Raw genomic sequence first — 110,353 nt, forward strand, 5'->3', positions numbered from 1 at the left:
AATGCCGGCCGCAAGGTCGCCGAGGAGAGCCGCATCCGCCATCAGACGGTGGAGGCCTTCCTGCGTTCGCTCGGCGTCAGCGCCGAGACCGCGCGCATCGATGCCGAGGGTATCGAGCACCATGTCAGCGCCGAGACGCTGGAAGCGTTTCGCAAGGCGATGACGACGACGCGCTAAGGCGCTCAGCCATTTCCAAAAGAGAGGCTGCCGGAACCGCCCGATGTTACGCACGTTGCTCCTGATATCGCGCGATTGTCGCGCGGCAATGGAGGAAGCAATGGGCGTTGAACAGGCACCGACCGCGAAGGGCAAGCAAGCTGCCAAGGGACTGAAACAGGCGGCGGCGAAGGACGAACGCAAGACCGAGGCCGAAACCGGTCATCCGCTGAAGAAGGGCGCCGCGCGTTTCGAGGAACGCTCGAAAAGCTCCGACGGCAAGAGCGCCGGCGCCAAGCAAAAGGGCTGAGCGATCTTTTTCAACGAGCTGGAGGCTGCACAAAAAGCCGTCGTCATTGTGCCTTTGATCGAGGATGACACCAGCAGATCATGGCTGTCGGGCGCTGGCCCTTCGCTATGGCTACGGGCGTTCGAGCCCTTTGAAAGGTCCATCGGACCTTTCAATTTGTCTGCGGCAAACGTTCTCTCACTCCCTCACATCCTGCACCCAACTTCTGGGGTGGCCGTCGACGCGGAACTGGAAGATGAAATAGGGCGGGATGCAGGTGCCTTCGCCCGGTTTCGCTTGCGGCAGGTCGTCGTAGCCTGCAGTGCAGATAGTCCTCGCGGCAGGGATGCGCCTTGTCGCAGGCGCGCAGGCCGGCGGTCTTGGTGAATTCCCTGGTGCAATATTTGTGGTCCTTGCCCGACGCGACGCAGTCGTTGAAGCCGGTCTTGGCGAGCCGGCCGCACGTCGCTTCGTCGGGAAGCTTGTCGCAGCTTGCCTTGCGCAGCATGCCGCCGGGAAAGCCGCCGGTCTTCTGTTGCGGATTATCGTAGCGCTGCCGCGCGGCACCGTAACCGGCAAGCTTCACCACCGGCTTCTTGTCGCGCGCCGGATCGATGGCGCAGTCCTTGGCGGTGGCCGGCGACAGGCGGCAATATTTGTCGTTGCCCCAGCTAGACATCCTGATCTCGCCGAACTCGACCGGATCGCCGACCGCCGTGCCGGCTTCGCTGACGCAGGTGCCGAAGCCCGGATGGATGGCGCTCTCGTGCACGCCGGCGCAGCGCAGTCCGGTGCCGCAGGTCCAGTCCTTGAAGCTCAAATCCTCGCCGCGATAGCAGATCGAGCCCCAGCCATTGTAGAGGTCGGTGCCTTTCAGCGCCTCGGCATATTTCTGGTCAGGGCGCGCGGCGAAGCCTTTGCTGAAATCCGGATGCCCGCCGGCGGCGAACTGCTCGACGATGGCGCGGCGGCGCGGCAGGTCGGCGAAGAAGACGGCCGAGCCCGGCACGAAGACGGCATTGCGGCGCGGCTCGCTGGCGGGATCGGCGCCGGTATAGTGGAAGCCGGCAATGCCATGCGTCTGGTGGCAGCCGGTGCAACTCATCTCGTTGAGCCGCAAATCGAAGCCGGCCACCGATTTGATGGTGGCGAGCGTGTTGCCCCCGGCGACGTAGTCTTTCAACGCCTTGTCTACCGCGTCGTCATCGACCAGCCCGTAGGCGATGTTGTTCTGCGACCGGCTCAGCCCGCCGGGCGCGACCGAGACGGCGCTTTTTGCCAGGAACTTTTCGTCAATGACCAGCCGGCCATGGTCGAGGTCGTAGATGTTGCGGTCGGTGAGCAGCCATTTGGCAAAGGCCGGCTTGTCGGCCAGCACAGTCGCCCGGTCGATCTGGTTCTCCATCCTCGATTCATGAAAGCTCGAAGTGGCCGGATCCCATTTGAAGATCTTCAGCAGGTACTCGGCGTGGCCGCCGAAATCGCGCCGCGTCGAGGCCGACAGGCGCAGCACCTGCATGTTGAGTTCGAGCCGCATGATCTGCGCCGCGTTCAGCATGGCGCCGGACAGCGGCCCTTCGCCGGAGCGCAGCCAGGCGGCAAGCTGTTCGGGAGGCAGGTCCTTTTGACCGGCGGCCAGCCAGCGCCTGGCGATTTCGGCGCAGGACACGTCCGTTGCGCTTGGCAGGTCCTTCGAGGCGCGGGCCTGCGCCTGTCTCGGCTTGGCGTTGAAAACAAGGCTCATGGTCAGCGGCAGGCGCGAGGAAATGCGCTGCGTCCCCTTTCCCTTGGCCGCCTTTTCCGCGACCGAATAATGGAAGCGGTAGATCAGCCGGATCTCGCCGCATTCGGTATGGCCGAGATAGCCGCGATCCATGCGGTTGACGACGCCGGTCAGGTCCAGCGTCGAGCCGTCGTCATCGATGTATTTCGGATTGAACTTCTGGCTGGTGTCGTTCGACTTCGCCATATCAGCGACATAGGGGTCGGGGCTGGTCTTGGGCTCGTCGCCGATCTGTTGCTTGACGGTGTCGCGCACCGTGGCCAGCGCCGGCACCGAAAACAGGCCGCGGTTGTCGACCTCGCGGGTGAGGCCGAGGGCGGGCCCGAGCAGGCGGCTGATCGACAGGCCGCCGCGCTCCAGCGCCTGCAAGGTGGCGGGATCGGTGACGGCGACGCTGGAATCGAGCGTCACGGCGCCGGCGGCCCGCAAGCCCAGGCAGCTCAGTGCCAGCAAGAACATCATCCAGCCGATCGTTCGCAAGCGCCCTGTCCCTCCGTTCGCGGGCGATGCTACAGGCCTTCCCCGGGCTCGGCCAGAGCGGTGAAGCGCGCATGCCAGCAACGTCCCAAGTCACGAAAAATGCTGTGACTTGGCGCAACCATTGCGATAATTGTTTGTTGGGTTGGACCGGCCGTGCCGGCACAACGGGGAAGTTTGCAGAACGAGGAGTTGCCATGCTCTGGAGAGGCCGTCGTCAGAGTGACAACATCGAGGACGACCGCAGCGACAGCGGCGGCGGTATCGGCGGCGGCAGCCCCGGCCAGTTCCGCATTCCGATCGGCGGTCGTGCCGGCGGCGGTGGCAGCATCTTCCTCGTCATCCTGGTGGTGCTTGCCGGATGGTATTTCGGCTTCGATCCGTCGACGATCCTGGGTGGTGGCGATGGCGGACTGGCGCCGGGCGGCGACGGTCAAATCACCGACAACAGTGGTGGTGGCCAGGACAGCGGCGCTGGAACGCCCGCCAACGACGAGATGAAGCAGTTCGTGGCCACCGTGCTGGCCGAGACCGAGGAGTCTGTTCAGCGGCCAGGTCCGCTCGGCCTGTGGCTTTGCCTCCGCGGCGGCCGGTCCGTTCTATTGTCCCGGCGACCACAAGGTCTATCTCGACATGACCTTCTTCCAGCAACTCGACCAGCAGTTCGGCGCTTCCGGCGAATTCGCCCGGGCCTATGTCGTCGCGCATGAGGTCGGCCACCACGTGCAGAACCTGACCGGCATCATGTCCAAGTTCAACCAGATGCGGCAGGGCATGAGCGAAGCCGATGCCAACCAGCTGTCGGTGCGCATCGAGCTGCAGGCCGACTGCTTCGCCGGCGTGTGGGCGCACTACACCGCGCAGAAGGGCATATTGGAGCAGGGCGACATCGAAAGCGCGCTCAACGCCGCCAAGCAGATCGGCGACGACACGCTGCAGAAGAAGACGCAGGGCTATGTCGTGCCGGAAAGCTTCAACCACGGCACCTCGCAGCAGCGGCAGACCTGGCTGGCGCGCGGCTACAAGAGCGGCAAGCTTTCGGACTGCAACACGCTGAGCGGGCCGATCTGAGGAGACTGTCTGGAGATTCTACTCTGGCGGCCCTCTAGCGGCGTTTTCCGCGGTTCCGGTGCTCACGGACCAAATGTCGCTGCGCTCCGGTTCTCGAAACCACCACCATATGGCTCGCCACAGCGAATTTCGAAACAGTCTCGGGCGCGCGTTTCCCAACGCTGATCCGATGGCAAAGATGCCGTCAGGGAGAGTCAGGATCAACTTTTCCTGCCTGTTCCCTTATTGTTCCTTGCGGCGGGCTCGCCTATAAGGTGCGTCCGCCTGCGCCCCAGGGCGAGCAGAGGAGCTTGACCCATCATGATCGACCCCAAAACCGCCAGGCGGGGCCTCGCGCTTGTTTTCACCACGCTGCTGCTCGACATCATCGGCTTCGGCATCATCATGCCGGTGCTGCCCGCCTATCTCAGGGAGTTGACCGGCGTCGGCATTAGCGAGGCGGCGATCGAAGGCGGCTGGCTGTTCTTCGTCTATGCGGCCATGCAGTTCTTTTTCGCGCCCGTCATGGGCGGGTTGAGCGACCGGTTCGGACGGCGGCCGATCCTGCTCGCCTCCGTGCTGACGTTCGCGATCGACAATCTGATCTGCGCCGTCGCCTGGTCCTACTCGATGCTGTTCATAGGGCGTGTGCTGGCCGGCATTTCGGGCGCCAGCTATTCGACGACATCGGCCTTCATCGCCGACATCTCGACCGATGAGAACCGGGCGAAGAATTTCGGCCTGCTCGGTATCGCTTTTGGCGTCGGCTTCGTCATCGGGCCGGTTCTGGGCGGGCTGCTCGGCACGTTCGGGCCGCGCGTGCCGTTCTATTTTGCCGCCGGCCTTGCGTTCGCGAACTTCCTGATCGCGCTGTTCTTCCTGCCGGAAACGCTTGACGACAAGCACCGCCGCCGCTTCGAGTGGAAACGCGCCAATCCGGTCGGCACGCTTCTCCAGATGCGCAGGTATGAAGGCATCGGCTGGATCGGGCTTGTCTTCTTCCTGATGACGCTCGGGCACATGATGTACCCGGCGGTGTGGTCGTTTGTCTCCAGCTACCGTTATGGCTGGAACCAGCAGCAGATCGGCTTTTCGCTCGGCGCCTTCGGCCTGTGCGGGGCGATCGTCATGGCGACGGTCCTGCCGCGCGTGATCCCCAGGCTTGGCGAGTGGAAGACGGCAGCAATCGGTCTCGCGTTCACGGCGCTCAGCGCCTTTGGCTATGCCTTCGCGACGCAAGGCTGGATGATTTATGCGGTGATCGTCGTCGGCTGTCTCGAAGCGCTGGCCGACCCGCCGCTCAGGAGCCTTGCCGCCGCCAAGGTGCCGCCTTCGGCGCAGGGCGAACTGCAGGGCGCGATGACCTCGATCTTCTCGATCACCTCGATCATCACGCCGCTGCTTTATACGGCGATCTTTTCCTGGTTCACGGGGCCGAACGCGCCGGTCGTGTTCGGTGGCGCGCCCTATCTCGTCGGTGCATGTTTCCTGATGCTGGCGCTCATCGTCTTCGTCACGAAAGTGGCCAGGCCGGCGGCGCTCGGAAATGTCACGACCGGCGTGGCGAAGGATGGAGCACAGATATGAGCCGTGAGGGGGGCAGCGCTAAGGGATCGAGTTAAGCCCGCTCGGCCAGCAATTCCTCGCCGCGCTTTTCGCGGATCAGATTGACGAAGCGGCGGAACAGATAGTGCGAATCCTGCGGGCCGGGCGAAGCCTCGGGGTGATGCTGGACCGAGAACACCGGACGGCCGGTGAGTGCGATGCCGCAGTTCGAGCCGTCGAACAGCGAGACATGGGTTTCCTCCACGCCCTCGGGCAGCGAGTCGGCGTCGACGGCAAAGCCGTGGTTCATAGAGACGATCTCGACCTTGCCTGTCGTGTGGTCCTTGACCGGATGGTTGGCGCCGTGATGGCCCTGATGCATCTTGGCGGTCTTGCCGCCCAGCGCCAGCGCCAGCATCTGGTGACCGAGGCAGATGCCGAACACCGGGATGTCGGTCTTGAGCAGGTCCTGGATGACCGGCACGGCATAATCACCGGTGGCTTCCGGGTCGCCGGGGCCGTTGGACAGGAAGATGCCGTCCGGCTGCATGGCGAGGATTTCCTCGGCGCCGGTGCTGGCCGGAACCACGGTGACCTTGGCGCCGAGACCGGCGAGCAGGCGCAATATGTTGCGCTTGACGCCATAATCGATGGCCACGACATGCATGGACGGCTCGGCCTGTTCGCCAAAGCCTTCGTTCCAAACCCATGGCGTCTCGCGCCACACGGAAGACTGGCCCGAGGTGACCTCCTTGGCGAGATCGAGCCCGATCAGGCCGGACCACGCGGCGGCGCGCCGCTTCAGATCGTCGAGGTCGAACACGCCGTCCGGCGCATGCGCGATGACGGCATTGGGCATGCCCTTTTCGCGGATCAGCGCGGTCAGCGCGCGGGTGTCGATGCCCGACAGGGCAACGATGCCGCGCTTCTTCAGCCACTGGTCGAGACCGGTGCCGGCGCGATAGTTGGAGGGGTTGGTGACATCGGCCTTAAACACGGCACCGACGGCGCCGGCGCGGGCGGCCGGATTGAGATCCTCGATGTCCTCGTCATTGGTGCCGATGTTGCCGATATGCGGGAAGGTGAAGGTGACGATCTGGCCGGCATAGGACGGGTCGGTGAGGATTTCCTGGTAGCCGGTGAGCGCGGTGTTGAAGCAGACTTCGGCGACAGCGGAACCGGTGGCGCCCAGGCCGCGACCCTCGATGACAGTGCCGTCGGCCAGCACCAGAAGGGCGGTCGGCTTGTCTGTGGTCCAGGCGGGCGTCATCTCGGCCATAGCGGCACTCCTATCGGGCTGTGCGTTTCAATCGGCCCGGCGGGCCATCCGCGCAGCAAACCGCGCAAAGCAGCGAATTCGCGGCTTCCACGCACCTTATCTTCAGTTCATGCAAGGCCCAGTACATAGGGGAACGGGGCAGAGCGGTCAATGATGATGCGAAATGCCGTTTGGATTTATTTCATCAAGCAATATCAGAGGCTTGCCCTGACATATCAGGGTTTGCGTTGGCTTGTCCCCGGCGCTATTGTCCGCGCCGATCGAAGGAGAAAGCACCATGCGCGGAAAAATCGCCGAATCCCTGAAGAGCGCGATGAAGGCGCAGGACAAGCACCGGCTGCCGACGCTGCGTCTGATCCAGGCCGCCATCCACGACCGCGACATCGCCAATCGCGGCGCCGGCAAGCAGCCGGCCAGCGACGAGGAGATCCTGCAGATCCTGGCCAAGATGGTGAAGCAGCGCGAGGAATCGGCCAAGGCATTCGACGACGGCAAGCGGCCTGAGCTGGCGGCGCAGGAGCGCGGCGAGATGGAGATCATCCGCGACTTCCTGCCGACGCAGCTCGACGACGCCGCAATAGCGGCGGCGGCGCGCGAGGCGATCGCGGCGACGGGAGCCGCCAGCCAGAAGGACATGGGCAAGGTGATCGCCGCGCTGAAGCAGAAATATGCCGGCCAGATGGATTTCGGCAAGGCGAGCGGGATCGTCAAGGGTCTGTTGCAGTAGGCGATTTCCCGCTCTCTGCCGGCGGTTCACCTGTCGAATATTGAATACCCCGCAGACTTCATGCAGGTCGTGCTCGATTTTGTGCGCTGAACGGGAGCGCGTAGCCAACACAGTGCGTGAGGTTCGCGGTCTATCGGAGCGCGAACCTCACGGTTCCTTGCAAATCGGCACCGGCTGGGGCGGCGGTGCCGGATGATCCTTCTTGTATTGCGCGATGATTGGCTCGAGGGTCTTTCGCGGCCAGAATTTCGGAGAGCCGATTTCCTTCAGGCAGGATGCATTCCAATAGGGTCCGGCACCCGACAGCGAACGACCGGCCGCCACCGCTTGGGCGATGGCGGCGATGTCGCGTGATTCAGGATAGATATAGAGCGTGGTCGGATTGTCCTTCACCATCGGGACGATCCGCTCCGCATCCGCCGGTGACCAACTGGTGCAGCCATTGCTGCGGCCGCCGGCGTAATCCACCAGCTTGCCAAACGGCACGTAGCCATCATGGTCGGCATATGAGCGGTTCGGACTTTTCCGAAAACACATGCCGCGCAGCACCTGGGCCGCGTGGCCACCGATCACCCGCTGTCTGGCGTTGGCGGCTTCGCCTTCGCCGTCAAACTGCACGAAGGTGCGCTGGAAAACCGCGTCCTGTTTCGCCCCGACGCGGTAGTAGCCCTTGAACGATGTTTTCTCCTCGCCGGTCATGTAGGCCCCGCCGGCCGTCAATTCCGAATCCATCGCATTGCCGAAGTTCTTCGCGCACCGTCTTCCATTCGCGAAATCGACGACGCCTTTCAAATTCCGGCCGCCGCCGTGACCCGCCGAAACCGCGCGAAACGACTGGTTGGCTTCGCAGATGATGTAGTAGCGGCGCCCTAGTTCGCCATTGCCCAGGTCGCCGGGGCGTGTCGCGTCCATGGCGAAGTAGCAGGGATTCTTGACGGCGCCTTCGCCTACCTTCTTCAGGTAAAGCGCGCGGGCCCGCTCCAGCACCACTTGTGCGATTTGACCTTCGCCTTCGCCGACATGAGCCTGCAGCCAGGCCGGAACGCCCGATGGCTGCAATGCGGCAAAAGACCGGACCGATGCCGTCAAGGCGATGATGACGAGGACGAGGCTGGTGACGACACCCAGCGGGACAGATTTCAACCGCACCGGATCAATTCTCCTGTCGAGGTCATTCCAGAGTCCTTGCGGGTGTTGCCGCCGTGAATCCATCATAAATGGCCTTGCGCCAATCGGCGAAACACATCTTGTTCAGCGCCCCGCATGTCGATGCCGAAATTGCCCGCTGTGAACATCCCCGATTTTCGATCCTCAAGGATTGGGCTATGATTTGATTCTGGCGCGGCCCGCGCCTCCTCCCTCCGCTGGGAAAGCATCATTCATGCGGGGCTATCCGACCACCGAACCGACTGTTCGAGCACCAGGCATAAGGAGGGGTTGCGAAGACGGCTCGCACCAGGAGGTTGTGATGAAGCTATCCGCGCCTGTCCACAGGCTGAAGCGTCAAGCCAGGTTGTTGTCCCGCGAGGGCAAGGTTCCGCTCCACGAAGCGCTCGACCGTATTGCGGCACAAGAAGGCTTTGCCAGCTGGAGCCTGCTCGCAAGCAAGGCAGCCGAAACGGCGCCTGCCGGCGGACTGTTCGCGCAACTGGCGCCCGGCGACCTGGTTCTGGTCGGCGCGCGACCAGGGCACGGCAAGACCCTGATGAGCCTCGAACTCGCGGTGGAGGCCATGAAGTCCGGCAATCGGGGTGTCTTTTTCACGCTGGAGTACACGCAAAAGGATGTGCTGGACCGGTTTCGCGCCATCGGGGCGGAGCCGGCGCATTTCAACCACTTGTTCGAATTCGACAATTCCGACGCGATCAGTGCCGACTACATCGTCAGGGCGTTGGCGGCGGCGGCGTGCGGCACGCTGGTGGTCATAGACTATCTGCAACTGCTCGATCAGAAGCGGGAGAACCCGGACCTGATGGCGCAGGTCCGCACGCTGAAGGCCTTTGCGCGCGACAGGGGGTTGATCCTCGTCTTCATCTCGCAGATCGACCGCTCATACGATCCGGCGAAGAAGCCGTGTCCCGATATCGGCGATGTCCGGTTGCCGAACCCGCTGGATCTGTCGCTGTTCAACAAGACCTGTTTCCTCAACAGGGGTGAAATCAGGTTCCAGGCAATGGGCTGAGGATCAGGTCAGGCGGCCCTCATTGCGCTGCCGCCGGCAGGTCGAAGGGCTGCGCGACCGATGCCGGACCGTGCTGCTCGCGCATCGCGTCGGCCGACTGGCGAACCACTTCGGAAATCCGCAGGAGCTGCCTGGCGATCGGGCTTGTCTTGCGCCAGATCATGCCGATCGTTCGCGAGGGCTGCGGGCTGGCGAAGCGGGCGATGGAGACACAGGCCGAGCGTGTCTCCACCGGCACGGCCATTTCCGGGATCAAGGTGACGCCGACGCCGGCGCCGACCATCTGGACGAGGGTCGACAGCGAGCTGCCGTCCAGCAGTTCCCTAGGTCGAGCCGAATGCATGTTGCAGAACGACAGCGCCTGGTCACGGAAACAATGGCCTTCTTCCAGCAGGAGCAGCCGCATCTCGCGCAGCATTTCGCGGTTGGGTACCGGCTTACCCTCGTCTTCGCCCGGCCGGACCAGCACGAAGTTCTCCGCGAACAGCACGATTTCGGTCAGTGAAGGTTCCGACACCGGCAGCGCGACAATGGCCGCGTCGAGCCGACCGTCGGCCAGCTCCTGGATCAGCTTCTGCGTCTGCGTCTCGCGCACGTGGATATCGAGGCCATCATGCATGCGGGCGAGGTTGCCGATGATGGCGGGCAGAAGATATGGCGCGATCGTCGGGATCACGCCGATGCGCAGCCGTCCCACCAGATGGTCGCGCGAGGCCCGCGCCAAGTCCGCCAGTTCATCCACCGAACGCAGGATGTCGCGGACGCGGAGCGCGAATTCCTCGCCGAAATTGGTCAGCCGGACCTGGCGCGCGCCTCTTTCGAAAAGCTCCGTGCCCAGCGTCTCTTCCAATTCCTTGATCTGCACCGAGATCGCAGGCTGCGAGATCGCACAGGCATCCGCCGCGCGTCCGAAGTGGTTATGTCGCGCCAGCGCTTCGAAATAGCGCAGCTGCTTCAGCGTCAGGTTCGCCATAATGTCATCTTATCGCTGTAATCAGGAAATCCAACTTAAACTAATCAAGCTGCTTTGCTATAGGAGCGGTAAGGGAGATAGGAGCAGCCGGTGTCACACAGGCCCGACCTCATGGGCATGAGTGGTGCGATCGGGCCTGTTTTGTTTTCAAGACAGTCTTGTCCAAGGCAAGCTCCCGGCAGTAGGACATTTCGCATATTCGGGCTCCTGGCCATCGCGCAGGCGACGGAGCGGACCGTCTTCCAAGGGTATTCATAACCCTTGTTCACGCAGCAGTTGAGGCAACGCCCAACACAGCCACGATCGGAGAAAGACATGGACGCCAACACCGACGACAACAGCAAGGGCAAATGCCCGGTCGTGCACACTGCCGTTGGCAGGGTCAACCGCGACTGGTGGCCGAATCAGCTCAATGTCCAGGTTCTCCATCAGCAGTCGCCGCTGTCCGATCCGATGGGTGAGGCGTTCGACTATGCCGAGGAGTTCAAGAGCCTCGACCTCGACGCCGTGATCAAGGACCTGCATGCGCTGATGACGGATTCGCAGGAGTGGTGGCCGGCCGACTTCGGCCATTACGGGCCGCTGTTCGTCCGCATGGCGTGGCACAGCGCCGGCACCTACCGCATCGCCGACGGTCGTGGCGGCGCCGGAGCCGGCCAGCAGCGCTTCGCGCCGCTGAACAGCTGGCCGGACAACGTCAATCTCGACAAGGCGCGCCGGCTGTTGTGGCCGATCAAGCAGAAATACGGCCGCAAGATCTCCTGGGCCGACCTTATGATCCTTACCGGCAATGTCGCGCTGGAATCGATGGGCTTCAAGACCTTCGGTTTCGCCGGCGGCCGCGCCGACGTGTGGGAGCCCGAGCAGGACATCTACTGGGGTCCTGAAGGCAAGTGGCTGGCCGACGAGCGCTACAGTGGCGACCGCGACCTGCAGAACCCGCTCGCCGCCGTGCAGATGGGTCTGATCTACGTCAACCCGGAAGGCCCCAACGGCAATCCGGATCCGCTGGCCTCGGCGCGTGACATCCGCGATACTTTTGCCCGCATGGCCATGAACGACGAGGAGACCGTCGCGCTCATCGCCGGCGGCCACACCTTCGGCAAGACCCATGGCGCGGGCGATGCAGCACTTGTCGGCGCCGAGCCGGAAGCCGCCGATATCGAGCAGCAGGGCCTCGGCTGGGCCAGCAAGTTCGGCACCGGCAAGGGTGGCGACGCCATCGGCAGCGGCTTGGAAGTGACCTGGACAACGACGCCGACCAAGTGGAGCAACAATTTCTTCGACAATCTGTTCGGCTTCGAATGGGAACTGACCAAGAGCCCGGCCGGCGCGCATCAGTGGACGCCGAAGGGCGGCGCCGGCGCCGGCACGGTGCCGGATGCGCACAATGCTGGAAAGCGTCATGCACCCTCGATGCTGACCACCGACCTCGCGCTGCGGTTCGATCCTTCCTACGCGACGATCTCGAAGCGCTTCCACGAAAACCCGGATCAGTTCGCCGACGCGTTCGCGCGTGCCTGGTACAAGCTGACCCACCGCGACATGGGCCCGCTCGCCCGCTATCTCGGCCCGCTCGTGCCGAAGGAAGAGCTGCCCCGGCAGGACGTCATTCCGGCGGTCGATCATGTGCTGATCGACGAACAGGACGCCGAAGCGCTCAAGGCCAAGATCCTGGGGTCCGGCCTGTCGGTGTCGCAATTGGTCTCGGCGGCGTGGGCGTCGGCCTCGACCTTCCGTGGCTCCGACAAGCGCGGCGGCGCCAACGGCGCGCGCATTCGCCTCAGCCCGCAGAAGGACTGGGCGGTCAACCAGCCGGCCGAACTCGCCAAGGTGCTCGACAAGCTCGAAGTCATTGCCAAGGACTTCAATGCCTCGCAGACCGGCAACAAGAAGGTCTCGCTTGCCGACCTGATCGTTCTCGGCGGCAATGCCGCCATCGAGAAAGCCGCGAAGGATGCCGGTCACAGCGTGGATGTCCCCTTCTGGCCTGGCCGCATGGACGCCTCGCAGGAGCAGACCGACATCCATTCCTTCGCGCCGCTGGAGCCGACAATCGACGGCTTCCGCAACTATGTCAGCGGCAAGCAGCGGCTGACCGTCGAGGAGGCGCTGGTCGACCGGGCGCAACTGCTGACGCTGACCGCGCCGGAAATGACGGTTCTGGTCGGCGGCCTGCGCGTTCTCGGTGCCAATGCCGGGCAGTCGAAGCATGGCGTCTTCACCAAGCGGCCGGAAACGCTGAGCAACGACTTCTTCGTCAACCTGCTCGACATGGGCACGGAGTGGAAGGCGACCTCGGACGCCAAGGACGTGTTCGAAGGCCGCGACCGCAAGACCGGCGAAGTCAAATGGACCGGTACCCGCGCCGACCTGATCTTCGGTTCGCACTCGCAGCTGCGCGCGCTGGCCGAAGTCTACGCGACGAAGGACGCCAAGGCGAAGTTCGCCCGCGATTTCGTCGTGGCATGGACCAAGGTGATGAACGCCGACCGCTTCGACATCGCCTGAGCCGGCAAAGGCAATCCGGCGCGGCTCAACAGCCGCGTCAGGGGGTCCACCGCTCCCGACGACATAGACCAGGGCCGCGTTTCCAGCGATGGGAACGCGGCCCTGTCGCAAGAGGCTGCGCCCCGGTGGCACGTTCCTTCCCGAGCGACGCTGCTATCTTGTCGGAACAGCGTCTCCGCCGGTGCAGCATGGTTGAAATCGTCAAACCCGCGCTTGAGCATCTGCCATCCTACAAGGCAGCACTCGAGCGCGGCTGGTCGCCGGACAATGTGCGGCTGCTCCAAGCGACACGCGAGCAGCTTGCCGCGATCGAAAAGGATCCCGTGGCCTTTCTCGCCGACCTCGACGATCCCGAGGCCGGGGGCGGTCCGATCACCTTGCCCGACGGCAGGCAAGTGCCGCGCCTGCCGGGCTTCCGCCGCTGGATCTGGGATGGCGAGGCCGCTGGCTCGATCGGCTTTCGCTGGCAACCGGGCACGGCAGAGCTGCCGCCGCATGTGCTTGGCCATATCGGCTACGCGGTGGTGCCTTGGAAGCGGCGGCGCGGCTACGCGACCGAAGCGCTGCGGCTGATGCTGGACGAGGCGAGGGCGGTCGGGCTGGCCCATGTCGAGATCACCGCCAAGCCAGGCAATCCGGCGTCGCACAAGGTGATCCTGGCCAATGGCGGCAAGCTCGTCGGGCGCTTTTTCGAGGACGCCGCCTATGGCGGGGTGGAGAGCCTGCGGTTCCGGATCGAGCTGTAGCTCGCTTTACAGCCTTTCGGCCTGGTCGCGCAGCCAGTCGCCGAGCGACGCGCGATGCGAACCGGCCCGGCCCGTGAAGGCGTCGGCTGAAAGCATGGAGTTCAACACGGCTTCCTGCGTGGCCTCGGTCGCCGCCCGGAAAAGCAGGTCGATGCGCGCTTCGTTCAGGGTCATCAGCGGCGGCAGGTCGCGGGTTTCATCGTGATCGACCAAATTGCCGGTGCTGAAGGCGATGGCGATATCGCCGCTGCCATGGCCCCAGAAGGAGCCAAGCCTGGCGATGCCTGCTCCGGCGCGGCGCGCCACTCTCTCGAGCTGGCGGTGTTCGAGCGGGACATCGGTCGCCAGCACGACCATGATCGAGCCGCGTTCGGGCTGGTCCGGTTGCCTGGGATCGGGCCTGCGCCCATCGGGCAGAATGAGGTCGCCGGCCCTGCCGAAATTCGACAGGACGAGAACGCCAAGATGGCGTTCGCCAGCCAGATTGATCTTTCGCGACGCCGAGCCGATGCCGCCCTTGAAGCCGAAGCAGCTCATCCCCGTCCCGGCGCCGACATTGCCCTGCTCGACCGAACCTTCGTGGGCGTCCGCCAGCGCGGCGCGGGCGTGCTCCTCGGTAATCGCCAGTGCCTGGATATCGTTGAGCGGACCGTCATTGCATTCGCCGACCAGCGGATTGACGGTTCCGGTCGTGCGGCCGATATCCGGGTTCAGGCGGATCGCCTCGCGGATCAGCGCCGTGGCGCAGGTGCCGACCGAGAGCGTGTTGGTCAACAGGATCGGCGTTTCGATGGTGCCGAGTTCCTGCACCTGCGTCAGGCCGACAGTCTTGCCGAAACCGTTGATGACATGGCTTGCCGCCATCACCTTCTCGCGAAACAGATTCCCGCCATGCGGCAGGATCGCGGTCACACCGGTGTTGATGTCGCCGGTGCGCAGTGTGCAGTGACCGACGCGTACGCCGTGCACGTCGGTGATCGCGTTATGAGCGCCCGCCGGCAGGATGCCGCAGGTCAAGCCGTAGTCAACGACAGTCCTGGTCATGTGTCAGATGTGCTCGTCGGCACACAGCGCGTGGTCGGACAGCGCGCGGATGACGTAGCAGTCGCCGACCGTCTTGCCGTCGCAGCAGGAGGCGATGCGCTCCAGCTCGGCTTCCAGTCGCTTCAGCTGTGCGATCTTTTCCCGTACGGAAATCAGCTGTTCCCCGGCGATCCGGTCGGCGTGGCCGCAGGGCTGCTCCGGGTGGCCGCTCAACTCGATCAGCGAGCGGATGTCCTCGACGGCAAAGCCGAGGTCGCGGGCGTGGCGGATGAAGGCCAGCCGCTCCAGCTCCTGCCTGGAATAGCGGCGCTGGTTGCCTTCCGAGCGCTCAGGCGCCGCGACCAGCCCCATCTGCTCGTAGTAGCGGATGGTCGGCACCTTGACCCCGGTGCGGCGGGAGAGATCCCCGATCGAAAACATGAATTTTGCCTCTTGAAGCTCTAGTGACTAGAGCAATTATAGTGCCTGACATCAAGGTTCAAGACATGCGAGCAGATGGTTCGCGAGTGAGACGGACAGGTGACGGGATGACGGCTCCCCACGAGCAAACACCATTCAGGCAGACGCGGTTCAGGATCGGCGGCATGGACTGCGCCTCCTGCGCGGCCAAGATCGATACGGCGATACGCCGCCTCGACGGCGTCGCCGATGTCTCGGTTTCGGTGACCGGCGCCAGCATGACCGTCAGCCACGGCGGTTCGCTCAACGACGACAAGGTGCTGCAGCAGGTTGCGCGCCTGGGCTACGGCATCGTCAAGGCCGAAGCCGGGACCGATGGACGCACATCCCCGGCGATCGTGCATGACCATGCCGACCACGACCATGAAGGCCACGATCACGGGAACCATGATCATGACCATGGCGGCGAACAGCTCGCCAAGGCGGCCACGGGCCCATCTCATCTCCACGGCGATGCCGAGCCGGGGCAGGCGTGGTGGCGCTCCCGCCGGGCGGTGCTGACACTGGCTTGCGCGGCAGCGCTTGTTGCCGCCTACGGCATCGGCCATTTGTTCCCTGTGGCCGAGCGCTGGGTTTTCCTGGTCGCTCTGCTGGTCGGCCTGGTGCCGATCGCGCGGCGCGCGCTGATGGCGGCATTGGCCGGCACGCCGTTCTCGATCGAGACATTGATGACCATAGCCGCCGCCGGCGCCGTGATGATCGGCGCCACGGAAGAAGCGGCCGCGGTGGTGGTGCTGTTCCTGATCGGCGAACTTCTGGAAGGTGTCGCCGCAGGCCGCGCGCGGGCCAGCATCCAGGGGCTTGCCGACCTGGTGCCGAAGACGGCACTGGTCGAGCGGCCGGGCGGCACGATCGAAGTTCCCGCCGACCTGCTTGTGGTCGGCGATGTGATCGTGGTGCGGCCGGGCGACCGCATTCCAGCCGATGGCGAGATTGTCGAAGGGTCGAGCGATATCGACGAAGCGCCGGTGACAGGGGAGAGCACGCCGAAGCGCAAGGGAATCGCGGAAACCGTCTTTGCCGGTACGATCAGCAGCGACGGCGTGCTCAAGGTTCGGGTCAGCGCCGCCGCCGCCGACAACACCATCGCCCGGGTGGTTCGTCTGGTGGAGGAGGCGCAGGAATCCAAGGCGCCGACCGAGCGCTTCATCGACCGTTTCTCGCGATATTATACGCCGGGGGTGCTGGGGGTTGGTGCGCTGGTGGCGCTGCTGCCGCCGCTCGTCGCCGGCGGTGACTGGAACGAATGGATCTACAAGGGCCTGGCGATCCTGCTGATTGGCTGCCCCTGCGCGCTGGTCATCTCGACGCCGGCGGCGATCGCCGCCGGTCTGGCGACCGGCGCGCGGCGTGGCCTGTTGATGAAGGGCGGCGCGGTGCTGGAAGGCTTTCGCCGGATCACCGCCGTCGCCTTCGACAAGACCGGCACGCTGACCGCGGGCAAGCCGGTGGTGACCGACATCGTGGCGTATGGGGGCGATGAACGCACCGTGCTGGCGCTGGCGGCGGCACTGGAGCAGGGCTCCAGCCATCCGCTGGCGACGGCCATCCTGGACAGGGCCAAGGCCGACAAGGCGCCGGTGCCGCCGGCGCTGGTTGCCAAGGCGATCCCGGGCAAAGGTGTCGAAGGCAGCGTCGGCGGCGTCGCCGTCTTCCTTGGCTCCGGCCAGGCGGCGAGCGAGCGCGTGGTGATGACCGAAGCGCAACGCCTTGCCATCGACAGCCTCAACGGCCAGGGCAAGACCGTCTCGGTGCTGATGGCCGATGGCGTGGTGGCAGGGCTGATCGCCATGCGCGACGAGCCGCGACCGGATGCGGCGGCCGGCATCATGGCGCTGAAGGCCGAGGGCATCCGCACGGTGATGCTGACCGGCGACAACCGCCGCACGGCGCAAGCCATCGCCGCTTCGCTCGGCATCGAGGCGCGGGCAGAGCTGTTGCCTCAGGACAAGCAGCGCATCGTCGGTGACTTGCAGCGCGAGGGGCTGAAAGTGGCCAAGGTCGGCGACGGCATCAACGACGCGCCGGCGCTGGCCGCCGCCGATATCGGCATCGCCATGGGAGGCGGCACCGATGTGGCATTGGAAACGGCGGACGCGGCGATCCTGCATGGCCGCGTCACGGATGTCGCGCGCATGGTGCGGCTGTCGCGGGCGGTGATGGCCAATATCAGCCAGAACATCACCGTGGCGCTCGGGCTGAAGGCGGTGTTCCGTCACCACCATTGCCGGCATCACCGGCCTGTGGCCGGCGATCCTGGCCGACACGGGCGCCACCGTGCTGGTGACCGCCAACGCCATGCGCTTGCTGCGCTGGCGGGGGTGATCCGGCGTTCGGCGGACGCCGCTCAACCGCTAGCCGTCAGGGGTCGATATCCATCGCGAGCGCTGCGTCCTTCTGGTTCTCCAGTTCCGTGAGCCTGCCTTGGAGCGCGCTGCGGATCGAGGCGTAGGCGGTAGCGCCGAAGGTCAATCGGCGCGGAGCGGGATTCTGCTCGACCGAAGCAATCATCGCTTCGACCATCTTGTGCGGGTCGCCCTTGACGTCGAACGAGCCCTCGGCAAAGGCCTTGCGCAGGTCGCCGACCGGCGTGTTCGCATAGATTTCCTCAGACTGGGAACTGATCAGGCTGGCGCCGAAGTTCGTCTGCGTCGGTCCGGGCTCGACGAGTGTCAAGCCGATGCCAAAGGACGCTACCTCCTGCCGAACGGATTCAACGAAGCCTTCGATGCCCCATTTGGTGGCGTGGTAGAGGCTGAAACCGGGATAGACCATCTGGCCACCCTCCGAAGAGACTTGCAGGATGCGACCGCCGCGCTGTTTCCTCAGATGCGGCAGTGCTGCCCGGATTACCTGGATGGAGCCGACAAGATTTGTGTCGATCAGGTCGCGGATCTGGTTGTCGTCAAGCTCTTCGGCGGCGCCGAACAGGCCGTAACCGGCGTTGCTGACGATGACATCGATGTGCCCTAGATCGTCAAAGGCTTTGCCGATCGTTGCCTTGATCGCATCGCTGTCGGTCATTTGAAGAGAAGCGATCCAGAGGTGATCGCCATGATGCGCTTTCAAATCGGCCAGCGCCTGCGGCCTCCGCACCGTTGCGGCAACTCGATCGCCACGGACCAGAAGCCTTTCCATCAGAAGCCGTCCGAAACCGGACGAGGTGCCGGTGATGAACCATGTCTTGGCCATGGGAGAAGTCCTTTCGTTGTTGACTTCGGCCAAGACTACTCCACCCAACTCATGATACTATCCGTTCAATTTTGGATAGGTTGATGAAGATTCACCATGAATTCGAAGCCCGGACTTCCCGAATTGACGGCGCTGGCCGCAATCGTCTTGCATCGCAGCTTCCGCAAGGCGGCCGACGATCTTGGCCTGTCCCCCTCGACGCTCAGCCACATGATGCGGACGCTGGAGCGGGGGATGGGCGTGCGCCTGCTCAATCGCACCACACGCAGCGTTGCGCCGACCGAGGCTGGCGAACGGCTGGTCGCACGCCTGCGGCCGCTCTTGTCGGATATCGATGCGGCACTAGCCGAGGTTGATGACTTCCGCGGTCTTGCCTCAGGGACACTGCGGATCAACACCAGCGAGATCGGTGCCCGGCTGTTGCTCAGATCCGTGTTGCCGTCGTTTCTTCAGCGCTACCCCCAGGTCTCGCTCGATCTCGTCACCGAGGGAAAGCTGGTCGATATCGTCGCCGAAGGCTTTGATGCCGGCATCCGCCTGGGCGAGGCCGTACCGCAGGATATGGTCGCGGTGCGCTTCGGTGGGCCGACACGCTTCATCGCCGTTGCATCGCCGGCCTATCTCGCCGGCCGCCCGGCTCCGCACACGCCAGATGATCTCGGGGATCAAACCTGCATCCGGTTCCGCCTGCCGAGCGGTAAGCCCTATCGGTGGGAGTTCGAGAAACATGGCCAGGAGATTGCCATCGACGTTCAGGGCGTACTGACACTCGACAATATGGAGTTGATGGCCGAAGCAGCGGCTTGCGACATGGGCGTCGCCTACATATCGGACAAGACTGCCAAGCCTTACCTCGATCAGGGATCGCTCGTCAGCGTGCTGGACGATTGGTGTCCGCCCATTCCCGGCTTGTTCCTCTATTATCCAGGCCACCGGCTGGTGCCGCCGGCGCTGCGCGCCTTCATCGACGTGTTGAAAGAGACGAAGGGCTGAGGTCGCTACTCGGCTGGGGCCGTCAGCGGCGGCGTGGCGTTGCTGCGCCACTCCCAGACATACGAGCCGAGCGCGACCGCGACGGCGACCAGCATGGCGAAAGCGCCAAGCAGCGGCAGGCTGCGGTAGCCGAAGCCGGCATTGAGCATGGCGGCGCCCAGCGACGCGGCCAGCGCGATGCCGACATTGAAGCCTGACGGAATGAGCGACGAGGCGAGGTTCGAGGCGTCGGCGGTCCAGGCCAGGATGCGGGTCTGGATCGGTGTGCCGATGGCGAAGTTGAGCCCGCCCCAGACGACGATGGCGATAACCATCGGCACCGGATAGGGGCTGACGGCATAGATGACGGCGAGCGTCACCGTCTGCAGGGCCAGCATGGTGATCAGCGACGGCATCAGCTTCCAGTCGGAGAGCTTGCCGCCGAGGAAGACGCCGAGCGTGGCGCCGACGCCGTTGAGTAGCAGCACCCAGGGCACCAGGCCCTCGTCTAGGCCGGTGACCTCCAGCAGCGTCGGCGTGATGTAGGTGAATAGTCCGAACTGGCCGATCATCAGCATCAGCATGAGGATCAGCGAGGTCCAGACCTGCTGTCGCGCCAGCACGCGAACCTCGCGGGCAAGGCCGGCGGGCCTGGCCGACGAGCCTGTGGTGCGCGGCAGCAGCGCCGCCATGGCAAGCGTTGCCGCCACGCCGAGCGCGCACATCACCCAGAAGGTCGCGCGCCAGCCCCAGATGTTGCCGATCGCGGTACCCGCCGGCACGCCGATGACGTTGGAGACGGTGAGGCCGGACAGGATGACGGCGACCGCCATGCCGCGCTGGTCCTCGCGCACAAGGCCCACCGCGACAACCATGGCGACGCCGAAATAGGCGCCATGCGCTACCGCGACGGCAATGCGCAAAAGCAGCATCGAGGTGAAGTCGGGCGCCAGCGCGCAGGCCGCCTGGCCGATGGTAAAGGCGAGGGCGAGGCCGAGCAGCAAGGTTTTGCGCGACAGCGACTTGGTAGCGAGCGCCAGCAGCGGACCGCCGATGGCGATGCCGCAGGCATAGCCGGAAACGAGATAGCCGGCGGAGGGAACCGAAACGCCAAGCCCGTCCGCCACTTGCGGCAACACGCCGGCGATGACGAATTCGGTGGTGCCGAACGCGAAGGCGGCGATGAACAGGGCGATAAGCGGCAGCGACATGGCGGGGAGCGATCCTCGAGTGCGGGCCTCAAACCATGGATGCGCCTCGTGGGCAATCCAGAAATTATGGACGCCGCTTTAGCTTTTCTTGATCGATTCTCGTGTCACCGGCCGCGCGGCGGCTGGGTAAGGCGGCGGCCGTCGCGCCCGGGGGCGCTACGCCGGGGTCTTGCGTCCGTATGGAATCTTGAGCCACGCCCGTTCGTGGAAATAGTAGAGCAGCGACTTGGTGACGACCTCGGTCAGGCCGATGGTCGCGGCGAGCTTGAGGCTTCCGGTCACGACCAGCGAAATGATCATCGTGTCGATGGTGCCGGTCACGCGCCAGGAAAGCGCCTTGGCGAAACTGCGTGAATGGGTATCCATCGATTTCCTCCGAAAGGCTGGGCCAACCGACCCTTATCCTGACTGATGGAAACAGAGCAAAGGTATTTTGCCGCCGAAACGAGGACGGGTGTGCGCGATGGCCGTGAATCAGCTCGCCTTCAGCCGCGATCCGGTGAGCAGACCGCGCTCTTCCAGCACGGGATAGGCCATCGAGGCGAGCAGTGAGTTGATCTGCTTCAAGTCGCGGATGGTGTCGAGGTGGATCGAGCTGGTCTCGACGCTCTTGGCAGTGCCGTCGCGCAGGCGCACGAAATGGCTGGCGCTGGTTTCCTTCTCGCGATCGCGCAACTGGTCCTTTTCCAGCACCAGCTGGCGGGCGGTTTCGGGATCGCGCGACACCAGCACGTTGAAGGCAAGCCGCGCATTGGCGAGCACCGAGGCGTGGAAGGCGCACAGTTCGCGCCAGCCTTCGTCGGTGAATTCCAGCCCGCGTTCGAGCTTCTTCTTCACATGCACCAGCATGTTGCGCACGATGATGTCGCCGACCTGCTCCAGCTTGACGCAGGCGCCGATGAGCTCCTGGCAGCGCAGCGCCTCGTCCTCGGTCAGCGGGTTCTTGGTGACCTTGGCCAGATAGAGCTTGATCGCCGCGTGCTTGCGGTCGACACGGTCGTCAAGGGCTGCCAGCGCCTTGATCTTGTCGGCGTCGGCGCTCTCGTAGAGCTCGATGATACGCTTGAGCATGATCTCGACCGTCTCGCAGACCCGCACCACCTCCCGCGTAGCGTTGGCCAGCGCCTGGCTCGGCACGTCGAGCGCGCTTTCGTTGAGCGCCGACAGTTCGACAACGTCCAGCGTGCCGGCCGGCGCCGACCGGGTGCCCAGTGCGACGATCTTCTCCGAGGCGCGGTAGACGAACGCGGCCAGCGGCAGGCCGGCCAGGAGGATCAGCACATTGAACAGGATGTGGGCGTTGACGATCTGATCCGCCGCCGTCGAACCGAGGAAGGCGAAGTGCGGCCTGAAGATCATGACCACGATCAGCATGACCAGCGAGCCAAGCCCGCGCATCAAGAGGTTGCCGATCGGGACGACACGCACTTCGGGGCTCGAGGAGCGGGTCAGCATCGGCGCGATGATCGAAGAACCGAGATTGACGCCGAGGATGAGAACGACGCCGAGTTCCGGCGTGATCAGGCCACGGCCGGCCAGCGTTGCCATCAGGAGAACCGCCGCGATGCTCGACTGGAACAGCCAGGTGATCAGTGCCGCCAGCAGATAGGCGGTGATGGAATCGCTGGAAAAGTAATTGATGATGACCGGCAGGAGCTGGCTGTTGCGCAGCGGCTCCGATGCCTGGCCGATCATTTCAAGCGACAGGATCAAAAGGCCGATGCCGACCAGGATGCGGCCGGACTGGCGCCAGTCGCGCCGCTCGGTGGCCATGAACATCACCGTGCCGGTGATCAGGCAGAGCGGCACCAGCAGCGTGAGATCGAAGGTGAGCAGCTTGACCACCAGCGCCGAGCCGATCTCGGCGCCGCGCACGGCAAGCTGGCCGGCGGCGCCCGAGACGATGCCGGAGCCGGCGAAGGAGCCGACCAGCAGCGTGACGGCGGTGGAGCTCTGCAGGGCGATGGCGAGGCCGGTGCCGGCCAGCACCGCCATGATCGGATTGCGCATGGTGGCGCGCAATTTGTGGCGCAGCACGTCGCCATAGGCGCGTTCGACGCCGGTCTTCACCATGCGGGTGGCAAACAGCATCAGCGCCACCGCGCCGGCCAGATGCAGAAGAACCACCGAACCGCTCATCGCGGTGCCCGCACGCAGGCAGGGGGCGCGACGCGGACAGCGTGGCGAGCAGGGTGAAAAACAGGATTACGAATCATGATCATGACAGTCGTCGATAATAGCTCGGATATTTTAGCCGGATAATAAAATCTTGTCGATTTCAAGGGTCCGTTGCGGCGCGACAGGCCGTGTCGGAAAATGGACGGACGCGCGGATGGTTGCATCGCCAAGCCGCGCTCGTGCCGCGGATGGCAACGTCGCCGCGCTTCTGGCGCCTCGCTTTGCGGCGATGTTCAATTCTCTGCGGTAAATGAAGGAATTCATTACATAATTGTAATGCGAGTATTCAGTTTCGGTTCATCCCGTGGCGGCTATCCCTTTGGCATCGACAACCAAGGAGACTTGTTATGAAACGCATTGTCCTTTCCGCCCTCGCTTTCACGATGCTGGCCGCCACGTCGCTCACCGGCCAGGCCGCGCCGATGAATGCACCGAACGCCCCGCAGTCGAATTACGGCCAGGTCGACTGGCAGAAGCCCGGCCACCACGCCGATGTGAAGAAGCGGGTCTTCAAGAAGAAGGTCGTCGTGAAGCGCAACCACTGGCGCAATGGCCACAAATATTCGAGCTGGAAGCGTCATCAGCCGATCCGCGACTACGGCCGCTACGGCCTGCATCGTCCCGGCCGCGGCCAGGAATGGATCCGCGTCGGCAACGACTATGTTCTGGTCGGCATTGTCTCCGGCGTCATCTTCGGCGCGCTCGCCGCGCATTAAATCCCGGCCTGGAACTGAAAAAGAGAAGGTGGCCCGCAACGGCCGCCTTCTTTTTTGCCCTGTGGAAACCGGGTATGGTCCGCATTAGGGGTCGTCGGCCCCGACAGGCATGATTATATGAGCGGGAAACGAGTTGCCCGATGCGCTTTCCGCCCGCCTTCCTCGACGAGATACGCGACCGTGTGCCGATTTCATCGGTTATCGGCCAGCGTGTCGCGTGGGACAGGAAGAAGACCAACGCGCCGCGTGGCGATTATTGGGCCTGCTGCCCGTTCCATGGCGAGAAGAGCCCGTCCTTCCACTGCGAGGACAAGAAGGGCCGCTATCACTGTTTCGGCTGCTCGGTCTCTGGCGATCATTTCAAATTCCTCACCGAACTCGACGGGATGAGCTTTCCCGAAGCGGTCGAGAAGATCGCCGACATGGCCGGCGTGCCGATGCCGGTTCGTGATGCGCAAGAGGAGCGGCGCGAGAAGGAACGCGCCAGCCTGACCGACGTCATGGAGATGGCGACCACGTTCTTCCGGGAGCGGCTGCAAGGGCCGGAGGGGGCGAAAGCCCGCGCCTACCTGCGTGACCGCGGGCTGACACCGGCGACGCAGCAATCGTTCCGGCTCGGCTTCGCGCCCGACAGCCGCAATGCGTTGAAGGAGCATCTCGCGGCAAAAGGCGTTCCGAAGGCCGACATCGAGGCCTGCGGGCTGGTGCGCCACGGCGACGACATTCCGGTTTCCTATGACTGGTTCCGCGACCGCATCATGTTCCCGATCCCGGATTCGCGCGGCAAGATCATCGCCTTCGGCGGGCGGGCGCTGGCGCCCGATGCCCTGGCCAAATACATGAACTCGCCCGACACCGAGCTCTTCCACAAGGGCAATGTGCTCTACAATTTCGCCCGCGCCCGCAAGGCGCTGGCCAAGGGCGGCACGGTCATCGCCGTCGAAGGCTACATGGACGTGATCGCGCTGGCGCAGGCCGGCTTCGAGAACGTCGTGGCGCCGCTCGGTACCGCGCTGACAGAAAACCAGCTCGAGCTGCTTTGGCGCATGGCGCCGGAGCCGATGCTGTGCTTCGACGGCGACAAGGCCGGGCTGAAGGCGGCGTGGCGGGCCGCCGACATGGCGCTGCCGTCGGTGCAGGCCGGCCGCTCGGCGCGCTTCGCGCTGCTGCCGGAAGGCAAGGATCCCGACGATCTGGTCAAGGCCGAGGGGCCGGACGCGTTCCGTGCCGTATTGGCGGACGCCAGGCCGCTGGTCGACCTTCTGTGGATGCGCGAGACGGCGGGCGGCGTCTTCGACACGCCGGAGCGGCGTGCGGAACTGGAGAAGACGCTGCGCGAGCTGACCAGCCGCATCCGCGACGAAAGCCTGCGCTACCACTATCAACAGGAGATGCGCGAGCGCGTTCTGAGCTTCTTCGGCTCGCAGCGCGGTGCGCGCCATGGGCGTCAAGATGGCGGCCGGCCAGGCGAGCGCGGCCAGGGCAAGGCGGCCGCGCCCGGCGGACAGTTCGCCAAGAGCGGCGGCGGCCGCATCGCGATCACTCAAAGCCTCGGCCAGTCGGCGCTGGTCAAACGCGGCAGCGAGGGGATGTCGATGCGTGAGGCGACGATCATCGTCGCGCTGGTCAACCATCCGGCGCTGATCGACGAGAATTTCGCTCATATCGAGTTTCTCGATCTCGCCAACTCCGACCTGCAGCGGCTGCACGCCGCCATTCTCGACGCGATGGCGCATGACATGGCCAATGACCGTAACGCGGTGATCGCGACAATCGAGCGCGCCGGCTGCGCGGAGATCTGGGAGCGCGCCGTCGGCCTGATCCGGCGGGCGCGGCAGTGGCCGGCGCTGGAAACCGCCGCGCTTGACGATGCCCGCGACGCTTTCAGCCAGGCGCTGCACTTGCAGCGCAGCGCGCGTACCTTACATAAGGAGCTGAAACAGGCGGAAGCGGCGCTCGCCACCGATCCCACGGACGAAAACTATCGGCACCTGATCGAAATTCAGGCGCAATTCCAGGATGTACAGGCGACGGAAGCGCTGATCGAAGGATTCGGCGTGTCCTCGGGCAGGGCCGGGCGGGCTTAGAGCATGATCCCGAAAAGTGGGAAAACATCATGCTTCCACCAAAAGAAAGATAGAGCCGATTCCGGCCCACCGGGGCGGAATGGGCTCGGGCATGAGAGTGAAATGTGTAGGCGTTGTTGCGCGTGCAATCGGCGCGTGGCGGGCTAAGTCGGGTAATTGATTCGCTTTTTTCATGCGAATCATGCGAGAGGCGCTTGACCTTCCGACAGAATGGCGGAATCAGGACGATTCGAAACGTTAACCCGCACCCGCGTCGACGGGAAATGCAGCGATGTGAGGTACTGGTCACTGGACAGGCAGGCTGCCTGCCACAGATATCAGGGTTAATCTGGACTTAACGTAGATGCAGTTACTGGCCCGGTGAAGCGCGTTTCACAAGCGAGCGCATCCGATTTCACTGGTCCGGCAGCTTACGCGGCTTCGATGTTCGGCCGCTAGGAGAAGAAAAAGACTATGGCGACAAAGGAAAAGGAAGAGGTCGAAACCGAACGCGAAGGCGCCACCGATGGCCCTCTGCTCGACCTTTCCGATGATGCTGTCAAGAAGATGATCAAGGCCGCCAAGAAGCGCGGCTATGTCACCATGGACGAGCTGAATTCGGTGCTGCCGTCGGAGGAAGTCACCTCCGAGCAGATCGAGGACACGATGGCGATGCTGTCCGACATGGGCATCAACGTGGTCGAGGACGACGAGCAGGGCGAGGAGCCGGAAGGCGGCGATACCGCCGCCGACGCCGAGGAAGACGCCAACGAACTGGCCGAGCAGACCGGCACCGCCGTTGCCGCCACAACCACCAAGAAAGAGCCGACCGACCGCACCGACGATCCGGTGCGCATGTATCTGCGCGAGATGGGCTCGGTCGAGCTCCTGTCGCGCGAAGGCGAAATCGCCATCGCCAAGCGCATCGAGGCCGGCCGCGAGACGATGATCGCGGGCCTGTGCGAAAGCCCGCTGACCTTCCAGGCGATCATCATCTGGCGCGACGAGCTCAACGAATCGAAGATCCTGCTGCGCGAGATCATCGATCTCGAAGCCACCTATGCCGGCCCCGAAGCCAAGCAGGCACCGGTGGTCGAACGCATCGAGGAGGCCAAGGTCGAGGAAAAGCCGCGCCGTTCGCGCGACGAGGAAGAAGACATCACCAATGTCGGCGCCGACACGCGCGGCTTGGTCGATGACGACGAGGAAGACGAGGACGAGGCGAGCCTGTCGCTGGCGGCGATGGAAGCCGAACTGCGCCCGCAGGTGATGGAGACGCTCGACGTCATCGCCGACACCTACAAGAAGCTGCGCAAGCTGCAGGATCAGCAGGTCGAGAACCGGCTGGCCGCCGCCGGCACGCTGTCGCCCAGCCAGGACCGCCGGCTGAAGGAGCTGAAGGACCAGCTGATCAAGGCGGTGAAGTCGCTGTCGCTCAACACGGCGCGCATCGAGGCGCTGGTCGAGCAGCTCTACGACATCAACAAGCGCCTGGTGCAGAATGAAGGCAAGCTGCTCAGGCTGGCCGAAAGCTATGGCGTGCGCCGCGAGGAGTTCCTGAAGGAATATCAGGGCTCGGAGCTCGACCCGAACTGGACGCGCTCGATCGGCAACCTGACCTCGCGCGGCTGGAAGGAATTCACCAAGAACGAAAAGGACGCCATCCGCGACCTGCGCGCCGAGATCCAGCATCTGGCCACCGAAACGGCGATCTCGATCCTGGAATTCCGCAAGATCGTCAACCAGGTGCAGAAGGGCGAGCGCGAAGCGGCGATCGCCAAGAAGGAAATGGTCGAGGCCAATCTGCGCCTCGTCATCTCGATCGCCAAGAAATACACCAATCGCGGCCTGCAGTTCCTCGACCTGATCCAGGAAGGCAATATCGGCCTGATGAAGGCGGTCGACAAATTCGAATACCGCCGCGGCTACAAGTTCTCGACCTACGCGACATGGTGGATTCGGCAGGCGATCACGCGTTCGATCGCCGACCAGGCGCGCACCATCCGCATTCCAGTGCACATGATCGAAACGATCAACAAGATCGTGCGCACCTCACGCCAGATGCTGCACGAGATCGGCCGCGAGCCGACGCCTGAGGAACTGGCCGAAAAGCTCGCCATGCCGCTCGAAAAAGTGCGCAAGGTGTTGAAGATCGCCAAGGAGCCGATCTCGCTCGAAACGCCGGTCGGCGACGAGGAGGATTCGCATCTGGGCGATTTCATCGAGGACAAGATGGCGATCCTGCCGATCGACGCGGCGATCCAGGCCAACCTGCGCGAAACCACGACGCGTGTGCTGGCCTCGCTGACGCCGCGCGAGGAGCGCGTGCTCAGAATGCGCTTCGGCATCGGCATGAACACCGACCACACGCTGGAAGAGGTCGGCCAGCAGTTCTCGGTCACCCGCGAACGCATCCGCCAGATCGAAGCCAAGGCGCTGCGCAAGCTCAAGCACCCGAGCCGCTCGCGCAAGCTGCGCAGCTTCCTCGACAGCTGATATTTCACAAACAACACGATTTGAAGGGCGCCATTGGCGCCTTCTTCGTTCGTGGCGCGCGCTCTTGCGGCGCATACACTTCGGGAGGATAATTTTGCGTCGGATGCATTTTCTGGGCGACAAACCCGGATGCCCGCCCCGGCGAAGCGCCGTGCTCCGTGGCCCCGGAGGGAGGTGTGCCATGACAAGCTATATCGTGCTGATGAACTGGACGGAGCAGGGCGCCAGAAGTGTGCGCGAGTCACCGAAGCGGCTCGACGCCGCCAGGAAGCAGTTGGGAGACATGGGCGGATCGTTCAAGGCGTTCTACCTGACCATGGGCGAATACGACATGGTGGCTGTGGTCGAAGCGCCCGACGATGCGGTTCTGGCTCGTTTCTCGCTGATGCTGGCGGCGGGCGGCAACGTCAGGACGCGGACGCTGAAAGCCTTCCCCGAACTCGCCTACCGCGAGATCATCACCTCGCTCGGATAGAGCCCTGAAAACAGTGCGGCGGCCGACGATCGGGCGCTGTCTTGGTGGCGCCTGATCCGTTAGGATGCGGCCATGTCCGAAGCGAATTCACATGCGCATCTGTGGCCAGGCGTGCCGCTTGCCCTGGGCTCCGCCGCATTGTTCGGCGCGGCGCCGCCGCTCTGCAAGCTGCTGCTCGACAGCGTCAACCCCTTCATGCTGGCCGGCCTGCTCTATCTCGGCGCCGGCGTCGGGCTGGCCCTCTATCGCCTGGCTCGCGGCACCGGCGCCGGCGAGGCGCAACTGACCGCCAGGGACATGCCATGGCTGGCGCTGGCGATCGGTGCCGGCGGCATCGTCGCCCCGGTGCTCCTGATGTTCGGCCTCAGCCTCAACACCGCGTCCAGTTCAGCGCTGCTGCTCAATCTCGAAGGATTGGCGACGATGGCGATCGCCTGGCTCGTCTATCGCGAGAATGTCGACCGGCGCCTGCTTCTGGGCGCCTTCGCCATCCTTGCCGGCGCCGTCCTGTTGTCGTGGCAAGGCGAGGGCGTTGCCTTCAACCTCGGTGCCGTGCTCGTCGCCGGAGCATGCCCGGCGTGGGGGCTGGACAACAATTTCACGCGCAGGATCTCGGCCACCGATCCGGTGGTGATCGCCATGCTCAAGGGGCTGGTGGCGGGTGTCGTCAATGTCGGGCTGGCGCTTGCCGCCGGGGCTTCGTTTCCCCCCGCGTCAATCGTCGCCGTCACCGCGGCTGTCGGTTTCTTCGGCATCGGCGTCAGCCTGGTGATGTTCATCGTGGCGCTGCGCCATCTCGGCACGGCGCGGACTGGGGCCTATTACTCGCTCGCCCCCTTTATCGGCGCGTTGCTGGCGATCGCCATCCTCGGCGACGCCATCACGCTCAAGCTGGCTGTCGCCGGGCTTCTGATGGGCTTCGGCCTCTTCCTGCATCTGTCCGAGCGCCACGAGCACGAGCACGACCACGAAGAGCTCGAGCATGAGCACAGTCATGTCCATGACGAGCACCACCAGCATCACCACGACGGGCCGGTGAGCGAGCCGCATTCGCATTGGCACCGGCACGCGCCGATGCGTCACCGGCATCCGCATTATCCCGACCTGCACCACCGGCATGGCCACGGCTGAGCATGATGCTCGGGCACGGGACCAAGCCTGAACTGACTGTCTGGTACAACACGCGCTGTCCGGTCTGTGACGCCGGCATCGGCAGGCAGAAACGGCGGCTGATCGAGGCGGTCAAGGCCGGCCGCATCGAATTTCGCGACATCAACTTTGAACCAGCAGCACTTGCCGGATATAGAGCCTCGCTGGAGGATATCCGCCGCCGGTTGCACGCCACCGATGCACAGGGCCAACTGCTGGTCGGCGCCGATGTGGCAATCGCGGTCTGGAAGGCAACGCCGGGCGAGGGCTGGCTGGCAACGCTGTTCGGCAATCCGATCGCCTTGCCGCTGACCCGCTTCGCCTATGACCGTTTCGCCGACCTGCTCTACGCCTGGAACCGGCGCAACGGCCGCTGGTAGTCCTTGTCTCGCCTGTCGTGGCATTGACCTCAATCAATGCCGCCCTTGTCGGTAGCCTCGATTGTGGAACCATCGCTTTTGATGAGGGCATGTGATGGAGAAGGTCGACTTCAAGAAAATCATGAAGGCGTTCTGGCAGCCGCCGGTGGGTGTGTTTTCCCTGGTCGATGTTCCCAAGCTGCAGTTTGCCATGATCGATGGCAAGGGCGATCCGAACACCTCCGAAGAGTACCGGCACGCGATTGAATGGCTCTACTCGGTGAGCTATCCCCTGAAGTTCATGTCGAAAAAGGAGCTTGGTAAGGACTATGGCGTCGCTCCGCTGGAAGGACTGTGGTGGGCTGAGGACATGTCGAGCTTCCTGACGGGCGACAAGCATCTCTGGTCGTGGACCATGATGATCATGCAGCCGGACTGGATCACCGGGGAAATGTTCCAGGCGGCCCTCGACAAGGCACGCGCGAAGCTCGGCGAGTCGCCCGAAAGCCTCAGATTGCAGTCCTTTCACGAAGGGCTGGCGGTGCAGATCATGCATATCGGACCCTATAGCGCCGAAGGACCGACGATCCTGCGCCTGCACGAGGAATTCCTGCCGGCCAACGGTCTCGTGGAAAACGGCAAGCACCACGAGATCTACCTGGGTGACCCTCGCAAGGCGGCACCAGAAAAACTGAGAACGGTGATCCGCCAGCCGGTCAAGAAACGATAGACTTGGCGCTATTACAGGCCGAAGGCCCGAAATTGCCTTCGGGCCTTTCCGCGTAGCCGCCTACCGAGTCGAGGGCTCGCACAGCCAACCGACAATGCGGCGCACCAGCGGCAGAACCAGAAGCAGCGTCGGAAACGCCACCAGCCAGGACAGGCCCCATGCGGTCATCCAGATGGCGGCCAGGCTGGGCTGGAATCCAAGGCTTTTCAATGTCGAGATGAGCGAGACGATGAAGGTCATCAACAGCGACAGCACCAGAGGGCTGAGAATCGCGGCATAGCGCGCAGGCAGTTTCCTGCGCCGATGTCTTGCAGTCATTTTGAGATTTCCATTGAGGGTCCGGTCCGTCGCATTGGCATCCGTTCGCCCATTTCGGCGTAACTGTCCGGAAAGACCGGGTGGATGCGTTGCTTGACGTCAGACGCTTACGGAGCGGTCTTTGACCCTCAAGCGCCTTCTAGCCACGTGTCGCGGCGAGGGCAAGCCCCTTGCGGCACCATTCAGATACATCGTAAGATATATCTTGACTCGACAGTGGCACGCGCCTAATTGAGATATATCGTAAGATATAACTCAAGGAGCAATCAATGCATAAGCACGACAATTTCGGGCACAAACATTTCGGCGAGCGCATGTTCATGCACATGGCCGGCAAATTCGGTGGCCGCGGCGGCGGTTTCGGACCGTTCGGCCATGGCGGACGAGGCGGCGGACGCGGCGGTCCGGGCGACATGTTCCGCGCCGGCCGCATGCTGGCCGACGGCGATCTCAAGCTGATCACGCTGTCGCTGCTGGCCGAGGCGCCGCGCCACGGCTACGACATCATCAAGGCGCTGGAAGAGCGCACCAGCGGCATCTACAGCCCGAGCCCGGGCGTGGTCTATCCGACGCTGACCTTCCTGGAAGAGGCGGGCTATGCCGCTTCCGCCGCCGACGGCAACAAGAAGGTGTTCTCGATCACCGAGGCCGGGCAGGCGCATCTTGCCGACAACCGCGAGATGATCGACGCCGTGCTCGACCATCTCGAGCGCTTCGGGCGCAAGATGGCCAAGGCGCGCGACTGGTTCGGCTGGAACGACGAGAGCGAAGAGGGCGGGCGTCGCGGCGGTCGTTCGGACGCGCGTGACGAATTCCGCGCCGTGCGCCATCGCTTGCGTGCGGCTCTCGGCGACTTCGTCGATGCCCCGGCCGACAAGCAGGCCGAGGCGATCGCCATCCTCGAAGGCGCCGCCGAGGCACTGGAAGCGCTGTCGCGCAAGTGAGGCCTTCCGGCCCGGCCGGACGCAGCCCTTGCCCGCCAGGCCAAGGACCGATAGTGAAATTCATCCCGCGCCACGCTACATGGTGCGGGATCAGTGCTGTTGGAGGAACACCGATGTCTTTTCTGAAGCGTCTTTTCGGCGGTGGCGGCGGCAGCGGTGAAGCGGGCGAGCCAAAGAGCGCCGCGCCGGCCAAGCAGGTCGAGCACAAGGGATTCCTGATCAGCGCCACGCCCTACAAGACGGACGGCCAGTACCAGACCTGCGGCATCGTCTCCAAGGAGATCGACGGCGTCATCAAGGAACACAAATTCATCCGCGCCGACCGCTTCGCCGGGCTCGACGACGCCGTCGACATCTCGATCAAGAAGGGCATGCAACTGGTCGACGAGCAGGGCGAGCGGATTTTCGGATAAGCAAGGCTGGGGTCAACCTAGGACCGTCAGCCGCGCCGCGCCGCCTCGATCGCGGCGACGTCGATCTTCTTCATGTCCATCATTGCATCAAACGCGCGTTTTGCTTCATCGCCGCCGGCGGCCATCGCCTCGGTCAGCACGCGCGGCGTGATCTGCCAGGAGACGCCCCATTTGTCCTTGCACCAACCGCAGGCACTTTCCTGGCCACCATTGCCGACGATGGCGTTCCAGTAGCGGTCGGTCTCCTGCTGATCGTCGGTGGCGATCTGGAACGAGAATGCTTCGTTGTGTTTGAACATGGGCCCGCCATTGAGGCCGAGACAGGGGATGCCGGCGACCGTGAACTCGACCGTCAACACGTCGCCCGCCTTGCCGGACGGGTAGTCGCTGGGAGCGCGGTGGACGGCACTCACCGAGCTGTCGGGAAAAGTTTCGGCGTAGAACCGGGCAGCGGCCTCGGCATCCTTGTCATACCAAACGCAGATTGTGTTCTTGGCAATTGCCATTGCTTGTCCTTTCGCTTTTGAAGCCATTCCGGCGGGTTTCCCCACGCACTCCAGACTGTTCGCGGCCAGCCTCAGGGGTTGCACGCGAAGCTAGAATGCGTTCATGCGATCTGATGTTCCGGCGGCAAGGCGCCCAAAAGCCATGCCGGAACTCAAATCAGGGCGACCGGCGAACGGATCTTCAGATAAAGCGGACCCGAATTTTCAGCGCATTTTAGCCCGGTGTCGTCATTCGCTCCAGACAACGGGCCTCATCGATGGGCCTGCCGAGAGCGGCGAAGCGCGAGGCCGCTTCTTCAAATGCCGCCATGGCGCGGTTTTCGCTCTGCTCGGCGCGGCGCTGCACGCCGCGCGCTTCCCAGACGGCCGCCACCCAGGGTCCGCCATTCCACATGCCGGCCACCCGCTCAGCCTCATCGAGCCGCCGGTTGACCTGTTCGACTTCGCCCGCCTCGGCCAGTGCAGTCGCCGCGGCGGTGCGGAAGGTCATCGAGCAAGGTTGGCAGCTGTGGCCGGCGGACAACATGCGGTCGCCTTCCCTAATGGTCGCGGCGATCTTTTCGGGCGTGGAGCCGGCCCGCACCTCGAGGCCCTTCAGGCTGATCAGCAGATGCGGTGCAAGCCAGGAAGATTGGGCAAGGGTCGTGGCGCGCCGGATCAGCCGTCCCGCCTGCCATTTCTGGCCACGCGCCAGGGCAAGTTCCGTTAGACGCTGGAGCGCCAGCACGCGCCCGGCAATGGCGCCAACCTGCGCATAGAGTTTTTCGGCTTCCGTGAGCATGCGTTCGGCCTCGGATAACTGGCCCGAAAACAAGGCAGCTTCGCCCAGCACCAGGGAGGCGAGGCCGCGCCCGGCAAGCGAGCCGGCGCCCTCGGCGACCGATAGCAGTTCACGCGCCGAAGCGGCGATGTCGTGATGGCCCTTGGCACTGCAAAGGCAGAATTCGGCCAGGCACAGATGCCCGTCAAAGACGTTGGAGACGAAGGCTGGTTTGGCCCGCACCCATTCGATGAATTCCGCCCGGAACAATTCGCGCCATTGCCCCTGCATGTGCGCCACCAGCCCGATCAAGGCGCTGGCCTCGCCAACCTCGCGGGCAAGTCCGGCACCCATAGCCAACTCGCGGGTTTCCCTGCCGACCTGGGCGGCCTTGGCGAAATCGCCGCTTTGCAGATGCAGCAGGCCCCAGGCCAGCGAGGCGCGGATGCGGTCGCTCAACCCGACTGGGTCAATCGAGGGCACGGCCAACGCCTTTTCGTAGAGCTTCACGGTTTCAGCACCCGGGCCGACTCCAAGGTCGATGCGCAGGCTTTGGCTGAGCTGATTGAACAGCCTGATTGCTTCGGCCCTGTTGCCGGCGTCCAGCGCTGCCTGCATCAGGGCGCATTGGGCCTGCTCATCGGCGGGGTCCATCGCGATCAGACGCTGCCAGAGCTTGCCTGCTTGCAGCACATCGGCATAGCGCTGGCGCAAGGCCTGCCGGGGGGTCTCGAACCAATCGACATAGGGGTCGTCTGGCAGCAGGTCGCCGGCGTAAAGGTCGGCCGCCACTTCGCAGGCGGCAGGGTCGGAGCCGCGCAAGGCAAGCTTGGCGGCGGCCTCGAAGTCGTCAACGTCAATTTCAAGATCTGCCGCCGGGGCAAGGGCGATGACATCGGCCGTCTGCTCGATCAGGTCATGAGCACCCAAGGCGCGGCGGGCGAAGTGGATGGCCTTGCGCAGGTTCGCTCCGGCCGCCTCCGGATCAAGATCGGGCCAGAATGCCTCCATGACCTGTTCGCGGTGAATGCGGTGCGAACGGGTGACGGCAAGCAGCTTCACCAGCGCCGCGCCACGGTCACGGCGCCACGCCGTCGCCGGAATGACTTGACCGTCAAGACCGACACTGAACCCGCCGAGCAATTGAATTTGAACGCGCACTCGAAGCCCCCTTCAGCATGCGATCCGCCATTGCCGCCAAAAGGTACGGCCGTCACAAGCCCCCGTGCGGCAGGGAACGCTGGCGGAACATAGGTTGCCTAGTCTGCCCTGGTAGTCAATTCCAACCCTCTGACAGGAGAACCAAATGTCTCTTCGTATCGCCGACATGGCGCCCGACTTCACCGCCGAAACCACACACGGTCCGATCAATTTCCATGACTGGCTGGGCAACTCATGGGGCATCCTGTTTTCCCATCCCAAGGATTTTACCCCCGTCTGTACGACCGAGCTTGGCTACATGGCCAAGCTGAAGCCCGAGTTCGACAAGCGCGGCGTCAAGATCATCGGGCTCTCCGTCGACCCGGTCGAGCGTCATGCCGGATGGGCTGATGACATCGCTGAGACCCAGGGCCTTGCACCGAACTTCCCGATGATCGGCGACCCGATGCTGGCCATTGCCAAGCTCTACGATATGCTGCCCGCCACGGCCGGCGACAGTGCCGAGGGGCGCACGGCAGCCGACAACCAGACGGTGCGCCATGTCTACGTCATTGGCCCCGACAAGAAGATCAAGCTGATGATCGCCTATCCGATGACCACCGGCCGGAACTTCGACGAAATCCTGCGCGTGGTGGACTCCATGCAACTGACCGCCAAGCACCGCGTGGCCACGCCGGTGAACTGGCGGCAGGGCGACGAGGTGATCATCGCGGGTTCGGTGTCGAACGACGAAGCCAAGGTCCTTTACCCCGAAGGCTGGAAGCAGCCCAGGCCCTACATCCGCATCGTCCCGCAACCGCACAGCAACGCCTGAGCCTTCTTTCCAGGCAACCCGGCAACAAGAGGTGACAGTATGAAACCCCGTATCCTTATCCTTGGCGCCGGTTTTGGCGGGCTTGAACTCAGCACGTCCTTGTCCGAAGCCCTGGGTGACAGCATTGCTGTCACCCTGATCGACAAGTCGGATGCCTTCGTGTTCGGCTTTGCCAAGCTCGATCTGATGTTCGGCCGCGCAACCGAGACGGCTGTGCGGCTACCCTATGCCGACTACGCCAAATCCGGCGTCACGATGAAGCGCGAGACCGTCACCGCAATCGACCCGGAACGGCGGCGCGTGACGACCGACAAGGGCGTGCACGAGGCGGACATACTGGTAGTCGCTCTCGGCGCGGATTACGACGTTTCGGCCACGCCCGGGATTACGCTCGGCCGCAACGAATTTTACTCGGTGCCGGGCGCCGCCCACATGGCGAAGGTGCTGCCCGGCTTCACCCGCGGCCATGCCGTGATCGGCGTCTGCGGCGCGCCCTATAAATGCCCGCCAGCACCCAGCGAGTGTGCCCTGATGCTGCACGATTACCTGACCGATAGAGGTGTCCGTGACAACTGCCAGATCACCTATGTGAACGCGATGTCGAGCCCGGTGCCGCCTTCTCCCGAAACCTCGAAGGCGCTTCTCGCGGCTTTCGCCGAACGCGATATCGCCTTCATTGCGAGCACCCGCGTGGTTTCCGTGGACGAGGGCCGCAAGGTCGTGACGCTCGACAATGGCAGCGAACTGCCCTGCGATCTGTTCCTTGGCGTGCCCATGAACCGCGCTCCGGATGTCGTCGTCGAGGCCGGCATGACCGAGGGCGGCTGGGTGACCATCGATCCCCGCACACTCGAAACCCGCTTTCCCGGCGTCTACGCGCTGGGCGATCTGGCCAATACGGGTGCGCCGAAGGCGGGGGTCTTTGCCGAGGGCGCCGCGCGCACCGTTGCAGCGAACCTGATCGCCAGGCTGCGCCATGAGGAGCAGACGGCAAAGAACCCAGGTGCGGGATCCTGCTACATCGAATTCGGCGCCAACAGGATCGCCAGGGTGGATGTGGATTTCTTTTCCGGCCCAAAACCCACCGGTGCTTTCTATGAACCGTCGGAGGCATTGCGAGTCGACAAGGTGAACTTCGGCTCCAGCCGCAAGGCCCGCTGGTTCGGGCACTGAGCTTCGGCAAAGGCGGGCGCCGACGGCGCCCGTCCCGATAGAGCGGGTTTGGGTGACGCAATTCCCTGGGGAAGCGCTACGCTTTCCCGGGAAAGCGCTACGCGCTTTTCCTGGAATTGCTTCAGGCCATCTGCAGCTGCCTGCGCGGCAGCGGCGGGAAGGCGATGGCGATGCCGGCCGCGCCAAGCCCGATGATGGCTGAGCCGATGAACAGCCAGGAATAGCTGGCGTAGGCATCGAACACCATGCCGCCGGCGAGCGGTCCGAGTGCCATGCCGAGGCTGGACAACATGGTGGCGGCGCCGAACACCGTGCCGAGGATGCGCTGCCCGAAATATTCGCGCGCCAGCACCGCATAGAGCGGCATCACGCCGCCATAGGTGGCCCCGAAGATGACGGCGAGCATATAGAAGTGCTCGAGCCGGCTGATCGAGAGGTAGGCGGCAATCACGATCGCCTGGATGGCGAGGCCCGCGATCAGCACCGGCTTGACACCCAGCCGGTCGGCCAGCACGCCATAGAGAAGCCGGCCACCGAGACCCGCGAGGCCCTCGACGCTGTAAATCGAGACCGCCGCCATGGGGGCGACGCCGCACAGCATGGCATAGCTCACCATGTGGAAGATCGGCCCGGAATGCGCGGCGCAGCAGGCAAAGAAGGTCAACCCTAGCACGATGAACTGCGGCGAGCGCAGCGCCTGGCCGACCGTCATGCCGGCGCCTTCGGCAACAGGCGTGGAACTGGTCTCGTGCCCAGCTGGCTTTGGTGGTTGGCGCACCAGAAGCACCGCCGGCAACAGCAGCACCCAGGCCGTGATACCGATGTCGAACATTGCGGTGCGCCACTCATAGGCCGAGATCAGCCAGCGGGCGAAGGGCGAGATGGTCATCGGTGCCACGCCCATGCCGGCCGAAACCAGCGAAACGGCAAGGCCGCGATGGGTGTCGAACCAGCCCGTGGTCAGCGCGATCATCGGCGCGAAGAAGGCGCTGGCGGCGAGGCCGACCAGCACGCCATAGGTGATCTGGAAGGTGAGGAGCGAGCCGGCGCGGCTGGCCAGCACCAGCGCCAGCCCGAGCAGCACAGCGCCGATCATGACGACGATGCGGGCGCCAAAACGGTCCGACAGGGCGCCCCAGGCGAAGCCGCCAAGGCCCATCACCAGGAAGTTGAGCGTCATGGCGCTCGAAATGCCGGCGCGCGACCAGCCGGTGTCGAGCGCCATCGGCTCGAGGAAGATCGCCAGCGAAAACATCGTGCCGATGGCGACACAGGACATCAGCGCGCCAGCGGCGACGATGACCCAACGATAGGAAAGGCTCATTCAAATCTCCCATGCCAGAGGGCAGCGCCGCGCGCTGCTTGCATCCGAAGGACGCTGACACCGAAGCCGATCCTACAATCCGGTTGCATTTTTTATCCAGTCTGGAATGGCCTCGTTTTTCCGGCTGCTTCTGGTCGCTTTTCCGTGCTGGTCGCTGCCCCAAAGCCGCTTCGCACTTTGGACGACTGCCGTCAGATCGGCAGTTCCGACGTGTACTTGATCGTCCAACTCGGAACGTCGGTCTTGACGTTCTGCACGCCCTTGATACGGCTCAGATGCTCCGACTGGAAGCGGCGATAGTCGTTGATGTCGGCCGCCACCACACGAACCATGGCGTCGCAGTCGCCGAGCATCAGGTAGCATTCCATCACTTGCGGCAGTTTGGCCACTTCGGTGGCGAAGTGCTCGATCGTGTCTTCGTCCTGCGTCTTCAGCCAGATGCGGGTGAAGAAGGTCAGCCCCTTGCCGATGCTGGCCGGGTTGAGCACCGCGACGTAGCGGTCGATGACGCCGGCCTCCTCCAGCAGTTTCACGCGCCGCAGGCATGGCGAGGGCGACAGCCCGACCTCATTGGCCAGATCGTTGTTGGCCATGCGCCCGTTGCGTTGCAGCGCCCGCAGGATGCGTTTGTCGATCTCATCCAGGTTCATTGGCTATGGATTCCACTATTCTTCAAAATCGTGATGTGTGGTGCCAATTCTTTGCAGATTACGCGCATATTCGCAACCAAATTGCGGACAGGGTTGGGTATGTTTGCCGCCGACATCAAGGGATTTCAAGCGCAACCGGAAGCGGCGGCCGCGAGGCCAGCCCATGGATAGCCATGAGCATTTCACAGGCAGTCGAGACGACTGGCAATGGTTCGAGATCCGAGTTCCGCCGTGGCGTGGCGTCCTGCGCGCCGGTGCTGCTCGGCACCATCCCCTATGCGCTGGTGCTCGGCGCCCAGGCCACGCAGAAAGGCTTGAGCGTCTTCGAACTGTCTGTCATGACAGGACTGAACTTCGCCGGCGGCTCGGAATTCGCCGCGATCCAGTTGTGGACATCGCCGCCCCACATCGTGCTGATCGTCGCCATCACCTTCCTGGTCAACAGCCGGCATCTGCTGATGGGCGCGGCACTGGCGCCGTTCCTGCGTCATCTGCCGCGACGCAAGATGTTTCCGGCGCTGTTCTTCCTATGCGACGAGAGCTGGGCGCTCGGCCTTGCCGAGGCCAGGCAGCGTGCCGCCGCGGGCGTAACGCCAGCCTTCAGCCCGCACTATTACATGGGCGCGGCACTGGCGATGTATCTTACCTGGGTGGTCTTTACCACGGCAGGGGCCTTGCTCGGCCCGATGCTCGGTCACGTCGAGATCTATGGTTTCGACATGGCATTTCCGGCTGTCTTCCTCGTGCTGATGCGTGGCATGTGGAAGGGCATGGCGCCGGCGCGGCCCTGGCTCGTCAGCCTGGTCGTTGCCGCCCTTGTCTATCTCTTGGTTCCCGGCGCCTGGTATGTCGCCGCCGGCGCGGTGTCGGGGCTGCTTGCTGCCTGGCTGATGGCAGGCGATGCATGATCGAGCCAGCGACCCTTTTCACCATCGTGCTCATGGCCGGCGTCACCTATCTGACGCGGATCGGTGGCTATGTCGTGTTGCGCAACCGCGTGCTCAGCGCCCGCGCCACGGCGGTGATGGAAGCGGCGCCCGGTTGCGTGCTGATTTCGGTCATCGCACCGGCCTTCGTGTCGAGGCACCCGGCCGACCTTTTGGGGCTGGCGATCACCTTCGCCGCCGCGACACGGCTGTCCATGCTGCCGACCGTGCTGATCGGGGTCGCCTCGGCGGGGCTGCTGCGGCATTTCATCGGCTAGAAAAAGCAGCTACCGGTCGGGCTCACAGGGTCTGCGGCCACTGTTGGGCGGCGTGTATGACGGTGAGTACTTCGATGGTATCTCCGTTTACACGGTAAGGGACGATATAGGGGATATCGACCAAAACGAGCTCTCGCGTCGCTTTGATGCGCCCAACGCGACCCATGGCTGGCTGCTCGGTGAGCAACTCCGCCGCCGACAAGATACGCGCAATGACACGAGCGGCCGCCTCGGGACTCTCTTCCGCGATATGCGCGCCGATTTCGTCAAGCCGACGCAATGCCCGCTTGGTCCAGCGGATTGTCCTTCGGCTCATAGTCAGCCGGCGGACTTGACGTATTTCCCGATTACGGTGGCCAACTCTTGCTCATTGGCAAATTCACCCCGATCGGCCTCGGCCAACCCCGCCTCTATCTCCGTGAGCTGCCATTCCTGGCGGGCTACAAAGTCCTCAATGGCCTGGGCGGCCACATAAGAGCGCGAGCGGTCAAGCTTTTCGGCGAGCTGGTCGAGCCTGTCTGTCGTGTCGTCTGGGAGCCGTACGGTAAAAGCGGTCATAGTTACAATTCACCTTGGTTCACTATGATTATTGATGAACCAAGGTGAATCGTCAAGGCTGCCATATCGGGAAGCGGCGAGGGGCTGCCCACGCTTTTATGAGACAGCAAGAAAAAGGCAGGCGCACCGCGCCTGCCTTTTCAACTGGATAGCGATCCGTGCTTAAGCGGCCGCAGCGACATCGCGGCTGGCCGCGACCACGGCGTCGACCTTGGCAGTCGCCTTGGCTAGCGCGGCGGTCACCGCGTCAGGGCCCATGCCGACGCCTTCGATGCGGATGACGTCGACATCGGTCATGCCGAGGAAACCGAGCACGCCGCGCAGATACGGAATGGCGTGATCGAGCTGCACGGCCGCACCTTCAGAATAGATGCCGCCCGAAGCCAGCACGATGTAGACCTTCTTGCCGGTGACAAGGCCCTTCGGACCATTTTCGCCATAGGAAAAGCTCTTGCCGGAGCGGGCGATGTGATCGACCCAGGACTTCAGCGTCGAAGAGATGTTGAAGTTGATGAAGCCGGTAGCGAGGATCACGGTGTCGGCGGCGAACAGCTCGTCAAGCGCGACGTCGGAAACGCCGACGACTTCAGCCTGGCGCGCGGTACGGGCTTCGACCGGCGTGTAGATGCCGGTCGCGTAGTCGGCATCGATATGCGGCAACGGGTTGGCGACGAGATCGCGCACGACAAGCGTGTTCGACGGATCGGCGGCAAGCAGCTTCTCGGCGAATTCAGTGGCGATGCGGGTCGAGTGCGAGGCAGCGCCGCGCGGGCTCGAGGTTACAAGAAGAATGGACATAGCGGGTCTCTCCAGTGGGAATTGAGTTGTCCCGCCAGATATGGGGCTACCATCTAATCTGAAAAACTGGTATATTTTCTATATGATCCATCTATAAAATAGATAGCTATGCAACCCAACCCGACACTCGACCAACTTCAGATCCTGGTGACGGTGGCCGAAACCGGCAGTTTCTCGGCCGCCGGCCGCAAGCTCAACCGGGCACAATCCGTGATCAGCTATGCCATCGCCAATCTCGAGGCACAGCTTGGCATGAAGCTGTTCGAACGCGACGGCACGCGCGAGCCGCAACTGACCGAAGCCGGACGGGCGACGCTGGAAGATGCAAGGCGCATGGTCAGTGTGCTGCAGCGCATCCGCTCGCGGGTCGACGGCTACAGGCAAGGGTTGGAGTCCGAAGTCACCGTGTCGGTCGACATGACACTGCCGTCATCGGTGCTGGTGCGGGTGCTGAAGGCGTTCGAGGTCCAGTTTCCGACGGTGACGCTACGCCTGCATATAGGCTCGCTGGGATTGATCCCCGACCACGTCGTGAATGGACAGGCCGATCTCGGCATTGGCGGCCTGCTCGGCGAGGTCGACGTCCATCTCGTGCGCATCGGCTTCATGTCGATCGTGCTGGCCGCGGCGCCCAGCCACCCGCTGGCGCTGCTGCCAAAGCCACTGGCGATCGAGGATGTGCGCGAACACACCCAGCTTGTCGTGACCGACCAGTCCGAACGCACCAAGGGGCGCGACTTCGGCGTCTTTGCCTACCGGACCTGGCGCCTGACGGATATGCGCACCAAGCATATTCTGATGCGCGAGGGGCTGGGCTGGGGCGGCCTGCCGCGCTGGCTGATCGCCGACGATCTCGCCAGCGGCCGGCTGGTGGAACTCGACCTTGAACCCTTTGGCGAGGTGCGCTCTCCACTCTTTGCCATGCATCGCAATGACAGCAGCCCGAAGCCGGCGGCAGCCTGGCTGATCGACCAGTTCAAGCGCCAACTCGGCTGTTTCAACGAGTTCGAGCCGGGCCAGGTGCCTGACGAAGAGCCGGGGACAATCCATCAATCAGCGCCATGAGAACGGCGCGATAGTCCTCGGCTGAGCCGCCGGCCTCGATGGCCAGTGCGGCACGGTCGAAGGCGGAAGCAAGCAGCGCGGTCAGCGCCTCCGCCGGCAGTCTCGTCATCGTGTTGGTCCGCATCGCAGCGACAAGGCCTTCGCGCAGCGAGCGGTTGCCGTGGCGGTTGTCGATCGCGTCCATGGCGGCGCGCCCCAGCACGGCCGGGCCATCGAGCAGCAGCAGCCGCGTGCGGCCGGGCGCGCGCATAGCGGCGAGATAGGCATCGGAGCCGGCAATCAGCGCGTCGCGGGCGCTGAGCGAGGACGGCGAGGCGCGCTCGATCTCATCCGCCACCGCAGTCGCTTCCTGCTCGACCACGGCGGCAAACAGCGCCTGCTTGTCGGCAAAATGGTGGTAGAGCGCGCCGCGCGTCACGCCGGCGGCGGCGACGATCTCGGGCGTGCCGGTCTCGGCGTAGGATTTTTCGGTGAACAGTTTTCGCGCCGCGGCGATCAGGTCGGCGCGCGTCGCCTCGGTGCGGTCGCGGTTGGAGCGGCGCGCGGATTCCTGTTGCATACATGCAGCCTGTATGTTAATTCAATTTACATGCAGACTGTATGTTAGTTAGCGGGAGAAGGAAAGATGAAGACCACCAGCTATTATCCGGTGCTGATGACCGGCGACGTCACCGGCACGGCGTCCTTCTATGTCGAGCATTTCGGCTTCCAGCCGCTGTTTGAGAGCGACTGGTATGTGCATCTGCAATCGGCTGAGAGCAAGCGCGTTAATCTCGGCATCGTCCAGGGCGACCATGAGACGATCCCGGAAGAGGGGCGCGGCCGCGCATCGGGCCTGCTGATCAATTTCGAAGTCCGCGACCCGGATGCGGTGCATGAGCGGATCCTGGCCGCCGGTCTGCCGATCCTGCGTTCCCTGCGCGACGAGCCCTTCGGTCAGCGCCATTTCATTACCAAGGACCCCAATGGGGTGCTGATCGACGTCATCAAGCCGATCCCGCCGACCGAGGCGTTCTTGGCGCAATATGCGGAGGGCGCGGCGGGGGCTTGAGGAGCGGCCTCAACTGGCCCTTGCTACCGGCGTCACCGTCACTTGGCCGACACCGCTGCGGCGTACCACCGTGCACAGCGTCTCGCGGCCGATGCGTTCGGCGTCGAGCATGCGCACGAGGTCGTCGACGCCGGTCACCGGGCGCCCGTCGATCGCGGCGATGATGTCGCCTTCCCTGAGGCCGGCCTTGGCCGCTGGGCCGTCCTTCTCGACGCTGCGCAGCCGCACCGCCGTGCTGGTCGATACCTGTGACAGAAGGGCGGCGCGGCGCGGCAAATTGGTGGTGTCGGCGGAAACGCCGATGAAGGCGCGGCGCACGCGGCCGAAGCGGATGATCTCCGAGATGACGAAATTGGCGGTGTTGGAGGCGACCGCGAAGGCAATGCCCTGCGCGCCATGGATCATGGCGGTGTTGACGCCAATGACCTCACCGGCCGACGACACCAGCGGCCCGCCGGAGTTGCCGGGGTTGAGTGCCGCGTCGGTCTGGATGACGTCGTCGATCAGCCGGCCGGTCGAGGCGCGCATCGAGCGGCCGAGCGCCGAAACGACGCCGGAGGTGACGGTCCATTCGAAGCCGAGCGGGTTGCCGATGGCAATGGCGATCTGGCCGCGCCGCAGGCGCTTGGAATCGCCAAGGGGGGCGACATCGGCAAAGCTGCCGTCGGCGCGCACCAACGCGATGTCGGTGTCGGGGTCGCGGCCAAGCACGCGGCCTTCGCTGGAGGCGCCATCCGGCATGGAGACGCGCACCGTCCTGGCGTCGCCGACAACATGGAAATTGGTGACAACCAACCCGTCCGGCGCGATGACGAAGCCGGAGCCATGGCCACCCTGACTGCCGATGCGCTCGATGCGGCAGACGGCCGGGCCGATACGGTCGACGGCGTCGGCAACCGTCGTCGAATAGGCGTCGAGCAACGTGTCGTCGGATTCGAATTTGGCTGCGGCGAGGGCCATGGAAGGGCTCCGTGTTTTCAGGCTTGGTCGTGACTATATGTGCGGAGCAGTCCGATCGGCCGCGACCTGACCAGATGGCCAGTCAAACCAGCAACTAGCCGTCAGGCGAGTACCTCTGAACACGCCGCCGAGCGATATCTGGGGCATGACAGAACCCAGGAGACCAATATGAGCGATTTCAATCTGAGCGCATTTTCCGACGCCATCGCCGATCTCGCCGCTCAGGCAGCGCCGGTGACGGCTAGCTTCGCCACGCATCATCACCGCACGGCAAGCGCCTTCCATTGGCGTGACGGCTATTTCGTCACCGCCGAGGAAGCCGTCGAAGCCGGCGAGGAGATCGAACTGACGCTGGCTTCGGGCGAGACGGTGAAGGCCGAGTTGGTCGGCCGCGATCCCTCAACCGGTGTCGCCCTGCTGAAACCCGCCGATGCGGCCACCGCGCCCACGCTCGCCAAGGCGGACGCGGTGCGGCTTGGCAACATCGCCATCGCCATCGGCAACAGCGACGGTTCCGCCCTGGCGGTGTCGGGCTCGGTCGGCGAGGTCGGCCCGGCCTGGCGCTCGATGCGCGGCGGCACCATCGACCGGCGGCTCAATCTTGCCATCGGCGCCGGCGGCCGCTTCGAGGGCGGCCCGGTGCTCGACGCCAAGGGCGCACTGATCGGCATGCTTTTGTTCGGGCCGCGCGGCCGCGCGCTGGTCATGCCCTACGAGACGATCGAGCGGGCGGTGGCAACGCTGCGCGAAAAGGGTCATGTCGCGCGCGGCTATCTCGGCGCCGGCCTGCACCCGGTGCGCGACCGCGATGCGCGCGGTGCGATGGTGATGAGCCTCGACGACGATGGCCCGGCCAAGGCAGCCGGCCTCTCTCTCGGCGACATCATCGTGGCGTGGAACGGCGAGGCCGTGCATGGCCCGCGCGACTTGATCCGCAGGCTCGGGCCCGACAGCGCCGGCACTTCGGTGACGCTTGGCGTGGTGCGCGGCGGTGAACAACGCGATGTTCAACTCACCATCGGCGAAAAGCCGCTTTCCTGAGAGGATTGATGGACAGGCTCGCCAGCGACCGGATCATGGATGACGGCACCGCCTCGCGGCGGCTGGTGGTGCTGATTGCGCTTGGCGACGCGGGCCGCGCCGAGGGCCTGTCCGCCGCTCTTGCTGCCAGCGATGACCTGTTGCCGGTCGTGGCCGGCGCCGCCGACGTCGCCATCGTTGACGACGGGAGCGGTGATGCCATGCCGGTCTCCACGCCACGGGTGCTGTTGTCGGGGCGCGCCAACGTGGAGCGGCCTGCTGGCGAGGTGATGGCCATCCTGCCTGCAGGCGCGGATGATCTGCTGATCGCCGCGGCGGCGCGGCTGGCGGCGGCCGGCTATCGCGTCTCGCGCGATGGCGGAAGCGGGCGCCATGAGGATTTCCATGCCGGCGAGGGCGAGCTGTTCGAGGACGAGACCTCCGACGAACACGCCATGCGACCGACGCTGTCACCGCGCGAGGCGGAAGTGCTGGCGCTGCTGGCCGAAGGCGCGCCCAACAAGGTGATCGCGCGGCGGCTCAACATTTCCGTGCACACGGCAAAGTTCCACGTCGCCGCGATCCTGATCAAGCTCGGTGCCGCCAACCGCACCGACGCGATCGCCATCGCCATGCGGCAGGGCCTGGTGCTGGTCTGATATCGATCACACCGCCGCTTCGATGTCGGTCAGCCGGAAATCGTCGCCCTTGAACAGCAATGGCATGGCTTCAAGACGCGCCGTCGCATAGGCGATGCAGTCGCCGAAGTTCAGCCCTGCCGGATGCCGGCCCTTGCCGTAACGCAGGAAGGCCTGGCGGGCGACGGCGGCGTGGTCGGCGGTGAAGGCGATGGTTTCGATCGAAGCCGCGCGCAGGAAATCGTCAAGGCGATCAAGGATCTCATCCTGCCAGCCGCCAGCGAGCACCATGGTCGTTTCAAGAAGTGTGGGCGCCGCCAGCAATCGCCTTTTTGCCTGTGCGATCGCCAGCACGAAACGCTCATGGCCGGGCTCGGCGCGCAGGACCGCAACCAGGGCCGAGGAATCGATGATCATTTCGTCGGGATTCCGAACTCGTCGTAGCCGAGAATCTCGTCGTCGGTCATGGCGCCTTCACGTTTGGGAACTTTTCCGGCCCTGTCGGAGATCGCCATCAAGCGTTGAAAAAGGTCGCTGGTTTCGTCACGCGGCACCAGCCGCTCGCGCGCTACCTCGCGCGCGAGACTCTGGCGGATCGCCTCCGTCACCGATACGCGGCGACGACGCGCGAGTTCGCGCGCCAGTTGCTCGACTTCCGTGTTCTTGATCGATAGTGCCATTCTATATTCTACCTATTCGTATGGAATATATACCGAGCATCGGGGAAATCCAACAAGGTTCCAAGCGGAGACCCGTACCAGCCTCCGCAGCGTCACCATGGCTTCCCGCCGCAAGCTCTTGTATCCGGCAGCGGCGCGGGCAAGGATCGCGTGAAAGAGGCACAGGGAGGCGGAGGAAAAATGTCGCTCAAGGGAAAGACGCTGTTCATCTCCGGCGGGTCGCGCGGCATCGGGCTGGCGATCGCGCTGCGCGCCGCGCGGGACGGCGCCAATGTGACGATCGCCGCCAAGACCGCCGAGCCGCATCCGAAGCTGCCGGGCACGATCTATACGGCGGCGCAGGAGATCGAGCAGGCCGGCGGCAAGGCGCTGCCGGTGCTGTGCGACATCCGCGAGGAGGCACAGGTCGCCGAAGCGGTTTCAAGGACCGTCGAAAAATTCGGCGGCATCGACATCTGCGTCAACAATGCCAGCGCCATCCAGCTTACCGGCACGCTGGAGACCGACATGAAGCGCTATGATTTGATGCACCAGATCAACACGCGCGGCACGTTCCTGGTGTCTAAAATGTGCATTCCGCACCTGAAGTTGGCAAAGAATCCTCACATCCTGAATCTGGCGCCGCCGCTCGACATGAAGGCCAAGTGGTTCAAGAACCACGTTGCCTACACCATGGCCAAGTTCGGCATGTCGATGTGCACGCTGGGCATGAGCGCGGAGTTCGCCAAGGACGGTATCGCGGTCAATTCGCTGTGGCCGATTTCGACCATCGACACGGCGGCGGTACGCAATCTGCTGGGTGGCGCGACGGTCGCGGCGATGAGCCGTTCACCCGACATCATGGCCGACGCCGCGCATGCCATCTTCATGCGGCCGTCGCGCGAAACGACCGGCAATTTCTACATCGACGAGGAGGTGCTGCGCGCCGAGGGCCTCACGGATTTTTCGATCTATGCGCCGGGCGCGACTGGGCCGCTGGCCGGTGACTTTTTCGTGCCGGACGAGGTGTTCGCCCGGACGGACAGCAAGATCAAGAGCATTTATTAAAGGCAGGCCGGCTTGCCGCCTGCAAGTCGCCGGGCCGAGGGAAAGCCTTGCTCATAGAAGGCGATAGGGCGTCGATCCTGCAGGAATGATTCAACATCCGGCAGGCGCTCAGCCCTCGTCCTTCTTGGCCTTGCCCAGGCCCATCAGCCGGTCGATATAGGCGAGCATCAGCGCCGAGACGACGAAGGTGAGGTGGATGATGGTCAGCCACATCAGCTGGTCGGTCGTATAGGAGACCGAGTTCAGGAACACCTGCAGCAAATGGATCGACGAGATCGCCACGATGGTCGAGGCGACCTTGACCTTCAGCGAGCCGACGTCGATCGTGCCCAGCCAGTGGACCTTGCCGTCATTCTCGTCGAAACGGCTGACGAAATTCTCGTAGCCCGAGATGATGACCATCACCACCAGCGAAGCGACCAGTGCGGCATCGATCAGGCCGAGCATCTTCAGGATGGTGTCGGTGTCGCCGAGCGTGAAGGCCACGGTGACGAACTCATAGAGCTTCTTGCCGAACGACAGCGCGTAGATCGCCAACGCCACGCCAAGACCGAGATAGAAGACGACCAGCAGCCAGCGCGAGGCAAGAATGATCGATTCGATGGCCAGTTCGAGACGCTTCATGAGTGATTCCGGTCGACTTTCCCCAGGGGTGCGGGCCGTATTTCGGTCAGGTCGCCCCTGTTTGCAAGACAAAGTTTGCCAGGCAAAAAAGCCCCGCCGGAGAGGGACCGGCGGGGCTCAATGCGTCCCGCTGGAGTCGGGACGGGGCAGGGAACGCCCAGTCCTGAATCTGGGGTAGGCAAGTCCGCGATTCAATGCCCGGATACAATTCCTGTTGAACCGCGGATTGCGTTCGTAGTCCTGTCCATCCCGGCGAGCCGGGATGGACTTTTCTCTGGTGGTCTGATTCCAGAAGCTCCTTCAAGCCTTTGGAAAAACGCCCTAATTGTTGCTGGCGACAGGCGCCACCAGCGAGGTGATGCGGCGGATGGCGACGCGCCGGTTCTCACGGTTTGGCGCTGGCGTGTTGACCTTCAGATATTCCTCGCCATAGCCCTGTGTCGTCAGGTTCTCCGGCGGGATGCCGAAGGCGTTGGTGAGCGCCTCCGCCACCGCTTCGGCGCGACGGTCGGACAGAGCAAGATTCGCCTCCGGCGTGCCGACGGCGTCGGTGTGGCCTTCGATCAGGAAGGTCTCGGCCGGATTTTTCTTCAACAGCTTGTCCATGGCGCTGGCAACACCTTCGAGCTTCTGCACTTCGGTGTCGGAGATCGAGGACGAACCGAACTCGAAGTTCAGCGTGTCGAGATCCACGCGGCGCGCGATGTCGCGAACGCGGGCCGAACGCTTGACCTCGTCGATCGAGTAGAGACGCTGGACCCTCTCGACCGGAGGCTGGTCGAGGAAGGTGTAGTAGTCGTCCGGGCTCTCGACGTCCTCGGAATTGAGGATGTAGTCACGGCGTGGGATGGTCAGCCGCATCGGCGGCAGATCGTCGCCGGGATCGCGCCAGTCGCCATCATCCTGATAGCTCCGCTCGTCGACATAGCTCAGCACATATTCGCGGCCATCGGGCGTGATGCGCGAACGCTGGATAACGTCGCCGTAACGGTTGCGGATGGTGACGATCCGCACGCCATTGCCGCGCTCGACGGTCTCGCGCGTCCGGCCCTGCGGCAGATCCTCGTAATAGACATCCTTGGCGCCGCGGTTCATGCGCGGGGCATCGTTGCTCTGTACCATCGTCTGGCCGCCGAGCTGGATGATGACGCGGTCGCCGATCTCCTTCAGCACGTCGACGCCCTTTGGGCGGCGGCGGTCGCGGATGTTCTCGTCGGGCGCGCGATCGAGGCGCGTGCCCTTTTCCTCCGTCACCGGGACGATCTTCTCAGGCTTGATCTCCTGCTGAGCGGCCTTGTCGTCGGCTGGCGGCGGTCCCTGGTCGACGGGAGCGACCGCCGGCTTGCGGCCCTGAGTGCCACCTTGCTGGGCGTCCTGCCCGCCATTCTGCTGCTCGCCATTCTGCTGGGCGTTCTGCTTCCTGCCGCCCTTACGCACGGCATCCTTCTGGCTGTCCAGAATGGGGGCCGCATTGGGATCGGCGGGTGCTTCGCCCTGCACGGGGTTTTCACCCTGGACAGGTGCTGCCTTGTCGCCACTGGCCGGTTGCCTGCCGATGGCTGGCTGTTCTCCGGTTACCGGCTTCTCACCAATGGCGGGTTGCTCACCTGTGGCGGGCTGTTCACCCGTGGCCGGCTGCTCGCCAACCGGTTTCTTGCCGTGCTTCTTTCTCTTGTCCTGCGGCTGGTCACTCTGGAGCGCGGGCTGTTCGCCGGCAGGAGCCGGTTCGACCTTGGGCGTGGCTTCCCCGGCAGGAGCTGCCTTCTGGGTCGGCGTCGGCGCGACGGCCGGTTCGGCCGGCTGGGTCTGCTGGTCCTGCTTGCGCTTCTTGCGCGGATTGGCCTGATCGGCCGGCTGGTTGTCGTTGGCGGGCGCCACCTGGCCGGCGGGGACCTGTCCGGCCGGAGCGGTTTCGATCTGCTGTTGCTGATCGCGCTTCTTCTTGCGCGGCTTCAACTGCTGTTCATCGACAGCGGGAGCAGCCTGTTGCGCTGGCGCTGCTTCGGCTGGCGCCTGCTCGGTCTGCTGCTGCTGGTCACGCTTCTTCTTGCGCGGCTGCTGTTGTTCGGCGGCCGGAGCGGCCTGTTCGGCAGGCGCGGCTTCGATCTGCTGCTGCTGATCGCGCTTCTTCCTGCGTGGCTGCTGCTCGGGCTGCGCCTGCTGATCGGCGGGTGCCTGCTCGGTCTGCTGCTGCTGGTCACGCTTCTTGCGCGGGGGCTGCTCGCCTTGCGCGGGCTGCTCCGCCTGGGCGGGCTGGGCCTGTTCCTGCTTTTTCTTTGGGCCTCTTTGCTTCAGCGCACAGGCTTCGGCTGATTCGCCCTCGGCGCAGGCGGCCTGCGCCAAAATGAAGGGGGCTGACGTTCGCTGGGCCGGGCCGAATGCGGCATTGCCTTGCAGCGGGTACGCGCCCAACGGCGCGGATGCCATCAACAGGCCAAGTGCGGTGCCTGCCAGAATCCGTGGTTGGCGTTTCATCGAGAATTCTCCTTGTGGGGTCCCATCCTTGCCGTAACCGATCTTGCGCCGATTGGTTCCGGTTGCGCCGGGATTAGAGGCCGTACAGGGCGATTGGCCGGCCTTTTGAAGGCAACTTCGTGTCATTTGGCTGGCGACCGCCGCATTCTGGCTGTTGCGGCGCTTGACCTTGCCGGCGGCCGGGGCCACATCCCGGAAATGGAAACACCCTTCTGGAAGACCAAGACGCTGGAGGCGATGAGCCCGGCCGAGTGGGAGTCGCTGTGCGACGGCTGCGGCAAATGCTGCCTGTCGAAGCTCGAGGACGAGGATACCGGCGAAATCTACTGGACCAGCGTCGGTTGCCGGTTGTTCGACGCGCAGACCTGTCGCTGCTCGGACTATGCCAACCGGCTGGCGCGCGTTAGCGACTGCGTCGGGCTGACGCCGCGCAATGTCCGCACCATCAGCTGGCTGCCCAGCACCTGTGCCTACCGGCTGGTGGCCGAGGGCCGCGATCTCTACTGGTGGCACCGGCTGGTGTCGGGTAGTGCCGAGACCGTGCATGAGGCCGGCATCTCGATGCGCGGCCGGGTCAAGGCGAACGAGACCGACCTTGCCGAGCCGGAAGATTATTTCGACTATATGCTGGACGAGGAACCCTAGGGCCGGCGTTTAGACGATTGGCCTGCTCGTGCGCCATCGACGCAGGAGACCGTCGCAAGTCGGGAACCGGCGCGAGAAAAAAGCGTTGGGGGCCATTGTTCGAAAACCGGCGAAGATTGAGAAGCGGCCAGCAATTTCCCTTTTCCCGCCACATGAACCGCGGATGAACGGCGAGTTCGTAAATGGTTCAGACAGGCTGGTGCATTCTCCCCCCATCGATTTCACGAGGACGGGCGAAAGCCCGCAACAAGGAGAGAAGACCATGTTCAATACGATAAAGACGGCGGCCCTCTCGGCCCTGATCGGCCTCGGCACGCTGGCGGCCATGCCCGCCCATGCCGACAGCCTCTATCTCGGCTTCGGCAACAACAACGACCCACGGTTCGGCGTCTATGCCGGTGATGATGGCTACCGCCATCGCCGTGACGAACGCCGTGACTGGCGCCGTGGCTGTTCGCCGGAGCGCGCCCTCGACAAGGCCGAGCGCATGGGCCTCCACCGGGCCCGCATCGTCGACGTGAGCCGCCGCACGGTCAAGGTGATGGGCCGCCAGGATGGCGACCGCGTCGTCATCGTGTTCGCCAACGAGCGTGGCTGCCCGGTTATTTATCGCTGAGGGCAGGTTCGGCATGATCCTCTGCGAGGATCAGCCCGGACTAGCGGAGCCCCTTTCCACTTGAAGGGTGTGGCTCGAAAAAACCCCGCGGGAGCAATCCCGCGGGGTTTTTCATGCACATTGGCCGATGCCCTCCCGTGGCCAAACGAAGCCCGGCCACGGGTCGGCAGAGCGGGTTATTTCAGTTCGAAGGTGACGGTGACCTGGACGTTGTAGGAGTTCTCGCCGGCCTGTACCGGAACCGGGGCGCCGGCCGCGGCATCGAAGGCCTTGGCGTTGATCGGCATCGGCGACGGCGCGATGTTCTGGTCGGTGATTTCGAGCACCCGGCCGAGGCTGACGCCGGCGGCTTCGGCCAGCGTCTTGGCCTTGGCCATGGCGTTGGCGACCGCCTTCTTGCGGGCCTCGGTGACGGTGGCCGCCGGGTCGTCATTGGTGAAGGCGATGCCGCCGCCCTGGTTGACGCCGAGCGATACCGCCTTGTCGAGAATCTCGCCGGTCTTGTCGACGTCGCGCACGCGCACCGAAAGCGTGTTGGTCACCTGATAGGCGACGAGTTCGGCTTCCTGGCTGCCGTCCGGCTTGTTGGTGTAGTTGTAGCGCGGATTGATCTGGATGCCGGCGGTCTGCAGGTCGCGGTCCTTGATGCCGGCCGACTTCATCGCCGCGATCACGGCGGCCATGGCGTCGTTGTTGGCGTCGAGCGCGGCGCGCGCCGTCTTGGCTTCGCGCATGACGCTGAGCGTCAAGACCGCCAGATCGGGGGCCACGGTTGCTTCGCCTTCGCCGCTGACAACGATGCGGGGCGGCGTCGGCAAGTCGGCGGCTCCAGCCATCGCCGGAAAAGCGATCGCGGCGGCGAGCGCGAGGGGCAAAAGGTGTCTGGTCATGAAAATCTCCTTGGTCGGCGATCAAGTCGCACGGCTCGCGTAGAGCGCGATTATGGGTTGATTTGGGCGATCTCGGAAAGCCCGTCGGGAAAGCCTTGTGCCGCGATGCGAAAAACATTAATCCAGCCCGCGTGGGGCCTGTAGCTCAATGGTTAGAGCCGGCGGCTCATAACCGCTTGGTTGGGGGTTCGAGTCCCTCCGGGCCCACCATTGGCTTTCGCTGCCGTTGATTTAATTGGGTTTTTTGTACTTTTTTGTCCCACTCTCTTCCACCCCCTCCAAAAGTGGGACATTTTCGTTCTCGTTTCGATCGAATACCAGAAGCGTCCGGGCAGACTGCGCCACTATCCGGCGGCGTGCCTTGCGGATATAATGATCGGGCTGCTGATATGTAGTCCAGCCGTAAATCGCCTTCAGCTGTTCATGCGTGGCACCGTTTTCTGCGGCAACGGTGGCGCCCGCCTTGCGGACCCCGTGGGCGCTGCAGCCCGGGAGCCCCGCTTCGTCGCACCATTGGCGCATCTTGTTACCAAGGCCGTTTTCCGTGAAAGGCCGACGATACTCGGTGACGAGGAATGTCAGGTTTCCGGCCGGGGCGAAGGAAAGCTCCTCCTCGAGCTCTGGGAGCAGAGGCAGTTCGACGACAATCGCTTCCTTGCGCACCTTGCTCTTGTCGGTCTTGCCAGGCTTGATCCTGATCCACTTCTCCCAAGTCCCGGTATCCTTGTTGCGAACCTGCGTAATGTGTTGTCTGCCGAAGATTGCTGCATCGGACAGTCGCAAACCTGTGAACATAAAAATCGCCAGCGCCATACGAGCCATGGTGCCGCGCGCATGCCGTTTCTCATACTGTACGATCTCCGACACTTCCCAAGTGTGGAAACCTTCACCATTGCCCGAAGTCAGGCGCTTTATTCCGTTTGCCGGATTGACCTCGACCATCTCGGCATCCTTGGCCCAAGCGAACATTGCGCTAATGGCTTTTGTAATATTGTTGGCTGCCCCCGGAGCGTCTGACCGGGTGTCACGGAGCTCCTTGACGTGAGCCCGCTTCATGGCCGCGAACGGTAATGAACCCTTCGTCGAGAAGTCCGGATTGACTGGTCCGCTCAGCGGGTGAGGCAGTTTGCAAACGCCTTCGAGTATTGTCCGTCGTCGAAGCATCGTGCCTTCGCCGACCTCTGCGCCACCGCGCCGGAAATACTCCTGGCATAGCCACGTCAGGCTGCCCCGCGGGGCCACTGGCTTCACTACAGGCCTGACCACGTAATGAGCCGAAGCATAAGGAACGCCATCTCGCGCGCAGCGCACTTCTTCATGGAACTCGGCTGAACCTGGCTTTTCTCGCAGACGGATCTTTTTTCTACCCGGTGCGCGGAAGTACAGCCGGATATTGCCGTGCCGATCCCTGTCTTCGACAACGCCTTTCAGATTGAATTTCACCATGGTGCTCGCCACGTCCATCATCTGCGATCCCAAGGATTATCGCTGGAGGACACGCCGTCAAGTTTGCTGTTGCGGTGTGGTAGCCGCCCGAATGCCTCTGCCAGTTCCTCCACGTCCCAGACATAGCGCTCTTTGCTGGGCATCCGCGGTTGTGGCATACGGCCATCCGCGACCATCTGGTCGAACGTCGTTGGACTGACGCCGATCGCTACCGCTGCCTGTTCTCGATTAATACCCAACAGGAGGAGCCCGCCAAGTGCCCGTTTCATTGCTTTTCTCGCTGCACATCGCCTCGCGGGCTGAGTTCCGCGACAGTGGAGCATTCGCCTAAGAAGCAATCACGCTACCCTTTCCTTGGAATGCCCGGAATGGACGTGTCCGGCCAATGCGGCAAACGGCGGTAACAGCGTGAAAATAGGATAGTAGACCGCGGCTGCGGGGATTCGAGTCGGGAAACCGCTACGTCGTGAGAGCCGCTATCGAGGAGGCGTTTGCTATCGTCGGCATGCGGCATGACAGCAAGTCGGAGCCATTGTCTGGGGTGATAATTGATGGGAAGAAGATCAGTAATATCAAATAGTTAGGTTGGGTGGTGTGCAAAAATCGCACACGAAAGTTCTGTTTCGTTCCGACGATGGAGCCGCCGACAGCCCTTTTGGGACGCTCTTGGAGCCGAGACCTTCAGCCCCAAATCACACTCTGAATGAGGCATCTATCGATCCCATCCACAGAGATTGGTCTGCGCCAGCTCAAAACGCAGAGGCTGAGGAGGGAAAACAGGCTAGGCTGTTGCGGCCAGAAATGAGAACAGCATGACTGACTTTGGAAAACCTCCCGCAGGAATCCGCAAAGAGGAACACAAACATCTTTATGCGAGCATGATCCGCGCCCCGCTGATCCAGGCCGATATGGTCTCTCCTTCCATCGAGGGGTATTTCCGAATTCCGGCGGTATGGATCGGCGAGGCTCCCGCGCCTGAAACAGTACGAAAACTCAACCCGGCTGTTCACCACGCGATCGCGTATCAGCACAAGCTCGATTGCGGAATTGAGGTCAGAGTTCAGCGTGACGGGCTCTTCCTCTTTGATTTCCGCAACTGGGCACCCGCGCCCCAGATAATCATCCCAGGATATACGAAGCCTAATCCCAATGGGCCGTACAGTGTTCCTCAGGCCCATACCAAAGCCGAGGAAAAGGCTGAGGAGTATGCAATTGTGCGCGCCCAGCTAATGAACGCACATCAAGCTTGCCTGGCGACGGCGGAGAGCGTTGTTATGCGGCGTGGCGCGGCCATGGGCTTCCCGGTCACCGCATGGAATACGCACAAGGCCATCAGTTTTCAGACAAAGCCATCTTATCACGACGACACCGAAGATATTCACGCGTTGGCCCGGAATGTTTTAAATAACAAGGATGGCGTCAACCGTGAACATGCGCTTCAGCGGCGCGCCTTGGAGCTATCTGTTGTAGAGGAATCGTTTCGGCTACTGGATCTCATCCTCCGGGACCCAGGCAGTCGGGCGATACAGATCGTGGAGAGCGCCTACATCGCAGCGTGTCGCAACGCGGAAAAGCGCTTCGGCGAGGCTGTGGTAATTTCATGGTGCGTGTGTGAACAATTGATCTCCGTTGCCTGGAAACGTCATCTCGATTCAAAACGTACCGAGCCAGGACGCATTACGAAGGACCGTGAAGAAAAACTGACGGGACGCGATTATACGGCTTCGGTAAGGGTGGAGATGCTCGAACTGTCGGGCATCATTGACCACGGGCAGTATCGCCGGCTGGAAATCGCGCGCAAGGCACGCAACAAATGGGCACATGAAATGCGAGTGCCCAAGCAGAGCGAAGTGAGCGTTTGCATCCAAGCCATCGAGATCCTGCTTTTACAGGTTGAGGGATTTCCTCTGCGTCTCCAGCTGGGAGGCCGAGGTGGGGTTCCGGAATGGCCCGTTTGGATGGCAGGTGTGGTTCAGAGTATCGGATGACAGGCGTTGCCGTGTGAGGTTTCGCTGATCGCAAGATGTGCGGGGTAGTACCCATTCTGGATACATCCGCAGGTTCAAGGGACTGGAAGGACCTGCAATCGTTGCTGTTCTTCCCGACGGTGACCCCCACTAAGGTCGAAATGGCCTATGTGGCACTCTCACGAGGTCGCTACTATCCCGCTGTCGTCTCATCGGCTCCCGAGTTCGTTTGGCTGAAAATGAGGCGCCAGAACTCCTGAAGACCTATGCCGCCTTTGACTCGCCTGCATCCTCGACAGCGTCCGAGGTGGTTTTCATGATCGACGACTTGAGCAGCCTTATCTTTTCTTCAATCTCCGAGTCTTTGACCTCGATCTGCAGCTTGTCGGAGATAAAATGCAGTCGTGCCTCGCATTCCCGCACGACCTCGCCCCACGTCTTCACCCACACTTTGTGTGTGGGCTTTTCGAGTAAGAGCCCCACGGGACGACCGCTCTGGGTTATACGCTCACCAACCGTCTCGTCGTACTCACCGGTGACGAGGTAAAAATTCCAGAACGTATCCGTGGCGGTAAAATCAGGTTGTGTGCGGATCGCGTTGACATACTTCTCCAGCTGATCCGTCTCTTTTGTTCCGATGGCCAGGCTCGGCCGCTTGAGTTCGATCAGCAGGAATTCCCGCCGCAGGTGATTTTGGCTGGGAACCTCGCGCCCCACGAAGACGTCAGCGCGTCCTATCTTTCCGACGGAAGTCACGACCTTATGTCGTGTCTTTTGACCACTTACCTCGGCAGACACACGCTCCATGATGCGTGACAGTCCGGCTTCGGGAAGCGTGATGTGAAAATTCTCGCCGAACATCCATGTGTTGCTCTGGACCAGAACGTCCAATTCGCCACGCTCCTTGATCGATGTACGATGCTTGGGGCTAAACACCATTCCTTTCAAGACCTCAAGCGCGACGATCCGATCGGAGATCAGAGTCGAAGCTGAGATGATGTTGCCGAGGTTCGTCCGATAGAGGAGGTTGGAAAACTCATCCTGCCGATTCTTCGGCAGATTGAAAACATGATGCAGAATATGGTGGATGGCCTCCGGATTGTGCCGCACCGCCTCACGCAGCAACCCCAAAGTGATCTTCTTCAGCGGATCATCGGCCCGCTTGAAGTCGCGCGAGTAGGACGAAACCGCGTGAGTGGCGATGTCGAACACCTGCCGTTCGCGGATCTCGACGTCTGATTTCGGTTCACCTTCGTATGGATAGACCCCAGCATCCTTCAGGTCCTGAATCAGTCCGCCAGAACGCTCCGCCTGCCGCGCCCGAAAGTAGTCCCCAAGGGTATCGCGGATATGCTCCAGCACCCGCAGCTAGTCGACGTCGTTCAGATCATCGAATTCCAGCAGATTGGCGTCAGCCATCTCTTGAAAGAAGGGCGCATAAGCGTATGCCGAAAACTCGAAATCCGGTGCTGTCACGCTGGCCGCTATTGACCCAAGCACTACGCCGGCCTCCCCGCCGAGATGGATTTTCCTGCCACCCATGCTGTGTTTCCATTCGATAACCCGTAGGACCAGATTCTCGACTTTCCGGTTGGGGCAGATGACCGATACTGGCTCAAACTCTTTCTGGTTCGCGATTGACGAGGTAGGGTCGAGTTCGTGCCCGTCGAACACAATTTTCGCGTCGGGGTATTGCAGTGCGTAAGGAGCAAAAATCGCCGCGAAGTCTGAGCGGGCTTCTTCACTGCTCAGCCACTCGAGCCCGTCTCTCAGCGGATACAGTTCAACGAGAGTGCCAGGCACCGCGTCAGACGAGTCAATGCTCGCATCCTCTACCTCCGACTTGTGCAGAGAACTCCCGTTGATTGATATTATCAACTTGGCGAGGCGTTCTGGAGTCGCATACAGCGATGTCCATTTCGCCCGCTCCGCGAGGGAGAAGAAGCGCAACCGGCCCTGACCTTCCTTGCCGTGAAGAATACGACTCTTCTCCGTGCGCAGCTGCTTGCGTTTCCACGAAGCGCCGAGATTCTCGAAATCCGCCAGTGCGTGCTGCCTCGATATGCCGACACCGTTGTCGCGTATCGCTATCTCTTGAAGGCCTCCAAGCGGATTCCTTCTAAGTTCGACGACAACCTCGGACGCATCCGCATCAAGGGCGTTCCACACAAATTCAGCGATCGCCTTAATGGGATCACGGACCGTCGCAATCTTCTGCAACGCATCGTGTTGTGCTTTGAGTTCAAGAGTCGTCATAGTTCCAGACGCTACATGATTTTCTTTGTACGGTCCATGTTCACGTCTTGTTCGCAACAATAATTATGGAATAATACTAACTGCCGTGCTTTGTTGGTGCTGCCGAACCGCAAAGGGCGCGTTTCGACCCAGGCAGGTGACGATCCTGACGGGCGATGCAGGGATTGAACCTGCGACACCACCCGTTGCGTTGATGACTCGTTCCGTTTCCGAATGGATTGGCAAGTCTGACGACCACCGAGCGCGCGGCAAGGTTCACCAACGGGTGAAGGACCGCAGAACACTCTCTCTGCCACCTGTGCGGCACCGAAATCCAGCGAAGGGTGCGCTGTCTCGTCGGCGCGAGATCACATGTGTTGACCCCGCTGTCAGTGTGAATGCCCAATTTCGCACTGAACGGTTGTTGGCTGTAACCAGGTAGTGCAAAGCATCACCGCCGCTGGCCGATCACCGCTTGTTCGCTGGTCTCATTATGCCGTTCCGCATCGAATGCCTGGTCTCCCTTCGCGGTCCAAAGGCCTCGCGCATGCTCACCTTCATCGCTCTGCAGCTTGGCAGCGATCCAAATCATGGCGCCGTAGATGGTGGCGCGATCGTCATTGGTCAGCTCGACGATGCCTGCCTTGACGACGAGCCCGCCGAGTTCGATCAGATGTCGGGTGCGCTTGCGGCGCTCGATCTGCCACGTGCGCATATCATGCCGAGCCCGTGCCGCTTGCCGGCGATTGTGGGCTGCCCGGTAGAGCCGAAGAGCTGCGAGGGTTGCGCTGAGGTGCCGGAGCAGCTCGCCGGGACCGGCTCGCGAAAAACATCACTCCACGCTTGGCCCATGCCTCACGCTTCGCGGTGTCTTTCGTCTCGGCAATTGCGACCAGTGCGCCGGCCAGTTCGTCGGTGCTGAGTGCATCGGCGCCGGTGGCGATCACCAGCTCGCCAAGTTGCTGAACCTTCCGAGTTTTGAGCTCTCGCGCCTTGTCTTCCAGCGCCTTCAGTTCGGCGTCGAAGTCTCGTGGTTGTCTAATCGCTCTCATCTGGTCAACTCCATTTCTAGTCGGGCGATGGATTGCACCGCCGCAGGTTGGAACGAAGAATGGGCATGCCCGCAGTGGCCGCTTTCGCGCGAGTCATAGGCGAGTGCCGGGAGCAGGGTTGTCTCCGCGATCGGCATTTGGCCGTCGCATTATGGGTCTTCGCAGGCGAGGCCTTCCTGTGTTTGCGCCGCAGTCTCCGGAGAGCTGCAATCACGAGAACGGAATGGTCTGACCCACGTCCCGGCAGGGACGCCTCGGCGCGCTAGAATGACGACGCGCTGAGAGTGTAGAGCTGGGTTGCCTAGGCTAGGCGCTGGCCCCAGCCGATCGGTTGAAAGCTTCTCCTGACTTAAGCATCGCGTGCATGATGACTGACAGTTTACGCGCCACCGCGATCGCTGCGCGCTTGAAGCCCAGGCGCTCACGTAGCTGGAGTCCCCAGGTCTTGAGGCTGCTCTCGTTCTTGGCGCCGGTTCGGGTGAGGATCACCAGCGCTGCTTCATAGAGCAAGCTGCGCAGGCGTTTGTCACCTCGTCGTGAGATGTGGCCGTCATAGTCGACCTCACCGGACTGGTAACGCCGTGTGGTCAGGCCCAGCCAAGCGCCCACCGCGCGTGACTTGCGGAAATTGTCGGGGTCCTCAATCGCTGCGACATAGGAAATAGCCGTCACCGCACCAATGCCGGGGACGGTCATCAGCAACTGAGCCCGCTGACTTTTGCGCACCGTCGCAAGTAGCTGACGATCGAGATCGGCCGCGCGCTTGCGAACGTCGCGCCAGGCTTCGAGCAGCGGCAGCATGATCCGAGCCAGACCTTCTTCGCCGTCCAGAAGGTTCCGGACATTGTTTTCGAACGCGCCTCCTTTGCCCCGCGGAACGATGAGCCCAAACGTCTTCATTGTTCCGCGTATCTGGTTGCCAAGTTGCGTCGAGATGAGGATGAATTGATTGCGTGCCGCCACCAGCGTGCGGATCAACATCGTGTCGTACGACTTGACTCGGACCGCTTTGAAGAAGCCCGCTTCGGCAAGCCGGGCTAACCCATCCGCGTCATTGGCATCGGTCTTGTTGAGCGTTTCGCTCAGCACCTTCTGCGCATGGCGCGCTTCGATGCAGATCGCAGGCAGACCTTTAGCCGCCAACGTGTGATAGAACCAAGTTGCCAATGGCCCAGTCTCGAAGACGACGCGGCTGGCGTGCGGTGCATGCTTGCGGATCACTTGCGCCAGTATCTGAGGGTCAGAAGGACATTTTCCACGCCAAATCCGCTCACCATCCTGGCGGATCGAAATTGCGGTGTCCTTCAAGGAAACATCAAGGCCGACATACTGCTCCATGGTTGCTCTCCGTCCGATATTTGGGCCCGGCGCCAATCGTGAGCCCGCTTCCGATTCTATCGAGGAGCAACCGCCTTCACCATCCGCCGTCCCGACGGAATAGATCGTGAGTCGCGCCGCGATTAGCCCATGTTTGCGCATGGCTGTCTCCATCGATTGTCGATGTGGCGATGATAGGCGAGAGCTTGCCGGAAGGCTTCAGGGTTGCCGAGACAGCCCGGGACGGGCTGGTCCATCCCGAGATTTTTTCGAGGGAGGGCGCGCTTATACGTCGTGCCGACGTGCGTTTTGACGTGCAAATGATCTGGTCGCGATGGCGATCTATCATCTTCACGTCAAGGTCATTGGCCGCAAGGCTGGGAGCAGTGCTGTGGCGTCTGCTGCCTACCGCTCGGCTTCGCGGCTGCGCGACGAGCGGATCGAACGCAGCCACGACTTCTCCGCCAAGCGCGGTGTCGTCCATTCCGAAGTGATGTTGCCAGAGGATGCGCCGGAGGCCTGGCGCGACCGCGAGAGGCTGTGGAACGATGTCGAGGCGTTCGAGGCGCGCAAGGATGCGCAGCTTGCCCGCGAGGTCGAGTTTGCGCTGCCGCGTGAGCTCAGCCAGGCGCAAGGCATCGAACTGGCGCGCGACTTCGTTCAGTCGGAGTTTGTCGATCGCGGCATGGTCGCCGACCTCAATGTGCATTGGGACAGGGCAGAGGATGGCAGTCCCAAGCCGCATGCCCATGTCATGCTGACCATGCGGTCGGTGGACCAGAATGGCTTTGGTGCCAAGGTTCGAGATTGGAATGCTACCCAGCTGGTCGAGCGCTGGCGCGAGCGGTGGGCGGAACTTGCCAATGAACGCCTGGCCGAACTCGACATAGACGCGCGCATCGATCATCGCAGTCTGGAAGCGCAGGGCATTGCCTTGGAGCCGCAAACGCAGATCGGTGCACCGGCGCAACGCATCGAGGGCAGTGGCCTTGCTGCTGGCGACATTGAAGCAGATCGCGCCGAACTGCATCGCGAGATCGCGCGCGGCAATGGTGCTCGCATCATTGCCGATCCATCCGTGGCGCTGGACGCCATCACCCATCAGCAATCGACCTTCACCCGAAAGGACATCGCGAAGTTTGCGCATCGGCACAGCGATGGAGTGCAGCAGTTCAACAAGGTGGTGGCAGCCATCAGCAACGCACCTGATCTGGTCGAACTCGGCAAGGACCGGCGCGGCGAAGACCGCTTCACCACCCGGCAGATGATCGAGACCGAACAGCGCCTGCATCGCGCTGCGGAGCGTATCGATTTGGACGAGCGCCACGCGGTGAGTAACGCACAGCGTGAGACAGCGCTGGCGCGGGCTGCGCAACGCGGGCTTATCCTTTCGGGCGAGCAGTCCGATGCGCTTGCGCACATCACCGATGGTCGCGGTCTTGGTGTCGTTGTCGGTTTTGCCGGAACGGGCAAGAGCGCCATGCTGGGCGTTGCGCGCCAGGCATGGGCAGCGGCGGGCTACGAGGTTCGAGGCGCCGCGCTCTCGGGCATTGCCGCCGAGAATCTGGAGGGCGGATCCGGCATCTCGTCACGCACCATCGCCAGCATGGAGCATAGCTGGGGACAGGGCAGGGATCTGCTCACCACGCGCGATGTCCTGGTGATCGATGAGGCCGGCATGGTCGGCACGCGTCAGTTGGAGCGCGTGCTCTCCCATGCCGCGGACGTTGGCGCAAAAGTCGTCCTGGTCGGCGATCCGCAGCAGTTGCAGGCGATCGAAGCCGGCGCTGCATTCCGCTCCATTCACGAGCGTCATGGCGGCGCCGAAATCGGCCAGGTGCGCCGGCAGCGCCAGGACTGGCAGCGCGATGCCACGCGCGATCTGGCAAGCGGCAGGATAGGTGCTGCGATCAGCGCCTACGACGCGCAAGGCATGGTGCATCAGGCTGCAACGCGCGACGAAGCGCGAAGTGAACTCGTCGAGCGGTGGGATCGCGACAGGCAGGCGCATCCAGAGGCAAGCCGGATCATTCTCACCCACACAAACGACGAGGTGCGTGCGCTAAACCAGGCAGCGCGCGAACGCATGCGCGCTGCCGGCGATCTCGGCGACGAGGTTCAGGTGAATGTGGAGCGAGGTGCAAGGGCCTTCGCCGGCGGCGACCGGATCATGTTCCTGCGCAACGAGCACGGGCTTGGCGTCAAGAACGGCACGCTGGGCATCGTGAAGGAGCTCAGCACACAGAGCATGACCGTACGCACCGATGACGACAGGTCAGTGCGGTTCGACCTGAAAGACTACGCGCACATAGACCACGGTTATGCCGCGACCATTCACAAGGCGCAGGGCATGACTGTCGACCGGACCCATGTGCTCGCCACGCCGGGCATGGATGCACATGGCAGCTATGTCGCCCTGTCGCGGCATCGAGACAGCATGGACCTGCATTATGGCGGCGACGACTTCACGACCCGCGAACGCCTCGTCCGCACCCTGTCACGCGACCGCGCCAAGGACATGGCGTTGGATTACGAGCAGATCGACCCGGCGCAGAGCTACGCCGAGCGGCGCGGTATCACGTTCCGCGAGCGCGTCGTCGAGATCGTGCGCCGGATCGTTCCGGAGAAGCTGCGCGACAGGATCGGCGGACTGCTGGACGGGTTGCGCTCGCCCGTAGACGGCGAACCCATGCTGGAAGGTGGGCGAAGACCGGAAAGGGAAGATGTTGGGGTGCGGATCGGAGATCCAGGTCCTACGCCCGGCAGAGAAAATGTCGCCACTGGAGTGCCGCGCGACACGACTATGCCGGTGGACGCGGAAGCGGCGTTGCGCAGCGCACGCACGAAAGCGCTTGTGCGTCACGCGCGCGCGCTCGACGCGATCCTCAGCACTGGAAACGCGGATGGCCAGGGCAGTCTCGAGCAGATGCAAGAACTGAAGGATGCCCGTAGCGCTTTCGAGAAGGTACGGCCACATGGCTGGCGCGATGCCGAAGCGGCCTATGTGAAAAATCCCGAACTTGTCCGCGAGGCGGGAGCCGGCCGCGTCAGCCGTATCGTGCTTGCTCTCCAGCTTGAAACGGAAATCCGCACTGGGATGGACCTCGATCCCGGCCGCCGCGCCGACCGGTTCGTGGAACGCTGGCAAAAGCTCGACCGTACGGGACGGGAGCAATATCAGGCTGGCGACATGTCCGGCTACAAGTCAATGCGTTCGGCCATGTCCGACATGGCCAAGAGCCTTGAACGCGACCCTCAACTTGAATCCCTGCTTGCGAATCATAAGAAGGCGCTCGGCATTCAGATCGAATCCGGCCGGCGCCTGGGTGTGGAACTCGCATTCAATCACGGCATTGGCAGCGGCCGGGGCATAGGAATCTAAACATCCGATTTGCCGCCGTTCCCACACCCCAGATCGATGAGATGACTAATCTTATTGCGCGCGAGCCTTGGGAGTGTCCTGTCTGGTTCCACCAGGTGCCAAATGCTCTCAGCGAAAGATAAGGCGGCCATGCCTGAACCAGATCGTATCATACGCCTCAAGACCGTCCTTGCCCGGACCGGCCTGTCCCGCTCAACCATCTATCGCAAGATCGCCGAAGGCACGTTCCCGGCCCAGATCAAGATCAGTGTCAACGGGGCGGGCTGGCGGGAATCCGATGTCAATCGATGGGTCGGCGATCCAGTTGCATGGCGAACAGGGCGTTAGCTCTGATTGCGAGACAAACGAACACCAGGGCCGCCGCCGTTATCTGGGATGGACGGTATTCCCGCTGCTTCGTCGGTCAGGGTCGCCGCAATCTGACGCCCGGATGATTGCCGTTAGTGAATTCCACACCCTCTGCCTCAAGAACGGCACGGATTTTGTCCTGGGTTTCAGCAGACACTGAAGCGACGCGCTCACTGTCGCTCTCACAGCGTTTGACAGTAGGAATAGAGACGCCTGCCCGCTTGGCAAGCTCCGACTGTGATAGGCTGATCAAAGCTCGGGCCGCCCGCATTTGTGCTGCTGTCACCAATTTTTCTTGATCCCTTTAGATCATTGCGCTATGGTCCAAAGGTATCAGTGGATACCCTTGGCGTGTTGTCGGGGGTGCGGCTAGACGCAGTGTTGACGCACCGTGCCTAGCCTGACCACGCCAAAGCTGTCTGGAGCTCGGATCATGGCTGATTCCGACAATACCACGACTTTGCCTTTCGTCATCGACAGGCAAGGCGATAAGCCGAACGGTCCCGAAGGGCAAGCTATAGACCCGGCTTTAGGCCTCTGGAGCGACTGGCAACAAGCTCGATATGCCTCATTGCTATTGTGTCGGGTGCAGCAACGTTTGGAGGCGCGAATGATGGCCAATACCGGAATTCCGGTATTGACCTCGGGCAAATCCTTGTCTCGGCGGATGGCGGTGGCCGCGCCGGAGGGGAGCGCCGAATATGCGGTGGCTCGCGAGGCAGAGGTGTTTGCCATGACCGAGGCACTCAAATTTCAGGATGCTATCCCGAGCGTTGCAGCTCTGTCGCTCGCAGGGATCATCGCAAAGCTGGAGATGATTATTGGCGCCGACCGGGACATCGGCGATCCGACGGATTTCCCATGGCCGCACATTGCGTCCGTATTGCGCGACCTGAAGGCACTTGCGGGCGATCTGCCAGCCTACCGACCGGGCCGCACCATCACCCGTGCTGACGTGGCGCGACATTGGAACGAAGCCATCAAGCTCGTGACAGTGCTTTCGTATGAGGAATCCCAGCGGAATGCGCCTGTTTTGTGAACTTCGCGTAGCCGCAGTATGCGCGGGCCGGCCCTCACAAGGATGAGCTGGTCAGGTCCGACCGAGCAGGCGGCCTACCCAACCGGGCTTGGCAGGCGCTGGCGGTGTACTGTCTCCGGTGAAGAAGGAATCCATGACGGTCCCCAGTTCGGAATCCTCAATCTCCGAGAGGACCTGGATCTGGTTCCTCAGTCTCAGCCGGATGATAGCTTCCCGCGTCACATCTTCCATAGCCGGACGGCCGAGCCGAACTGTCGCCCTGACCCAGGCCTCGGCGAACCCGCGCGCAAGCCGCGCGTCACTTCCGACGGATGGCCGTTCGGTGATCTGGACAAGAGCATCTTCCGTGAGCTCTGCCAGCAGCTCCCAGCGGCGGCCGGTCCGAGGGCCTCTGTCGAGTATTCGCCCTCTCATCCACAGTCTCTGGAATGCATTGCGGATGCCCCCCTGAAATCGCTCGGCCGGCCTTCCGGCGAATCGCCATGCCACAAGGTCAGGCAGAACTACCGTCGCGAGGAACGCCCACACGTCATCCCGCAGTGCTTCTCCGCTTTCAAACTCAGGCACCTGTGCAAGGTGGATGGATGCAAGTTCGTCGAACCGAGCTCGCTCGATGGCGCTGCCTCGGTCCGGAAATCCGCAGGCATGCCCGATCTCGAGCAGAGCCGATCGGAGTGTCCGGAGAAACTCGTCGGGCACCGGGCTTCCACCGCTCGCAGCATAAGTTGCCTCGACAGGAAAATGGGCAGAATCCAGCCCAGCATCGACGGTCACCATGAGACCCGCTGTAGACGAAAGGCACGCGTCGACTGCGATGCGGTCGAGTCTCGGCAGTAGTGCCACGCTCATGCGCGAGTCTCCTCCGTCGCGACGTCCGCAGCGGCGAGAACCGCTGCGTGGAACGAGGATGGTCTTAGATCGAGCATGCTCCGAATCGTCTGGATGTCCTGGCCGGGAAAGGCCAGCCGGATCCAGAACTCGACTCTACCTGCTATAGAGTTGGAGTCGCTCTCTGCGACCGCTTGCTCGAAATCGGACTGTCGCAGCGATGTCGCGATGATCTGCGTCATGACATCGGCAAGCACCACCTGGAGGGTGGCGCGATCGCCGGCGAGAAGGCGCTCGGTGAAGTCGGGGCGATCGCTGTTGAGGAAAAGTCGAACAGCTCCGCCGAAGTCCCGGTGGAGGTTGCCCGGAGGCCAGTGCAGGTACCATGGCGCATAGGCTTCCGGCCTTCCGGCGAAGCGGCGGGAGAAACTCAGTGATTCCATCGGGAATCTGGGCTCCTCGCCCTCGAGACGCAGATCGATCCGGTCAGACCAGAGCTTCGATGCGGGTCGCGACGGAGACAGCGTGTGGGCGCCTGAACCGGGGTGGCCGAGGAGGATCATTGTCTCGGCAAGAAGGCGCTGGGAAAGGCTGTGTCCTGCCACTCGCTCCTCGAGAAGAATTTCTCCAGCGCGAATTTCGCGACGCGTCGCTGTAACGATCGTTCGGGGCATGTTGCCCGCACCCGTGCCGACGCGCATCAACAGCACCAAGGCGAGCTGCGCGATGTCGATCCGCAGCTGTGAAGCGGCGATATCAAGATCGACAGCAATCCGGCGCCTGAGGGTCACGTCCCGTCCGCTGTCCCAGTCTGCAATCCAGGGATCTTCTATGACGACTTCACGATCGTTCTCGACAAGTACCCATGGGCCGGCATGTACGGCGTCGGTCCCTAGCGTCAGGAATGGAAAGGCGATACGGCTCATGCGTCGGCTGCCGCGGACAGTCGCGCGCCGAGGGTCACGGCGCAATCAGACGGCATCGCGACAGCCACCTCGAACCTGCCGACTCGATCACCGATCTCGATCCGTGTCCCGCTGCCGAGCGATTCTCCGAAGTCATCGCGAGCGTCGAGCACATGAGGTTTGATGGTCGACGGCGCTTCGGCTGCGGTGCCGCCGTCCATCACAAGTGCAGGTTCAAGAAGCAGCGAATTTGCCGCGCCGTCGCCCCTCACGACCATTTCGAAAACGGCGACAGGCCCGTCCCGGCCTTCCTCCAGTCTCAGGAACAAGGGCCGAGAGACGCTGGTGCCACCACGGGTTACACCGCCACCGCCGCCCCCGGGAGCTCGAGGACCTGCACCTTCGCCTTCACCCTCGAGTACCCGTCCAAACAGGCCGGCGACCGTCGCAAGCGACGGTCCAGTATCGCCGCCGATCGGCGCCGCCGCCGGCGGATTTGCATATTCTGCCGCGGCAACCTTGATGCGGCGGACGGCGATCCGCACGATACTGCGCGCCTCCTTGTCGGCGAGCGCCTCGAACTGCCAATCATCGTGGGCGGGCGGCTCTGCTTCTGCGAAGGCAGCCTCGACGATCTGCTCATCTGAAGCGATAAAGACACCAGCCCACTCGAAGCGATCGTCGGGAAGCTGCACACCTTCGTAGTAGCGAACCACCAGTTCCACGGGCCGCATCACTGCGATCGCGGCGGATCGCTCCGGGAACAGGCTACCCTCACGACCTGCTGGCGAGATGCGATCTGCCCGGAGGCCTCGAACCATGCTCAAGCGACCAAGCATCCTGTTCGGTCGAAAGGAGCGGATCTCCTCGCCGCTCGCCGGATCGGTCCGCAAGGCCTTCATTGCTCGTGCATATAGATCCAGCGGAGGAAAGTCCTCAGGCCGCGGCAGTGGATATTCCGTGTCCTCGATGAAGATGCGAAAATGCATCTTCCGGGTCTCGGGCGTGTCCTCGATGAGCCGGGGCCAGAAGAACCAGAGCAGTGCCTCCTGAACGAGGCTCATCGCGTGCTCACCATCGGCGCCGACAAACGCGGGATCAAGAATCATGATCGAGGTGCCTGATCGGGTAGCGTCGCGAGCAGGAAAGCCGATCGCGTCGGCAAGGTCCGCAGCCTCCCGGCCTTCGATCGGGTCGACGTACTCCTCGCCGTCGGCGGGAACACCCCACCAGTGCCTCCCGGTGAACCTTCGTCGCACTCCGTGCGGGTCGTCCGCGTCGAATGCTGATCCAAGCTGGGCAGCGATGAGGCGGCGGACGGGATCGCCTGCAAAGGAGGTCTGACTGTCGATCACGATCGCCGAACAGCGGCTCGCCAGATAGAGAGAGGTCTTGCCATAGCCGTATGTGCCGCCGCCGTGCACGGTGTTGCGGCGTGAACCCACGTTCCTCAGGAAATCGACAAAGTCAGTTGGCTCGTCATCAGACGCCAGGTCAGCTCTGGTCGGTCCGGCGAGACCGGCTGTGCCGAAGTCACAGATCTCGAGCACGCGCAGGCTTTCGGAATGCAGGAAATCGTCGAGGCTGCCCGCCGCTTTGCCGTCGAGCGGGCGCTGGCTCAGGATGTCGAAACGCAGAATCGCGGCCTGTTCCGGATCAAGCGTACGCAACCGAAAATGGACCTCGGCTCCGCCGTCGGACAGGGCGGCATCGCAACTGTTCTGCACGGCCTCCCTCACCACCGTCTGGACAAGATCGATCGAGGGCGCACCGAGCAGCTTCAGATAGCCGTCGGCGGCCAGGTTGCCGGAAGCCGAGTAGGCCTCGGAGTGCAGCGTCAAGGGTGGTCGAGGCATGCGATCATCTCGGTGACATGAGCGTCGGCACGAACCGCAGCCAGACAACTGGACTCGGCCGCGACAAGGTCGATTGAGTACGAAAGGCTGGTAACCCCCGTGGGCAGGGCCCCGGTCGCGAAGCTCGCGGGGATGATCCTGGGGAAGTCGTCGCCGACAACATAGTGGTGCTCGCCCTCAAGACGAAAGTTCGCCCTGTTCCACACCGGAGTGTTCGGGTCATCGCAGCCGACCGCCGCAAGGAGAGTCCGGACCTCAAGAGAGTCCGACGCCATGGACATGGCTTCTGCGGCCAGCGTCGATACGGAAAGGTCGCCGCCCGTCGACTGCTCGAGCTGATATAGAGCGAGATGCAGCACACCTCCCGTTGGAGCGAGCAGCTGATCGATCGCTGAAATCTGGACCGAAAGTCCCGTCACCCTCGCGGAGGACTTGACCTCGAGTGCGAGTCTGCCAGCCCGAAAATCATGACGTTCCATCATGGGGCCGCGCCAGAGCTGCCAGGCGCGCGCATCAAGCCGAAGCATCCGTCGGAGCATCAGGAGCTCGCCGACGAGACCTCTCACTTCCTGGATTGTTACTCCGGAAGTCGGATCGGCGAGCAGCAATCTGAAGTCGTCGAGCGTCGACGCGCAGGCGTCGACTGGAGACAAGCCGGCCCTGATACGGTTCATCATCTCCGCGCTGACATCCGCAAAGACCCCGTCCAGACCGGCTGCCAGGCAGACAATGTCAAGATAGCGTACCGAGACACCATTCAGAGAGTAAGTCGCGATGCCGATCCCAAGCGACGGACTGCTCGGGACCTGCGCGATCCGTTCGCTGTGTCTTATCGGGAGGAGCACGCGCAGCTCGCCCGCATTGCCCAGCGCAAGACGAACGCTTCCGAATCCGGTCTCGATTCCCGTATCCACGCTGGGAATCCCGAGCTCGCTCGAAGCGTGACCTCCACGGCGCAGCATGGACCACTCTTCGAGCGACGGCTCAGTGGACACGGCCGGCCTCGAGCTGTTCTGCGATCTCGTCTTCGATATCTTCGAGATCGTCGGCCGATGGTGGTTCCAGTCTCACGCTGTAATATCCCCCTGACCCGTCTGCCGACCCGGGGAAGACAATCCCGAAGCCGACCAGATCCCCGACGGCTTCAAGGGCAACGCGCTGGCCCGACGGCCTTCTCGGCGTCGAGTTCCTGTCGATCGGATAGAGCAGCAGGAGCGGCACGTTGCCGACGACGCCCGCGCGCACCGCCTTCAGCCTGGTCCAATCTGTCTCTGCCGCGGCCTCTCCGCCGTCGGCACAGTCGAAGAGCACGTCTCTTCGCGACATCAGCGCCTTGATGTCGGCGAAATCATCCGGCCGCTCCAGTCGCGTTCTTGTCGAAAGCCGTACAGGGCCAAGTTCGCCCATCGGTGTTGCCGACGGCTCCCCGCTCCTCGGTTCGACGACTCCGACGTTCCATGTTCGCGCGCTGTCGCCAGATGCCTCGATGTATCCCAGCAGGAACTCGGCAGAGAGCTCCCTGTGGGACGCCTGCACCGAGTATGCCCTGAGAAACTGCACTATCAGGCGCCCGGGCACACCGCGAAACAGGATGCGCGTCGATTCCCGGTCGCGCAATCCGAGGTCGGTGGCCTGTGTCATCAGATGGGCGGCGGCGGTCCAGTTTCCCCGGACGATCTCTGGCCTGCGATGATCGAAGCGGATTGTCTGCACGTGCTTGCCGGCATAGCTCACGTCAGTGAGGATCGCCGCTCTCATCTTGCTTGCGGCAGTGATCGCCATCCCCGGGATCGACCTCACCCTTACCGCGAATTCCATCGGAGTCGTCTTGCGGACCGCATACTCCGCCACATCCCCCCTGATCTCGGCCTCGATGAGGGCGAGCGAACGGAACGCCGTGCTGAGCGAATCGGTCATCCAGATGCGCGGCATGTCCTCGTATCCGGGCCGATAGCCGAACCACCGCCCCATCTGCAGCAGCGTATCGTACTGACTTGACGTGCGCAGAAAATAGCTCACGCACAGGCCCTCGATCGTCAGGCCGCGAGCGAGGATGGAGCCACCGATCACGATGTATGTCCGCGGAGAACCGTCATAGTTGATCCGATCGTCGCTGGTGCCGTTCTCGACAGGAACTTCCAGCGCCTCGAGGACCGCCGCCATGAATGGCATCAGCTGATGTCCGGTGACGTAGGGCAGGGCGCAGAGGTCGTCAGGCACGCGCTGCTGCTCGGCCTCCCAGAGGCCAAGCATCCTTGTCCCAAGAGCAGATCCGGGGTCCGTGATCTGGTCGGCGATAACCTCGAGCCATGCCTTCACCAGAGTGGCCAGCCGCTCATGCATGATCACATACGCTGATGTGTGGATCAGCATCGACATGTGGCTGTCCGCATCGCCCCGGAACCGTCGCGCTGCGCAAGACGCCAGGAAATACAGGACCGCATCTTCGAGCGATTCCGTCATGCGTGGCTGAAAATGATCCTTTTCCGCCCGGCTCGGAGGCTGAAGGAACGCCGTATCGCCCTCCGGGATCTCTCGGATCATGTCGAGCCCCTCTTCTTCCGGCTGCGGGGAATCCGCGTCGACGGGCGGGCGGCCGAACAGACGCTCGGTCCCGAAATAGCCTTCCGGCGTCGGCAACGCGGTTATGAAGTCCTTCGGATAGAGGTCGTCGAGTTCCTTTCCCCCGGCGGGAAAGGGATTGATGAGCACGTTCGCGAACGGCGTGGCGGTATATCCTACGTAGGAATTTGCCGGGATCTTCTTGAGGATGAGGCGGATCCTCTCGTTTATGCGCGTCATGTCGTACTCGCCCGAGGCCGTGTTCACACTCGCCTGGTCGCACTCATCATCGATGACAAGGACCTTGAGACGGCGCAGAATCGCGGGCAGGGTACGCTCGAGTGTGAGAAGCAGCTGTCCGAGCGGCGCAACATTCTTCTTCACGACTGCGAGCTGTGCTGCCCCTGCCACAGGCATAGGAAAGCCGCCATTGGGCGGCATCCTGAAATCGCCCTGCTCGTCTTCTCGGGTCTGGAGCTGCCACTGGTCTCTCAGCCGATCGACCAGATCCTTCTGCATGCGCCCCTGCGTCTGCTTGCGAAGCTTGTTCGTGAGACCAGCCAGAATGATCACCAGATTGTAACCGGCGTCGACCGCCTTTGCGATCACGGCGGTCATGTTGGCGGTCTTGCCGGACTGCACGTGTCCAACGACCAGACCACGACATGCAAAGCTCTCCTTCGAGGGATTCTCAAGCAGCGAGACGATCTCGTTCGAGGCCTTGCCGATGCGGTCATCCACGGTGTCTGCAGACCAGCCCTTGGAATCGACGAGATACGCGCGCAACGCGGGCCAGTGACGATCAGTTTCCGCCGGTCCGTGATACCAGTCCTGGCGGATTCGGAAGATCGAATTCACCCTGAGAATTTCGACGGGTCGAATGGATCCGCGAACCTGTTCGATGGCGGCGGCGAAATCCTGCTCGGTCTCGTTCGAGAAGCGGCCAAGGAACGGTTCGAGGTCCTGCCGGACGAGGCGAGCCGCATCATCCAGGCCGTCAGCCGACGACAGGCGCGCGCGCAGCTGCCTGACAAACGCATCCATTTGTGTCGCTGATACGGACATCGCCCCCCGCCATGAATAGACTCATCACCCCGAATGGACTTTGTACGCTGCAGGCCATCGGCTGCAAGCTGAAATGAAAAAATCGCGAACGACTTCGCCACTAGAACCGTACGCGAATATCAGCGTGAATCTTTCCAACCGGCCTGGTCAGGCAACTTGCGACAGCTTCATTTCGTTTTCTGTTGCATCGCTTCTCTCGGCAGTCAGAATCATGAAAAGAGCTTCACCGATCCAGCGGGCGAGGAGAGGCGGCACCGCATTGCCAACCTGGGTATATTGCTGGGTACGATTGCCCTGGAAGAGATAGTTGTCGGGGAAGGTCTGAAGACGCGCTGCCTCGCGTACCGAAAGGCTGCGACATTGCATTGGGTCAGGATGAATAAAGTAGTGTCCATCCTTGGAGATATGACTCGTGACGGTCGTTGAGGGAGCCTTGGAGAGTTGCACCCTGAAGCGATCGGCAAACTTGCCCGAGTTCCAGTTCTCATGCTCCGGTGCCAGCTCCTCCGGAAAATCCGACGCCTTCGGCGAGCGGCCGACGACTTCGGCGAAGACCGCTGCAAAGAAGTAACGGGCAAGATCGCTCGCCATATGGCTACGAGTCGCATGATTTGGCAGTGTCTCCAGCCTGGGATCGATCAGCCAGTCACGAAGGTCGGCTGGACAGGCTGGCGAGATGCCGACGCCCCGCGCCTCACGGCCAGGTATGTCGTTCAGATTCTCGAAGGTCGCATGATACCGTTGAGCCGTCTGCGCAAATGCTGCTTGCAGATCATCCGCCAGACCGGTGTCCACGTCGGCGACAAAGGCCATGGCGATGCTGACCATCTGTTTCCACTCCTCCCGGCTGTCGACTCCACGGCTGAGACCGCTGCGCAGCTTCGGCATCCCATCCAGTACGTTGCCGACGGTTGCAGTCAGGCTATGGCGGACCATCAGGTCGGCGAGGGCGGAATCAGGCAAGTCTGCAGCCAGGTCGGACCTGAGGCCGACGACGATCACTCGATGGCGTGCCTGAGGAATTCCGAAATCCTCGGCACGAACTATGAAATCAGTGGCGCGTGGTTCAAACCTGCCAAAGCCGAGTTGTCCTCGGCTGCGCGGATCCAGTGCAATCAGCCGGTATGGCTCTCCATGCGGCCGGTCTCCACGCAGGTCACGAAGTACCTGATCGAAAATCCGATTCTCGCCATCGACCGACGAAGACAGCATGCCCTTGACGTTTTCCATGACAAAGGCCGCGGGCCGGAGTCGATCGAGGATGCGGATGTATTCCCTGTACAGGAAGTGCTTTTCATCCTCGCTGGCCACATACCCTTCCTTGCCCTGGTTGCGGGCACGGCCAACAAGCGAATATGCTTGGCAGGGCGGGCCGCCTATGAGGATGACATTGCCGTCGCTTTCGGCCCGGATGGCGTCGAGTCGAGCGTTCAGTCGCTCCTCGGGATCCTCCTTGCCAAGCTCGAGTTGCCAAGCCTCCTCTTCCGCCGCGGCCCATTCCTTTGGGTGCTTTTTGGACCAGTCGGGTACTTCGCCCCCCTCATTGATCAGATTGTAGTAACTTTCAGGAAGGGAATTGCCAAACTGGCGCAGGAAGCTTCGCAGCTGCAGGGTCGAGTGCGCCGCCTTGTCCTTCTCGATCGACAGAGCGATCTTGAACGCGCATTTCCCATCGGCGCCGGAAACGCTCGAAAATCCCTCGGCCAGTCCTCCAGGACCTGCAAATATGTCAACAACTGCATATGTTGGCAAGAATCACGCTCTTTCGACCCCGGGAGCAAAGGTCTGATTAATATCAGCTCTGCAGAGAAATGACAGGCTTGGATCGATGGCAGATGTAGTTGATCAGGCGACCCGTTCTCGGATGATGTCCGGCATTCGAGGGAAGAACACGAGGCCGGAAATGGCATTGCGAAAGGCGCTGCATCGGTCTGGCCTGCGATATCGATTGCACGGGGCACATTTGCCTGGCCGACCGGATATGGTTCTGTCTTCGCGACGGGCGGTAATCCTCGTTCACGGATGCTTCTGGCATCGTCACGCGGGTTGTCACTGGTGCAGCACACCAGCGTCCAGGCCGGAATTCTGGGCTGCGAAGTTCGATAGAAACATGACCCGAGACTGCGAGGTGGTTGATGCCTTGCATGCGGAAGGCTGGCGCGTCGCTATCGTCTGGGAATGTGGGCTTCGGGCAGCGTATCTCAATGAGACGGTAGAACGCGTGCTGAGCTGGGTATGGTCGGAAAGCGGTGATTTCGAAAGCGATCTTGTCCGCCCACGTGTCGGTTCTCAAGTTTGAATCCGCTGACCAGGAGAGCGTCGTGTTACTCGAGTTTTGAAATGAGAAATCCAGGGGATCACACGCCTCGGAATGTGACATATCCTGGGTATGATTTGAACCAGACCCAGGATATGTCACGCAGCGACAATGTGACAAATCCTGGGTATGATCGAAACGAGACCCAGGATATGTCACGCCATGGAACGGACTCAAACAACCCAACGCCAACAACTGGCTGCCCTCCTGGACACCCAGCCAATCATGCGCGCATATGAACTCCGCAAGGCCGGGATTGCGCCTGAGACGATCTCGCGCGCTGTCCAAAATGGCCAACTTATCCGAATCTCGCGCGGCCTCTATCAACGAGCCGATAGCGAAGTTGAGACCGAGCAGGCACTCGCTGAAGCTGCAAAGAGGGTTCCCAAAGGCGTCATTGCAATGGTTTCGGCGCTCGCCTTTCACGGGCTGACCGACCAGATGCCTCGCAAGATCTGGGTTGCTATCAGTGCCAAGGACTGGGGGGCACCGGCGCCATCATACCCGCCGATCCGCATCGTCGAACTTCGTGACAAGTACATGCAGCACGGAATAGAGCATCACCGGATATCGGGAGTCGACGTTCCCATCTTTTCGGTGCCGAAGACGCTCGCCGATATCTTCCGCAACCGCAAGCTGGTCGATCGCTCGGTTGCAGTCGAGGGGCTGCGAGCTGCGCTCGACCAGCGCAAGGCAACACCTGGCGCCATCGCGGAAGCGGCAATTGCAGGCGACTCCTGGAGGATCATGCGCCCTTATCTCGAGGCCCTGACCTCGAATGGCTAAAGGCACTACAAATCAGGCTGCCTCGATCAAGCAGCGGTTACTGAACCTCGCGCGCAAGGAGGGCCGGATCTATGAGATCGTGCTGGTGCGCTACGCGCTCGAACGGCTTCTCTATCGCCTGTCGGTCTCGGATCAGCGAGATCGTTTCATCCTGAAGGGTGGCATGCTCGTCACCTTATGGATTGACGGCGGCAATCGCGAGACGCGAGACGCTGACTTCCTCGGGTACGGCGACGCCAACCCGGAAAAGCTCAAAGCTGCATTTGCCGATGTCATGGCAATCGGTGCAGACGATGGACTTGTGTTTGACACCAAAGGCCTAACCGCAACGGCGATCCGCGAAGAAATGGAGTATGGCGGGGTGCGCCTGCGGACAACGGCCTTCCTGGAGCGATCTCGAATCCCGGTTACCATCGACATAGCATTCGGCGACGCCCTCGACGCGGCGGCGCAACCGCTTGCCTATCCATCGTTACTTGGCATGGAGACGCCGCAAATACGGACCTATCCGCCGGCAGCGGTTATCGCTGAGAAATTCCAGGCCATGGTCGCCCTGGGCATCGCCAATGGTCGCATGAAGGATTATTTCGACTTGTGGGCTATTCCCAAGACAATCCCTATCGCTGATGTTGATCTGGATGCTGCCATCCGGGCGACTTTCGAGCGACGGCAAACCGACATTCCTGCCGAGCGACCGCCTGGCCTTTCCGAAACCTTCTTGAAGGATGAGACCAAGCGACGACAGTGGCGGGCCTATGCACAATCGATCGACCACGATGGTCTGTCGCTGGAGGAGGTCGTTGACACTGTCTGGGCGCTGGTTGGTCCATCGTGCGTACGCATCAATTCGTACGTCGGTAGACAATCTGCTTCATGATTTTGGATCTGGCATGGCGCACACCAGCGACTTGTTGGGCATTCGATCAGCGCGGACAGCAGTGTTCACAACGGCCTGCTGCCTCGCAGTGCTCTTCATCCGGCGGTACAGACGGAAGGCTACGAAACAGCCTTAAGGGATAGCGTTGCTCATGAATGGAACCGGCGGGCTGGGAAGCAATGCTCTTCGCAAGAGCTGGGCGTCTTTCCTATCGCAGCCTGAAGAAATCAGCGGATGCTGAATGCACGATTTGCTACATCACCTGCGCGAATGTCGGATGGGAAGAGCTTCTTGCCATTCGACCAGCCGACGAAGCTCTCTTCTCGACCGATGGTTGCTACTGCAGAGCTATTCATGAAGGTAGAACGAGTTGGAAAATAATGGCCCAAACCTTGAAGCCATGGCGAAAGCCCTCGATGCAAGTGGCCAGTATCGTGTTCTTCGTAGGCTACCATCAAGGTTGGTCATCGAGCAGCCCGATGGTTCGGAAATGCGCCAAGGTCTGTTCCTGGATGTGGAAACGACTGGTCTTGATCCGGTGAACGACGAGATCATCGAGCTTGCCATGGTGCCGTTCACCTATGGCCTCGACGGTCGAATTTTTCAGATACGGGAGGCTTTTCAAAAATTCCGACAACCCTCGACACCCATCCCGCCAGCGATCACCGCCCTCACGGGCATCACAGATGAGATGGTGGCGGGGCAGGTGATTGATCCTGTGGAGGTCGGAGCGTTCGCCAGCGATGCGGCCTTGGTGATCGCACACAACGCTGCATTTGACAGGCGCTTCGCTGAGCGTCTGAGCGATGTATTCGCAAATAAGCCGTGGGCTTGCTCTATGACCCAGATCGATTGGGGCAATGAAGGTTATGAAGGAACCAAACTAGTTTACCTGGCCATGGGAGCCGGGTTTTTCTACGACCGTCATCGAGCCGCAAATGACTGCACGGCAGCGATCGAACTTCTAGCGTCGCGGTTGCCCAAATCTGGTGTGCCGGCCATGCGGCACCTCTTGGAGAGAGCAAACGCGGTTGTAGACCCGCTTCAAAAGGATGAGGTCGCTCCGATGAGTGATTCCAAATTTGGACGTTTTGGGGTTAGCCATGGCTCACGCCCGCCCGCATGCTGCGGACCGGGCGGGACAGGCGCTTTTGCCATTCGTGGTCAGGACATGAAACCGGGAAAACCATCCTGTTCACCGTACCGCCACGCCCGGTTGACGCGATCCGCAGCAGTCAGGGAACGCAGGCCCCAAACAATCGTTCCGGCGAGGATTAGCGTATCGGCGGCAATTCCGTGGGCGCGTGGAATGACTCGCTAACCGAGTGTCGCAAGCGTACAAATCAGGAGTTGCCTGTGAGTTGGCGCCGGCGAATTAAGTCGATCACATTTTTCTCCAAGGGAGAAGCGCGATGGCTGTCACCGGCATAACGAACGCCGACCGGTTAACGACATGTCCAGTGTAGTCGCCAAATCCGAAGAGCAGAAGGGCGCCGAAGCCGAAGTCGAGGGCTTTCATGACGACCTCGGACCGTTCGTGGTTGCCGCCGAGACAACGCGAATGGCGATGGTTTTCACCGATGCCAAGGAACCCGGCCATCCCATCATATTTGCCAATGACGCGTTCCTCGCCCTGACCGGATACGCCAGGGAAGAGGTGCTGGGCCAGCCCTTCAATTTCCTGATGGCGGATGGCGCCGACGCGCGAGTCCTGAAACGCATCAAGCTTGAGTTCGACGCCAATGTCGAGCCGGGTCCGGAGATCCTTTACAGACGCAAGGATGGACGCGAATTCTGGGCAGCCCTGTTTGTCAGCCCTGTCCGGGACGAGGGCGGCGCCATCGTCCAGTATTTTGCCTCCTTCGTCGACCTGACCAAACACAAGGAGGAGCAGGCACAATCCAAAATGCTCATCGACGAGCTGAACCATCGTGTGAAGAACACACTGGCAACGGTGCAATCGATCGTCTGGCAGGCATCGCGAGCCAATTCCGATCCACGGGCGATCCGCGAAGCCGTCGAGTCCCGGCTGTTTGCGCTCTCCCGGTCGCACAATTTGCTGACCCGCGAAAACTGGCACAGTGCCGGGCTTCTCGATGTGCTCCGCGATGCCCTGGAACCGTTCGACGTCACCGACGGGCGGGCGAAGCGACTGGTGATTGCCGGCGAGAACATCCGCCTTTCGACAAAGGCTGCCCTGGCCCTTGGCATCGCGTTCAACGAACTCGCCACCAACGCGGTGAAGTACGGTGCGTTTTCCAACGACATGGCTCGATCCGGATCGACTGGACGATCGAGCCGACGTCGGAAGGCCGCAGGTTGATCCTGTCCTGGCGCGAGAAGGACGGGCCGCCAGTTACGCCACCGCTGCGAAAGGGGTTCGGGTCGCGCGTGATCGAGCGCGGCCTGACCCACGAACTCGAAGGCACTGTGCAGCTCGACTATCGCCCGGACGGGTTGATCTGCACGATGAATATTCCGGTACCGGGACCTCGCGATGGATAAACTGCTTTCTGGCCGGCGCGTGCTCGTTGTCGAGGACGAAATTCTGGTCCTGATGATGATCGAGGACATGTTGGGCGACCTTGGGTGCCAGTCAGTGACCTCAGCCGCCACGATCGAAAAGGCGATCGCGCTGATCGAAGCACAGACGTTCGATGCCGTCATGCTGGACATGAATCTTGATGGCGACGACAGCAATACCGTGGCCGATGCGCTTGCCGAGCGGGGTGTTCCCTTCATCTATTCGACCGGCAACAGCGGCGGTGACATGCGGGAAGGCTTCAGCGATCGTGCGGTTCTTCGCAAGCCGTTCAGCTTTGATGACCTGACCAGCAAACTCGAAGCGCTTCTTTCTCCCTGACCGAGGAAAGCAAACTCGTGGATAGGCGGGGTCGATATCGGCCATCGCTTCTGGCTGGTCGACATAGCATGAAGCCGTTCTATATCATCGCGGATCGACCATGGAACCACGGTGGGAATTGGGGCAAACCACCACATGGCTTTCGACGAGAAGCGCGCAACACGGCGTGGCATGTGTACGAGCATGACCATGCGCAAGCAGGACCGGTGGTCCTGAACCGCCCGGCCTGACCCGAAACGTCGCCTCGGGCAGGTGGACTGTCTCAAGTCAAAAACCTTCGAACATCAAGGTGCTAACCCTTGGCTGTGGCCGGAGGTTCACATCTGGTCGGAACCATCGCCTGTCGTCGAAGGTTGATGTACCCGGAGCGCAAGAGGCCGTAACCGAGCCATTATCCGTCATGCGAGGCACCAATGGCCTATACGATCGGGGGCATCCCCCAAGACGAGCCTTATGGAGCAATCCACTTTGCAGAAAAGCACGATCTCACGCTGAGAGACGCCAAGTTCATCATCGCCGCGAATGGACCATCGCGAAAGGCGTGCGATGCGGCAGCCGCCGCATTCGTGCGGAACAAAGCCGCGAGGTTCAAGAAGTGGCTTCGCTGATTGCGCCAAGGCGATGCATCGGCATTGGCCGCCCGGGTCCAGAAATCAGCTATCGCTTTGGTATCGAAAACACAGATGCCGGCCGGCGCTCATGCAGCCGCGGTGAGCCTCTCAGGGCCAAGTTCAGATCTTGGGCGGCTGTGTCGCATCTGACACGTGAAGGGCCGAAGTCCTTGGTGATCCGTCGTGCCTGGGCCTGTGTGATCCCATGCTTCCTGGCGAAATACGCCGTTTCGTAGGGTTTTCGCACAGCCGGTTAGCGCCATCTTTTCTTGTTGTCGATCGGCAAAGGACGAACAGGGCCGGCCGAAAATGTGTAGGTGGCAAAAGGATCGGGCTTGTGAGCGGGATGCCCATATCCAAACCGGCCGCCGAAATCTCCTTCAGCATCCTGATGTTGGGATGGCAATTCGAGCGGCGTACCGACCGAACCTGTGTGGTGGCGATCTTCCGTGGCGAGCGTGTCAGGTTTTTTCATGCAGCTAAAGAAAGCGTCAGGCCAGATGGTTCCCTGGGAAACCTGGACATGGTTTCTGAAACCTTTCCAGCCGAGGTGAGGCCAGCGGTTCTTGGGCTGGTCATGCCCGATAGGTATGCATTGGAACAAGAATGCCGCGCGGAACGTTGGTGGACGTCAAAGTGACAGGAACAATTCATGCCCCATAGGGCAAGAGTGGCGAACGGCGAACCCCGCTGGCCGCGCTCAGGAGGTGCATATGGATATCACCACAATTCTGGTCATCGTTCTTATCGTTCTTCTGCTGGGCGGCGGCGGTTTTTATGGTCGCGGCCGCTGGTACTAGGTCCGCAAGGGATTTCTCTTGCTCGTTTGCCTGGAGCCGCGTCAGTCGAAAGTCCGACCGGGTGAAGGACCGTCTTTCGACCTGTGGCCAGGCTGCCCACTGAAGCATCGCGACGAGCGATCCAGACGACCTAGCTGCCTCCTGCCTGGCTGAATACAACCGTGCCATCGTCCTTGCGAACTTCCACCGCGACGATCCCCTCGTTCTGCTTTCGAACAAGAAATGTCGCCAGCGCATGATCGCGCGCTGCTTTCTCGGCATCGAAGGGCGTCTTTTCAACGATGCCCTCTTTCCCGTACCAAATTACCGTATAGGCCACCGCTGGAACGCTCCCTTGCCTTTGTCCGAAGCGTCGCCTCGGGCAACTTGATTGCCTGACGTTGAAGACCTTCGACATCAAGGTGGTAAACCGTGGCCGCGGTCGGAAGTTCCATGTCCGGCCTCAGGCTTGGCGCCCCGCCGGGTGGGAGGTGCTCATTTGAAGCTCTTCCCCGGTTCGCTACCGAATACGGGGGATATGCCCGGCGAACAACCTCCTGTTTTGTTGGGGAGACCATCTCCCTCCGGGCCCACCAACCAGTCCATCGCTTGCAGGCGAGGCTCATGACGGTGTCCGTACCTGTTCGATGGCCTGGCGCAGACGTCGGATTCCCGCTTCGCTCTCGGCCTTGTTGCAGGCGGCATAGCCAAGCACCAGGCCATTGCCGGAGGATGACCAATAATATTTCGACAGCGGCGACGCGTTGACACCGAGTTTGTCGGCGCAATGCACCACCGCCCGGTCGTCGCAACTTTCGTGAAGCGCGGCAACGACCTGGATTCCGGCTTCCGCTGCCCAAAGGGTCATGTGGTCGGCCAGTTCGGTCTCGCACAATTCGTAGAAAAACTTGCGCCGCTCGGCGTAGATGCGGCGCATGCGCTTGAGATGGCGGCTCATGTGGCCTTCATCGATGAAATCGGCCAGTGCCGCCTGAAGCACCAGCGGCGCGAACTGCCCGGTGGTGCTCAGCGCATGCGGAATGCCCTCGCACAGAGCGGCGGGCAAGACCATGAACCCCAGCCTGAGCGCCGGAAACAGCAGTTTCGCGAAGGTGCCGACATAGATGACGCGGTCGGCGTAATCCATGCTCTGTATGGCGGGGACCGGCCTTCCCTGAAACCTGTACTCGCCGTCGAAATCATCCTCGATGATCCACGAATTGTTGCGTTCGGCGATTTCAAACAGGCGCAGCCGCTGGTCCATTCGCATCGTGATCCCCAGGGGATGCTGGCAGGCGGGCGTCACATAGATCAGGCGCGGCGAGACCTCCGGCTGATTCATCTGCCAGCCGTCGCGGTCGACGACAAGCGGCAGGATGTTGGCGCCCGCGACCGTGAAGGTCGCCTTGGCGGCGTAGTAACCCGGCTCCTCCAGCCAGACCGTGTCGCCCGGATCGAGCAGCAGGCGCGCCAGCAGGTCGAACGCCGCCTGCGCTCCCGTCGTCACGACGATCTGTTCGGGAGAACATCGCACGCCCCTGGCCGAGATCAGGTAGCCGGCTATCGCCTCCTTGAGCGCCGGCAGACCGGTTACATGATAGGTGCCGAACAACATGTCTGCGCCAAACGTCGCCCGGCGCGCCAGAAGCCTGCCCCAGACCCCAAAGGGGAAGTTCTGGGAGTCCGGCATGCCCGGATGAAAGGCAAAGCGACCGGGCGATCCATGATGGAAGGGTTGCTGCATCAGGCTTTCCCCGCGCCTGGAAAGCGGGCGTCGGATTGCCGTGGCCGCGGGTTTGTTGCCTCGATCGGTCGAGTTCACGGGCAGGTCGACGACCACCGGGCGCGCGCCCTGCCGGCTTGCAAGATAGCCTTCCGTCGCCAACTGGTCATACGCACCGACGATCGTGTTGCGCGCGAGGTTCAGATCTTCCGCGAGCGCGCGCGTCGACGGCAGTTCCGACCCCGGCGCCAGGCGGCGGTCACGGATCATCGAGGCAATCTGCCGATAGAGTTGGCGATGGATCGGTTCGTCGATGGTCCGGTCGATGACCAGCGCTTCCATCGGAAAGGCCTGGCGCCTTCGCCTTGACATTCGCATCGAAACCTCGGCCGCGTGAGAACAAGCAGAGCTTAGACGAGCACTGCCGCGATTGAAACTGGCACCTTCACTTCCATGCAAACTGGCTCTCGCGATGGAGACAGATTGGCGCTTAGATAAAAAGAAAAAGGGAACGACGGGCCAGAACAGAGCGCAAGCGAAACGCCTACACCGACCGGAATGGTTGGGATGAAGCGTCGCGACCAATGGTCTGGTTCGGTGAGGAGCGATGATGGCAGTCCGGATAGGCATAAATCCGATCACGTGGACCAATGACGACGTGCCGGAACTCGGCGGAGATACGCCGCTCGAGGTCTGCCTTTCCGAAACGGCGCAGGCCGGCTACGCGGGCACCGAGCTCGGCGGCAAGTTTCCCCGTGCCAGCAAGGAGCTGGCCGCGGTCCTCGCCACCCATGGCCTCGAACTGGTCTCCGGCTGGTACGATGGCCGGATCTGCGAAAAGGAGGTCGAGGAGGAATTCGACGCCATCCTGCCGCATCTGACGCTTCTGCGCGACCTCGGCGCCAGGCACGTCGTTTACGCCGATACGTCGCGCGGCCGCCACGGCGCCATTCACGATCCGATCTCGCAGCGTCCCAAACTCGCCGACGGCGAGTGGAAATCCTACGGCAACAAGATCACGCGACTGGCCGAACGGTTCGCGGATTTCGGCGTCGGCATGGCCTTTCACCATCACATGGGAACCATCGTTGAGACGGATGACGAGATCGGCAGGCTGATGTCCGGTTCGGGCGAAGCCGTCGGCCTCCTTTACGACACCGGCCATTGCCTGTTTTCCGGCGGCGATCCCGAGGCGCTGCTGCGGCGGCATGTCGGCCGCGTCGTCCACGTGCACTGCAAGGATGTGCGACCGGATGTGCTGAAGCGCGCTCGCGCCCTGGATATGAGCTTCATGGGTGCGGTGATGGAGGGCATCTTCACCGTGCCCGGAGATGGGTCCATCGACTATTTGACGCTTTTGCGGGTGCTGGCCGACAATGGCTATGCCGGCTGGCTGGTGGTCGAGGCCGAACAGGATCCGGCCAAGGCCCACCCGCTCACCTATGCGACAATGGGCTATCGCAACCTGCGCGACCTGGCCCGCAAAGCTGGTTTCGAGGTCAAGGAACGGAAGAACTGATATCCTTCGGGGGCGCTGGGGAGCGGCAATGAGTTCTGTCCTGTACCAAGGTGTGGTCAAGAACTACGGCGCGCTGAACGTCTTGCGGTCGCTTGACCTTGCCGTTCCCGACCACATGTTCCTGGCCCTTCTCGGTCCTTCGGGCTGCGGCAAGACGACGGCGCTGCGCATACTGGCCGGCCTCGACATGCCAAGCGCCGGCAAGCTCTTCATCGGCGACCGCGACGTCACCCGGCTGCAGCCGCGCGACCGCGACATCGCCATGGTCTTCCAGAGCTATGCGCTCTATCCGCAAATGACGGTCGGCGAGAACATCGGCTATCCCTTGTGGATCCGCGGCATGCCGGATGCCGAGCGCCGCGGCAAGATCGACGAGGTCGCCGCGGTTCTCGAAATCGGCCACCTGCTCGATCGCCGGCCGCGCCAGCTCTCCGGCGGCCAGAGGCAGCGCGTGGCGCTTGCGCGCGCCATCGTTCGCGATCCGGCGGCCTTCCTCATGGACGAGCCGCTGTCGAACCTGGACGCAAGGTTGCGCCTGACCATGCGCGGCGAGATCAAGCGGCTTTGCCAGCGGCTCGGCGCAACCACCCTCTATGTCACCCACGACCAGGTCGAGGCCTTGACCATGGCCGACTTCGTCGCGGTCATGCATGGCGGCGAGCTGCAGCAGATGGCGCCGCCGGCCGACATCTACGACCGCCCGGCCAACCGTTTCGTCGCCACCTTCGTCGGCAACCCACCGATGAACATCCTTCCGGTCAAACTGGCCGAACAAGGCATCGCGATCGGTGGAACGCCGGTTGCGATGCCGCCCGCCCGGCTGGCGGCGTGCCGCGCGGCGCAAGTGGTCGAGATCGGCCTGCGGCCGGAAGACATGAGCGTGTCAGCGCCGGGCGCGCCCAACGCGCTGCCCGGCGAGATCTATGTCGTCGAACCGATGGGCAATGAGACGCTGGTCAACGTGCGCCTTGGCGGCGGCAATGTTTCGGTCCGCGCGGGCCGCGACTTCAGGGGCGCGGTCGGCGCCAACATCGCGGTCACTTTTGATGTGTCGAACGCATGCTTCTTCAATTCGGCCGGCCTGACGGCCGTCCACAGGGTCAACAGTGATGGAGAGTGAAATGACGCAGTCCAGCAGAAGCAGACTTACTCGCCGCTCCGTACTCAAGGGAGGACTTGGCCTGGCGCTTGCCACCACCGCCCTTACCGCACTCGGCCTGCCTGTCCCGGCCAGGGCGGCCGGCAAGAAGGTGATCATCGGCGCTTTCGCCGATGGCGGCCTGACGCCGTTCAAGCAGAAGATCATCCCGCTCGCCAAGGATGCCGGCTTCGACATCGAATTCCTCGAGGATGAATATGGCGTGACACTGGAGAAGTGGTTCGCCGACGCCAAGAACAGCGCCGGCCAGTACGACCTCTACCTCCTCGACGATCCCTGGGTGCCGCAGTTCGGCGCGGCCAATGTGCTCGAGGATCTCGGCGCGGCCGGCATCGACGGCGGCGACAAGGACTGGATCGGCTCGATGATCGACATGGGCTACTGGCCGCCGCAGAAGGGCGCCCGCGTGAAAGGCTTCGAAACCGCCACGCCGACGCTGATCTGCGTGCCGTTCGTCGGCGATCTGCAGACCCTGACCTACCGCAACGATGTCTACACGAGCGGCGCGCCGAAGACCTGGGACGAGGTCATCGCCAAGGGCAAGGAAGGCGTTGCGGCTGGCAAGATCAAATATCCGGTCGTGTTCCGCGGTGTTTCCGGAAATCCGATCGTGACCAGCTGGTACCCGGTCTTCCTGTCGTTTGGCGGCTCGTTCTTCGACGACAAATGGAACCCGGTCTTCAATTCCGCCGAAGGCAAGGCGTCGGCCGAATTCTTCGTCGGCACCATGAAGCAGAACGCGCCGAGCGGCGTCGTCGAGTTCGACTCGGATCAGGAGGGCGCGGCGATCCTGGGCGGCGAAGCTGGCGCGATCATCCAGTATTCCGGCAATGCGCTGAAGGCCGACGATCCGGCGCAGACCAAGGTGGCGGGCAAGCTGGATTTCGGCGTCGTGCCGAAGCAGACATCGGCGATCGCCCAGATGGGCATCTTCATTGCCGGCATTCCGAAATCGGCGCCCAACAAGGCCAACTCGGTCGAGTTCCTGAAGTGGTATGTTAGCGCCGCCATCCAGGCCAAGCTGTCGGAAGCAGGTTCCATCCCGGTCAAGCGCAGCGCCTTTGGCGTTGCCAAGCCAGGCAACCGCCTGATCCCGGTCGCTCTGCAGCAGCTCGACGCCGGCGCGCTGCCGCGGCCGCGCACGCCCGATTGGGCCAAGGTCGAGGAACTGCTCGGCATCGAACTCAACAAGGCGCTGCAGGCCGGCTCGGGTGGCGGCGCCGCGTTGGACAATGCCGCCAAGCAGGTCAAGGACTACCTGTCTTCGGTCGGCTATTACTGATGGCAAACGGCGGGACGCAGAGCCGCAAATACCGTCTGCAGGGGGCGGGGCTCGACCTCGCCCTCCCTTATCTCATGCTGGCGCCAGGCCTGCTGATCGTGCTCGGCGTGCTTGTCTATCCGCTCTGGGACGGCCTGCGCGCCAGCACCAAGGTCTATCGCTACGGCTCGGTCGTCGCCGATGTCGGCATGCAGAACTACATCAAGCTGTGGAGCGACCCGCAGTTTCTGAACTCGCTCTGGGTGACGGTCGAATTCGTCGCCCTGTCGGTCACCTTCGAGGCCATCCTGGGCTTTGCCCTGGCGCTGTTCTGCCTGCGGGAATTTCGCGGCATCCGCTTGCTCAGGACGATCCTGATCATCCCGATGGTGATCACGCCCGTCGTCGTCGCCATCGTCTTCCGGCTGATCTACGCCAGCGACGCCGGCATGCTGACGGCAATCTCCGAGTGGATGGGCGGCGGCCGGTGCAGATCCTCGGCAGCCCCGTCAAGGCCTTCATCGGCCTCGTCGTTCTCGATGTCTGGGAATGGACGCCGCTGATGTTCCTGATCCTGCTCGCCGGCCTGCAGTCGCTGCCGCACGAACCCTTCGAGGCCGCCCGCGTCGACGGCGCCGGCAACTGGCGGGTATTTGCCGATCTCACCTTTCCGATGATGCGGCCGGTGCTGGCGATCGCCATCGTGCTTCGAACGATCGACGCCTTCGGCACGTTCGACCAGGTGTTCGTGCTCACCCGGGGCGGACCGGGCGAGGCGACGCGGCTGGTCTCGATCTATGGCTACGACACCGCCTTCAAGTTCCAGCAGACCGGCTATGCGGCAGCACTTTTCGTCACCATCGGTCTCGTCGTGCTCGCGCTGGCCTTCAGCGCCGTGCGGCTTTTGCGCAGGGTGGACGCATCATGAACAGTCGTCTGGCCCGCATCGGGGTGATGAGCGCGGTGCTGGCCATCGTGCTGTTGCCCATCTACTGGCTCGTCTCGACCTCGCTGAAGTCCAATCGCGAGATCACCCAGGAAGGCACGCTCTATCCGCATGTCCCTACACTGGACAATTACATCAGGCTGTTCACGGAAAAGCAGTTCGGCGCCTATCTGACCAACTCGCTGGTGGCGACGTTCTTCTCCGTGGCGATCGCCCTGGTCGCCGGCGCCATGGGCGCCTATGCGATCGCCCGCTTTCGCCTGCCTTTCGCGATGGAGCGCAAGGTCGGATTGTTCCTGCTGACGCTGCGCATCGTGCCGCCGGTCGTCATCCTGATCCCGGTCTACCTGCTGATGCTCAAGCTCGGCCTGCTCGACAGCTGGCTGGGTTTGATCGCCACCTATACCGCGTTCAACATCACCTTCTGCGTCTGGATGATGGAGAGCTTCTTTCGCGAAATCCCCGTGGATCTCGAGGAAGCCGCCATGGTCGACGGCGATTCCCGCTTCGGTGCGTTCCGGCGTATCACCCTGCCGCTGGCGGCACCCGGCCTTGCGGCGACCGCCATCTTCGCCGTGCTTGTCACCTTCAACGAATTCCTGTTCGCGCTGGCGCTGACGGCCACGCCCCGGGCGATGACGATGCCGCGCGGCACCGCCACGCTGATCGGCCGCATCGACACCGACTGGGCCTCAATGTCGGCGGCCGGCGTCATCGGCGCGTTGCCGATCGTCTTCTTCGCGCTTCTGGTGCAGCGCCATCTGGTTCGCGGGCTGACCATGGGAGCCGTGAAATGACGACCCGGCTGGGCAGTCACCCACCTCAATCAAGCCGCCGCCCCGGCCACGCACAAGGCCGCCCGACACCACGCGGCCTTTCAGGGAAATCAAACGCATGATCGATGTCTGTCTATTTGGAGCGGGCCTCATCGGCCAGGTGCATGCGGGCAATTTGGCGCGCCATCCGCGCGTGCGCCTGCGCTACATCGTCGATCCGAACACCGAGGCCGCCGCGAAGGTCTCGGCCCTTACCGGAGCCGAGATCGCCGACACCCAGACCGTGATGGATGACCCGTCGATCCGCATGGTGTTCATCGCTTCGGCGACAAGAACCCACGCGAACCTGGCCATGGCCGCGGCCGCCAAGGGCAAGGCGATCTTCTGCGAAAAGCCGATCGATCTTGATCTCAAGCGCACGGACCAATGCCCGGCGGCTGTCGAGAAGGCCGGCGTGCCTTTTCAAATCGGATTCAACCGTCGGTTCGACCCGAGTTTTCGGGCGCTCAAGGCGCGCCTTGGGCAAGGCGAGATCGGCGCCGTCGAACAGGTCATCATCACCAGCCGGGATCCGGAACCGGAAACCGAGGAAGCGCTGGCCGGAGGAGGGGGCGTGTTCCGGGAAATGACCATCCACGACTTCGACATGGCGCGAAACCTGTTGGGCGAAGAGCCGGTGGAACTCTTCGCGACCGGGTCGTCGCTCGTCGCGCCGCAATATGCCAAGCTGGGGGACTACGATACCGCGATGTTCGTGCTGCGCACGGCGTCCGGCCGGCAATGCCACATCAACAACAGCGTCAGGGCCGCCTACGGCTACGACCAGCGCATCGAGGTGCATGGCGCGGATGGGATGCTGCGGGCCGGCAACAGGGTGCCGACATCGGTCGAAATATCAGGCGCGAAGGCGATATCGCGCGACAAGCCGTATTACTTCTTCGTCGAGCGCTATGCCGAATCCTACGCAGCCGAGATCGATCATTTCATCACCTGTGTCGAAACAGGCCAACGGCCCGACGTCACGGCAAGCGACGGCCGCAAGGCGATGATCCTGTGCGAGGCAGCGCTTGCCTCCGCCAAGTCCGGCCGGTTCGAGACCGTTCGGTTCTAGCGCGATTGAACGAGGAGTTTCCAGATGAAGATCGGCATGATTACGGACAGCCTCGGCAACCTCGCCTTCGACGAGATGTTGCGCGCCTCGGCCGAGCTTGGACTTGAGACGCTGGAGTTTGCCTGCGGCAACTGGTCGTCGGCGCCGCATATCGATCTGCAGGCGATGCTGGCGAGCGCGGCCACGCGCAAGGAATTCGTCGCCAAGATCAGGGATCACGGGATGACGATCGCGGCGCTCAACTGCTCGGGCAATCCGCTGCATCCCGGGCCGCAGGGCGCGGCCCATCATGGCGTTACACAGGATACGATAAGGCTGGCCAGCCTGATGGAGATCGATCGCGTCGTCATGATGTCGGGCCTGCCGGGCGGACCGGGTGACGCCCATCCGAACTGGATCATCACCGACTGGCCGCCGGAATGCCTGGAGATCCAGCGCTACCAGTGGGAAGAGCGGATCATCCCGTACTGGCGCGACCTCGTCGCGTTCTCAAACAACCTCGGCATCCACAAACTGTGCCTGGAACTGCACGGCCATCAGGCCGTCTACAACGTCCAGACGCTGTTCAAGCTGCGTGACGCCGTCGGCGAGACGGTCGGCGCCAACTATGACCCCAGTCATCCGCTGTGGATGGGGGCCGACCCGATTGCCGCCATCCGCAAGCTCGGCTCGGCGATCTACTATGTCCACGCCAAGGATACCCGGATCGAGCCGATTCCTGCGGGCATCGACGGCACGCTCGATGCTCGTCCACCAAACCTGTATGCCGAACGAGCCTGGAATTACATCACGCTCGGATACGGTCACGGTGAGACCTGGTGGCGGCAGTTCTGTACCGCGCTCAAGCAGGTTGGCTACGACGATGTCCTGTCGATCGAGCACGAGGACTTGATGCTCTCCCCGATGGAAGGCATGCGAAAATCCGTTGCGCTGCTGCGCAACGTGGCAATCAACCTGTCATAGAGCGAGGACTTGCCGAGGTTGGGGCTGATCGCCCGAAATCTCGCCCTCGACGACGAAGTTTACCAATGATTTTGGGCCGGTTCGCCAACAGTCCGCCAAGCAGCGGCCTGCGTGTCGCCGGCCGTGCGTGGTGCTCATGGACCGTCTGGTCCATGGGCTCTCGGTCCTGCCGGCTCGTTCGGTCCGGGAAGAACGGCGTGGCCGTGCGTAGAGCAGACTTGATCGAAATCGGTGCCGCTCGGCCCGTTTGATCCGCCGCAAAGCGTGGCAGCATCCAGCGCGCTTAGGTGGAACTGCCCGGAAACAGCCGGCACACGAAAGAAGGAGCGTCACATGAGCTACAAGGATATCTTGGTGTTCCTCGACGGTTCGGTCGAAAACGGAGCGCGGGTGGATTTTGCCCTTTCGCTGGCAAAAGCACACGGCGCGAGGTTGACTGGCGTCGACGTCGACTCCGCCGCAGCTTTCGCCAGCGAGTGGGCTGAACGCGCGAAATCGCTTGAAGACACATTTTTCGCCAGTGCCAATCGCTTTGGCGTCGACGTTCGCTTCAAGGTCGCGGATCGTAACTCGGCGGGATGGAAGCATTACTATACGCCCTATGCGGATCTGGTGGTCGCCACACAGCCCTACCGTGAGGTTTCCGACAGGATACCGCCCGAGGTGCCCGGGGATTTGTTGACGTCGGCAGGCGTGCCGATGATCCTGCTGCCCCGGGACTGGCGGCCGAGACCCGTTGGAGAAGAGATCGCGATTGTCTGGTCGCCGAGCGGACAAGCCGCCCGTGCCGTGCATGATGCGATGCCCCTTTTGGTCCGGGCGCGAAAAGTAACGGTGTTCGCGTTCGATCCGCCGGCCGACATAAAGGATACGGATATCGACTTGCTGCGCGACCATCTGCTCGCACATGGCGTCAAAGGCGAGACCGACCGCTGGACGGACACCGGCGACCTGTCGGCAATCGAGGCGCTGTTCGCTTCGCGCGCCGTGGAGGACGCCGACTTGATCGTAGCCGGCGCCTATAGCCATTCGCGAATCCGCGAGGCCTTGTTCGGCGGAATGACCAAGTCCCTGCTCGAGCAATTCTCGCTGCCGGTGTTCGTCTCGCACTGAACGGGGGATCGGTCATGCAAATGACTGGCCGGTCTCCTGCGCGGCTTGCCTTGATTCAGGCGCTTGGTGGCAGAATGGCGGCTCATTTGGTGGAGTTTGGCAATGAGCCGAACTAGAGGTTTCCTGCTGGCCATATTGATCGCCATGGTGGCCGCGGCCAGTGTGGCCTTCCTGCTTTACAAGAACGAGCTTGGTCGCATGCGCGACACGGCCAGCCGAGGCAGTCTGGTCGCCAACCTCGACACAGGCCCGATCGAATACGCCGACAGCGGTGCGGGCATTCCGCTTCTGTCGATCCACGGCGCCGGCGGCGGCTTTGACCAAGGCCTTGCCATTGCAGCCGATCTTGTGGGTGAGGGCTTTCGGGTCATCGCGCCATCGCGCTTCGGCTATCTGCGCACCCCCGTTCCGCCGGACTCCTCTCCAGCCGCGCAGGCCGATGCGCACGCGGCGTTGCTTTCCAAACTCAACCTCCCCAAAGCGGTGGTCGTCGGCATTTCGGCAGGCGCGCGTTCCGCGGCTGAGCTGGCACTCCGGCACCCGGACAAGGTCGCCGCTCTCATCCTGGTCGTCCCAGCCCTTTATTCGCCCACCAGTCCGATCTCGATCGAAGTGGGCCGCGGCAACAGGTTCGCATTCTGGGCCGTCAACGCTGGCGGCGATTTCGCCTGGTGGGCCGCCGAGAACGTCGCGCCGTCGATACTCATTCGCTTTCTCGGCGTTCGACCGGCACTGGTAGCGGCTGCGCCTCAGGCCGAGCAGGATCGCGTCATGAGTTTTGTCCGGAGCGTCGAGCCCTTGTCGCTGCGCTTCCCTGGAATCAATATCGACAGCGCCCCCGAGCTACATGAAATGCCGTTGGGTGAAATTACCGCGCCGACAATGATCATCTCCGCGCGTGACGACCTGTTCAACACGCTGCCGGCGGCTGAGTTCTCAGCGGACAAGATCCCTGGTGCCAAGCTGGTCGTCTACGACACTGGCGGACACCTTTTGGTGGGACGGGCGCAGCAGGTTCGCACCGAAGTTCGCACGTTTCTGGCAGGCGCGGGCCTTATCCCGTCATTGGCAACAACAACATCAATGTTGCGGTAAGCCGCTCGATGTAAGCGGCGACACCGGCACATCAGCGTGTCGCTGGGCTTTCGACCAGATGGCGTGCCAGCTGGCACGCGACGACAAATAAGCTGCCGTTGCTTCAAGAGGTCGCCCACAGGGAATTGTCCACTCTGCGGCGGCTTTGCGCCGGCGCGGCTGATTGCACAGGCGGTGCGGTTTCAATTGGTGGCGATCCTGCAACCGCCGAGCGCCGGGACGAGCCCGCGGAGCGAGGGCGAAGCACCAATGCCGCAGCGATGCACGGCGGGCCGTGAAATCGACAACCGAGCGCTCGCAGAAGCTATTCCGAGGCAGCGACAAGCCCGGCTTGGAAAGCCTCCACATCGGCATTCAATCCGTGGGAACAGCAGTCCTTGAATCTTCGGTAAGCGCTCATTTCCATGCGCGTTGACGCGGCCCGTTTGACGGGGTCGCTGTCAGACGGCTGCATCGGATCATGCAGCGGCGGTTTTGGCGAAGTTGAAGGGCAGCAGGTCGGTGATGTCGGCGTCTGTGGCGCGCTGCGGCAATTCGCTGAGGACGTGGCGCAAGTAGGCCAAGGGCTCGACGCCACAGGCGCGGCAGGTCAGCATCAGGCTGTATATGACGGCGCTGGCCCTGGCTCCATCCACGGTATCGCTGAACAGCCAGGATTTTCTGCCGGTGGCAAAGATTCTGATATCGCGTTCGAGGAGGTTGTTGTCGATCGGCATCCTGCCGTCTTCTGTGTATCGCGTCAGGTACTCCCACTGGTTCAGAGTGTAGGACACGGCGTCGCCGATCTTGCTATCGGGCAAGACCTTCGGCGCGATGTCGTCGAGCCATATCTTGAGAGCATTGAGGATGGGAACGCTGTGTTGCTGGCGAAAGCGGCGAATGCAATCGGCTTGTGTTTCGCCCTTGTCCGGCTTTTCGTTCCGCGCTTGGCCTTCAACCCGGTAGAGCTGCTCGAAGAACTTGAGCGCCTGCTCCGGCGGACCGCCCCCCTTCTTTCTTGCCTTGAGGGCATCGACGAAGCGACGTCTGGAATGGGCCATGCATCCCACATGGGTGGCCCCTGCCAGCGTGCGCCATGCGGTATAGCCATCGCTCATCAGTATGCCGCGGTAATCGCCGAGGAAGGCCTGCGGATAAATCTGGCCGCGACCCGGTTGATAATCGAGCAGCACGATCGGCTCGTTACTCTCTTCGCCGCTCCGGTATGCCCACATAAATGATGTGCTGGTGGCCTCCCTGTCCTTTTCCTTCAGGACCTGGACGGTGGTCTCGTCGCCATGGATGAGTGCTTGAGACCTGAGCCGCAGCTTCAGTGCGTCATAGATGCGGGAGAGATGCTTCTCGCTCGATCCGATCACCCAATGCCCCAGAGCGCCGCGGCTGACGGGCACGCCGGCTCGCTCGAATGCCTGGCTCAAGCGGTAGAGCGGCGTGCCGTCGACGTACTTGTGAACAAGAGCAAATGCCAGTGTCGAGGCCGTGGCGATGCTGCCCGGCAAGGGCTGCGCGGGCATCGGCGCGATCACGACCGGCGTATTGATGCCGGTGCGGTCGCAATGGCGGCAGGCATACTTGAAGCGCACATTCTGCAGGACCTTCGCCTTCACCTCGATATGAAGCTGCTCGGTAATGGCCTCGCCCATGTGGTGCATCCGGTGACGACAGCAAGGACAGGCCTTCTGATCTTCGGGAAGGTCATACTCGACGCGCTCGCGCGGCAGGTGTTCCGGCAGGGCCTTGCGGCCACGCTTCTTTGCCTCCGGCTTTTCGGTGGACGGAAAGCCGGTGTCCGGCAGGTCGATGACATTGCCATCTTCGCTGCCCGCGTCGTCTTCATCGGCAACCTGTTCGGCTTCATTGAAGAGGCGATCAACGTGCTTTTCGCTCTTGGGCGCAAAACGATGTGAGCGCGCCAGCGCCAACTCTTCCTCGAGCTTAACCACGCGTTCTGCGAGCTGACGGTTCTCCGCCTGCAGCACAGCAATGCGCGCCATCAACTCCTCAACAGTCGGTTCGCCAGGTCGATTCATCGTAGTTTTGAATCTGAACCGCACCGACGCGTCAACCGCACAATTCGGGAGCCGTCAGCCCGCAACCTGATATTGCCGCACCGGATGGCGCACCATTGCATCGATGTCGATGCCGTCGAGAATCCAATGGAGCTGCTCGGTCGTCAGCGTAACCACCGCCGTCTCCCGGCGTGGCCATCGGAACCTGTCTTCGGTCAGCCGCTTCAGAACCAGCACGAAGCCGGACCGGTCGAAGAACAAGAGTTTCATCCGGTCGCGGCGGCGATTGCAAAATGCAAAGACCGCAGGCGCAAATGGGTCAAGCTCCATCACCTCCTGAACCAGGACCGCAAGGCTGTTGATGCCGGCCCTAAAATCGATCGGCTCGCGGTGCAGGTAGACGTTGAGATCAGCGCCCAGTCTGAACATGGCCCAGAGCTCCAATGATCGCCGTCAACGCGTCTACATCACCGCATTCCAGCACCAGCTTCACGCCGTTCGGCAAAGACGCGCTCACCTTGGCTGGGAGTGGCGATGAGCCCATGCTTTCCGACTTCGACAGCCGCTCTTCACCACGCGCAGCAGGCCTGTCCACCGAATTGCTCTGCATAGGCAGGCTGTGGTCCCGCAGCGGTGACTTGAACTGGAATGAACGCAGACGGTGCAGGTGGCGGCAAAGCACCGGCGTCTTTGGTCGTCTTTATCCATTTCCGAAGAAGGTTGGCATTGATCCCATGTTCAAGCGCAAGTCGCGATACCGACACGCCAGGCTCAAGGCAGGCCGCAACTAGCCGCTCTTTCGACGCCGGGTCGTACCGCCGGCGGCCGTTGCGCAAAATCCGCCTCACCAGCAGTTTCTGTTCATCGTCCTCAATCACTTGGTGTCCACCTCCGTTAAGTGGACACTTCATGCCAAAACACGCTCAATGGAAAAAGGTGCGGAGAAATTCGCGCTTACAATCTTCGAGCAAGGCGAGCAAGCCTTTCAGAATTTCGATTGGTGGCGGCGGACAGCCTGGAATGTGCAGATCGACCGGCAGCACCTCCGACACTCCCCCGACCACGGCGTAGCTGCCAGCGAAACAGCCGCCGTTCCTGGCGCAATCCCCCAGTGCAACCACCCATTTGGGGTTGGGAGTCGCGTCGTATGTTCGCTTCAACGCTTCGCGCATGTTCTTGGTCACCGGTCCTGTGACAAGCAGGATATCGGCATGACGCGGCGAGGCGACAAAACGGATTCCGAAACGCTCAATGTCATAGAATGCATTGTTGAGCGCATGCATCTCGAGTTCGCAGCCATTGCAGGAACCGGCGTCGACAGCCCGAATGGCCAGGCTTCTGCCCAGCCTTTTGCGGGCGGACCCGTTGAGGGCGCGCGCCAATTCCTCGATCGCCGAGTCGCGTGCCAACGGTGGCCGCTCGGTGAGGGCGGGGCGTATCAGGCTTTCGAAGAGGAGCTTGCGCATGACAGCGTGCCTTCAAAGATCGTGCCCGGAATAAGAGCAGTTGAACGATTTGTTGCAGAGCGGAAAGTCGGCGACGATGTTGCCCTCGATGGCGGCTTCAAGAAGCGGCCATTGAAACCATGACGGGTCACGCAGGTGACAGCGCTCGACAAGGCCGCCCTTGCCAATGCGCAGCCAGGCCAGAATGTCGCCGCGGAAACCTTCGACGAGCGCCATGCCTTCATGCGGTCCGTCTGTCGGCGCGAAATCGACACGGATCGGGCCGCCGGGTAGTTTTCCCAGGATCTGTTCGATCAGGGACAGGCTCTGTTTCACCTCATGGATGCGAATCCAGACGCGCGCGTTCACGTCGCCTTCCTGGAGGAGAGGGATGTCGAAGGCGAGTTCGTCATAGGGCGGATAGGCCAGACCGCGCCGCGCATCGAAGTCCCGGCCAGAGGCTCGGCCGACATAGCCTCCGGCGCGATACTGTCGGGCAAGCTCTGCCTTGAGCCGGCCGGTTGCGACCGTCCGGTCCTGCAGCGACGCCGTATTGTCGTAGAGGTCGATCAGCTGGGGGAACCGCTGCCTGATCTCGGTGAGCAGTGACCGAACCGCTGTCGTTCCCTCGTCGCTCAGGAAGCTTGCCACGCCTCCAGGCACGATGCAGTCGCGCATCAGACGATGGCCGAAAGCGGCATCGCTTGCCCGCAATACGCGCTCACGCAGCACCCCGCAGTGGGCATGCATGAGCGAGAAGGAGGCGTCGTTGCAGATGGCGCCGATATCGCCAAGATGATTGGCCAGACGTTCCAGTTCGGCCATTAGCGCTCGCAGCCAGACCGCGCGCGGAGGAATCTCGACACCGAGCGCCGCTTCGACCGCGCGGGCGAAGGCGAGGGAGTACGCCACGGTGCTGTCGCCGGAGGTCCTGGCCGCCAGCCTGGCGGCATGATCGATGTCGGATCCCGCCATCAAACCTTCTATGCCCTTGTGCGTGTATCCGAGGCGCTCTTCCAGCCGGACAACCGTTTCGCCGCTCGCCGTAAATCGAAAATGCCCCGGCTCGATGATACCGGCATGCACAGGTCCGACCGGAATCTGGTGCAGGCCTTCCCCCTCGGAAGGCAGGAAATGATAGGGGGATGCCGTCGGTGACAATGTCCGCTGGGTTCCCAGCGGATAGCTGACCCCCCACTGGCCATGATCAAGCCACCGTCGTGTATCGGGCGCGCCCTGCGGCAAGAGACCGAACAAGTCGGCGGCCGCGCGTTCGAGGCGCAATGCGGGCGGATGCAGCCGGCCGACCGATGGGTAGCGGCCGTCCGGACATACCAGGCTGACAACGCCGATCTCCCTGGCGCTTTCATCGAGGAGCGCCATATGGACGACGCCTGGTTCACCCCAGAGACCGAGCAAGCCCCAGTGACCCTCGACCAGCTGGTCAACGGCAAAGCTCCATATCTTGGGAGCAACCACGGCGCGCGCCCACGGAAAATGGTTGTCGACACGTTGGCCAGCAAGGATGAGGTCGATCACAGCGGGCATGCTTCTTTCTCCCTTCCTTCATCCCAGAAGGTTGGCGACATGCTGGAACCATGTGACCAGTGGTGGCGGCAGATAGATGCCGGCGGCAAACACCAGCGCCAGGTGGGAATACATCGGAATGTAGGACGCGTCGGCGGGCGCGGTGCTGCCGCGCGGTTCGCCGAAAGCGACGCCGGTCAGCCGAAGCAGCAGGGCGCCGAAAGCGAGCAGAATCCCGAATACCAGCGGCATAGCCAGAAAGGGGTGTCTTGCAAATGTCGAACTCACAACCAGGAATTCGCTCATGAAGATGCCGGATGGGGGGAGGCCGGCGATGGCCACGACGCCGATGACGAGCGCCCAGCCAAGCGCCGGATGCGTTTCCGTCAGCCCCCTGATCTCCGTTATGTTCTGTGTTCCCTTGACCTGTGCGATGTGTCCGACCGTGAAGAAGATGGCCGACTTGGTCAGGCTGTGCATCACCATGTGCAGCAGGCCGGCAAAGTTGGCGAGCGGGCCCCCCATGCCGAAAGCGAACACGATGATGCCCATGTGCTCGATGGAAGAATACGCGAACAGACGTTTGATGTCGCGGCGGCGGTAGAGCATGAAGGCCGCGAAAACAAGCGACGTCACCCCCATCGTGATCATCAACGGCCCCGTCGCGATCGCTTCCGGGCTTGCTGCGAGCAACATCTTGAAACGCAGCACGGCATAGAGCGCGACGTTCAACAGCAAGCCCGACAGCACCGCGGAAATCGGCGTCGGGCCTTCCGCGTGCGCGTCGGGCAGCCAGGCATGCAAGGGCGCAAGGCCTACCTTCGTACCGTAGCCGAGCAGCAGGAAGACGAAGGCGACGTTCAGCAATGCCGGGTCGAAATGCGCCGCGTTTGCGATGAGCACTGTCCAGACCATGGCATTCGTGCCCTCGCCAACAACTGGTTGCGCGGCCATGTAGACGAGGATGGTGCCGAACAGGGCCAGCGCGATGCCGACGCTGCCCAGAATGAAATATTTCCAGGCGGCTTCCAGCGCTTCATGCGTGCGATAGATGCCAACCATGAGCACGGTGGTCAGCGTGGCAAGCTCCACCGCCACCCACATCAAGCCGATATTGTTCGACACGAACGCCAGGTTCATGCCGAACATCATGATCTGGTACATTGCATGGTAGAATCGCAGGTTCGACGCGGTCAGCCGTCCGGTATCCAGTTCGTGCGCAATGTAGGAGGCGCTGAAGACGCTGGTCGTGAAGCCGACAAAGGCATTGAGTACGATGAAAACGATGTTGAGATCGTCGACGAGCAGGTATTGACCGGGCGGTGGCCGATCAGTGACGAAGAGCGACATTGCGGCGAGCAAGGTCAGCAAGCTCGCGGCGACATTGAGGCCAGCCGCCAGCCGGTAATTCGGCAGCGCCGCCAGAAGCGCGGCCGCGACGACTGGTATCAGCAAAATGGCGGCCACCGCATCGAGGGAAAACGCGGTCAACGATGCTCTCCCCTGTAGTCGTCGAGCGCGCCGACATCGACCGAGTCGAACCTCTCGCGGATGCGGAACAGGAACACACCGATGACGATGAAGGCGATGAGGATCGAGAAGGCGACGCTGATCTCGACGACCAGCGGCATGCCCTTGGCCCCGGTGGCGGCAAGGACCAGGCCGTTCTCGAGCGACATGAATCCCACCACCTGGCTGACGGCATTCCGCCGGGTGACCATCACCAGCAGTCCCAGCAATATTATGGACAGCGCGAAGGCCAGGTCCTCGCGGGCGAGGGGGGCGGCGTAGGGGGTGACCCGCAGCATCAGGACCATGGACAGGGTCACCAGGCCAATACCCGCAAGCATGGTCGAACCGATCCCGACCGCCGTCTCGATATCGCGATGGATGCCGAGCCGCTGAATGATGCGATGAAGCCCGACGGGAATGACGATCGCCTTGAAAATGAGGGCAATCGCCGCCGTGACGTAGAGATGATGCGCGTCCTGGATGTAGGCCTGCCAGGCCACCGACAGGGCGAGCACGATGGCATGAACCGCAAAAACATTGATCAGCGCGAAGAGGCGATCCTGGTACAGCATCATGAAACTGACCAGCACCAGGCCACCGGCGAGCAGATGAGCGATGTCGAAGGTGAGGCCGTTCATCAGAGGCTCCTCGAGACGAACCGCAGGAGCGTGGCAAGCAGGGCCAGCATGAGCGCCGCTCCGAGGAAATCCGGGACGCGGAAGACACGCATCTTGGCGATGGCGGTCTCGAACAAGGCGAGGAGAACGCCGCTCGCGGCAAGTTTGCAGATGTAGAAAACGACGCCCAGAACATAGGACCAGGGCCCGGCCCCGGTGGTCACGAGCCCCCAGGGAACGAAGACACAGGAAATCAGCGAGACGTAGAGCAGAAGCTTCAGGAAGGCCGCGAAATCGATCATCGCCAGATGGCGACCGGAATATTCCAGGACCATCGCCTCGTGGATCATGGTCAGCTCCAGATGCGTCGCCGGGTTGTCCACCGGCACGCGGGCATTTTCCGCGATTGCCACCATGACGAGTGCGATCAGCGACATTCCGAGCGATACCCGCAGACCGACCTGCGGCGAGCCCATGAAAGCCGCCACCGTGGACAGTTGCGTCGCGCCGGCAACGAGTGCCAGGCTGAACACGATCAGGAGCATGGCGGGCTCGGCCAGGGAAGCGATCATCACCTCGCGGCTGGCGCCGATGCCGCCAAAGCTCGTACCGACGTCCATCGCCGCCAGCGCCAGGAAGAACCGCGCGCTTCCAAGCAGCGCCACGATCGCTATGAGATCGGCGGTCCAACTGAACTCGAGGCCGGTGGCGAATGTCGGTATGAGCGCGGCGGCGACCCAGGTGAAGGCGAAGATCAGATAGGGTATGACGCGAAACAGCCAGGATGCATTGTCGGCCAGAACGACCTCCTTGCGCATGAGCCGCAAGAGATCGCGATAGGGCTGGATCAGAGGAGGGCCCTGGCGCCGCAACAGCCTTGCCTTCACCTTGCGGACGAAGCCGGTCAGGAGCGGTGCCAGCAAAAGCACCAGCAACATCTGCGCGCCCTGGACCGTCAACTCAAGGATCAGGGCCATAGTGCGAGCACCAGGAGCAAGACGATGAGGAAGAGGAAGACAAGGGTCAGGTAGCGCCTGATCGTCAGGAACTGCAGATGGTTCAGGTGGTCGGTCGCAAAGTCGAGGGCCTTGCCGATGGGCAGATAGAGCGTCTCCCAGATCACGTCATGGATTTCCAGCTTGAAACGAGCCGGACCGGTATCGCCGGGTGCCGGCATTTCGACCCTTTCAGTCGCGCGGAACACGAACGTGCCGAAGACCCGGCGGATAGGCTGCGCGAAGCTGACGCCCGTGTACTGCGAGCCCGGGACGGCATCCGCGAAGCCACAACCCCAGGCGGGACCGCGACGCAGTGCGTGCGAGGCGAAGCGATGGATCACATAGACCGCGGCGGATGCGGAAATGGCGATGAATACAAACACCAGCAGGCCGTTGTAGGAACTGCGGCTCTCGGCGATCGGCGCGATCGAAAGCCAAGGTTGCGCCATCTGCACCGGCATGCGGCTGCCGATGAGCGAAAGCGTCACGGGGGAAAGGCCATCTATGACAAAGCCCGGCAGAATGCCGGCAAGCAGACAGAGCGCGGCAAGGATGAACATTGCCGCCAACGAGTAGCGGTCGGCTTCATGCGCGTGTTCCACCGCCGAGGTCCGTGGTCGGCCCAGGAACGTAATTCCGAAGGCCTTTACGAAGCAGGCCGCGGCCAGCGCCGCCGACAGCGCGAGCAGGCCGCCGACGGCGGGCACCATCACCTTCAGGGCCCATTGCGGCAAATCCGGGCTCTGCAGGACAGCCTGGAAGGCCAGCCATTCGGAGACGAAGCCGTTGAAGGGCGGAAGCGAGGAGATCGCCACGCAGCCAACGAGAAAGACGAAGCTGGTCTGCGGCATCCGATGGATAAGACCGCCCAGCTTCTCCATGTCCCGTTCGCCGGTTGCGGTGAGCACGGCGCCGGCGCCGAAGAAAAGCAGGCTTTTGAAGAACGAATGGTTGAGAGCGTGGAACAGCGCGGCCGTAAGCGCCAGCGCCGCGGCCGATGGCATGGCGTTCGCCTTGAAGGCGAGCGCCAGACCGAGGCTTACGAAGATGACGCCGATGTTTTCGATGGTGCTATAGGCAAGCAGCCGCTTGAGGTCCTTTTCCATCAACGCGTAAAGGATCCCCAGGACGGCGGTGAGGCCTCCGAAGAAAAGGACGATGATGCTCGACCACCATGTCGGTTCACCGAGCAGGTCGAAGATAACGCGGATGAAGCCATACACGGCGACCTTGGTCATGACGCCGCTCATGAGTGCCGAGACATGGCTTGGCGCGGCCGGGTGAGCGAGTGGAAGCCAAACGTGTAGCGGAACGAGACCGGCCTTGGAGCCGGCGCCGAGCAACATGAGAGCCAGGACGAAAGTGGCGACGAGCGGGGTGGCCCCCGCGGCACGCATCGCTTCGAACGTGTAGTTTCCGACCGGCCCGGACAACAAGCCGAACGCAAGCAGCAGCGCGAGCGTGCCGAAGCTCGCCATCACGAGATAGATGTAACCGGCCCGTGCATTTTCCCGTTCGCGATGGTGGACGATGACCAGCGCCCAGGAAGAGAGCGACATGAATTCCCAGGAGAGCAGGAAGCTGAAGGCGTCGTCCGCGAGCACGACCAGATTCATTCCGGCGAGGAAGGCGGGGAAGAACGGCAGCACCCGGTGTGGCGAGGGCTCGTGGCTGCCATAACCGAGACCGTAGAGGCTGGCCATGGCGCCGCCGAAATTGATGACGACGAGGAAGAAGGTCGAGAGCGCATCCAGGCGGAAATGAGCTCCAATCCAAGGCAGCCCGACCGGCAATACGACAGTCGACGGCGTGATGGGGTCTTCGAGGATGCGGCCAGCGAGGACCAGGAGCGCGGTGGCCGAAATACCGAGCGTCAAGCCGTAGACGAGGCGTGTTCCCGAGCCCGGTGTGCGGCTCAACGCAATCGCAAGCACCGCTGTCCCCAGGAGCGATGCAACGCCCCATAGGAGGACCGCGGCGTCCGAAGTCACGCCACGCTCCTCGCAGCGAGTTTGGCGCCCGCATCGTCCCCGCCCAGAACCTTGGCGGGATCGAAATCCGCTTTAAGCCGCACGCCGCGTCCACCGATCTGGCTGGAGGCGCCCTCGGCGATCAGCTCGACGCCGGCAAGGTCAAGGGCCCCGATCAACTTCATCAGGGAATCGACGTTGCCCCGGATGATCGACTCGCTGGCTTCCATGCGCTGAATGGTCGGCACCGACAGGCCGGACAATTCGGCCAGCCTGCGCTGGTCAACGCCAAGGAGCGCCCTCGCGGCACGCAACTGTGGAGCGGTTATCACGGGTTGCATCCCTCATTGTTAACTTTGAGATATTGTCCCTGCCGGTTGCAGCATATATTAAAATGCGGTGCGTTCAACAAATGATGCGTGACACATCTGTCCCTGCGCCATGGGAAACCGCGCGACAGGAGCCGGGATTGGGCGCTCCCCGGTGCCCGGCAAGTGCAAAACGGGCCTGCCATGCGGAGGCCGCGAAACGCCCTGGCAAAAGGCCGTTCGAGAGACGAGTTGAGCGGCGGATTTAGGAATTTGACTGTGGTGACCAGGTCATGATCCGGGTTGCGAAATATCACACCGATTTCGGCAACATCGAGGTTCTGCGGACCAAGGATTCCGGTTCGTTCATCTATCGCCAAGGCGGTTGCTACCAAAGCGAGTGCGACCCCAATGGCATCAGCGTCGTGCCCTATATACACGCGATCTTTGGTCTTCTCGCGCAAGCGGAAGTGTCCGACGTCCTGATGATCGGTTGTGGCGGCGGCAGCCTGGGCACGATGCTGGACAGGGTCGGCGTGCGTGTCACGATCGTCGACATCAACCCAAAGGCTTTCCAGATCGCCCAGCAATATTTTGGGCTGCCCCGGGGCGTTCGCTGCTGCACGTCCGACGGGCGGGATTTTTTGCGCGCCGACCGTCATCGCTACGACGCCATCGTTCTCGACGCATATTCCGGGCGGCGCATTCCGGATCATTTATGCGCCGAGACATTCTTCGGTCTGGCGCAGACACGTCTCAAAAACCCATCCGGCATGCTGATCGGGAATGTTCATGCTAGCCACGACCTCGACACCATGCCGGATCGGGTTGCCGCGAAACTCAGCAATATCTGGGCGAATGTGAGACTGCTCGATACCCGCGGCGCCTCGGACCGCAACGCGCTCGTCATGGCAGGCAAGGTGCGTGATCTTGTCCAGCCGATGTTGCTGGTACCGCCATCGGTTGGCGCTGACGAGATCGCGCATGAGCTGAGCCTGCTGGCGTTCAGGCCATGGCATGTGCCACGCCGAGCAGCGCAAGGCGCAGGGCGGGGCGCCAGTTAGAGGCTGGTCCCATCGTGTGCTTCAGGACCAGCCAAGCGGATAGCAGGCGGCGGAACTTCAGTAGGGCGAATGACACTGCCGACGCGGGCCGTTGTAAGGCTGGAAGGTATTGTCCGACGCGCGATACGACCTGTAGTGGTCGTAGCACCACTGCACATGGGCGTTACCCGCGTAGACACGGTTGTTCTCGCTGTTGACGATTGCGCTGCCAATCAGTGCACCGGCGGTAAAGGCAGCAAGCGGGAACCAGAAGTCACCGTGCCGGCGATAGCCGCGATGGTACTCGCGGTAGCCGCGGTGGCCGTTCCAGTACATGCCGTCGTTGTGTATGATACGGCGATGCACTCGGTTGCCGTGCCGACGTATCCACCGCGGGTCGCCGTTGCGGGCTTCCACGGTCTGAACGTCGCTTGAAGCTGACGGCGCCTGGGGTACGAACATCTGCACGGCATTGGCCGGCAAGGTGGCGGAAACCGCGAACGAAGCCGACAATGCGCCGGCCAGTATACCCGAGGTGATCTTGTTCATCGTCTTCTCCTGGAGGGGATGGTTACCCCTTGGTGTCTGTGAGCGACCAAGCGGGTATGTTTGCGCCTGTATTAAATTCGTTGAGAAATGGGCTCAAACTCGTCCCATGAGAACCAGGACGATGACGATGATCAGAATTACGCCAAGAATGCCAACGCCGCCGTGGCCGAACCCGTAGCCGTATCCACCGAAGCGGCCACTAAAGCCACCGAGCAGGAAAATGATAAGCAAGATGATCAGTATGGCTCCAAGCGACATGGGTCTTCTCCTTTTGATCCCATTGGTCGGACCTTGCCGACGCTCACCCTATCCGGGCAAACTCGATTGACTGTCGATTTGGCAATCCAGAGAGTTGCCAGCAACAGTGCTTATTTCTCCTTGATAACGTCTTTGATGCCGCCGACAGCATTCTGGACCTTGCCTTCGAATTTGTCGGCCTTGCCCTCGGACTCCAACTTGGCGTCGCCGACCGCCTTGCCAAGGGCCTCCTTTATCTTCCCTTTTACGACCTTCGCAGACTCGATTACCCTGTCTTTGTCCATCATCCATTCCTCCACTTCTTTTCTGTTTGATGACGTTATGAGCAATGCGCCAATTGTCCTTGATTTCGATCAAGGCGAACCGCGCGGGCGCCGCGCGCCTGCTTCAGGGCACGGGATTGGCAGCGAGCAGGGTGTCGGCAGCCGACACGACCGATGCCCATTGCCTAGAACAGTGGTCGCGAAGCTGGGCCGCAAAGCGGACCTTCGGCATCCGCGAGAAGCCGAGACAGCGATCGATGCTCCGTCGGCTTGTCCCGAAGCATTCATTCAGTCGGCAAATTTATTGCCGGAAAGCCGCGGGTCCTTAAGTTGCCCATGAGTCCTGATGGACATGGAAGGGTCGTTATCCGCCACTGTTCTTGCCGGCGGCTGGTCTGCCTCTGCGATCCGATCCGGGCAAGATATCGTCGCCTACGAGACGGTCTTCGGACGATAGTTTGGGCGGTATGAAATGATCAATAGTGCCGGTCTCGCCCAGCCACTCTTCGTAGCCGGCGTTCATTTTTGACTTTAGCTCCTGCGGCTGATCCACCCCGGATTGAAACAAATCCATGAGCCGCCGCCCGAAATGTTCTCTTGCCGGGTGGCCTTTGGGAATTCCTGCCTCGGTACAGTAGTCGTTGAGAACCTTGGCGAGCATTGAGAGCTGCTTGGAGTCGATTGGATGGTCGAAAGACATTGCTTTTCCCTCATGGGTGAAAGCGTGGTTGGCTCTTCCATGCCCAAGCGCGCGAACCATGGCCGGCGATCAGGAAATTGTACGCTTCCGGCAGTCGGTTAGCGAGTCAATTCCCGATCCGGCCGATGTGATCGGTCTGTTGAACGCGGCGGCGTCTTCCGCCGTATCGAATGGTCGGGCCGTAGCCGTTCCATCCAGCGCCAGAATGACAGCCAGGAAGGGAAGATCGAGCGCTGGCGGGCTGCAGGCAGCGCATGACGGGCAAGTGATTTTTATCGCCCATGCTGCCGGACGCTCCGGCATTTAGCCAAAGGGCAAGCGCTGGGCGACGCGCGGCCTGCCCGATGAGGTGTGGACTATCCCCGGCCGCCGGACCGTGGCTGCACGTCTTGGCGCGCTCCTGTCCTGGCCACCGGTTTTACCCGCGCCGGACCCACGGGACCGCCTTTCGTGTCCGCGAGCGGCTCCTTTCTGGTGGCGCCGTTTGCGATGGTGACCACGCTGTCGTAGAAGCCCTTGCCGGTGGCGGATATCGGAGGCGTGGCGTCATGCATGATGCTGATCACCGTCGCGCTCGGACAAGCATCCTTGATTGCCTGGTGGAAGGCAACCGTGGCGTCGGGGTCGAGGGCGCTCGTCGATTCATCCAGAAACAGCAGACCCGGCCGGAGCAGGAGTATCCGCGCGAGTATGATCTTCTGCTTCTGACCGCCGGAAAGAAGCTGGTCCCAGCTATGCCCACTGCGACCCTCCTGGTCGAGGTCGCCAGCGAACTCGGCAAGGCCCGCCTTGGTCAACGCGACGGCGACGTCGACATCCGAATGGGCTTCAACAAGATCAGGCATGCAAATCAGTTCCTTGAGGGATATGGGAGGTAGGTTCACATCCTGAGCGGCATACAGACTTCGTACGTCCTCGGGCAGAATTGTCGCGCCGCGACCGTGCGGCCAGAGGCGATTGATGGCCTTGAACAGAGACGACTTGCCACTGCCCGACTCTCCGACGAGCAAGGTCCATTCTCCTGGCTTGAAGTGGTGCTTGCCGGTCCTGACAAAGGGCGCATCGTCGCCCTCATGCATCAGTTCCAGATCATTGAGGGTCAGGCCAAGTTTGGGGTCCTGCGTGCTGTAGCGCAGTTCGGAAAGGCCGGTTCGCGCGTAGAACTCGCGCGGCCGCTGCACATCCTCGATCGCCCTTGCAAGCTCGGTCAGGCGACCTGAATTCGCCTTGAGCGTCGATATGTCCGGCATGACGTGGATGAACCAGGAACAAGCAATGATCAGCGCGTTCGCCAGTTCGGCTCCCGTAACGTAGGTTTGCAGGCTGATCTCGTTGTCGACATAGGGCAACAGACCCGGCGCGTAGGCAACAATCCGAGAGCCCAGGAAATTGTAGAAGAGCTCAAATGCCATATATCCGGAAACCAGCTTGTTGAGCCTCGCCCAGGTCCGATCAATGTCGAGGTAGCGGCGTTTGTGGATGCGCTTCTGCGCAATCTCGCCCGAGGCGGCGGCGGTATAAAAGCTGTTGTGGAGAAGCCTGTTCAGTTCGCCGCGGTAACCGCCCTCGGCCCTCTGCATCGTGTTGTCCAGCTCCTGCAACACCGCCCCCAGCTTCGTCGCGACGAAGGTTGCAATCGGGACGTAGGCAATGACGGCGACAAGCGTCAGGAAGGCGCTGCCGTAGCTACCGAAGAAGGGCAGTCCATCAACCGGAGCGGACGTTTCGACGATCTTGCTGCCAACAAAGACAAGTGACAGCAGCACCCCCGCGATACCCATGGCGACGCCAATGGCACCGCCGGCCATTCCCTTGATCGATTCCTGGACACGCTGATCAATATTGTCGGGGACCGAGATATCGGGCGGTATGGCATGGGTGGCGCCATGTTGAAGATGATAGTGCGTGTGGTTCCTGTCGAGCAGGGCATCGTTGAACCGCTGATCAAGCCACGCACGCCACTTGCGGTGCAGCGTCGTCGAGAAATAGTGACGGACGGGGATGAAGCCTATATCCCGAAGGACCACGATCGCGCCAAGTATCGCGGCGCTCTCCAGGATGGTTCTCAGCGTCGCGGGATCTTCAGGACGGTGAAGAAGGGCGATCGCGCTGACAAGCTGGCCCGACACCTCCGCAAACCAGACACTGGCCAAGGCCGACAAGGCTGTAAGTATGATGATGACCGATGTCAGCCCCCATGCCTCCAGCCATTTCTCCGATCGCCAATAAGCGGCCATCAGGCCCGAGAAGCTGCGCATCGAGGAAACGGGAGTTGCCGGCTTCTGCTCCACCGAGCGACGGCTCAACCAGCCCAACGCGACCTCCCGCCGTTGATGAGCGGGTGTCTGCGCACGCTACGCTCTTTGCATATGAAACGGGCTCTTCCCCCCGACAGGATGAGGGGCACCAAAGAGCAGGATTTTGTACAAGGCATGTCGGGTGACGCCAAGAGACAATTTGCTGTTGCCGATGTGGTGCCGGATTCCCGACGGCCAATCCGGCATGTGGCAAAGCTCCATGGGGCTACTGCCAGAGCCGCCTCATGCGAATGGAGACATCCTCCAGGACCGGCATGGAGGCCAGCACGAGGAGAATGGCAGCGAGAAACAACGTCACCGCAAAGCCGACGTGCTTGAAACCCACGGCGCCGATGACGCCGCCGATGAAGAACAATGCAACAAGCGACGCAAGCAGCCTCAGCTTCCTTCGATCCGCCTTCACGAACAGTTCGTCCGAGTCACTCCCCGAGATGTTCCAATAAAGCAGCTTGCCGAGTTCGATGCCCATGTCAGTCACCAGGCCAGTGACATGCGTCGTCCGGATTCTGGCTTCCGACAGCTTGGTGATGATAGCGTTCTGCAACCCCATGATGAAGCAAAGCAGCATCACCGTCATTGGCACGAACAGCGCTTCGTGACGTGCGAGATGGCCGCCGAGCAGACCGAAACAGATCAGCAGGACCGCTTCCAGGACAAGCGGGAACGCGTATTCGCTCTGCAGGCCCTGCCGCCTTCCCCAGTTGACCAGGACCGCCGAACAGGCCGCGCCGGCGACAAATGACAACAAGGCCCCCAATCCGGAAAGCGCCAGCCCGATATTGCCGAGTGCCACATGGTCGGCCATCGACGAAACGATACCCGACATGTGGGATGTGTACTGTTGAACCGCCAGAAAGCCGCCAGCGTTGGCGGCTCCCGCGATGAACGTCAGAAAACGAGCGAGGTGCCGGTCGGTTCTTTCGCTTCGTTCCTTTCCGGTCAACCGGCGCAGATACACGATCATGAGCGAATCCTGCCTTTTGATGCGGCAAGTCGTGACCTAGAATGGGGGTGCCGAGGCGGGTTCATCAACAGATTCTGGAGGCGAAAAAGGGATCGGCCAACGCATGGTGCTGGCGTGAGCGAAGGTGGGTGTTTGGGGCTTAGTTTGGTCTGCCTGTCAGAGCATCGGGATGCCGGAACCTGACGCCACGGCCGCCGCTGATCAGTTCGACGCCGGCCCGGTTGAGCGCATTGATCACTTTCATCAGACTGTCGACAACGCCGCGCACATTGCCGTGGCTGGCTTCCATTCGCTGGATCGTTGGCACGGAGATGCCCGCCATTCCCGCCAGGGTCTTCTGGTCGATGTTGAGGAGGGCACGGGCGGCACGAAGCTGGAAGGCTGTGATCATCGAGGCATCAGTGTCTGAGTATGAGAAATGATAATCTCGATGGTATCATTGATGTGCAGAACATCAATACAAACTGAAAAATATTGATCCTCCCTTGGCATGGCGGGACACCGCGATTATGGTGCCGGCATGACTCAACGCTACAAACTTTGCCGGGAGCCGACTGGCACCTGGGCCGTCAACGATGCTCTTACCGGGCGGCCCGCCGAGATGGGCAGCCGAACCATCGTTGGGATGAACCAGCAGGATGCCGAGGAAATCGCCGATCTTCTCAGCAAACTCGATGCACAAAGGCGGGAAACAGGACCATGAAGGTCAAGGACAGCAATGGCACGCCACTGAACGAAGGCGATTCCGTCACGCTCATCAAGGATCTCAAAGTCAAGGGCACCTCCGTCACCCTGAAACGTGGAACGCTGATCAAGAACATCCGCCTCACGGGCAACGAGGATGAGGTCGAGTGTCGGGCTGAAAAGGTCAA

The 110,353-nt window shown here is 62.4% G+C and carries 111 protein-coding genes, 1 tRNA gene and 4 pseudogenes (2 of these 116 running past the window's edge); 57 read left to right on the plus strand and 59 right to left on the minus strand.

The window, feature by feature from the left end:
- Both mntR and AC56QQ_RS11135 read left to right on the plus strand, forming a co-directional pair.
- A protein-coding gene (gene mntR, locus AC56QQ_RS11130; RefSeq protein ID WP_489862724.1) for a manganese-binding transcriptional regulator MntR crosses the window boundary here: on the plus strand, positions 1-177 show its 3' end. It extends 279 nt beyond the left edge of the window; 177 of the gene's 456 nt are visible here — the last part of the coding sequence; its start codon lies beyond the left edge, outside the window; the stop codon is at positions 175-177.
- A gap of 100 nt (positions 178-277) precedes the next feature.
- Positions 278-466, plus strand: a complete 189-nt coding sequence (locus AC56QQ_RS11135) for a hypothetical protein (protein WP_140774647.1) — start codon at positions 278-280, stop codon at positions 464-466.
- Between the two features lie 151 nt (positions 467-617).
- On the opposite strand, the gene AC56QQ_RS11140 is transcribed toward AC56QQ_RS11135, so the two are convergent.
- Positions 618-2,708 (minus strand): hypothetical protein, encoded by a 2,091-nt coding sequence (locus tag AC56QQ_RS11140; RefSeq protein WP_497127050.1) that lies wholly within the window; start codon positions 2,706-2,708, stop codon positions 618-620.
- Between the two features lie 194 nt (positions 2,709-2,902).
- Here AC56QQ_RS11140 and ypfJ point away from each other — a divergent pair.
- Together ypfJ and AC56QQ_RS11150 are read left to right on the plus strand one after the other, a co-directional pair.
- A pseudogene (ypfJ, locus tag AC56QQ_RS11145) lies at positions 2,903-3,776 on the plus strand (KPN_02809 family neutral zinc metallopeptidase).
- A gap of 300 nt (positions 3,777-4,076) precedes the next feature.
- Positions 4,077-5,342: a TCR/Tet family MFS transporter gene (locus AC56QQ_RS11150; RefSeq protein WP_497127052.1), complete on the plus strand. Its 1,266-nt coding sequence runs from the start codon at positions 4,077-4,079 to the stop codon at positions 5,340-5,342.
- A 31-nt stretch (positions 5,343-5,373) separates the two neighbouring features.
- Here the strand turns inward: AC56QQ_RS11150 and carA are convergent, their stop codons facing one another.
- The gene (carA, locus tag AC56QQ_RS11155) at positions 5,374-6,579 is read right to left on the minus strand and encodes a glutamine-hydrolyzing carbamoyl-phosphate synthase small subunit (RefSeq protein WP_497127055.1); all 1,206 of its coding nucleotides are present in this window, start codon (positions 6,577-6,579) and stop codon (positions 5,374-5,376) included.
- Positions 6,580-6,856: 277 nt separating this feature from the next.
- Here carA and AC56QQ_RS11160 point away from each other — a divergent pair, with 277 nt between their 5' ends.
- Positions 6,857-7,306, plus strand: a complete 450-nt coding sequence (locus tag AC56QQ_RS11160) for a GatB/YqeY domain-containing protein (RefSeq protein ID WP_256753725.1) — start codon at positions 6,857-6,859, stop codon at positions 7,304-7,306.
- Positions 7,307-7,453: 147 nt separating this feature from the next.
- On the opposite strand, the gene AC56QQ_RS11165 is transcribed toward AC56QQ_RS11160, so the two are convergent.
- Entirely contained in the window at positions 7,454-8,455 is a 1,002-nt protein-coding gene (locus tag AC56QQ_RS11165) for a hypothetical protein (RefSeq protein WP_497127058.1), read from the minus strand.
- 319 nt (positions 8,456-8,774) lie between these two features.
- Between AC56QQ_RS11165 and AC56QQ_RS11170 the strand changes: the two genes are divergently transcribed.
- Positions 8,775-9,488: a DNA helicase gene (locus AC56QQ_RS11170; RefSeq protein WP_497127061.1), complete on the plus strand. Its 714-nt coding sequence runs from the start codon at positions 8,775-8,777 to the stop codon at positions 9,486-9,488.
- Between the two features lie 19 nt (positions 9,489-9,507).
- Here the strand turns inward: AC56QQ_RS11170 and AC56QQ_RS11175 are convergent, their stop codons facing one another.
- Entirely contained in the window at positions 9,508-10,461 is a 954-nt protein-coding gene (locus AC56QQ_RS11175; protein WP_497127063.1) for a hydrogen peroxide-inducible genes activator, read from the minus strand.
- A gap of 315 nt (positions 10,462-10,776) precedes the next feature.
- Between AC56QQ_RS11175 and katG the strand changes: the two genes are divergently transcribed.
- Together katG and AC56QQ_RS11185 are read left to right on the plus strand one after the other, a co-directional pair.
- The gene (katG, locus tag AC56QQ_RS11180; protein ID WP_497127065.1) at positions 10,777-12,972 is read left to right on the plus strand and encodes a catalase/peroxidase HPI; all 2,196 of its coding nucleotides are present in this window, start codon (positions 10,777-10,779) and stop codon (positions 12,970-12,972) included.
- Between the two features lie 188 nt (positions 12,973-13,160).
- Positions 13,161-13,718, plus strand: coding sequence for a GNAT family N-acetyltransferase (locus tag AC56QQ_RS11185; RefSeq protein ID WP_497127067.1), 558 nt, complete (start codon positions 13,161-13,163; stop codon positions 13,716-13,718).
- Between the two features lie 6 nt (positions 13,719-13,724).
- On the opposite strand, the gene AC56QQ_RS11190 is transcribed toward AC56QQ_RS11185, so the two are convergent.
- Together AC56QQ_RS11190 and AC56QQ_RS11195 are read right to left on the minus strand one after the other, a co-directional pair.
- Positions 13,725-14,762: a DmpA family aminopeptidase gene (locus tag AC56QQ_RS11190; protein ID WP_497127069.1), complete on the minus strand. Its 1,038-nt coding sequence runs from the start codon at positions 14,760-14,762 to the stop codon at positions 13,725-13,727.
- 3 nt (positions 14,763-14,765) lie between these two features.
- The gene (locus AC56QQ_RS11195; protein ID WP_497127071.1) at positions 14,766-15,182 is read right to left on the minus strand and encodes a MerR family transcriptional regulator; all 417 of its coding nucleotides are present in this window, start codon (positions 15,180-15,182) and stop codon (positions 14,766-14,768) included.
- Between the two features lie 107 nt (positions 15,183-15,289).
- Here AC56QQ_RS11195 and AC56QQ_RS11200 point away from each other — a divergent pair.
- Positions 15,290-17,546, plus strand: a pseudogene (locus tag AC56QQ_RS11200) (heavy metal translocating P-type ATPase).
- A 36-nt stretch (positions 17,547-17,582) separates the two neighbouring features.
- Here AC56QQ_RS11200 and AC56QQ_RS11205 read toward each other — a convergent pair.
- Positions 17,583-18,413: an SDR family oxidoreductase gene (locus AC56QQ_RS11205; protein ID WP_497127074.1), complete on the minus strand. Its 831-nt coding sequence runs from the start codon at positions 18,411-18,413 to the stop codon at positions 17,583-17,585.
- A gap of 96 nt (positions 18,414-18,509) precedes the next feature.
- Between AC56QQ_RS11205 and AC56QQ_RS11210 the strand changes: the two genes are divergently transcribed.
- The gene (locus AC56QQ_RS11210; protein WP_497127076.1) at positions 18,510-19,406 is read left to right on the plus strand and encodes a LysR family transcriptional regulator; all 897 of its coding nucleotides are present in this window, start codon (positions 18,510-18,512) and stop codon (positions 19,404-19,406) included.
- Positions 19,407-19,411: 5 nt separating this feature from the next.
- On the opposite strand, the gene AC56QQ_RS11215 is transcribed toward AC56QQ_RS11210, so the two are convergent.
- The 3 genes from AC56QQ_RS11215 to AC56QQ_RS11225 form a co-directional block, all read right to left on the minus strand.
- The gene (locus tag AC56QQ_RS11215) at positions 19,412-20,596 is read right to left on the minus strand and encodes an MFS transporter (protein ID WP_497127078.1); all 1,185 of its coding nucleotides are present in this window, start codon (positions 20,594-20,596) and stop codon (positions 19,412-19,414) included.
- A gap of 156 nt (positions 20,597-20,752) precedes the next feature.
- The gene (locus tag AC56QQ_RS11220; protein WP_489862707.1) at positions 20,753-20,962 is read right to left on the minus strand and encodes a DUF2061 domain-containing protein; all 210 of its coding nucleotides are present in this window, start codon (positions 20,960-20,962) and stop codon (positions 20,753-20,755) included.
- Between the two features lie 108 nt (positions 20,963-21,070).
- Entirely contained in the window at positions 21,071-22,735 is a 1,665-nt protein-coding gene (locus tag AC56QQ_RS11225) for a Na/Pi cotransporter family protein (protein ID WP_489862706.1), read from the minus strand.
- A 386-nt stretch (positions 22,736-23,121) separates the two neighbouring features.
- Between AC56QQ_RS11225 and AC56QQ_RS11230 the strand changes: the two genes are divergently transcribed.
- The 7 genes from AC56QQ_RS11230 (at position 23,122) to AC56QQ_RS11260 (ending at position 30,765) form a co-directional block, all read left to right on the plus strand.
- A complete protein-coding gene (locus AC56QQ_RS11230; protein ID WP_497127080.1) occupies positions 23,122-23,490 on the plus strand; it encodes an RcnB family protein in 369 nt (122 codons plus the stop codon).
- Between the two features lie 140 nt (positions 23,491-23,630).
- Positions 23,631-25,577, plus strand: coding sequence for a DNA primase (gene dnaG / locus AC56QQ_RS11235; protein ID WP_497127083.1), 1,947 nt, complete (start codon positions 23,631-23,633; stop codon positions 25,575-25,577).
- A 453-nt stretch (positions 25,578-26,030) separates the two neighbouring features.
- A complete protein-coding gene (gene rpoD, locus AC56QQ_RS11240; RefSeq protein WP_489862703.1) occupies positions 26,031-28,052 on the plus strand; it encodes an RNA polymerase sigma factor RpoD in 2,022 nt (673 codons plus the stop codon).
- Positions 28,053-28,233: 181 nt separating this feature from the next.
- On the plus strand, positions 28,234-28,527 hold the full coding sequence (locus AC56QQ_RS11245) for a GYD domain-containing protein (protein WP_091581675.1): 294 nt from the start codon (positions 28,234-28,236) through the stop codon (positions 28,525-28,527).
- 72 nt (positions 28,528-28,599) lie between these two features.
- A complete protein-coding gene (locus tag AC56QQ_RS11250; protein WP_497127085.1) occupies positions 28,600-29,658 on the plus strand; it encodes a DMT family transporter in 1,059 nt (352 codons plus the stop codon).
- A 5-nt stretch (positions 29,659-29,663) separates the two neighbouring features.
- Positions 29,664-30,056 carry a thiol-disulfide oxidoreductase DCC family protein gene (locus tag AC56QQ_RS11255; RefSeq protein WP_497128938.1) on the plus strand — a complete coding sequence of 131 codons (393 nt, stop codon included), beginning with the start codon at positions 29,664-29,666 and terminating at the stop codon, positions 30,054-30,056.
- A 94-nt stretch (positions 30,057-30,150) separates the two neighbouring features.
- A complete protein-coding gene (locus AC56QQ_RS11260) occupies positions 30,151-30,765 on the plus strand; it encodes a GyrI-like domain-containing protein (protein ID WP_497127087.1) in 615 nt (204 codons plus the stop codon).
- A 60-nt stretch (positions 30,766-30,825) separates the two neighbouring features.
- On the opposite strand, the gene AC56QQ_RS11265 is transcribed toward AC56QQ_RS11260, so the two are convergent.
- On the minus strand, positions 30,826-31,083 hold the full coding sequence (locus AC56QQ_RS11265; protein WP_497127089.1) for a DUF2798 domain-containing protein: 258 nt from the start codon (positions 31,081-31,083) through the stop codon (positions 30,826-30,828).
- A gap of 269 nt (positions 31,084-31,352) precedes the next feature.
- On the opposite strand from AC56QQ_RS11265, the gene AC56QQ_RS11270 reads away from it, so the two are divergent.
- Entirely contained in the window at positions 31,353-32,027 is a 675-nt protein-coding gene (locus AC56QQ_RS11270; RefSeq protein ID WP_497127091.1) for a PadR family transcriptional regulator, read from the plus strand.
- 113 nt (positions 32,028-32,140) lie between these two features.
- Positions 32,141-32,440, plus strand: coding sequence for an HlyU family transcriptional regulator (locus AC56QQ_RS11275; RefSeq protein WP_497127093.1), 300 nt, complete (start codon positions 32,141-32,143; stop codon positions 32,438-32,440).
- A 26-nt stretch (positions 32,441-32,466) separates the two neighbouring features.
- On the opposite strand, the gene AC56QQ_RS11280 is transcribed toward AC56QQ_RS11275, so the two are convergent.
- Positions 32,467-32,940, minus strand: a complete 474-nt coding sequence (locus AC56QQ_RS11280) for a VOC family protein (RefSeq protein WP_256753782.1) — start codon at positions 32,938-32,940, stop codon at positions 32,467-32,469.
- A gap of 220 nt (positions 32,941-33,160) precedes the next feature.
- Entirely contained in the window at positions 33,161-34,867 is a 1,707-nt protein-coding gene (locus AC56QQ_RS11285) for an AfsR/SARP family transcriptional regulator (protein WP_497127095.1), read from the minus strand.
- 145 nt (positions 34,868-35,012) lie between these two features.
- Here AC56QQ_RS11285 and AC56QQ_RS11290 point away from each other — a divergent pair, with 145 nt between their 5' ends.
- Together AC56QQ_RS11290 and AC56QQ_RS11295 are read left to right on the plus strand one after the other, a co-directional pair.
- Positions 35,013-35,681: a peroxiredoxin gene (locus AC56QQ_RS11290; protein ID WP_497127097.1), complete on the plus strand. Its 669-nt coding sequence runs from the start codon at positions 35,013-35,015 to the stop codon at positions 35,679-35,681.
- A 39-nt stretch (positions 35,682-35,720) separates the two neighbouring features.
- Positions 35,721-36,854, plus strand: coding sequence for an NAD(P)/FAD-dependent oxidoreductase (locus tag AC56QQ_RS11295; protein ID WP_497127099.1), 1,134 nt, complete (start codon positions 35,721-35,723; stop codon positions 36,852-36,854).
- A 121-nt stretch (positions 36,855-36,975) separates the two neighbouring features.
- Here AC56QQ_RS11295 and AC56QQ_RS11300 read toward each other — a convergent pair whose 3' ends face one another.
- The gene (locus AC56QQ_RS11300) at positions 36,976-38,178 is read right to left on the minus strand and encodes an MFS transporter (RefSeq protein WP_497127102.1); all 1,203 of its coding nucleotides are present in this window, start codon (positions 38,176-38,178) and stop codon (positions 36,976-36,978) included.
- A 191-nt stretch (positions 38,179-38,369) separates the two neighbouring features.
- A complete protein-coding gene (locus AC56QQ_RS11305; RefSeq protein ID WP_489862695.1) occupies positions 38,370-38,828 on the minus strand; it encodes an Lrp/AsnC family transcriptional regulator in 459 nt (152 codons plus the stop codon).
- Between the two features lie 173 nt (positions 38,829-39,001).
- Between AC56QQ_RS11305 and AC56QQ_RS11310 the strand changes: the two genes are divergently transcribed.
- Both AC56QQ_RS11310 and AC56QQ_RS11315 read left to right on the plus strand, forming a co-directional pair.
- Positions 39,002-39,736, plus strand: coding sequence for an AzlC family ABC transporter permease (locus AC56QQ_RS11310; protein ID WP_497127104.1), 735 nt, complete (start codon positions 39,002-39,004; stop codon positions 39,734-39,736).
- Positions 39,733-40,032, plus strand: coding sequence for an AzlD family protein (locus AC56QQ_RS11315; protein WP_489862693.1), 300 nt, complete (start codon positions 39,733-39,735; stop codon positions 40,030-40,032). The genes AC56QQ_RS11310 and AC56QQ_RS11315 overlap by 4 nt, the downstream gene beginning before the upstream one ends.
- 22 nt (positions 40,033-40,054) lie before the next feature.
- On the opposite strand, the gene AC56QQ_RS11320 is transcribed toward AC56QQ_RS11315, so the two are convergent.
- The 3 genes from AC56QQ_RS11320 to AC56QQ_RS11330 form a co-directional block, all read right to left on the minus strand.
- Positions 40,055-40,348, minus strand: a complete 294-nt coding sequence (locus tag AC56QQ_RS11320; protein WP_497127106.1) for a type II toxin-antitoxin system RelE/ParE family toxin — start codon at positions 40,346-40,348, stop codon at positions 40,055-40,057.
- A gap of 2 nt (positions 40,349-40,350) precedes the next feature.
- Positions 40,351-40,590: a CopG family ribbon-helix-helix protein gene (locus AC56QQ_RS11325; protein WP_497127108.1), complete on the minus strand. Its 240-nt coding sequence runs from the start codon at positions 40,588-40,590 to the stop codon at positions 40,351-40,353.
- 162 nt (positions 40,591-40,752) lie between these two features.
- Complete coding sequence (locus tag AC56QQ_RS11330) at positions 40,753-41,388, minus strand: FMN-dependent NADH-azoreductase (RefSeq protein ID WP_489862690.1); 636 nt, start codon at positions 41,386-41,388, stop codon at positions 40,753-40,755.
- Between the two features lie 108 nt (positions 41,389-41,496).
- Here AC56QQ_RS11330 and AC56QQ_RS11335 point away from each other — a divergent pair, with 108 nt between their 5' ends.
- Positions 41,497-42,453 carry a LysR family transcriptional regulator gene (locus tag AC56QQ_RS11335; protein WP_497127110.1) on the plus strand — a complete coding sequence of 319 codons (957 nt, stop codon included), beginning with the start codon at positions 41,497-41,499 and terminating at the stop codon, positions 42,451-42,453.
- Here the strand turns inward: AC56QQ_RS11335 and AC56QQ_RS11340 are convergent.
- Entirely contained in the window at positions 42,386-43,012 is a 627-nt protein-coding gene (locus tag AC56QQ_RS11340; RefSeq protein ID WP_497127112.1) for a TetR/AcrR family transcriptional regulator, read from the minus strand. The two genes, AC56QQ_RS11335 and AC56QQ_RS11340, sit on opposite strands and share 68 nt — an antisense overlap.
- A 66-nt stretch (positions 43,013-43,078) precedes the next feature.
- On the opposite strand from AC56QQ_RS11340, the gene AC56QQ_RS11345 reads away from it, so the two are divergent.
- Positions 43,079-43,504, plus strand: a complete 426-nt coding sequence (locus AC56QQ_RS11345; RefSeq protein WP_497127114.1) for a VOC family protein — start codon at positions 43,079-43,081, stop codon at positions 43,502-43,504.
- 9 nt (positions 43,505-43,513) lie between these two features.
- Here AC56QQ_RS11345 and AC56QQ_RS11350 read toward each other — a convergent pair whose 3' ends face one another.
- On the minus strand, positions 43,514-44,464 hold the full coding sequence (locus AC56QQ_RS11350) for a S1C family serine protease (RefSeq protein ID WP_497127116.1): 951 nt from the start codon (positions 44,462-44,464) through the stop codon (positions 43,514-43,516).
- 168 nt (positions 44,465-44,632) lie between these two features.
- Between AC56QQ_RS11350 and AC56QQ_RS11355 the strand changes: the two genes are divergently transcribed.
- Together AC56QQ_RS11355 and AC56QQ_RS11360 are read left to right on the plus strand one after the other, a co-directional pair.
- The gene (locus AC56QQ_RS11355; RefSeq protein ID WP_497127119.1) at positions 44,633-45,505 is read left to right on the plus strand and encodes a S1C family serine protease; all 873 of its coding nucleotides are present in this window, start codon (positions 44,633-44,635) and stop codon (positions 45,503-45,505) included.
- An 8-nt stretch (positions 45,506-45,513) separates the two neighbouring features.
- A complete protein-coding gene (locus AC56QQ_RS11360) occupies positions 45,514-46,143 on the plus strand; it encodes a helix-turn-helix transcriptional regulator (RefSeq protein ID WP_497127121.1) in 630 nt (209 codons plus the stop codon).
- A 6-nt stretch (positions 46,144-46,149) separates the two neighbouring features.
- Here AC56QQ_RS11360 and AC56QQ_RS11365 read toward each other — a convergent pair whose 3' ends face one another.
- Together AC56QQ_RS11365 and AC56QQ_RS11370 are read right to left on the minus strand one after the other, a co-directional pair.
- Positions 46,150-46,539 carry a type II toxin-antitoxin system VapC family toxin gene (locus AC56QQ_RS11365; protein ID WP_497127124.1) on the minus strand — a complete coding sequence of 130 codons (390 nt, stop codon included), beginning with the start codon at positions 46,537-46,539 and terminating at the stop codon, positions 46,150-46,152.
- Positions 46,536-46,802 (minus strand): type II toxin-antitoxin system VapB family antitoxin, encoded by a 267-nt coding sequence (locus AC56QQ_RS11370; protein WP_489862682.1) that lies wholly within the window; start codon positions 46,800-46,802, stop codon positions 46,536-46,538. Before AC56QQ_RS11370 ends, AC56QQ_RS11365 begins: the two co-directional genes overlap by 4 nt.
- A gap of 180 nt (positions 46,803-46,982) precedes the next feature.
- Here AC56QQ_RS11370 and AC56QQ_RS11375 point away from each other — a divergent pair, with 180 nt between their 5' ends.
- Positions 46,983-47,849, plus strand: coding sequence for an SDR family oxidoreductase (locus AC56QQ_RS11375; protein ID WP_497127127.1), 867 nt, complete (start codon positions 46,983-46,985; stop codon positions 47,847-47,849).
- Between the two features lie 108 nt (positions 47,850-47,957).
- Here AC56QQ_RS11375 and AC56QQ_RS11380 read toward each other — a convergent pair whose 3' ends face one another.
- Together AC56QQ_RS11380 and AC56QQ_RS11385 are read right to left on the minus strand one after the other, a co-directional pair.
- Complete coding sequence (locus AC56QQ_RS11380; protein WP_091581741.1) at positions 47,958-48,473, minus strand: TIGR00645 family protein; 516 nt, start codon at positions 48,471-48,473, stop codon at positions 47,958-47,960.
- Positions 48,474-48,794: 321 nt separating this feature from the next.
- The gene (locus AC56QQ_RS11385) at positions 48,795-50,948 is read right to left on the minus strand and encodes an OmpA family protein (RefSeq protein ID WP_497127129.1); all 2,154 of its coding nucleotides are present in this window, start codon (positions 50,946-50,948) and stop codon (positions 48,795-48,797) included.
- 198 nt (positions 50,949-51,146) lie between these two features.
- Here AC56QQ_RS11385 and AC56QQ_RS11390 point away from each other — a divergent pair, with 198 nt between their 5' ends.
- Together AC56QQ_RS11390 and AC56QQ_RS11395 are read left to right on the plus strand one after the other, a co-directional pair.
- A complete protein-coding gene (locus tag AC56QQ_RS11390) occupies positions 51,147-51,593 on the plus strand; it encodes a YcgN family cysteine cluster protein (protein ID WP_497128940.1) in 447 nt (148 codons plus the stop codon).
- A gap of 262 nt (positions 51,594-51,855) precedes the next feature.
- On the plus strand, positions 51,856-52,209 hold the full coding sequence (locus tag AC56QQ_RS11395; protein ID WP_497127131.1) for a hypothetical protein: 354 nt from the start codon (positions 51,856-51,858) through the stop codon (positions 52,207-52,209).
- 176 nt (positions 52,210-52,385) lie between these two features.
- Here the strand turns inward: AC56QQ_RS11395 and AC56QQ_RS11400 are convergent, their stop codons facing one another.
- Positions 52,386-53,099, minus strand: coding sequence for an SIMPL domain-containing protein (locus AC56QQ_RS11400; protein ID WP_489862678.1), 714 nt, complete (start codon positions 53,097-53,099; stop codon positions 52,386-52,388).
- Between the two features lie 134 nt (positions 53,100-53,233).
- On the opposite strand from AC56QQ_RS11400, the gene AC56QQ_RS11405 reads away from it, so the two are divergent.
- Positions 53,234-53,309: transfer RNA gene (locus AC56QQ_RS11405), tRNA-Ile, on the plus strand.
- A 21-nt stretch (positions 53,310-53,330) separates the two neighbouring features.
- Here AC56QQ_RS11405 and AC56QQ_RS11410 read toward each other — a convergent pair.
- Both AC56QQ_RS11410 and AC56QQ_RS11415 read right to left on the minus strand, forming a co-directional pair.
- Positions 53,331-54,566 (minus strand): tyrosine-type recombinase/integrase, encoded by a 1,236-nt coding sequence (locus tag AC56QQ_RS11410; protein WP_497127134.1) that lies wholly within the window; start codon positions 54,564-54,566, stop codon positions 53,331-53,333.
- A complete protein-coding gene (locus tag AC56QQ_RS11415) occupies positions 54,563-54,814 on the minus strand; it encodes a helix-turn-helix transcriptional regulator (RefSeq protein ID WP_497127137.1) in 252 nt (83 codons plus the stop codon). Before AC56QQ_RS11415 ends, AC56QQ_RS11410 begins: the two co-directional genes overlap by 4 nt.
- Positions 54,815-55,357: 543 nt before the next feature.
- On the opposite strand from AC56QQ_RS11415, the gene AC56QQ_RS11420 reads away from it, so the two are divergent.
- Entirely contained in the window at positions 55,358-56,533 is a 1,176-nt protein-coding gene (locus AC56QQ_RS11420; protein WP_497127140.1) for a hypothetical protein, read from the plus strand.
- Between the two features lie 243 nt (positions 56,534-56,776).
- Here the strand turns inward: AC56QQ_RS11420 and AC56QQ_RS11425 are convergent, their stop codons facing one another.
- The 5 genes from AC56QQ_RS11425 to AC56QQ_RS11445 all read right to left on the minus strand — a co-directional run bounded on the left by AC56QQ_RS11425 (position 56,777) and on the right by AC56QQ_RS11445 (position 61,137).
- Positions 56,777-57,874 carry a hypothetical protein gene (locus AC56QQ_RS11425; RefSeq protein WP_497127143.1) on the minus strand — a complete coding sequence of 366 codons (1,098 nt, stop codon included), beginning with the start codon at positions 57,872-57,874 and terminating at the stop codon, positions 56,777-56,779.
- 6 nt (positions 57,875-57,880) lie between these two features.
- Positions 57,881-58,768 (minus strand): ATP-binding protein, encoded by an 888-nt coding sequence (locus AC56QQ_RS11430; RefSeq protein WP_497127145.1) that lies wholly within the window; start codon positions 58,766-58,768, stop codon positions 57,881-57,883.
- Positions 58,769-59,198: 430 nt separating this feature from the next.
- On the minus strand, positions 59,199-59,462 hold the full coding sequence (locus AC56QQ_RS11435) for a conjugal transfer protein TraD (RefSeq protein WP_497127148.1): 264 nt from the start codon (positions 59,460-59,462) through the stop codon (positions 59,199-59,201).
- A gap of 1 nt (position 59,463) precedes the next feature.
- Positions 59,464-59,790 carry a conjugal transfer protein TraD gene (locus AC56QQ_RS11440; protein WP_497128943.1) on the minus strand — a complete coding sequence of 109 codons (327 nt, stop codon included), beginning with the start codon at positions 59,788-59,790 and terminating at the stop codon, positions 59,464-59,466.
- A gap of 315 nt (positions 59,791-60,105) precedes the next feature.
- Positions 60,106-61,137 (minus strand): IS110 family RNA-guided transposase, encoded by a 1,032-nt coding sequence (locus AC56QQ_RS11445; RefSeq protein WP_497123285.1) that lies wholly within the window; start codon positions 61,135-61,137, stop codon positions 60,106-60,108.
- Between the two features lie 313 nt (positions 61,138-61,450).
- Between AC56QQ_RS11445 and traA the strand changes: the two genes are divergently transcribed.
- Complete coding sequence (gene traA / locus AC56QQ_RS11450; RefSeq protein WP_497127151.1) at positions 61,451-64,498, plus strand: Ti-type conjugative transfer relaxase TraA; 3,048 nt, start codon at positions 61,451-61,453, stop codon at positions 64,496-64,498.
- Positions 64,499-64,627: 129 nt separating this feature from the next.
- Positions 64,628-64,825 (plus strand): helix-turn-helix transcriptional regulator, encoded by a 198-nt coding sequence (locus AC56QQ_RS11455; protein WP_497127154.1) that lies wholly within the window; start codon positions 64,628-64,630, stop codon positions 64,823-64,825.
- A gap of 76 nt (positions 64,826-64,901) precedes the next feature.
- Here AC56QQ_RS11455 and AC56QQ_RS11460 read toward each other — a convergent pair whose 3' ends face one another.
- Positions 64,902-65,117 carry a helix-turn-helix domain-containing protein gene (locus AC56QQ_RS11460; protein WP_497128947.1) on the minus strand — a complete coding sequence of 72 codons (216 nt, stop codon included), beginning with the start codon at positions 65,115-65,117 and terminating at the stop codon, positions 64,902-64,904.
- Between the two features lie 162 nt (positions 65,118-65,279).
- Between AC56QQ_RS11460 and AC56QQ_RS11465 the strand changes: the two genes are divergently transcribed.
- On the plus strand, positions 65,280-65,885 hold the full coding sequence (locus tag AC56QQ_RS11465; protein WP_497127157.1) for a hypothetical protein: 606 nt from the start codon (positions 65,280-65,282) through the stop codon (positions 65,883-65,885).
- A 51-nt stretch (positions 65,886-65,936) separates the two neighbouring features.
- Here the strand turns inward: AC56QQ_RS11465 and AC56QQ_RS11470 are convergent, their stop codons facing one another.
- The 6 genes from AC56QQ_RS11470 to AC56QQ_RS11495 form a co-directional block, all read right to left on the minus strand.
- Positions 65,937-66,734, minus strand: a complete 798-nt coding sequence (locus AC56QQ_RS11470; protein ID WP_129468919.1) for a DUF6339 family protein — start codon at positions 66,732-66,734, stop codon at positions 65,937-65,939.
- Positions 66,731-67,639, minus strand: a complete 909-nt coding sequence (locus AC56QQ_RS11475) for a hypothetical protein (RefSeq protein ID WP_497127161.1) — start codon at positions 67,637-67,639, stop codon at positions 66,731-66,733. The genes AC56QQ_RS11470 and AC56QQ_RS11475 overlap by 4 nt, the downstream gene beginning before the upstream one ends.
- Entirely contained in the window at positions 67,636-69,459 is a 1,824-nt protein-coding gene (locus AC56QQ_RS11480; protein ID WP_497127164.1) for a hypothetical protein, read from the minus strand. The genes AC56QQ_RS11475 and AC56QQ_RS11480 overlap by 4 nt, the downstream gene beginning before the upstream one ends.
- Positions 69,456-70,436, minus strand: coding sequence for a PD-(D/E)XK motif protein (locus AC56QQ_RS11485; RefSeq protein WP_497127167.1), 981 nt, complete (start codon positions 70,434-70,436; stop codon positions 69,456-69,458). Before AC56QQ_RS11485 ends, AC56QQ_RS11480 begins: the two co-directional genes overlap by 4 nt.
- A 22-nt stretch (positions 70,437-70,458) precedes the next feature.
- Positions 70,459-72,894 carry a Z1 domain-containing protein gene (locus AC56QQ_RS11490; RefSeq protein ID WP_497127171.1) on the minus strand — a complete coding sequence of 812 codons (2,436 nt, stop codon included), beginning with the start codon at positions 72,892-72,894 and terminating at the stop codon, positions 70,459-70,461.
- Positions 72,895-73,248: 354 nt separating this feature from the next.
- On the minus strand, positions 73,249-74,853 hold the full coding sequence (locus AC56QQ_RS11495) for a DNA cytosine methyltransferase (protein ID WP_497127173.1): 1,605 nt from the start codon (positions 74,851-74,853) through the stop codon (positions 73,249-73,251).
- A 115-nt stretch (positions 74,854-74,968) separates the two neighbouring features.
- On the opposite strand from AC56QQ_RS11495, the gene AC56QQ_RS11500 reads away from it, so the two are divergent.
- The 3 genes from AC56QQ_RS11500 to AC56QQ_RS11510 all read left to right on the plus strand — a co-directional run bounded on the left by AC56QQ_RS11500 (position 74,969) and on the right by AC56QQ_RS11510 (position 77,081).
- On the plus strand, positions 74,969-75,400 hold the full coding sequence (locus tag AC56QQ_RS11500; protein WP_497128950.1) for a very short patch repair endonuclease: 432 nt from the start codon (positions 74,969-74,971) through the stop codon (positions 75,398-75,400).
- Positions 75,401-75,547: 147 nt separating this feature from the next.
- Positions 75,548-76,204, plus strand: coding sequence for a type IV toxin-antitoxin system AbiEi family antitoxin domain-containing protein (locus AC56QQ_RS11505; RefSeq protein ID WP_497127176.1), 657 nt, complete (start codon positions 75,548-75,550; stop codon positions 76,202-76,204).
- Entirely contained in the window at positions 76,197-77,081 is an 885-nt protein-coding gene (locus AC56QQ_RS11510; RefSeq protein WP_497127179.1) for a nucleotidyl transferase AbiEii/AbiGii toxin family protein, read from the plus strand. The genes AC56QQ_RS11505 and AC56QQ_RS11510 overlap by 8 nt, the downstream gene beginning before the upstream one ends.
- 227 nt (positions 77,082-77,308) lie before the next feature.
- Here AC56QQ_RS11510 and AC56QQ_RS11515 read toward each other — a convergent pair whose 3' ends face one another.
- On the minus strand, positions 77,309-77,536 hold the full coding sequence (locus AC56QQ_RS11515; RefSeq protein WP_497129284.1) for a hypothetical protein: 228 nt from the start codon (positions 77,534-77,536) through the stop codon (positions 77,309-77,311).
- Between AC56QQ_RS11515 and AC56QQ_RS11520 the strand changes: the two genes are divergently transcribed.
- The 5 genes from AC56QQ_RS11520 to AC56QQ_RS11540 all read left to right on the plus strand — a co-directional run bounded on the left by AC56QQ_RS11520 (position 77,482) and on the right by AC56QQ_RS11540 (position 81,195).
- A complete protein-coding gene (locus AC56QQ_RS11520; RefSeq protein WP_497128953.1) occupies positions 77,482-78,402 on the plus strand; it encodes a 3'-5' exonuclease in 921 nt (306 codons plus the stop codon). The two genes, AC56QQ_RS11515 and AC56QQ_RS11520, sit on opposite strands and share 55 nt — an antisense overlap.
- 132 nt (positions 78,403-78,534) lie before the next feature.
- Positions 78,535-79,404: an HWE histidine kinase domain-containing protein gene (locus AC56QQ_RS11525; RefSeq protein ID WP_497127182.1), complete on the plus strand. Its 870-nt coding sequence runs from the start codon at positions 78,535-78,537 to the stop codon at positions 79,402-79,404.
- A 174-nt stretch (positions 79,405-79,578) separates the two neighbouring features.
- A complete protein-coding gene (locus AC56QQ_RS11530) occupies positions 79,579-79,944 on the plus strand; it encodes a response regulator (RefSeq protein ID WP_497100975.1) in 366 nt (121 codons plus the stop codon).
- 413 nt (positions 79,945-80,357) lie between these two features.
- Entirely contained in the window at positions 80,358-80,552 is a 195-nt protein-coding gene (locus AC56QQ_RS11535; protein WP_497100974.1) for a hypothetical protein, read from the plus strand.
- Between the two features lie 340 nt (positions 80,553-80,892).
- Positions 80,893-81,195: a hypothetical protein gene (locus tag AC56QQ_RS11540; RefSeq protein ID WP_497127185.1), complete on the plus strand. Its 303-nt coding sequence runs from the start codon at positions 80,893-80,895 to the stop codon at positions 81,193-81,195.
- Between the two features lie 290 nt (positions 81,196-81,485).
- On the opposite strand, the gene AC56QQ_RS11545 is transcribed toward AC56QQ_RS11540, so the two are convergent.
- Both AC56QQ_RS11545 and mocR read right to left on the minus strand, forming a co-directional pair.
- A complete protein-coding gene (locus AC56QQ_RS11545) occupies positions 81,486-81,674 on the minus strand; it encodes a hypothetical protein (protein ID WP_489862607.1) in 189 nt (62 codons plus the stop codon).
- 282 nt (positions 81,675-81,956) lie between these two features.
- Complete coding sequence (mocR, locus tag AC56QQ_RS11550; RefSeq protein ID WP_489862606.1) at positions 81,957-83,399, minus strand: rhizopine catabolism transcriptional regulator MocR; 1,443 nt, start codon at positions 83,397-83,399, stop codon at positions 81,957-81,959.
- A 268-nt stretch (positions 83,400-83,667) separates the two neighbouring features.
- Between mocR and iolE the strand changes: the two genes are divergently transcribed.
- The 10 genes from iolE (at position 83,668) to AC56QQ_RS11600 (ending at position 93,000) form a co-directional block, all read left to right on the plus strand.
- A complete protein-coding gene (iolE, locus tag AC56QQ_RS11555) occupies positions 83,668-84,576 on the plus strand; it encodes a myo-inosose-2 dehydratase (RefSeq protein ID WP_497127188.1) in 909 nt (302 codons plus the stop codon).
- 28 nt (positions 84,577-84,604) lie between these two features.
- Positions 84,605-85,696 carry an ABC transporter ATP-binding protein gene (locus AC56QQ_RS11560; protein WP_497127191.1) on the plus strand — a complete coding sequence of 364 codons (1,092 nt, stop codon included), beginning with the start codon at positions 84,605-84,607 and terminating at the stop codon, positions 85,694-85,696.
- A gap of 1 nt (position 85,697) precedes the next feature.
- Positions 85,698-87,017 (plus strand): extracellular solute-binding protein, encoded by a 1,320-nt coding sequence (locus AC56QQ_RS11565; protein WP_497127194.1) that lies wholly within the window; start codon positions 85,698-85,700, stop codon positions 87,015-87,017.
- Positions 87,017-87,559, plus strand: a complete 543-nt coding sequence (locus tag AC56QQ_RS11570) for a carbohydrate ABC transporter permease (RefSeq protein ID WP_497127197.1) — start codon at positions 87,017-87,019, stop codon at positions 87,557-87,559. The genes AC56QQ_RS11565 and AC56QQ_RS11570 overlap by 1 nt, the downstream gene beginning before the upstream one ends.
- Positions 87,484-87,924: a carbohydrate ABC transporter permease gene (locus AC56QQ_RS11575; protein ID WP_497127200.1), complete on the plus strand. Its 441-nt coding sequence runs from the start codon at positions 87,484-87,486 to the stop codon at positions 87,922-87,924. The genes AC56QQ_RS11570 and AC56QQ_RS11575 overlap by 76 nt, the downstream gene beginning before the upstream one ends.
- Positions 87,921-88,739, plus strand: a complete 819-nt coding sequence (locus AC56QQ_RS11580; protein ID WP_497127203.1) for a carbohydrate ABC transporter permease — start codon at positions 87,921-87,923, stop codon at positions 88,737-88,739. The genes AC56QQ_RS11575 and AC56QQ_RS11580 overlap by 4 nt, the downstream gene beginning before the upstream one ends.
- Before the next feature lie 97 nt (positions 88,740-88,836).
- The gene (iolG, locus tag AC56QQ_RS11585) at positions 88,837-89,829 is read left to right on the plus strand and encodes an inositol 2-dehydrogenase (protein ID WP_497127206.1); all 993 of its coding nucleotides are present in this window, start codon (positions 88,837-88,839) and stop codon (positions 89,827-89,829) included.
- A gap of 24 nt (positions 89,830-89,853) precedes the next feature.
- Positions 89,854-90,792: a sugar phosphate isomerase/epimerase family protein gene (locus AC56QQ_RS11590; protein ID WP_497127208.1), complete on the plus strand. Its 939-nt coding sequence runs from the start codon at positions 89,854-89,856 to the stop codon at positions 90,790-90,792.
- A 333-nt stretch (positions 90,793-91,125) separates the two neighbouring features.
- Positions 91,126-91,905 carry a hypothetical protein gene (locus tag AC56QQ_RS11595; RefSeq protein WP_497127211.1) on the plus strand — a complete coding sequence of 260 codons (780 nt, stop codon included), beginning with the start codon at positions 91,126-91,128 and terminating at the stop codon, positions 91,903-91,905.
- A 102-nt stretch (positions 91,906-92,007) separates the two neighbouring features.
- Positions 92,008-93,000 (plus strand): alpha/beta fold hydrolase, encoded by a 993-nt coding sequence (locus AC56QQ_RS11600; RefSeq protein ID WP_497127213.1) that lies wholly within the window; start codon positions 92,008-92,010, stop codon positions 92,998-93,000.
- Positions 93,001-93,458: 458 nt separating this feature from the next.
- Here the strand turns inward: AC56QQ_RS11600 and tnpC are convergent, their stop codons facing one another.
- The 10 genes and pseudogenes from tnpC to AC56QQ_RS11650 form a co-directional block, all read right to left on the minus strand.
- Entirely contained in the window at positions 93,459-95,030 is a 1,572-nt protein-coding gene (tnpC, locus tag AC56QQ_RS11605; RefSeq protein ID WP_497123677.1) for an IS66 family transposase, read from the minus strand.
- 54 nt (positions 95,031-95,084) lie between these two features.
- Positions 95,085-95,438, minus strand: coding sequence for an IS66 family insertion sequence element accessory protein TnpB (gene tnpB, locus AC56QQ_RS11610; RefSeq protein ID WP_258580693.1), 354 nt, complete (start codon positions 95,436-95,438; stop codon positions 95,085-95,087).
- A pseudogene (gene tnpA / locus AC56QQ_RS11615) lies at positions 95,419-95,887 on the minus strand (IS66-like element accessory protein TnpA). The gene tnpB and the pseudogene tnpA overlap by 20 nt, the downstream one beginning before the upstream one ends.
- A 45-nt stretch (positions 95,888-95,932) precedes the next feature.
- The gene (locus AC56QQ_RS11620; protein WP_497127215.1) at positions 95,933-96,475 is read right to left on the minus strand and encodes an NADH-quinone oxidoreductase subunit B family protein; all 543 of its coding nucleotides are present in this window, start codon (positions 96,473-96,475) and stop codon (positions 95,933-95,935) included.
- A gap of 12 nt (positions 96,476-96,487) precedes the next feature.
- Entirely contained in the window at positions 96,488-98,002 is a 1,515-nt protein-coding gene (locus AC56QQ_RS11625; RefSeq protein WP_497127219.1) for a hydrogenase large subunit, read from the minus strand.
- Between the two features lie 18 nt (positions 98,003-98,020).
- A complete protein-coding gene (locus AC56QQ_RS11630) occupies positions 98,021-99,472 on the minus strand; it encodes a hydrogenase 4 subunit F (protein WP_497127221.1) in 1,452 nt (483 codons plus the stop codon).
- Complete coding sequence (locus tag AC56QQ_RS11635; protein WP_489862597.1) at positions 99,469-100,131, minus strand: hydrogenase-4 component E; 663 nt, start codon at positions 100,129-100,131, stop codon at positions 99,469-99,471. Before AC56QQ_RS11635 ends, AC56QQ_RS11630 begins: the two co-directional genes overlap by 4 nt.
- Positions 100,131-101,087, minus strand: a complete 957-nt coding sequence (locus AC56QQ_RS11640; RefSeq protein ID WP_497127223.1) for a respiratory chain complex I subunit 1 family protein — start codon at positions 101,085-101,087, stop codon at positions 100,131-100,133. Before AC56QQ_RS11640 ends, AC56QQ_RS11635 begins: the two co-directional genes overlap by 1 nt.
- Positions 101,078-103,099 carry a hydrogenase 4 subunit B gene (gene hyfB, locus AC56QQ_RS11645; RefSeq protein ID WP_497127225.1) on the minus strand — a complete coding sequence of 674 codons (2,022 nt, stop codon included), beginning with the start codon at positions 103,097-103,099 and terminating at the stop codon, positions 101,078-101,080. Before hyfB ends, AC56QQ_RS11640 begins: the two co-directional genes overlap by 10 nt.
- The gene (locus AC56QQ_RS11650; RefSeq protein ID WP_167365184.1) at positions 103,096-103,410 is read right to left on the minus strand and encodes a helix-turn-helix domain-containing protein; all 315 of its coding nucleotides are present in this window, start codon (positions 103,408-103,410) and stop codon (positions 103,096-103,098) included. The genes hyfB and AC56QQ_RS11650 overlap by 4 nt, the downstream gene beginning before the upstream one ends.
- A gap of 269 nt (positions 103,411-103,679) precedes the next feature.
- Here AC56QQ_RS11650 and AC56QQ_RS11655 point away from each other — a divergent pair, with 269 nt between their 5' ends.
- Positions 103,680-104,450: a spermidine synthase gene (locus AC56QQ_RS11655; protein ID WP_497127228.1), complete on the plus strand. Its 771-nt coding sequence runs from the start codon at positions 103,680-103,682 to the stop codon at positions 104,448-104,450.
- Positions 104,451-104,507: 57 nt separating this feature from the next.
- On the opposite strand, the gene AC56QQ_RS11660 is transcribed toward AC56QQ_RS11655, so the two are convergent.
- The 4 genes from AC56QQ_RS11660 to AC56QQ_RS11675 all read right to left on the minus strand — a co-directional run bounded on the left by AC56QQ_RS11660 (position 104,508) and on the right by AC56QQ_RS11675 (position 106,199).
- Positions 104,508-104,978 carry a BA14K family protein gene (locus AC56QQ_RS11660; protein WP_497127231.1) on the minus strand — a complete coding sequence of 157 codons (471 nt, stop codon included), beginning with the start codon at positions 104,976-104,978 and terminating at the stop codon, positions 104,508-104,510.
- Between the two features lie 93 nt (positions 104,979-105,071).
- Positions 105,072-105,236 (minus strand): DUF3309 family protein, encoded by a 165-nt coding sequence (locus tag AC56QQ_RS11665; RefSeq protein ID WP_489862592.1) that lies wholly within the window; start codon positions 105,234-105,236, stop codon positions 105,072-105,074.
- Positions 105,237-105,346: 110 nt separating this feature from the next.
- Positions 105,347-105,520: a CsbD family protein gene (locus AC56QQ_RS11670; RefSeq protein ID WP_497128956.1), complete on the minus strand. Its 174-nt coding sequence runs from the start codon at positions 105,518-105,520 to the stop codon at positions 105,347-105,349.
- A 343-nt stretch (positions 105,521-105,863) separates the two neighbouring features.
- Positions 105,864-106,199 (minus strand): hypothetical protein, encoded by a 336-nt coding sequence (locus tag AC56QQ_RS11675; RefSeq protein WP_489862591.1) that lies wholly within the window; start codon positions 106,197-106,199, stop codon positions 105,864-105,866.
- Positions 106,200-106,257: 58 nt separating this feature from the next.
- Here AC56QQ_RS11675 and AC56QQ_RS11680 point away from each other — a divergent pair, with 58 nt between their 5' ends.
- The gene (locus tag AC56QQ_RS11680) at positions 106,258-106,506 is read left to right on the plus strand and encodes a hypothetical protein (protein WP_497127233.1); all 249 of its coding nucleotides are present in this window, start codon (positions 106,258-106,260) and stop codon (positions 106,504-106,506) included.
- 49 nt (positions 106,507-106,555) lie between these two features.
- On the opposite strand, the gene AC56QQ_RS11685 is transcribed toward AC56QQ_RS11680, so the two are convergent.
- The 3 genes and pseudogenes from AC56QQ_RS11685 to AC56QQ_RS11695 all read right to left on the minus strand — a co-directional run bounded on the left by AC56QQ_RS11685 (position 106,556) and on the right by AC56QQ_RS11695 (position 109,872).
- Positions 106,556-108,514: an ABC transporter ATP-binding protein/permease gene (locus AC56QQ_RS11685; protein ID WP_497127235.1), complete on the minus strand. Its 1,959-nt coding sequence runs from the start codon at positions 108,512-108,514 to the stop codon at positions 106,556-106,558.
- 220 nt (positions 108,515-108,734) lie between these two features.
- Positions 108,735-109,481, minus strand: a pseudogene (locus AC56QQ_RS11690) (YoaK family protein); the annotation flags it as partial.
- Between the two features lie 139 nt (positions 109,482-109,620).
- Complete coding sequence (locus AC56QQ_RS11695) at positions 109,621-109,872, minus strand: helix-turn-helix domain-containing protein (protein ID WP_497127237.1); 252 nt, start codon at positions 109,870-109,872, stop codon at positions 109,621-109,623.
- Between the two features lie 99 nt (positions 109,873-109,971).
- Between AC56QQ_RS11695 and AC56QQ_RS11700 the strand changes: the two genes are divergently transcribed.
- Both AC56QQ_RS11700 and AC56QQ_RS11705 read left to right on the plus strand, forming a co-directional pair.
- Entirely contained in the window at positions 109,972-110,184 is a 213-nt protein-coding gene (locus tag AC56QQ_RS11700) for a hypothetical protein (RefSeq protein WP_497127239.1), read from the plus strand.
- Positions 110,181-110,353 carry the 5' portion of an alkylphosphonate utilization protein gene (locus AC56QQ_RS11705; protein ID WP_091581971.1) on the plus strand. The gene runs 40 nt beyond the window's last position, so 173 of the gene's 213 nt are visible here — the first part of the coding sequence; it begins with the start codon at positions 110,181-110,183; the stop codon falls past the right edge of the window. The genes AC56QQ_RS11700 and AC56QQ_RS11705 overlap by 4 nt, the downstream gene beginning before the upstream one ends.

This window comes from Mesorhizobium sp. RCAM 05099, from assembly GCF_059683685.1.

What these genes read in the sequence shown, in the direction of transcription:
- AC56QQ_RS11135 (WP_140774647.1), top strand. Translation starts at nt 278, where the DNA reads ATGGGCGTTGAACAGGCACCGACCGCGAAGGGCAAGCAAGCTGCCAAG.
- AC56QQ_RS11150 (WP_497127052.1), top strand. Translation starts at nt 4,077, where the DNA reads ATGATCGACCCCAAAACCGCCAGGCGGGGCCTCGCGCTTGTTTTCACC.
- carA (WP_497127055.1), bottom strand. Translation starts at nt 6,579, where the DNA reads ATGGCCGAGATGACGCCCGCCTGGACCACAGACAAGCCGACCGCCCTT.
- AC56QQ_RS11160 (WP_256753725.1), top strand. Translation starts at nt 6,857, where the DNA reads ATGCGCGGAAAAATCGCCGAATCCCTGAAGAGCGCGATGAAGGCGCAG.
- AC56QQ_RS11170 (WP_497127061.1), top strand. Translation starts at nt 8,775, where the DNA reads ATGAAGCTATCCGCGCCTGTCCACAGGCTGAAGCGTCAAGCCAGGTTG.
- AC56QQ_RS11175 (WP_497127063.1), bottom strand. Translation starts at nt 10,461, where the DNA reads ATGGCGAACCTGACGCTGAAGCAGCTGCGCTATTTCGAAGCGCTGGCG.
- katG (WP_497127065.1), top strand. Translation starts at nt 10,777, where the DNA reads ATGGACGCCAACACCGACGACAACAGCAAGGGCAAATGCCCGGTCGTG.
- AC56QQ_RS11185 (WP_497127067.1), top strand. Translation starts at nt 13,161, where the DNA reads ATGGTTGAAATCGTCAAACCCGCGCTTGAGCATCTGCCATCCTACAAG.
- AC56QQ_RS11190 (WP_497127069.1), bottom strand. Translation starts at nt 14,762, where the DNA reads ATGACCAGGACTGTCGTTGACTACGGCTTGACCTGCGGCATCCTGCCG.
- AC56QQ_RS11195 (WP_497127071.1), bottom strand. Translation starts at nt 15,182, where the DNA reads ATGTTTTCGATCGGGGATCTCTCCCGCCGCACCGGGGTCAAGGTGCCG.
- AC56QQ_RS11205 (WP_497127074.1), bottom strand. Translation starts at nt 18,413, where the DNA reads ATGGCCAAGACATGGTTCATCACCGGCACCTCGTCCGGTTTCGGACGG.
- AC56QQ_RS11210 (WP_497127076.1), top strand. Translation starts at nt 18,510, where the DNA reads ATGAATTCGAAGCCCGGACTTCCCGAATTGACGGCGCTGGCCGCAATC.
- AC56QQ_RS11215 (WP_497127078.1), bottom strand. Translation starts at nt 20,596, where the DNA reads ATGTCGCTGCCGCTTATCGCCCTGTTCATCGCCGCCTTCGCGTTCGGC.
- AC56QQ_RS11220 (WP_489862707.1), bottom strand. Translation starts at nt 20,962, where the DNA reads ATGGATACCCATTCACGCAGTTTCGCCAAGGCGCTTTCCTGGCGCGTG.
- AC56QQ_RS11225 (WP_489862706.1), bottom strand. Translation starts at nt 22,735, where the DNA reads ATGAGCGGTTCGGTGGTTCTTCTGCATCTGGCCGGCGCGGTGGCGCTG.
- AC56QQ_RS11230 (WP_497127080.1), top strand. Translation starts at nt 23,122, where the DNA reads ATGAAACGCATTGTCCTTTCCGCCCTCGCTTTCACGATGCTGGCCGCC.
- dnaG (WP_497127083.1), top strand. Translation starts at nt 23,631, where the DNA reads ATGCGCTTTCCGCCCGCCTTCCTCGACGAGATACGCGACCGTGTGCCG.
- rpoD (WP_489862703.1), top strand. Translation starts at nt 26,031, where the DNA reads ATGGCGACAAAGGAAAAGGAAGAGGTCGAAACCGAACGCGAAGGCGCC.
- AC56QQ_RS11245 (WP_091581675.1), top strand. Translation starts at nt 28,234, where the DNA reads ATGACAAGCTATATCGTGCTGATGAACTGGACGGAGCAGGGCGCCAGA.
- AC56QQ_RS11250 (WP_497127085.1), top strand. Translation starts at nt 28,600, where the DNA reads ATGTCCGAAGCGAATTCACATGCGCATCTGTGGCCAGGCGTGCCGCTT.
- AC56QQ_RS11255 (WP_497128938.1), top strand. Translation starts at nt 29,664, where the DNA reads ATGCTCGGGCACGGGACCAAGCCTGAACTGACTGTCTGGTACAACACG.
- AC56QQ_RS11260 (WP_497127087.1), top strand. Translation starts at nt 30,151, where the DNA reads ATGGAGAAGGTCGACTTCAAGAAAATCATGAAGGCGTTCTGGCAGCCG.
- AC56QQ_RS11265 (WP_497127089.1), bottom strand. Translation starts at nt 31,083, where the DNA reads ATGACTGCAAGACATCGGCGCAGGAAACTGCCTGCGCGCTATGCCGCG.
- AC56QQ_RS11270 (WP_497127091.1), top strand. Translation starts at nt 31,353, where the DNA reads ATGCATAAGCACGACAATTTCGGGCACAAACATTTCGGCGAGCGCATG.
- AC56QQ_RS11275 (WP_497127093.1), top strand. Translation starts at nt 32,141, where the DNA reads ATGTCTTTTCTGAAGCGTCTTTTCGGCGGTGGCGGCGGCAGCGGTGAA.
- AC56QQ_RS11290 (WP_497127097.1), top strand. Translation starts at nt 35,013, where the DNA reads ATGTCTCTTCGTATCGCCGACATGGCGCCCGACTTCACCGCCGAAACC.
- AC56QQ_RS11295 (WP_497127099.1), top strand. Translation starts at nt 35,721, where the DNA reads ATGAAACCCCGTATCCTTATCCTTGGCGCCGGTTTTGGCGGGCTTGAA.
- AC56QQ_RS11300 (WP_497127102.1), bottom strand. Translation starts at nt 38,178, where the DNA reads ATGAGCCTTTCCTATCGTTGGGTCATCGTCGCCGCTGGCGCGCTGATG.
- AC56QQ_RS11305 (WP_489862695.1), bottom strand. Translation starts at nt 38,828, where the DNA reads ATGAACCTGGATGAGATCGACAAACGCATCCTGCGGGCGCTGCAACGC.
- AC56QQ_RS11310 (WP_497127104.1), top strand. Translation starts at nt 39,002, where the DNA reads ATGAGCATTTCACAGGCAGTCGAGACGACTGGCAATGGTTCGAGATCC.
- AC56QQ_RS11315 (WP_489862693.1), top strand. Translation starts at nt 39,733, where the DNA reads ATGATCGAGCCAGCGACCCTTTTCACCATCGTGCTCATGGCCGGCGTC.
- AC56QQ_RS11320 (WP_497127106.1), bottom strand. Translation starts at nt 40,348, where the DNA reads ATGAGCCGAAGGACAATCCGCTGGACCAAGCGGGCATTGCGTCGGCTT.
- AC56QQ_RS11325 (WP_497127108.1), bottom strand. Translation starts at nt 40,590, where the DNA reads ATGACCGCTTTTACCGTACGGCTCCCAGACGACACGACAGACAGGCTC.
- AC56QQ_RS11330 (WP_489862690.1), bottom strand. Translation starts at nt 41,388, where the DNA reads ATGTCCATTCTTCTTGTAACCTCGAGCCCGCGCGGCGCTGCCTCGCAC.
- AC56QQ_RS11335 (WP_497127110.1), top strand. Translation starts at nt 41,497, where the DNA reads ATGCAACCCAACCCGACACTCGACCAACTTCAGATCCTGGTGACGGTG.
- AC56QQ_RS11340 (WP_497127112.1), bottom strand. Translation starts at nt 43,012, where the DNA reads ATGCAACAGGAATCCGCGCGCCGCTCCAACCGCGACCGCACCGAGGCG.
- AC56QQ_RS11345 (WP_497127114.1), top strand. Translation starts at nt 43,079, where the DNA reads ATGAAGACCACCAGCTATTATCCGGTGCTGATGACCGGCGACGTCACC.
- AC56QQ_RS11350 (WP_497127116.1), bottom strand. Translation starts at nt 44,464, where the DNA reads ATGGCCCTCGCCGCAGCCAAATTCGAATCCGACGACACGTTGCTCGAC.
- AC56QQ_RS11355 (WP_497127119.1), top strand. Translation starts at nt 44,633, where the DNA reads ATGAGCGATTTCAATCTGAGCGCATTTTCCGACGCCATCGCCGATCTC.
- AC56QQ_RS11360 (WP_497127121.1), top strand. Translation starts at nt 45,514, where the DNA reads ATGGACAGGCTCGCCAGCGACCGGATCATGGATGACGGCACCGCCTCG.
- AC56QQ_RS11365 (WP_497127124.1), bottom strand. Translation starts at nt 46,539, where the DNA reads ATGATCATCGATTCCTCGGCCCTGGTTGCGGTCCTGCGCGCCGAGCCC.
- AC56QQ_RS11370 (WP_489862682.1), bottom strand. Translation starts at nt 46,802, where the DNA reads ATGGCACTATCGATCAAGAACACGGAAGTCGAGCAACTGGCGCGCGAA.
- AC56QQ_RS11375 (WP_497127127.1), top strand. Translation starts at nt 46,983, where the DNA reads ATGTCGCTCAAGGGAAAGACGCTGTTCATCTCCGGCGGGTCGCGCGGC.
- AC56QQ_RS11380 (WP_091581741.1), bottom strand. Translation starts at nt 48,473, where the DNA reads ATGAAGCGTCTCGAACTGGCCATCGAATCGATCATTCTTGCCTCGCGC.
- AC56QQ_RS11385 (WP_497127129.1), bottom strand. Translation starts at nt 50,948, where the DNA reads ATGAAACGCCAACCACGGATTCTGGCAGGCACCGCACTTGGCCTGTTG.
- AC56QQ_RS11390 (WP_497128940.1), top strand. Translation starts at nt 51,147, where the DNA reads ATGGAAACACCCTTCTGGAAGACCAAGACGCTGGAGGCGATGAGCCCG.
- AC56QQ_RS11395 (WP_497127131.1), top strand. Translation starts at nt 51,856, where the DNA reads ATGTTCAATACGATAAAGACGGCGGCCCTCTCGGCCCTGATCGGCCTC.
- AC56QQ_RS11400 (WP_489862678.1), bottom strand. Translation starts at nt 53,099, where the DNA reads ATGACCAGACACCTTTTGCCCCTCGCGCTCGCCGCCGCGATCGCTTTT.
- AC56QQ_RS11410 (WP_497127134.1), bottom strand. Translation starts at nt 54,566, where the DNA reads ATGATGGACGTGGCGAGCACCATGGTGAAATTCAATCTGAAAGGCGTT.
- AC56QQ_RS11415 (WP_497127137.1), bottom strand. Translation starts at nt 54,814, where the DNA reads ATGAAACGGGCACTTGGCGGGCTCCTCCTGTTGGGTATTAATCGAGAA.
- AC56QQ_RS11420 (WP_497127140.1), top strand. Translation starts at nt 55,358, where the DNA reads ATGACTGACTTTGGAAAACCTCCCGCAGGAATCCGCAAAGAGGAACAC.
- AC56QQ_RS11430 (WP_497127145.1), bottom strand. Translation starts at nt 58,768, where the DNA reads ATGACGACTCTTGAACTCAAAGCACAACACGATGCGTTGCAGAAGATT.
- AC56QQ_RS11435 (WP_497127148.1), bottom strand. Translation starts at nt 59,462, where the DNA reads ATGCGCACGTGGCAGATCGAGCGCCGCAAGCGCACCCGACATCTGATC.
- AC56QQ_RS11445 (WP_497123285.1), bottom strand. Translation starts at nt 61,137, where the DNA reads ATGGAGCAGTATGTCGGCCTTGATGTTTCCTTGAAGGACACCGCAATT.
- traA (WP_497127151.1), top strand. Translation starts at nt 61,451, where the DNA reads ATGGCGATCTATCATCTTCACGTCAAGGTCATTGGCCGCAAGGCTGGG.
- AC56QQ_RS11455 (WP_497127154.1), top strand. Translation starts at nt 64,628, where the DNA reads ATGCCTGAACCAGATCGTATCATACGCCTCAAGACCGTCCTTGCCCGG.
- AC56QQ_RS11460 (WP_497128947.1), bottom strand. Translation starts at nt 65,117, where the DNA reads ATGCGGGCGGCCCGAGCTTTGATCAGCCTATCACAGTCGGAGCTTGCC.
- AC56QQ_RS11465 (WP_497127157.1), top strand. Translation starts at nt 65,280, where the DNA reads ATGGCTGATTCCGACAATACCACGACTTTGCCTTTCGTCATCGACAGG.
- AC56QQ_RS11470 (WP_129468919.1), bottom strand. Translation starts at nt 66,734, where the DNA reads ATGAGCGTGGCACTACTGCCGAGACTCGACCGCATCGCAGTCGACGCG.
- AC56QQ_RS11475 (WP_497127161.1), bottom strand. Translation starts at nt 67,639, where the DNA reads ATGAGCCGTATCGCCTTTCCATTCCTGACGCTAGGGACCGACGCCGTA.
- AC56QQ_RS11485 (WP_497127167.1), bottom strand. Translation starts at nt 70,436, where the DNA reads ATGCTGCGCCGTGGAGGTCACGCTTCGAGCGAGCTCGGGATTCCCAGC.
- AC56QQ_RS11500 (WP_497128950.1), top strand. Translation starts at nt 74,969, where the DNA reads ATGTCCGGCATTCGAGGGAAGAACACGAGGCCGGAAATGGCATTGCGA.
- AC56QQ_RS11505 (WP_497127176.1), top strand. Translation starts at nt 75,548, where the DNA reads ATGATCGAAACGAGACCCAGGATATGTCACGCCATGGAACGGACTCAA.
- AC56QQ_RS11510 (WP_497127179.1), top strand. Translation starts at nt 76,197, where the DNA reads ATGGCTAAAGGCACTACAAATCAGGCTGCCTCGATCAAGCAGCGGTTA.
- AC56QQ_RS11520 (WP_497128953.1), top strand. Translation starts at nt 77,482, where the DNA reads ATGGCGAAAGCCCTCGATGCAAGTGGCCAGTATCGTGTTCTTCGTAGG.
- AC56QQ_RS11515 (WP_497129284.1), bottom strand. Translation starts at nt 77,536, where the DNA reads ATGGTAGCCTACGAAGAACACGATACTGGCCACTTGCATCGAGGGCTT.
- AC56QQ_RS11525 (WP_497127182.1), top strand. Translation starts at nt 78,535, where the DNA reads ATGTCCAGTGTAGTCGCCAAATCCGAAGAGCAGAAGGGCGCCGAAGCC.
- AC56QQ_RS11530 (WP_497100975.1), top strand. Translation starts at nt 79,579, where the DNA reads ATGGATAAACTGCTTTCTGGCCGGCGCGTGCTCGTTGTCGAGGACGAA.
- AC56QQ_RS11535 (WP_497100974.1), top strand. Translation starts at nt 80,358, where the DNA reads ATGGCCTATACGATCGGGGGCATCCCCCAAGACGAGCCTTATGGAGCA.
- mocR (WP_489862606.1), bottom strand. Translation starts at nt 83,399, where the DNA reads ATGGAAGCGCTGGTCATCGACCGGACCATCGACGAACCGATCCATCGC.
- iolE (WP_497127188.1), top strand. Translation starts at nt 83,668, where the DNA reads ATGGCAGTCCGGATAGGCATAAATCCGATCACGTGGACCAATGACGAC.
- AC56QQ_RS11560 (WP_497127191.1), top strand. Translation starts at nt 84,605, where the DNA reads ATGAGTTCTGTCCTGTACCAAGGTGTGGTCAAGAACTACGGCGCGCTG.
- AC56QQ_RS11565 (WP_497127194.1), top strand. Translation starts at nt 85,698, where the DNA reads ATGACGCAGTCCAGCAGAAGCAGACTTACTCGCCGCTCCGTACTCAAG.
- AC56QQ_RS11570 (WP_497127197.1), top strand. Translation starts at nt 87,017, where the DNA reads ATGGCAAACGGCGGGACGCAGAGCCGCAAATACCGTCTGCAGGGGGCG.
- AC56QQ_RS11580 (WP_497127203.1), top strand. Translation starts at nt 87,921, where the DNA reads ATGAACAGTCGTCTGGCCCGCATCGGGGTGATGAGCGCGGTGCTGGCC.
- iolG (WP_497127206.1), top strand. Translation starts at nt 88,837, where the DNA reads ATGATCGATGTCTGTCTATTTGGAGCGGGCCTCATCGGCCAGGTGCAT.
- AC56QQ_RS11590 (WP_497127208.1), top strand. Translation starts at nt 89,854, where the DNA reads ATGAAGATCGGCATGATTACGGACAGCCTCGGCAACCTCGCCTTCGAC.
- AC56QQ_RS11595 (WP_497127211.1), top strand. Translation starts at nt 91,126, where the DNA reads ATGAGCTACAAGGATATCTTGGTGTTCCTCGACGGTTCGGTCGAAAAC.
- AC56QQ_RS11600 (WP_497127213.1), top strand. Translation starts at nt 92,008, where the DNA reads ATGAGCCGAACTAGAGGTTTCCTGCTGGCCATATTGATCGCCATGGTG.
- tnpC (WP_497123677.1), bottom strand. Translation starts at nt 95,030, where the DNA reads ATGAATCGACCTGGCGAACCGACTGTTGAGGAGTTGATGGCGCGCATT.
- tnpB (WP_258580693.1), bottom strand. Translation starts at nt 95,438, where the DNA reads ATGTTCAGACTGGGCGCTGATCTCAACGTCTACCTGCACCGCGAGCCG.
- AC56QQ_RS11620 (WP_497127215.1), bottom strand. Translation starts at nt 96,475, where the DNA reads ATGCGCAAGCTCCTCTTCGAAAGCCTGATACGCCCCGCCCTCACCGAG.
- AC56QQ_RS11625 (WP_497127219.1), bottom strand. Translation starts at nt 98,002, where the DNA reads ATGCCCGCTGTGATCGACCTCATCCTTGCTGGCCAACGTGTCGACAAC.
- AC56QQ_RS11635 (WP_489862597.1), bottom strand. Translation starts at nt 100,131, where the DNA reads ATGAACGGCCTCACCTTCGACATCGCTCATCTGCTCGCCGGTGGCCTG.
- AC56QQ_RS11640 (WP_497127223.1), bottom strand. Translation starts at nt 101,087, where the DNA reads ATGGCCCTGATCCTTGAGTTGACGGTCCAGGGCGCGCAGATGTTGCTG.
- AC56QQ_RS11655 (WP_497127228.1), top strand. Translation starts at nt 103,680, where the DNA reads ATGATCCGGGTTGCGAAATATCACACCGATTTCGGCAACATCGAGGTT.
- AC56QQ_RS11660 (WP_497127231.1), bottom strand. Translation starts at nt 104,978, where the DNA reads ATGAACAAGATCACCTCGGGTATACTGGCCGGCGCATTGTCGGCTTCG.
- AC56QQ_RS11665 (WP_489862592.1), bottom strand. Translation starts at nt 105,236, where the DNA reads ATGTCGCTTGGAGCCATACTGATCATCTTGCTTATCATTTTCCTGCTC.
- AC56QQ_RS11670 (WP_497128956.1), bottom strand. Translation starts at nt 105,520, where the DNA reads ATGGACAAAGACAGGGTAATCGAGTCTGCGAAGGTCGTAAAAGGGAAG.
- AC56QQ_RS11675 (WP_489862591.1), bottom strand. Translation starts at nt 106,199, where the DNA reads ATGTCTTTCGACCATCCAATCGACTCCAAGCAGCTCTCAATGCTCGCC.
- AC56QQ_RS11680 (WP_497127233.1), top strand. Translation starts at nt 106,258, where the DNA reads ATGGCCGGCGATCAGGAAATTGTACGCTTCCGGCAGTCGGTTAGCGAG.
- AC56QQ_RS11695 (WP_497127237.1), bottom strand. Translation starts at nt 109,872, where the DNA reads ATGATCACAGCCTTCCAGCTTCGTGCCGCCCGTGCCCTCCTCAACATC.
- AC56QQ_RS11700 (WP_497127239.1), top strand. Translation starts at nt 109,972, where the DNA reads ATGGCGGGACACCGCGATTATGGTGCCGGCATGACTCAACGCTACAAA.